Annotated in this window: 113 protein-coding genes (1 of these 113 running past the window's edge); 50 read left to right on the top strand and 63 right to left on the bottom strand. The window is 62.9% G+C overall.

What is annotated here, in order from left to right:
• From VJR90_03085 to VJR90_03065, 5 genes are all read right to left on the bottom strand, one after another.
• On the bottom strand, positions 1–501 hold the 5' portion of the coding sequence (locus tag VJR90_03085) for a Sua5/YciO/YrdC/YwlC family protein (protein ID HKV96460.1). 60 nt of this gene lie to the left of the window's left edge; only the first 501 of its 561 coding nucleotides appear in the window; it begins with the start codon at positions 499–501; its stop codon lies off the left edge, out of view.
• A gap of 6 nt (positions 502–507) precedes the next feature.
• Positions 508–2,835 carry a type I DNA topoisomerase gene (gene topA / locus VJR90_03080; GenBank protein HKV96459.1) on the bottom strand — a complete coding sequence of 776 codons (2,328 nt, stop codon included), beginning with the start codon at positions 2,833–2,835 and terminating at the stop codon, positions 508–510.
• 120 nt (positions 2,836–2,955) lie between these two features.
• Positions 2,956–3,435 (bottom strand): DUF494 domain-containing protein, encoded by a 480-nt coding sequence (locus VJR90_03075; GenBank protein ID HKV96458.1) that lies wholly within the window; start codon positions 3,433–3,435, stop codon positions 2,956–2,958.
• Positions 3,435–4,346, bottom strand: coding sequence for a DNA-processing protein DprA (dprA, locus tag VJR90_03070; GenBank protein ID HKV96457.1), 912 nt, complete (start codon positions 4,344–4,346; stop codon positions 3,435–3,437). Before dprA ends, VJR90_03075 begins: the two co-directional genes overlap by 1 nt.
• Positions 4,347–4,583: 237 nt before the next feature.
• The gene (locus VJR90_03065) at positions 4,584–5,756 is read right to left on the bottom strand and encodes a LysM domain-containing protein (protein HKV96456.1); all 1,173 of its coding nucleotides are present in this window, start codon (positions 5,754–5,756) and stop codon (positions 4,584–4,586) included.
• Between the two features lie 203 nt (positions 5,757–5,959).
• On the opposite strand from VJR90_03065, the gene def reads away from it, so the two are divergent.
• The 12 genes from def to VJR90_03005 all read left to right on the top strand — a co-directional run bounded on the left by def (position 5,960) and on the right by VJR90_03005 (position 15,982).
• On the top strand, positions 5,960–6,493 hold the full coding sequence (gene def / locus VJR90_03060) for a peptide deformylase (protein ID HKV96455.1): 534 nt from the start codon (positions 5,960–5,962) through the stop codon (positions 6,491–6,493).
• A gap of 34 nt (positions 6,494–6,527) precedes the next feature.
• The gene (gene fmt / locus VJR90_03055; GenBank protein ID HKV96454.1) at positions 6,528–7,460 is read left to right on the top strand and encodes a methionyl-tRNA formyltransferase; all 933 of its coding nucleotides are present in this window, start codon (positions 6,528–6,530) and stop codon (positions 7,458–7,460) included.
• Positions 7,460–8,761, top strand: coding sequence for a 16S rRNA (cytosine(967)-C(5))-methyltransferase RsmB (gene rsmB / locus VJR90_03050; protein ID HKV96453.1), 1,302 nt, complete (start codon positions 7,460–7,462; stop codon positions 8,759–8,761). Before fmt ends, rsmB begins: the two co-directional genes overlap by 1 nt.
• Positions 8,762–8,776: 15 nt before the next feature.
• Positions 8,777–9,379, top strand: a complete 603-nt coding sequence (locus tag VJR90_03045; GenBank protein ID HKV96452.1) for a DUF4390 domain-containing protein — start codon at positions 8,777–8,779, stop codon at positions 9,377–9,379.
• Complete coding sequence (locus tag VJR90_03040) at positions 9,376–11,580, top strand: ATP-binding protein (protein HKV96451.1); 2,205 nt, start codon at positions 9,376–9,378, stop codon at positions 11,578–11,580. Before VJR90_03045 ends, VJR90_03040 begins: the two co-directional genes overlap by 4 nt.
• A gap of 11 nt (positions 11,581–11,591) precedes the next feature.
• Positions 11,592–12,965 (top strand): sigma-54 dependent transcriptional regulator, encoded by a 1,374-nt coding sequence (locus VJR90_03035; protein HKV96450.1) that lies wholly within the window; start codon positions 11,592–11,594, stop codon positions 12,963–12,965.
• Positions 12,966–13,092: 127 nt separating this feature from the next.
• A complete protein-coding gene (locus VJR90_03030) occupies positions 13,093–14,454 on the top strand; it encodes an RHS repeat-associated core domain-containing protein (GenBank protein ID HKV96449.1) in 1,362 nt (453 codons plus the stop codon).
• 4 nt (positions 14,455–14,458) lie between these two features.
• Positions 14,459–14,875: a hypothetical protein gene (locus VJR90_03025; GenBank protein HKV96448.1), complete on the top strand. Its 417-nt coding sequence runs from the start codon at positions 14,459–14,461 to the stop codon at positions 14,873–14,875.
• A gap of 27 nt (positions 14,876–14,902) precedes the next feature.
• Positions 14,903–15,349, top strand: coding sequence for an RHS repeat-associated core domain-containing protein (locus VJR90_03020; GenBank protein HKV96447.1), 447 nt, complete (start codon positions 14,903–14,905; stop codon positions 15,347–15,349).
• A 147-nt stretch (positions 15,350–15,496) separates the two neighbouring features.
• Positions 15,497–15,706: a hypothetical protein gene (locus tag VJR90_03015; GenBank protein HKV96446.1), complete on the top strand. Its 210-nt coding sequence runs from the start codon at positions 15,497–15,499 to the stop codon at positions 15,704–15,706.
• Complete coding sequence (locus VJR90_03010; protein ID HKV96445.1) at positions 15,696–15,878, top strand: type II toxin-antitoxin system RelE/ParE family toxin; 183 nt, start codon at positions 15,696–15,698, stop codon at positions 15,876–15,878. The genes VJR90_03015 and VJR90_03010 overlap by 11 nt, the downstream gene beginning before the upstream one ends.
• Entirely contained in the window at positions 15,875–15,982 is a 108-nt protein-coding gene (locus VJR90_03005; GenBank protein ID HKV96444.1) for a type II toxin-antitoxin system RelE/ParE family toxin, read from the top strand. The genes VJR90_03010 and VJR90_03005 overlap by 4 nt, the downstream gene beginning before the upstream one ends.
• 96 nt (positions 15,983–16,078) lie before the next feature.
• Here VJR90_03005 and VJR90_03000 read toward each other — a convergent pair whose 3' ends face one another.
• From VJR90_03000 to VJR90_02990, 3 genes are all read right to left on the bottom strand, one after another.
• Positions 16,079–16,648 (bottom strand): SPOR domain-containing protein, encoded by a 570-nt coding sequence (locus tag VJR90_03000; GenBank protein HKV96443.1) that lies wholly within the window; start codon positions 16,646–16,648, stop codon positions 16,079–16,081.
• Positions 16,648–18,333: an arginine--tRNA ligase gene (argS, locus tag VJR90_02995; protein ID HKV96442.1), complete on the bottom strand. Its 1,686-nt coding sequence runs from the start codon at positions 18,331–18,333 to the stop codon at positions 16,648–16,650. Before argS ends, VJR90_03000 begins: the two co-directional genes overlap by 1 nt.
• A gap of 80 nt (positions 18,334–18,413) precedes the next feature.
• Positions 18,414–20,627, bottom strand: a complete 2,214-nt coding sequence (locus VJR90_02990) for a primosomal protein N' (protein HKV96441.1) — start codon at positions 20,625–20,627, stop codon at positions 18,414–18,416.
• Positions 20,628–20,760: 133 nt separating this feature from the next.
• Between VJR90_02990 and VJR90_02985 the strand changes: the two genes are divergently transcribed.
• From VJR90_02985 to VJR90_02970, 4 genes are read left to right on the top strand one after another with little or no spacing between them, the layout of a single operon-like run.
• Positions 20,761–21,450: an RNA polymerase sigma factor gene (locus tag VJR90_02985; protein HKV96440.1), complete on the top strand. Its 690-nt coding sequence runs from the start codon at positions 20,761–20,763 to the stop codon at positions 21,448–21,450.
• Positions 21,447–21,854, top strand: a complete 408-nt coding sequence (locus VJR90_02980) for a hypothetical protein (protein ID HKV96439.1) — start codon at positions 21,447–21,449, stop codon at positions 21,852–21,854. The genes VJR90_02985 and VJR90_02980 overlap by 4 nt, the downstream gene beginning before the upstream one ends.
• Entirely contained in the window at positions 21,847–22,152 is a 306-nt protein-coding gene (locus VJR90_02975; GenBank protein ID HKV96438.1) for a hypothetical protein, read from the top strand. Before VJR90_02980 ends, VJR90_02975 begins: the two co-directional genes overlap by 8 nt.
• Positions 22,137–22,643: a DUF3106 domain-containing protein gene (locus tag VJR90_02970; protein HKV96437.1), complete on the top strand. Its 507-nt coding sequence runs from the start codon at positions 22,137–22,139 to the stop codon at positions 22,641–22,643. Before VJR90_02975 ends, VJR90_02970 begins: the two co-directional genes overlap by 16 nt.
• Positions 22,644–22,704: 61 nt before the next feature.
• Here VJR90_02970 and VJR90_02965 read toward each other — a convergent pair whose 3' ends face one another.
• The 3 genes from VJR90_02965 to VJR90_02955 form a co-directional block, all read right to left on the bottom strand.
• Positions 22,705–24,102, bottom strand: coding sequence for an NAD(P)(+) transhydrogenase (Re/Si-specific) subunit beta (locus VJR90_02965; protein HKV96436.1), 1,398 nt, complete (start codon positions 24,100–24,102; stop codon positions 22,705–22,707).
• Positions 24,099–24,404 carry an NAD(P) transhydrogenase subunit alpha gene (locus VJR90_02960; GenBank protein ID HKV96435.1) on the bottom strand — a complete coding sequence of 102 codons (306 nt, stop codon included), beginning with the start codon at positions 24,402–24,404 and terminating at the stop codon, positions 24,099–24,101. The genes VJR90_02965 and VJR90_02960 overlap by 4 nt, the downstream gene beginning before the upstream one ends.
• A gap of 123 nt (positions 24,405–24,527) precedes the next feature.
• Complete coding sequence (locus VJR90_02955) at positions 24,528–25,649, bottom strand: NAD(P) transhydrogenase subunit alpha (GenBank protein ID HKV96434.1); 1,122 nt, start codon at positions 25,647–25,649, stop codon at positions 24,528–24,530.
• Positions 25,650–25,891: 242 nt separating this feature from the next.
• Between VJR90_02955 and VJR90_02950 the strand changes: the two genes are divergently transcribed.
• Positions 25,892–26,449: an HNH endonuclease gene (locus VJR90_02950; protein HKV96433.1), complete on the top strand. Its 558-nt coding sequence runs from the start codon at positions 25,892–25,894 to the stop codon at positions 26,447–26,449.
• A gap of 60 nt (positions 26,450–26,509) precedes the next feature.
• A complete protein-coding gene (locus VJR90_02945) occupies positions 26,510–27,373 on the top strand; it encodes a fructosamine kinase family protein (GenBank protein ID HKV96432.1) in 864 nt (287 codons plus the stop codon).
• 21 nt (positions 27,374–27,394) lie between these two features.
• On the opposite strand, the gene VJR90_02940 is transcribed toward VJR90_02945, so the two are convergent.
• The 11 genes from VJR90_02940 to VJR90_02890 all read right to left on the bottom strand — a co-directional run bounded on the left by VJR90_02940 (position 27,395) and on the right by VJR90_02890 (position 44,214).
• A complete protein-coding gene (locus tag VJR90_02940) occupies positions 27,395–28,708 on the bottom strand; it encodes an ATP-binding protein (protein HKV96431.1) in 1,314 nt (437 codons plus the stop codon).
• Positions 28,705–30,039 carry a sigma-54 dependent transcriptional regulator gene (locus VJR90_02935; protein ID HKV96430.1) on the bottom strand — a complete coding sequence of 445 codons (1,335 nt, stop codon included), beginning with the start codon at positions 30,037–30,039 and terminating at the stop codon, positions 28,705–28,707. Before VJR90_02935 ends, VJR90_02940 begins: the two co-directional genes overlap by 4 nt.
• A gap of 86 nt (positions 30,040–30,125) precedes the next feature.
• Positions 30,126–31,355 (bottom strand): FtsX-like permease family protein, encoded by a 1,230-nt coding sequence (locus VJR90_02930; protein ID HKV96429.1) that lies wholly within the window; start codon positions 31,353–31,355, stop codon positions 30,126–30,128.
• Entirely contained in the window at positions 31,352–32,662 is a 1,311-nt protein-coding gene (locus tag VJR90_02925) for an ABC transporter permease (GenBank protein ID HKV96428.1), read from the bottom strand. Before VJR90_02925 ends, VJR90_02930 begins: the two co-directional genes overlap by 4 nt.
• Positions 32,662–33,924 (bottom strand): ABC transporter permease, encoded by a 1,263-nt coding sequence (locus VJR90_02920; protein HKV96427.1) that lies wholly within the window; start codon positions 33,922–33,924, stop codon positions 32,662–32,664. Before VJR90_02920 ends, VJR90_02925 begins: the two co-directional genes overlap by 1 nt.
• Before the next feature lie 194 nt (positions 33,925–34,118).
• On the bottom strand, positions 34,119–35,435 hold the full coding sequence (locus tag VJR90_02915; GenBank protein ID HKV96426.1) for an ABC transporter permease: 1,317 nt from the start codon (positions 35,433–35,435) through the stop codon (positions 34,119–34,121).
• An 84-nt stretch (positions 35,436–35,519) separates the two neighbouring features.
• Entirely contained in the window at positions 35,520–36,734 is a 1,215-nt protein-coding gene (locus VJR90_02910) for an FtsX-like permease family protein (protein ID HKV96425.1), read from the bottom strand.
• 126 nt (positions 36,735–36,860) lie between these two features.
• On the bottom strand, positions 36,861–38,177 hold the full coding sequence (locus VJR90_02905; GenBank protein HKV96424.1) for an ABC transporter permease: 1,317 nt from the start codon (positions 38,175–38,177) through the stop codon (positions 36,861–36,863).
• A gap of 12 nt (positions 38,178–38,189) precedes the next feature.
• Positions 38,190–38,903, bottom strand: coding sequence for an ABC transporter ATP-binding protein (locus VJR90_02900; GenBank protein ID HKV96423.1), 714 nt, complete (start codon positions 38,901–38,903; stop codon positions 38,190–38,192).
• 405 nt (positions 38,904–39,308) lie between these two features.
• The gene (locus VJR90_02895; GenBank protein HKV96422.1) at positions 39,309–40,613 is read right to left on the bottom strand and encodes an efflux RND transporter periplasmic adaptor subunit; all 1,305 of its coding nucleotides are present in this window, start codon (positions 40,611–40,613) and stop codon (positions 39,309–39,311) included.
• Between the two features lie 274 nt (positions 40,614–40,887).
• On the bottom strand, positions 40,888–44,214 hold the full coding sequence (locus tag VJR90_02890; protein HKV96421.1) for a S41 family peptidase: 3,327 nt from the start codon (positions 44,212–44,214) through the stop codon (positions 40,888–40,890).
• 144 nt (positions 44,215–44,358) lie between these two features.
• Between VJR90_02890 and VJR90_02885 the strand changes: the two genes are divergently transcribed.
• The 4 genes from VJR90_02885 (at position 44,359) to VJR90_02870 (ending at position 47,388) form a co-directional block, all read left to right on the top strand.
• On the top strand, positions 44,359–44,760 hold the full coding sequence (locus VJR90_02885; protein HKV96420.1) for a cytochrome-c oxidase: 402 nt from the start codon (positions 44,359–44,361) through the stop codon (positions 44,758–44,760).
• A 113-nt stretch (positions 44,761–44,873) separates the two neighbouring features.
• Positions 44,874–45,464: an OmpH family outer membrane protein gene (locus VJR90_02880; GenBank protein HKV96419.1), complete on the top strand. Its 591-nt coding sequence runs from the start codon at positions 44,874–44,876 to the stop codon at positions 45,462–45,464.
• A 232-nt stretch (positions 45,465–45,696) separates the two neighbouring features.
• Positions 45,697–46,710: a low-specificity L-threonine aldolase gene (gene ltaE / locus VJR90_02875; protein HKV96418.1), complete on the top strand. Its 1,014-nt coding sequence runs from the start codon at positions 45,697–45,699 to the stop codon at positions 46,708–46,710.
• A gap of 30 nt (positions 46,711–46,740) precedes the next feature.
• Positions 46,741–47,388, top strand: coding sequence for a fumarylacetoacetate hydrolase family protein (locus VJR90_02870; protein HKV96417.1), 648 nt, complete (start codon positions 46,741–46,743; stop codon positions 47,386–47,388).
• Between the two features lie 4 nt (positions 47,389–47,392).
• Here the strand turns inward: VJR90_02870 and VJR90_02865 are convergent, their stop codons facing one another.
• Positions 47,393–48,730, bottom strand: a complete 1,338-nt coding sequence (locus VJR90_02865) for an amino acid permease (protein ID HKV96416.1) — start codon at positions 48,728–48,730, stop codon at positions 47,393–47,395.
• 97 nt (positions 48,731–48,827) lie between these two features.
• Here VJR90_02865 and VJR90_02860 point away from each other — a divergent pair, with 97 nt between their 5' ends.
• From VJR90_02860 to VJR90_02835, 6 genes are all read left to right on the top strand, one after another.
• Complete coding sequence (locus tag VJR90_02860) at positions 48,828–49,037, top strand: acetyltransferase (protein HKV96415.1); 210 nt, start codon at positions 48,828–48,830, stop codon at positions 49,035–49,037.
• 68 nt (positions 49,038–49,105) lie between these two features.
• Complete coding sequence (locus VJR90_02855; GenBank protein ID HKV96414.1) at positions 49,106–50,110, top strand: deoxyhypusine synthase family protein; 1,005 nt, start codon at positions 49,106–49,108, stop codon at positions 50,108–50,110.
• 9 nt (positions 50,111–50,119) lie between these two features.
• Positions 50,120–50,824, top strand: a complete 705-nt coding sequence (locus tag VJR90_02850; GenBank protein ID HKV96413.1) for an SIMPL domain-containing protein — start codon at positions 50,120–50,122, stop codon at positions 50,822–50,824.
• A 45-nt stretch (positions 50,825–50,869) separates the two neighbouring features.
• Positions 50,870–51,349, top strand: coding sequence for a hypothetical protein (locus VJR90_02845; GenBank protein ID HKV96412.1), 480 nt, complete (start codon positions 50,870–50,872; stop codon positions 51,347–51,349).
• Between the two features lie 119 nt (positions 51,350–51,468).
• Positions 51,469–52,950: an AlkA N-terminal domain-containing protein gene (locus tag VJR90_02840; protein ID HKV96411.1), complete on the top strand. Its 1,482-nt coding sequence runs from the start codon at positions 51,469–51,471 to the stop codon at positions 52,948–52,950.
• An 11-nt stretch (positions 52,951–52,961) separates the two neighbouring features.
• A complete protein-coding gene (locus VJR90_02835) occupies positions 52,962–53,444 on the top strand; it encodes a methylated-DNA--[protein]-cysteine S-methyltransferase (GenBank protein HKV96410.1) in 483 nt (160 codons plus the stop codon).
• Between the two features lie 169 nt (positions 53,445–53,613).
• On the opposite strand, the gene VJR90_02830 is transcribed toward VJR90_02835, so the two are convergent.
• Positions 53,614–54,237, bottom strand: a complete 624-nt coding sequence (locus VJR90_02830; protein ID HKV96409.1) for an FMN-binding negative transcriptional regulator — start codon at positions 54,235–54,237, stop codon at positions 53,614–53,616.
• Positions 54,237–54,833: a uracil-DNA glycosylase family protein gene (locus VJR90_02825; protein ID HKV96408.1), complete on the bottom strand. Its 597-nt coding sequence runs from the start codon at positions 54,831–54,833 to the stop codon at positions 54,237–54,239. The genes VJR90_02830 and VJR90_02825 overlap by 1 nt, the downstream gene beginning before the upstream one ends.
• A gap of 48 nt (positions 54,834–54,881) precedes the next feature.
• Here VJR90_02825 and VJR90_02820 point away from each other — a divergent pair, with 48 nt between their 5' ends.
• Positions 54,882–55,838 carry a D-2-hydroxyacid dehydrogenase gene (locus VJR90_02820; protein HKV96407.1) on the top strand — a complete coding sequence of 319 codons (957 nt, stop codon included), beginning with the start codon at positions 54,882–54,884 and terminating at the stop codon, positions 55,836–55,838.
• Positions 55,839–56,269: 431 nt separating this feature from the next.
• Here VJR90_02820 and VJR90_02815 read toward each other — a convergent pair whose 3' ends face one another.
• The 5 genes from VJR90_02815 to VJR90_02795 all read right to left on the bottom strand — a co-directional run bounded on the left by VJR90_02815 (position 56,270) and on the right by VJR90_02795 (position 62,209).
• The gene (locus VJR90_02815; protein ID HKV96406.1) at positions 56,270–56,551 is read right to left on the bottom strand and encodes a hypothetical protein; all 282 of its coding nucleotides are present in this window, start codon (positions 56,549–56,551) and stop codon (positions 56,270–56,272) included.
• 1 nt (position 56,552) lies between these two features.
• Positions 56,553–56,876, bottom strand: a complete 324-nt coding sequence (locus tag VJR90_02810; GenBank protein HKV96405.1) for a heavy metal-binding domain-containing protein — start codon at positions 56,874–56,876, stop codon at positions 56,553–56,555.
• Between the two features lie 732 nt (positions 56,877–57,608).
• Entirely contained in the window at positions 57,609–58,250 is a 642-nt protein-coding gene (locus VJR90_02805) for a cytochrome P460 family protein (protein ID HKV96404.1), read from the bottom strand.
• 646 nt (positions 58,251–58,896) lie between these two features.
• Positions 58,897–61,383 (bottom strand): FtsX-like permease family protein, encoded by a 2,487-nt coding sequence (locus tag VJR90_02800; GenBank protein ID HKV96403.1) that lies wholly within the window; start codon positions 61,381–61,383, stop codon positions 58,897–58,899.
• Between the two features lie 145 nt (positions 61,384–61,528).
• Positions 61,529–62,209: an ABC transporter ATP-binding protein gene (locus tag VJR90_02795; GenBank protein HKV96402.1), complete on the bottom strand. Its 681-nt coding sequence runs from the start codon at positions 62,207–62,209 to the stop codon at positions 61,529–61,531.
• Between VJR90_02795 and VJR90_02790 the strand changes: the two genes are divergently transcribed.
• Positions 62,208–62,828: an arylesterase gene (locus tag VJR90_02790; protein HKV96401.1), complete on the top strand. Its 621-nt coding sequence runs from the start codon at positions 62,208–62,210 to the stop codon at positions 62,826–62,828. The genes VJR90_02795 and VJR90_02790 overlap by 2 nt on opposite strands.
• An 8-nt stretch (positions 62,829–62,836) precedes the next feature.
• Here the strand turns inward: VJR90_02790 and VJR90_02785 are convergent, their stop codons facing one another.
• Both VJR90_02785 and VJR90_02780 read right to left on the bottom strand, forming a co-directional pair.
• The gene (locus VJR90_02785) at positions 62,837–63,412 is read right to left on the bottom strand and encodes a hypothetical protein (protein HKV96400.1); all 576 of its coding nucleotides are present in this window, start codon (positions 63,410–63,412) and stop codon (positions 62,837–62,839) included.
• A gap of 3 nt (positions 63,413–63,415) precedes the next feature.
• On the bottom strand, positions 63,416–63,895 hold the full coding sequence (locus VJR90_02780) for an NUDIX domain-containing protein (protein ID HKV96399.1): 480 nt from the start codon (positions 63,893–63,895) through the stop codon (positions 63,416–63,418).
• Between the two features lie 107 nt (positions 63,896–64,002).
• Here VJR90_02780 and VJR90_02775 point away from each other — a divergent pair, with 107 nt between their 5' ends.
• On the top strand, positions 64,003–64,692 hold the full coding sequence (locus VJR90_02775; GenBank protein ID HKV96398.1) for a glutamine amidotransferase: 690 nt from the start codon (positions 64,003–64,005) through the stop codon (positions 64,690–64,692).
• Between the two features lie 222 nt (positions 64,693–64,914).
• Here VJR90_02775 and VJR90_02770 read toward each other — a convergent pair whose 3' ends face one another.
• Both VJR90_02770 and VJR90_02765 read right to left on the bottom strand, forming a co-directional pair.
• The gene (locus tag VJR90_02770; protein ID HKV96397.1) at positions 64,915–65,388 is read right to left on the bottom strand and encodes an OsmC family protein; all 474 of its coding nucleotides are present in this window, start codon (positions 65,386–65,388) and stop codon (positions 64,915–64,917) included.
• Positions 65,385–66,161 (bottom strand): SDR family NAD(P)-dependent oxidoreductase, encoded by a 777-nt coding sequence (locus VJR90_02765; GenBank protein ID HKV96396.1) that lies wholly within the window; start codon positions 66,159–66,161, stop codon positions 65,385–65,387. The genes VJR90_02770 and VJR90_02765 overlap by 4 nt, the downstream gene beginning before the upstream one ends.
• A 123-nt stretch (positions 66,162–66,284) precedes the next feature.
• Here VJR90_02765 and VJR90_02760 point away from each other — a divergent pair, with 123 nt between their 5' ends.
• From VJR90_02760 to VJR90_02745, 4 genes are all read left to right on the top strand, one after another.
• Positions 66,285–67,967, top strand: a complete 1,683-nt coding sequence (locus tag VJR90_02760) for a long-chain-fatty-acid--CoA ligase (protein ID HKV96395.1) — start codon at positions 66,285–66,287, stop codon at positions 67,965–67,967.
• 79 nt (positions 67,968–68,046) lie between these two features.
• On the top strand, positions 68,047–68,739 hold the full coding sequence (locus VJR90_02755; GenBank protein ID HKV96394.1) for a hypothetical protein: 693 nt from the start codon (positions 68,047–68,049) through the stop codon (positions 68,737–68,739).
• Between the two features lie 122 nt (positions 68,740–68,861).
• The gene (locus tag VJR90_02750) at positions 68,862–69,368 is read left to right on the top strand and encodes a hypothetical protein (protein HKV96393.1); all 507 of its coding nucleotides are present in this window, start codon (positions 68,862–68,864) and stop codon (positions 69,366–69,368) included.
• Positions 69,369–70,078: 710 nt separating this feature from the next.
• Complete coding sequence (locus VJR90_02745) at positions 70,079–70,285, top strand: addiction module protein (protein ID HKV96392.1); 207 nt, start codon at positions 70,079–70,081, stop codon at positions 70,283–70,285.
• A 446-nt stretch (positions 70,286–70,731) separates the two neighbouring features.
• Here the strand turns inward: VJR90_02745 and hemE are convergent, their stop codons facing one another.
• The 10 genes from hemE to pilM all read right to left on the bottom strand — a co-directional run bounded on the left by hemE (position 70,732) and on the right by pilM (position 80,601).
• Positions 70,732–71,808, bottom strand: coding sequence for a uroporphyrinogen decarboxylase (gene hemE / locus VJR90_02740; protein ID HKV96391.1), 1,077 nt, complete (start codon positions 71,806–71,808; stop codon positions 70,732–70,734).
• Between the two features lie 68 nt (positions 71,809–71,876).
• The gene (pyrF, locus tag VJR90_02735; GenBank protein HKV96390.1) at positions 71,877–72,593 is read right to left on the bottom strand and encodes an orotidine-5'-phosphate decarboxylase; all 717 of its coding nucleotides are present in this window, start codon (positions 72,591–72,593) and stop codon (positions 71,877–71,879) included.
• Positions 72,594–72,641: 48 nt separating this feature from the next.
• On the bottom strand, positions 72,642–73,799 hold the full coding sequence (locus tag VJR90_02730) for a deoxyguanosinetriphosphate triphosphohydrolase (GenBank protein ID HKV96389.1): 1,158 nt from the start codon (positions 73,797–73,799) through the stop codon (positions 72,642–72,644).
• Positions 73,796–74,875, bottom strand: a complete 1,080-nt coding sequence (gene aroB / locus VJR90_02725; protein ID HKV96388.1) for a 3-dehydroquinate synthase — start codon at positions 74,873–74,875, stop codon at positions 73,796–73,798. The genes VJR90_02730 and aroB overlap by 4 nt, the downstream gene beginning before the upstream one ends.
• A gap of 19 nt (positions 74,876–74,894) precedes the next feature.
• On the bottom strand, positions 74,895–75,443 hold the full coding sequence (gene aroK / locus VJR90_02720) for a shikimate kinase AroK (protein HKV96387.1): 549 nt from the start codon (positions 75,441–75,443) through the stop codon (positions 74,895–74,897).
• Positions 75,444–75,462: 19 nt separating this feature from the next.
• Entirely contained in the window at positions 75,463–77,682 is a 2,220-nt protein-coding gene (gene pilQ, locus VJR90_02715; GenBank protein ID HKV96386.1) for a type IV pilus secretin PilQ, read from the bottom strand.
• A 22-nt stretch (positions 77,683–77,704) separates the two neighbouring features.
• Positions 77,705–78,268, bottom strand: coding sequence for a pilus assembly protein PilP (locus VJR90_02710; GenBank protein HKV96385.1), 564 nt, complete (start codon positions 78,266–78,268; stop codon positions 77,705–77,707).
• Positions 78,265–78,918 carry a type 4a pilus biogenesis protein PilO gene (locus VJR90_02705; GenBank protein ID HKV96384.1) on the bottom strand — a complete coding sequence of 218 codons (654 nt, stop codon included), beginning with the start codon at positions 78,916–78,918 and terminating at the stop codon, positions 78,265–78,267. The genes VJR90_02710 and VJR90_02705 overlap by 4 nt, the downstream gene beginning before the upstream one ends.
• Positions 78,915–79,532: a PilN domain-containing protein gene (locus tag VJR90_02700; protein ID HKV96383.1), complete on the bottom strand. Its 618-nt coding sequence runs from the start codon at positions 79,530–79,532 to the stop codon at positions 78,915–78,917. The genes VJR90_02705 and VJR90_02700 overlap by 4 nt, the downstream gene beginning before the upstream one ends.
• The gene (pilM, locus tag VJR90_02695; GenBank protein ID HKV96382.1) at positions 79,519–80,601 is read right to left on the bottom strand and encodes a type IV pilus assembly protein PilM; all 1,083 of its coding nucleotides are present in this window, start codon (positions 80,599–80,601) and stop codon (positions 79,519–79,521) included. The genes VJR90_02700 and pilM overlap by 14 nt, the downstream gene beginning before the upstream one ends.
• Before the next feature lie 170 nt (positions 80,602–80,771).
• Between pilM and VJR90_02690 the strand changes: the two genes are divergently transcribed.
• Both VJR90_02690 and VJR90_02685 read left to right on the top strand, forming a co-directional pair.
• On the top strand, positions 80,772–83,189 hold the full coding sequence (locus tag VJR90_02690) for a penicillin-binding protein 1A (GenBank protein ID HKV96381.1): 2,418 nt from the start codon (positions 80,772–80,774) through the stop codon (positions 83,187–83,189).
• Between the two features lie 111 nt (positions 83,190–83,300).
• Positions 83,301–83,849 (top strand): hypothetical protein, encoded by a 549-nt coding sequence (locus tag VJR90_02685; protein ID HKV96380.1) that lies wholly within the window; start codon positions 83,301–83,303, stop codon positions 83,847–83,849.
• A 236-nt stretch (positions 83,850–84,085) separates the two neighbouring features.
• Here VJR90_02685 and VJR90_02680 read toward each other — a convergent pair whose 3' ends face one another.
• The 6 genes from VJR90_02680 to VJR90_02655 form a co-directional block, all read right to left on the bottom strand.
• Positions 84,086–85,381, bottom strand: coding sequence for a citrate synthase (locus VJR90_02680; GenBank protein HKV96379.1), 1,296 nt, complete (start codon positions 85,379–85,381; stop codon positions 84,086–84,088).
• 271 nt (positions 85,382–85,652) lie between these two features.
• Positions 85,653–85,862 carry a 50S ribosomal protein L31 gene (gene rpmE / locus VJR90_02675; protein ID HKV96378.1) on the bottom strand — a complete coding sequence of 70 codons (210 nt, stop codon included), beginning with the start codon at positions 85,860–85,862 and terminating at the stop codon, positions 85,653–85,655.
• A gap of 704 nt (positions 85,863–86,566) precedes the next feature.
• A complete protein-coding gene (gene hemW / locus VJR90_02670) occupies positions 86,567–87,772 on the bottom strand; it encodes a radical SAM family heme chaperone HemW (GenBank protein HKV96377.1) in 1,206 nt (401 codons plus the stop codon).
• Between the two features lie 4 nt (positions 87,773–87,776).
• The gene (gene rdgB, locus VJR90_02665) at positions 87,777–88,379 is read right to left on the bottom strand and encodes an RdgB/HAM1 family non-canonical purine NTP pyrophosphatase (protein ID HKV96376.1); all 603 of its coding nucleotides are present in this window, start codon (positions 88,377–88,379) and stop codon (positions 87,777–87,779) included.
• On the bottom strand, positions 88,379–89,095 hold the full coding sequence (gene rph / locus VJR90_02660) for a ribonuclease PH (GenBank protein HKV96375.1): 717 nt from the start codon (positions 89,093–89,095) through the stop codon (positions 88,379–88,381). The genes rdgB and rph overlap by 1 nt, the downstream gene beginning before the upstream one ends.
• 55 nt (positions 89,096–89,150) lie before the next feature.
• Positions 89,151–89,885, bottom strand: a complete 735-nt coding sequence (locus VJR90_02655) for a PP2C family serine/threonine-protein phosphatase (GenBank protein ID HKV96374.1) — start codon at positions 89,883–89,885, stop codon at positions 89,151–89,153.
• Positions 89,886–89,987: 102 nt separating this feature from the next.
• Here VJR90_02655 and VJR90_02650 point away from each other — a divergent pair, with 102 nt between their 5' ends.
• From VJR90_02650 to VJR90_02635, 4 genes are read left to right on the top strand one after another with little or no spacing between them, the layout of a single operon-like run.
• Positions 89,988–90,842 carry a YicC/YloC family endoribonuclease gene (locus VJR90_02650; GenBank protein HKV96373.1) on the top strand — a complete coding sequence of 285 codons (855 nt, stop codon included), beginning with the start codon at positions 89,988–89,990 and terminating at the stop codon, positions 90,840–90,842.
• 27 nt (positions 90,843–90,869) lie between these two features.
• The gene (gene gmk / locus VJR90_02645) at positions 90,870–91,487 is read left to right on the top strand and encodes a guanylate kinase (protein HKV96372.1); all 618 of its coding nucleotides are present in this window, start codon (positions 90,870–90,872) and stop codon (positions 91,485–91,487) included.
• A 59-nt stretch (positions 91,488–91,546) separates the two neighbouring features.
• Complete coding sequence (gene rpoZ / locus VJR90_02640; protein HKV96371.1) at positions 91,547–91,816, top strand: DNA-directed RNA polymerase subunit omega; 270 nt, start codon at positions 91,547–91,549, stop codon at positions 91,814–91,816.
• Positions 91,817–91,831: 15 nt separating this feature from the next.
• Positions 91,832–93,985: a bifunctional (p)ppGpp synthetase/guanosine-3',5'-bis(diphosphate) 3'-pyrophosphohydrolase gene (locus VJR90_02635; GenBank protein HKV96370.1), complete on the top strand. Its 2,154-nt coding sequence runs from the start codon at positions 91,832–91,834 to the stop codon at positions 93,983–93,985.
• Here VJR90_02635 and VJR90_02630 read toward each other — a convergent pair.
• The 4 genes from VJR90_02630 to VJR90_02615 are packed head-to-tail and all read right to left on the bottom strand — an operon-like array spanning position 93,982 to position 96,400.
• Positions 93,982–94,587, bottom strand: coding sequence for a hypothetical protein (locus VJR90_02630; protein ID HKV96369.1), 606 nt, complete (start codon positions 94,585–94,587; stop codon positions 93,982–93,984). The genes VJR90_02635 and VJR90_02630 overlap by 4 nt on opposite strands.
• A 27-nt stretch (positions 94,588–94,614) precedes the next feature.
• On the bottom strand, positions 94,615–95,211 hold the full coding sequence (locus VJR90_02625; protein ID HKV96368.1) for a hypothetical protein: 597 nt from the start codon (positions 95,209–95,211) through the stop codon (positions 94,615–94,617).
• Positions 95,212–95,256: 45 nt separating this feature from the next.
• Positions 95,257–95,766 carry a hypothetical protein gene (locus VJR90_02620; protein HKV96367.1) on the bottom strand — a complete coding sequence of 170 codons (510 nt, stop codon included), beginning with the start codon at positions 95,764–95,766 and terminating at the stop codon, positions 95,257–95,259.
• A 58-nt stretch (positions 95,767–95,824) separates the two neighbouring features.
• Positions 95,825–96,400 carry a hypothetical protein gene (locus tag VJR90_02615; GenBank protein ID HKV96366.1) on the bottom strand — a complete coding sequence of 192 codons (576 nt, stop codon included), beginning with the start codon at positions 96,398–96,400 and terminating at the stop codon, positions 95,825–95,827.
• A 194-nt stretch (positions 96,401–96,594) separates the two neighbouring features.
• On the opposite strand from VJR90_02615, the gene VJR90_02610 reads away from it, so the two are divergent.
• The 4 genes from VJR90_02610 to ubiA are packed head-to-tail and all read left to right on the top strand — an operon-like array spanning position 96,595 to position 100,588.
• On the top strand, positions 96,595–96,975 hold the full coding sequence (locus VJR90_02610) for a RidA family protein (GenBank protein HKV96365.1): 381 nt from the start codon (positions 96,595–96,597) through the stop codon (positions 96,973–96,975).
• A gap of 32 nt (positions 96,976–97,007) precedes the next feature.
• Positions 97,008–99,086, top strand: coding sequence for an ATP-dependent DNA helicase RecG (gene recG, locus VJR90_02605; protein HKV96364.1), 2,079 nt, complete (start codon positions 97,008–97,010; stop codon positions 99,084–99,086).
• 6 nt (positions 99,087–99,092) lie between these two features.
• Entirely contained in the window at positions 99,093–99,650 is a 558-nt protein-coding gene (locus tag VJR90_02600; GenBank protein ID HKV96363.1) for a chorismate lyase, read from the top strand.
• Positions 99,650–100,588, top strand: coding sequence for a 4-hydroxybenzoate octaprenyltransferase (ubiA, locus tag VJR90_02595; protein ID HKV96362.1), 939 nt, complete (start codon positions 99,650–99,652; stop codon positions 100,586–100,588). Before VJR90_02600 ends, ubiA begins: the two co-directional genes overlap by 1 nt.
• Positions 100,589–100,595: 7 nt before the next feature.
• Here ubiA and VJR90_02590 read toward each other — a convergent pair whose 3' ends face one another.
• The 3 genes from VJR90_02590 to VJR90_02580 form a co-directional block, all read right to left on the bottom strand.
• On the bottom strand, positions 100,596–101,885 hold the full coding sequence (locus tag VJR90_02590) for a bifunctional diguanylate cyclase/phosphodiesterase (GenBank protein ID HKV96361.1): 1,290 nt from the start codon (positions 101,883–101,885) through the stop codon (positions 100,596–100,598).
• 7 nt (positions 101,886–101,892) lie between these two features.
• On the bottom strand, positions 101,893–103,164 hold the full coding sequence (locus VJR90_02585) for an HD-GYP domain-containing protein (protein HKV96360.1): 1,272 nt from the start codon (positions 103,162–103,164) through the stop codon (positions 101,893–101,895).
• 99 nt (positions 103,165–103,263) lie between these two features.
• Positions 103,264–103,977 carry a ComF family protein gene (locus tag VJR90_02580; GenBank protein ID HKV96359.1) on the bottom strand — a complete coding sequence of 238 codons (714 nt, stop codon included), beginning with the start codon at positions 103,975–103,977 and terminating at the stop codon, positions 103,264–103,266.
• A 103-nt stretch (positions 103,978–104,080) separates the two neighbouring features.
• Here VJR90_02580 and bioB point away from each other — a divergent pair, with 103 nt between their 5' ends.
• The 5 genes from bioB to bioD are packed head-to-tail and all read left to right on the top strand — an operon-like array spanning position 104,081 to position 108,686.
• On the top strand, positions 104,081–105,115 hold the full coding sequence (gene bioB / locus VJR90_02575) for a biotin synthase BioB (protein HKV96358.1): 1,035 nt from the start codon (positions 104,081–104,083) through the stop codon (positions 105,113–105,115).
• Positions 105,090–106,274: an 8-amino-7-oxononanoate synthase gene (bioF, locus tag VJR90_02570; protein ID HKV96357.1), complete on the top strand. Its 1,185-nt coding sequence runs from the start codon at positions 105,090–105,092 to the stop codon at positions 106,272–106,274. The genes bioB and bioF overlap by 26 nt, the downstream gene beginning before the upstream one ends.
• A 33-nt stretch (positions 106,275–106,307) precedes the next feature.
• Positions 106,308–107,132 (top strand): pimeloyl-ACP methyl ester esterase BioH, encoded by an 825-nt coding sequence (gene bioH / locus VJR90_02565; GenBank protein HKV96356.1) that lies wholly within the window; start codon positions 106,308–106,310, stop codon positions 107,130–107,132.
• A complete protein-coding gene (gene bioC, locus VJR90_02560) occupies positions 107,125–107,994 on the top strand; it encodes a malonyl-ACP O-methyltransferase BioC (GenBank protein HKV96355.1) in 870 nt (289 codons plus the stop codon). Before bioH ends, bioC begins: the two co-directional genes overlap by 8 nt.
• A complete protein-coding gene (bioD, locus tag VJR90_02555) occupies positions 107,994–108,686 on the top strand; it encodes a dethiobiotin synthase (GenBank protein ID HKV96354.1) in 693 nt (230 codons plus the stop codon). The genes bioC and bioD overlap by 1 nt, the downstream gene beginning before the upstream one ends.
• A gap of 65 nt (positions 108,687–108,751) precedes the next feature.
• Here bioD and VJR90_02550 read toward each other — a convergent pair whose 3' ends face one another.
• The 6 genes from VJR90_02550 to VJR90_02525 all read right to left on the bottom strand — a co-directional run.
• On the bottom strand, positions 108,752–109,393 hold the full coding sequence (locus tag VJR90_02550) for a hypothetical protein (protein HKV96353.1): 642 nt from the start codon (positions 109,391–109,393) through the stop codon (positions 108,752–108,754).
• Positions 109,393–110,013, bottom strand: coding sequence for an SCO family protein (locus VJR90_02545; protein ID HKV96352.1), 621 nt, complete (start codon positions 110,011–110,013; stop codon positions 109,393–109,395). The genes VJR90_02550 and VJR90_02545 overlap by 1 nt, the downstream gene beginning before the upstream one ends.
• A complete protein-coding gene (locus VJR90_02540) occupies positions 109,985–111,472 on the bottom strand; it encodes a cbb3-type cytochrome c oxidase subunit I (GenBank protein HKV96351.1) in 1,488 nt (495 codons plus the stop codon). Before VJR90_02540 ends, VJR90_02545 begins: the two co-directional genes overlap by 29 nt.
• Positions 111,469–112,023: a cytochrome oxidase gene (locus tag VJR90_02535; protein ID HKV96350.1), complete on the bottom strand. Its 555-nt coding sequence runs from the start codon at positions 112,021–112,023 to the stop codon at positions 111,469–111,471. The genes VJR90_02540 and VJR90_02535 overlap by 4 nt, the downstream gene beginning before the upstream one ends.
• 550 nt (positions 112,024–112,573) lie before the next feature.
• Positions 112,574–113,017 carry a pseudoazurin gene (locus VJR90_02530; GenBank protein ID HKV96349.1) on the bottom strand — a complete coding sequence of 148 codons (444 nt, stop codon included), beginning with the start codon at positions 113,015–113,017 and terminating at the stop codon, positions 112,574–112,576.
• Positions 113,018–113,120: 103 nt separating this feature from the next.
• Positions 113,121–113,417: hypothetical protein (locus tag VJR90_02525; protein HKV96348.1), on the bottom strand; the 297-nt coding region annotated here is incomplete at its 5' end.

Below are 113,417 nucleotides of genomic sequence, written 5' to 3'. Positions count from 1 at the left end.
TGCGCCCACCGTGCCCGGCACCACGTAATCCACTTTGTCACCCAGCAGGCGGCGCACGGTGGGCGGCGAACGCAGCGGCGCATGGCCGCTCAGGTTCGCACTCGTGGATACCAGTGCGAGGGCGGTAGCTTCGCAGAGCGCACGTGCCACCGGATGGGCGGTGACGCGTACCGCGAGCGTGTCGCGTCCGCCGCTCAGCCATTCGGGTACGCCCTTGCTCGCGGGCACCACCCAGGTGACGGGGCCGGGCCAGGTCTTGAGTACTTCGGCGCGCATCGCGGCGTCCAATTGCATGAACGGTTCGAGCTGGGCGATATCGGCGGCGATCAGGATAAAACCTTTTGCGGGAGCGCGCTGCTTGATGGCGAAAATCCGCGCCACGGCCCGGGCATTGAGCGGATCACAGCCGAGACCGAAAACCGCTTCGGTGGGATAGGCGATGACGCCGCCGCCCCAGATCACATCGCGTGCGCGCTTCAATGGCCACCGCAGCGCGCCCATGCTGCATCAAGAAATCGCGGCCGCCGCTGCGGGTTCCACCGCTGGGGCCAGCTCCGGCGCCGGCTCCGCAAAACCGCATTCCTTGCGCGGGCAGACGCGTTCGGTGCCTTTGCGTTTCGTGGTCTTCACGGTGAGGATCGGCCAGGCGCAGCGCGGGCAGGGCTGGGCAATGGGCGGGTTCCACACCGCGTACTTGCAGTCCGGATAGCGCGCGCACGAATAGAAAATCTTGCCGTAGCGCGATTTACGTTTCAGGAACGTGCCCTGATGGCACTCGGGGCACTCGACGCCGGTATCCTGGGGTTTTTCCAGCGGTTCCACGTATTTGCACTTGGGATAACTCGAGCAGCCGATGAACTTGCCGTAGCGCCCGCGGCGGATGATCAGATCCGAGCCGCACTGCGGACACTGCCGGCCTTCGATTTTTTCCGGCTGCGCGGCCTGCTCGGCGGTCTCGTCGAGGTTGCGGGTGTAATCGCAGTCCGGGTAGCCGGTGCAACCGATGAAGCGCCCGCGCCGTCCCAGGCGGATGGAGAGCGGCTTGCCGCACTTCGGGCATTTCTCATCGAGCTTCTCCGTGGTCACGTCCTTGCGTGACACGTTTTCTTCCTTGTGGTCCACGAGTTGCTTGAACGGGCCCCAGAATTCGCGCATCACCGGCACCCATTCCTTCTCGCCGCGCGACACCGCGTCCAGTTCGTCTTCGAGCTTGGCGGTGAAGTCGTAATCCACGTACTGGGTGAAATGCTCGGTGAGGAACTTGGCCACCACCTTGCCCACATCGGTGGGCTTGAAGCGCTTCTTGTCCATCTCCACGTATTCGCGCTGTTGCAGCGTGGAAATGATGGTGGCGTAGGTCGAGGGCCGGCCGATGCCGTACTCTTCGAGCGCTTTCACCAGGCTGGCCTCGGTGTAACGCGGCGGCGGCTCGGTGAAGTGCTGTTCGCACAGGATGCCCTGCAGCACGACGCTGTCGCCCTCGGCCAGCGGCGGCAGGCGCATCTCGCTGTCCTCGTCGGCGCCATTGTCGTCGCGGTCTTCCTGATACACGGCGATGAATCCCGGCACTACCAGCGTCGAGCCGGTGGCGCGGAACGTGCTCTGGGCACCCGCATCCATGTCCGCGGTCACGGTGTCGAACACCGCCTGTTCCATCTGGCAGGCGATGGTGCGTTTCCAGATGAGCTCGTAAAGCTTGCGTTCCTCGTCGGTGAGCTTGCCGTGGACGGTTTCGGGCGCACGCGCGGCCGAAGTCGGGCGGATGGCCTCGTGGGCTTCCTGGGCATTCTTGGATTTGGTCTTGTACACGCTCGGTTCGGACGGCAAGTGATCCGGGCCGAAGCGACTGGCGATGACTTCGCGGATTTCCGCCACGGCTTCGGCCGCGAGATTCACCGAATCGGTGCGCATGTAGGAAATCAGGCCCACCGGGCCTTCGCCGCTGAGGTCAATGCCTTCGTAGAGTTTCTGCGCGACGCGCATGGTGCGCTGCGCGCCGAAGCCGAGCTTGCGCGAGGCCTCCTGCTGCAGGGTGGAGGTGGTGAACGGCGGCGACGGATTGCGTCTGCGCTGTTTCTTCGCCACCGAGATCACGCGCAGTGCGCCCTGCGCGGATAGTCCCAAGGCCTGTTCCGCGGCGTGCGCCGAGGTTTCGTCGCGGAAGCTGAATTGCTCGACTTTGCTGCCGGCGTACTGGTACAGCCGGGCGCTGAAGGCCTGGCCGTCTTTTTCGGCGTTGGCGGCCAGCGTCCAGTATTCCTCGCTCTTGAATTTGTCGATTTCCGCCTCGCGCTCCACGATCAGGCGCAGCGCCGGCGATTGCACCCGGCCCGCGGATAGGCCGCGGCGGATTTTTTTCCACAGCAGCGGCGAGAGGTTGAAGCCCACAAGGTAATCGAGCGCGCGCCGCGCCTGCTGGGCGTTCACCAGCTCGGTGGACAGCTCGCGCGGATGCGCCACCGCCTCGTTGACGGCGCGCTGGGTGATTTCGTGGAACACCACGCGGTGCACGTCCTTGTCCTTGAGCGCGCCCTTGTCCTTGAGCATCTCGTAGAGGTGCCAGGAAATCGCTTCGCCCTCGCGGTCCGGGTCGGTGGCGAGGTACAGCGCGTCGGCCTTCTTCAGTTCCTTGGCGATTTCCGCCACGTGCTTGGCATTGCGCTCGATGGGCGCGTACTTCATGGCGAATCCGTTGGCGGTGTCCACCGCGCCTTCCTTGGGCACCAGATCGCGCACGTGGCCGTAGGAGGCCAGCACCTCGAAACCCTTGCCGAGGTATTTCTTGATGGTTTTGGCTTTCGCGGGAGATTCGACGATGACCAGGTTTTCACTCATATCTATACACAAATACTACAAACGCCGGTATCACGGCAAGTCCGGGCACCCGGCTGCCGCGGTGCCTGGCAACAAAAACCGCCGCAGTGCGGCTGCGGCGGTGCGAAAACAAACCGGAATTTAATGCATCACGCCGATGGAATCGTCGAACACCAGGTCTTCCATGCGCGCGTAGGCATTCTCCTGTCCGGGGTGGTTGAACAGCACCATGAGCGCGATCCATTTCACCTGTTCCAGGTCAATTTCGTCGCCGTCCAGCGCCATGATGCGGTCAATGACCACTTCGCGCTGCGCGGCTTCGAGGATGCCGATGTTTTCGAGGTACTGCAGGAATCCGCGGCATTCCATGCCCAGACGCTCGATTTCCACCGGCGCATACACGCGGAACGCGTCCGGTCGGTTGAAGCGGGTTTCGGCGTCCGGTGGATTGCTCGCCAGGTTTTCCAGCCAGTCGAAGGCCTTGTTGATTTCGGCTTTGGGGAAGCCCGCCTGTTCCAGTTCCACCGTCAGTGATTCACGATCGGTGCCGCTGTCCTCGTCGTCCTCATCCAGGTAGTTCTCGAACAGGTACATGAGTACGTCAAGCACGTTTTCTTTCATCATGACGCAGGCCTCTTGTTTACCCGGGAATAATGGCCACCCGGCGCGGCTTCCACCTGGCCCTGAAGCTCGAGCATCAGCAGCATGGAGGAAACCACATCGGGCGTCAATCCAGTGCGCTCGACCAAAGCGTCGACGGAGGTGGGGGCGTAGTCGAGCGAATTCAACAGCAAGCGGTATTCGGGATCTTCGGCTGCGGTGGCTGCGAGCGTTTCAGTCGGCGCTGATTCTGCGACGGCCGCTTCAAGTTTCAGCAGCGGCGCAAGCTCTTCAAGAATGTCGCCCGCGGATTCCACCAGCTTCGCGCCTTCGCGGATCAGTCGGTGGCAGCCGCGTGCCAGCGGGTTGTGAATCGAACCGGGAATTGCAAACACCTCGCGGCCCTGTTCGCTGGCGAGGCGTGCGGTGATCAGCGAGCCGCTCGACTGGTTGGCCTCCACCACCAGCGTGCCGACGCACAGGCCGCTGATGAGGCGATTGCGACGCGGAAAATTGTGCGGCAGCGGCGGCGTGCCGGGTGCGTATTCGCTCACGATCAAACCCTGGGCGGCGATTTGCTCGGCGAGCTCGCGGTGCGCAGGCGGATACACCTTGTCCAGGCCCGTGCCCCAAACCGCGAGCGTTTTGCCGCCGGCTTTGAGTGTGCCGCGGTGACTGGCGCTGTCAATGCCGAGCGCCATGCCGGAGGTGATGGTGAGGCCGCAACGCGCCAGGTAAGCAGCAAATTCCTCGGCGTTGCGCCGGCCCTCGCCACTTGGATTGCGGCTGCCGACGATGGCGAGCTGCGGGCTGTCGAGCAACGCGACGTCGCCGCGCAGGAACAGCGCGATCGGTGGATCGGCGATTTGCCTGAGCAACGCCGGGTAAGCGGGATCGGTGCAGGGCAGCAGTGCGGCACCGGCGGTTTGCAGCCAGCGCTGGTCTTTTTCGACGGCATTCCAGTCCGGGGACTCGAGCCAGTGGAGAGTATCCGCGCCCAGCCCCAGACCGGTGAAGTCGCGTTTGCGCGCGGCGAAAATTCCACCCGGCGTGCCGCAGCGTGCCAGCAGCGCCGAAAATCCCGCCGGTCCCAGGCCCGGAGCGCGGACCAGGGCCAGCCAGAAAGTCGCTTCCTGTGCGTCTATGTCCTGTGTCCCCCGTTTGCCGGATCAGGGAGTCGGGGTCTTGACCACGTCCAACAGGTGGATCTCGCTCTTGGCTTCCATCACCAGGCCGTAACTCACGGTCGGGAACGTGCGGAACACCAGCAGCGTGCCTTCGCGTTCCTCAGGCAGTTTGACCGAGCCGCTCAGGCCGTCGAAGGAATACGGGTCGCTGACCTTCTTGCCGCGGCTGTAGATGCCGAGCACCGTGCCCTGATCGAGGCCCGCGTTGCTGCCGCGGTCCAGTACCACGACTTCGTACTGGCCGATTTCCTGCACGCCGCCGAGCACGGCGATGATGCTGCCGTTCACGGATTTGGCGGGCGGGTGCGGCATGAAATCCTGGCTGATCTGTTCGGTTGTGACCGGCAGGAACCGGTCGCCGGGCATGGCTTCCTGGACCGTGGTCGTGAGCAGGACTTTGGTCGGATCGCCCCAGCGCTCCACCGTGCCGTCGCCGATGTAGGTGGCCTGATAGCCCAGTGTGTCACCGTTGTCGGGGTCCACGTATTTCTCGCCCAGCCGGTAAATGCTGTAGCGTCCGCCTTCCGATTGCTTCAGCCCGCGTGCGTAGACCGAGTTGCCCGCGGCGATCAGCGGCCGTCCGTCCAGCGCCTGCAGCAGATAACCGGAGTCGTCGAGTTCATGCTTGCTCACCACGCGCGTACCACTGAGGAACGGGCGGATTGAATTGAGCGGCACCGCCGGAATCGCACGGTTGAGCTCGGTGTAGCGTACCTGCGGTTGCAGGGTTTCCACCGGCAGCGAGGTGGCAGCGGGCGCCGGAGTGGCCTCGGTCACCACCTGGCCCTTGCGCATCACCGTAAGGCTCGGACGGCCGTTGACGGAACCGAGCAGCAGTGTGTCGCCGGGATAGATAAGGTGCGGGTTCTTGATGGTCGGGTTCGCGTACCAGATGTCGGGCCAGCGCCAGGGATCCTGAAGGTACATGGAGGCGATGCCCCACAGGGTGTCGCCCTTCTTGACCACATAAGTACGCGGTGCCTGCGGCTGCATCGCCGGAGGGGGCGCGGGCGCCGCAGGTTGCGCCTGAACGGGCGCGGGTGCGGGCGGCGGAGCCGCAACCGGCGCCGGCTTTTGCGGAGCGTGGGCGCACGCGGTCAGAAGCGCCGCGAGGCACAGGACGGTGAAACACCGGGTCGCGCTATAATTTCTCATCGGACTTCACTCCACGGCTCGCCGGACTGCCGCTCCGGATTCCAGGCCCTTGCCGCTCCCGCGTCGGGCCTCCCTGGAGGCGGATGTACCGGGTAACTTTTTAATAGCATCATAACTTTAGCAGCATTTTATACAAAAGTGCATGAGGATTAGCCCCGTCCCCCTTGAATACCGGGGCCTCCCGGCTCCATACAGATGACGCCATGGCCAAGCTCACCATACTGCATTTCCCCGACCCGAGGTTGCGCACCCGGGCCCAGCCGGTCCCGGCCGTCAGCGCCGACATCCAGCGGCTGGCGGCGGACATGCTCGAGACCATGTATGCCGCCCCGGGCATCGGGCTGGCCGCCACCCAGGTGGGCGTGGACCAGCGGCTGATCGTGGTGGACGTGTCCGAGAAAGGCAACGAGCCGCGGGTGTTCATCAATCCCGAAATCCTGGCACGCGCCGGAACCGAGACCATGCAGGAAGGCTGCCTGTCAGTACCCGGGGTCTTCGAGGAGGTTGAGCGCGCGGCCAGCGTGCGGGTGCGTGCCCTGGACGGCAGCGGCCAGGCACTGGAATTCGACGCCGACGGCCTGTTGGCGGTGTGCATTCAGCACGAAATCGATCACCTCAACGGCAAGCTGTTCGTGGATTACCTGTCGGAACTCAAACGCAAGCGCATCCGCAAGAAACTGGAAAAAGAGCAGCACGCAGCGCGCAGCGCAGAGCGCGGCGCGGCGCCGGCCATCTGATTTTTCATTCACGGCGGTCTCAGGTTCGCTGCACATGACGACGTCCCTTCGCATTGCGTTTGCCGGCACGCCGGATTTCGCGCTGCCGGCGCTGGACGCGCTGGCGGCCGCCGGACATGCAATCGTGGGCGTGTGGACGCAGCCCGACAGACCGGCGGGGCGCGGCCGCAAGCTCACGGCCTCGGCGGTGAAACAACGCGCGCTTGACTTGCATCTGCCGGTGCACCAGCCGGACTCACTCAAGAGTGCCGAAGCCCAAACGCAGATAAAAATTGCCGCGCCACAGGTGATAGTGGTTGTGGCCTACGGTTTGCTCCTGCCGCAGGCGGTGCTGGCCATCCCGGAATTCGGCTGCGTCAACATTCACGCTTCGCTGCTGCCGCGCTGGCGTGGTGCGGCACCCATGCAGCGTGCGCTGCTCGCGGGCGACGCCGAGACCGGCGTGAGCATCATGCGCATGCAGGTCGGGCTGGATACCGGTCCGGTGTATGCCGCACGCACCACGCCCATCAACGCGCAAGACACCTCCGGCACCTTGCACGATCGTCTGGCACAACTCGGCGCGCAATTATTGCTGCAAGTTCTGGCGCAACTTCCCGCGCTCGATCCTGTGCCGCAGGACGATGCGCGCGCTACGTATGCCGCCAAGCTCACGCGCGCGGAAGCGCACCTCGACTGGGCGCGGCCGGCAGCGGAACTCGCGCGTGCGGTGCGCGCCTTCAATCCCTGGCCCATGGCCTGGACGCTGCACCAGGGAGAGCCGCTGCGCATATTGAAAGCTGATGCGCTCGGCACTAGCGCCATTCGGCCGGCCGGCACGGTGCTGGCTGCAAATCGCGACGGCATCGACGTGGCGACCGGCATGGGCGTGCTGCGTATCACTGAGTTGCAGCCCGCAGGCGGGCGTGGCATGCGCGCGGCGGATTTCAACCGCGCGCGGGCGCTCGCCGGTCTGCGCTTCGATTGATGCGCCGGGAATCGCCGCGCGCGCTCGCCGCCCGGGTGCTCGCGACCGTGTGGCAGGGCGCGCGCCTGGACGAGGCTCTGCGTCAAGCCGTGCGCCCGGATTATCCGGCGCGCGACGCGGCGCTGGTGCGCGAATTGTGCTACGGCACGCTGCGCTTCGAACCGCGTCTGGAGTTCTGGTTGACGGGATTGCTGGCGCGCCCGCTCGATGCTCGTGAGCCCGAGCTGCACGCGCTGCTGCTGCTCGGCCTGTACCAGCTCAGCGAAATGCGCGTGCCGCCGCACGCCGCGATCGCTGAAACCGTCGAAGCCTGCCGGCACTTGTCCAAGCCGTGGGCGGTGCAGTTGGCCAACGCCGTGCTGCGGCGCTTCCAGCGCGAGCAGGTACGACTCATGACGGACCTGCCGCAACACGAGGTTGCGTATTACGCGCATCCGCGCTGGCTGCTGGAGCGCATCCGCCAGGACTGGCCCGACCACTGGCGGGAAATTCTCGCGGCCGGCAATCAGCGTCCGCCGCTCACCCTGCGTGTCAACCGCCTGCGGTGTACGCGCGCGGCGCTGCTCGCGGAACTCGCGGCAGCGGGCATCGCCGCACAGGCATGTGGATTTTCCGCCGACGGCGTGACTGCCCTGGAACCGTTCGACGTGCGTACCCAGCCGGGTTTTGCTGCCGGTCATTTTTCGGTACAGGATGAAGCCGCACAACTGGCCGCCGAATTGCTCGAAGTGAGCGTCGGCCTGCGCGTGCTGGATGCCTGCGCCGCGCCCGGCGGCAAGACCTGCCATCTCCTGGAGCGCTGTCCGCAGGCGCAGGTGCTGGCGCTCGACAACGACGTGCAGCGCGTGCAGAAGATTCACCAGAATCTGCAGCGCCTGGGGCTGAGCGCGCAGGTCGAAGTAGCGGATGCGACGCGCCCGGATACCTGGTGGGATGGCCGGCCGTTCGAGCGCATTCTGCTGGATGCCCCGTGCAGCGCCACGGGCGTAATTCGTCGCCATCCCGACATCAAGGCGCGGCGCCGTCCTGAAGAGGTGAGCGCTTTGGTCGCGGTGCAGACGCGTATGCTGGCTGCGCTCTGGCCGCTGCTGGCCGGCGGCGGTAAGCTGCTGTACGCCACGTGCTCGCTGCTGGTCGAGGAGAACGCGGCGCAGGTGAACAACTTTCTGGCGGCCCATGCCGATGCGCGGGCGCTGCCGCTTGCCGCGCACTGGGGTGTGCCGTTGCCTCCCGGGCGGCAGATTCTCTCCGGCGAGTCGGGTATGGATGGATTTTATTATGCGTGCCTGCACAAAGCCTGACGGATTGGCATCGGCATGAACGGCCTGTTCGGCCGGCTGCCGGCATGCCGCGGTCTGGCCGCGGGCGTGCTCACCGGTGCGCTGCTGTGCATGTGCCTGTCACCGGGTGCGCATGCCGACAACAACAGCGGCGGCTTCGTGATCCGCACCGCCTACACCGAGTTGCTGAACGGCGTGTATTACCTGAGCGCGGATGTGGATTTGAACATGAGCGGCAAGGTGCTGAACGCGCTCGAAAATGGCGTGCCGCTCACCGTGGAATGGCAGATCCAGGTCATCCACCCGCGGTTTTTGCTCTGGAACCAGACCGTGGCGACGCTCACCGAGCGCTATCAGATCAGCTACCATCCGCTCACCCAGCGCTTCGTGATCAAGAACCTGAACAGCGGCGAACAGCAGAGTTTCGCCAGCTACCGTGACGCGGTGCTGAATCTCGGCCAGGTCAACGATCTGCCGGTGATTGACGTCAGCCTGCTCGAGCCGCACACCCGCTACCTGATCCGCATGCGTGCGGTGCTCGACATCACCGAGTTCCCGGGTCCGCTCAAACTCATCGCGTCACTGTTCAAGGGCTGGGACCTGTCGAGCGACTGGTACGCCTGGGTGCTCGCCTCATGAGGCGCTACGTCGTACCCCTGGTGATCGCGGCCGGCATGATCGTGATGCTGGTGTCGCTGCTGCTGCTCAGCAAGAGCACGGCGAATTCCGCGGATTTCGAGCAAATGCACGACGGCCTGCTTATGGTGAACGCGGTGGCCGTGCTGGTGCTGGTGGCGGTCATCGGCTGGAACCTGGCGCGCCTGGTGCTGCAGTATCGCCGCAACGTCACCGGTTCGCGCCTGACCACGCGCCTGGTGGTGATGTTCGTGCTGCTCGCCATCGTGCCGGTGGTGCTGGTGTATTACTTCTCGGTGCAGTTCATCAGCCGTGGCATTGATTCCTGGTTCGACGTGCGCGTGGAGCGCGCGCTGCAGGATGCCATCGAACTGTCGCGCAGTGCGCTGCAGTTGCGCGTGCGCGAGCTGCTGGCGCGCACCGAACAGATCGGCAACACCCTGGCGGTCACCAGTCCGGAGAATTCCCCTCAGCAGCTGGACCTGCTGCGTCGTCGCAGCGGCGCCACCCAGCTTACGCTGTTGTCGGGCATGGACGGGCACATCATTGCCACCAGCTCAGCGCTTTCGGCGCAGCTCATTCCGGACCTGCCCGGTGAGCAACTGCTCATGCAGGTGCGCAGCGGCGGCGTGTACGTGGGCCTGGACCCGGCGGGCGACAACGGTCTGCACATTCGCGCGCTGGTGCCGGTGACCGCGGGTGGCTTGTGGTGGCGGCCGGAAATCCTGCAGGCGATTTTCCCGGTGGCTGACCAGCAAAGCGGCCTCGCCAACCAGGTGCAGGCCGCGTATTCGCACTACCACGAGCTCACGGTACTGCGCCAGCCGCTCAAGTACAGTTTCATGCTCACGCTCTCGCTGGTGCTGGTACTGTCGGTGCTGATGGCGGTGTGGGTGGCGTTCGTGGCCGCGCGCAAGCTCGTGGAACCGATCCAGAACCTGGTGGAAGGCACGCGCAGCGTGGCGCGCGGGGATTTCAGCACGCGCCTGCCGCTGACCTCGCGCGACGAAATCGGTTATCTGGTGTCCTCGTTCAACGAAATGACCCAGCGCCTGTCGCTGGCGCAGGACGCGGCGCGCAAGAGCCGTGCGCAGGTGGAAAGCGAGCGCAGTTATCTGGACGCGGTGCTCACGCGGCTGTCTTCGGGCGTGATCTCGCTGGGCGCCAATCTCACGCTCAAGACCGCGAATCCGGCCGCGAGCGCGGTACTGGATACCGATCTCAGCCGCCACCTCAACAAATCGCTGGCGCCGCTCGCCGGTGAGTCGTCGCTGTGCGCACAGTTCGTGAGCGCCTGCCGCAAGCATCTGGACGCGGGCGAGACCGAGTGGCGCGAGGAAATGCTGTTGCACGGCGCCACCGGCCGGCGCATGCTGATGGTGAGCTGCACCACGCTCACCGGCAGCGGCGACGCGCCCGGTCACGTGCTGGTGTTCGACGATCTGACGGCACTCATCGAAGCGCAGCGTGATGCCGCCTGGGGCGAAGTGGCGCGGCGCTTGGCGCACGAGATCAAGAATCCGCTCACCCCCATACGTCTGGCGGCGGAACGCCTGCGCCGCAAATACCTGCCACAGTTCAAGGGCAGCGACGCCGAGGTGCTGGAGCGCTCCACGCATACCATCGTGCAACAGGTCGAAGCCATGAAGTCCATGGTCAATGCCTTCAGCGAATACGCGCATACCCCGCCGCTGGAATTTGCACCGCTGGACCTGAACGCGCTGGTGCGCGAAGTCACCGAGTTCTATCGCACGCGCGAGTCCGGCACGGCCATTCAGTTGAAGCTGGACGACGACTTGCCGCGGGTGGATGCCGACTCGGGCAGGGTGCGGCAAATGCTGCATAATCTGCTCAAGAACGCGCAGGAAGCGCTGGAGGGTCGCAAGACCGGGCGCGTGAAAGTCACCACGCATTATTACCACCGCAACAAGGAGGAGTTGGCGGAGATTCTGGTGGAGGACAACGGCCCGGGTTTCGATGCCGAGATCCTCGGACATGCGTTCGAACCGTACGTGACCAGCAAACCCAAGGGCACCGGCCTCGGATTGGCGATCGTCAAGAAACTGGTGGAAGAGCACGGTGGCAGCATCCGCGTGCGCAACGGTCCCGAGGGCGGCGCCGTGGTGAGCATTCGTCTGCCGGTCACCGAGGGCGGCCGCAGCAACGCATTGTTTGGCGGCCTGCAACGGCGCTCCGGCGCCTAGGAGAGTAGTGCATGCGAGCCTCGCAGATTCTGGTGGTGGACGATGAAGCGGACATCCGCGCCATGGTCCAGGAAATCCTCACCGAGGAAGGCTACGAAGTGAAAGTGGCGGGCAGCGCCGCGGAAGCCCGCAGCGCGCGCCGTCAGGGCGAACCGGACCTGGTGCTGCTCGACATCTGGATGCCGGACATGGACGGCATCAGCCTGCTCAAGGAATGGACGCGCGAGCAGCGCTTGCCGTTCCCGGTGGTGATGCTGTCGGGCCACGGCACCGTGGATACCGCAATGGAAGCCACGCGCCTCGGGGCACTGGATTTTGTCGAGAAGCCGCTGTCGCTGGCCAAGCTCTTGCGCACCGTGGAACAGGCAATCGCCGGCGGGCGCGACACGCGCAATGCCCCGGCGGCGCACGGCCAGCCGGCGTCGCTCGAGCCGCTGGGCCGCAGCCGCGTCATGCAGCGACTGCGCGAGCAATGCCGGCGCGCGGCCAGCCAGGACAGTCCGGTGCTGCTGCTCGGCGAAGCGGGCAGTGGCCGGGAAAGCGCGGCACGCTACATGCATGCTCTCAGCGCACAGTCCGCCGGACCGTTCGTGAGCGCGGTGCTCACCGGCGTGCCGCAGGCGGAAATCGAAATGCGTTGGCTCGGGCGCGAAAGCGCGGGACAGGTCGAGCCCGGCTGGCTGGATGCGGCGCGTGAGGGCACGCTGTTCCTGAACGAACTCACCGGCATGCCGCTTGCGGTGCAGGAGCTTTTGTACAACGTGCTGCAGCAGGGCGGTTACACGCGCGTGGGCGCGCAGGCATCCAACCGCCTGGAATTGCGCCTCATAGCTTCCGTCGAGCCGACCATAGAGCACCAACTGGCGGACGGCCGTTTCCGCCGCGATCTCTACGAGCATGTGAGCAGCGTAGTCATCCAGGTGCCGCCGCTGCGCAGTTATCTTGAGGACGTGCCGGAACTTCTGCGCTATTACAGCGACGCGCTCGCCGACAGCGAGCGGCTGGAGTACCGGCGCTTCAGCGTGGCGGCCCAGAACCGCCTGCGCAATTATCCCTGGCCCGGAAATCTGGCGGAGCTGCGCAATCTGGTGCGCCGCCTACTGGTGCTGGGCGAGGATCGCGAGGTGTCGCTGGAAGAATTGGAAGCCGCACTCGCGCCCTATAGCGCCGACGGCCCGCTGGTGAAACAGGATCTGCTGGCGCTGCCGCTGCGCGAAGCGCGCGAACATTTCGAGCGCGCGTATCTTGAACAGCAGTTGCAGCTCTGCGGCGGCAAGGTCGGCAAGCTCGCGGAGCGCGTCGGCATGGAACGCACGCATCTGTACCGTAAGCTCAACTCGCTGGGAATTGATTTCCGCAATCTGGCCGACGACGAGGGCGCCTGACGCCTTCAGTTGGTCTTGATGACCAGCGGCTCGATGTGGTGCTGGGCGAGCCGAAGCTCTTAGGTTAATGAGTGGGCGGATGTCGGGAGCGTGCGGTCCACACCTGCAGAGCAGCGGCACCGGGGTGGTGGCGATCCGCACGGTGCGCGACGACGGGATTCTGACCACGCGCTATGTGACGGGCAATCATCTGGGCGGGGTGAGCGTGATCAGCGATGAAGTGGGCACGGTGGATCAGCGCATGAGCTACGGAGCATTTGGAGAACGGCGCGACCCCACGACTTGGCAGCCCTACGCCAGCATGCCCGACCTCACGAACATCACCGACAAGGGCTACACCGGCCAGCAGCAGTTGGACGCGGTGGGCTTGGTGCACATGAACGGGCGGGTGTATGACCCGCAGATTGGCAGGTTCATGAGCGCCGATCCGACCGTGCCCGACCTGCTGGATGGGCAGAGTTTTGCCCGCTATGCGTATGTCGAGAACAATCCGCTCTCGGCGATTGATCCGAGCGGATTTGAGCCTGATCATTATATGTGGGATGTAGTGACATCACGTTGGGACTGTTATACGGGAAATTACAACCCCTGTTCTGCACCGGGACCGAAACTTGCCCCTACAAAGATTGCTGCTGATTACGGAAACGGGACTATGCCGTCGCCTGTCGGGACTGGACAAACCCCGGTTCCGCCTGCACCTACCGTGCCACCGGCACCGCCTCCTCCGCCGCAGCAACAGCAACAGGGACAATCGCAAAACCCGTGTGCGACGAATCCCACCGGTGCGTGTTACGGTGATACGGGGCCGTTTGCAACTGACAGTTGCGATGTGATTAATTGCGGCGGTGACAACCAGGTACTGAATATAATCAACAGCACCGATGGATTCACCACGTGGGACGGGAGTATTTTCAACGCCGGACCCGGGATTAACGCGATTCGGCCGCGGGAATTGATAGAAATCCCCAACGCTCATATGCCCATCGGCGGCGGATCGACCGTCGGCGCGCCCAAGGTTCCGGGGTCGGTGGGAATGACGATTCCGGGCGGCCTCAGTATAGGAGCAGATGCAGCTAACGCAATTAAATATGGAACTCAGGTTTATGGTCCCCCACTGGCACCGGCTAATACTGTCCAAACAATTGCCCGTACGGCCGGAATCATTGGCAGGGCATTATCTGGTGGTGCAGCCATACTTGGTGCTGTGAAGCTTTATTTGGATTTTTATAATCCTCATTCAACCAATACAACGCTTGCGCTTGATACAAGCGACTTGGCCGTGAATGTGGCAGCACTAAAATCTCGTAACGAATGGATTATTGTGGGTGCAGCTCTTTATGATTTTGCAAGAATTATTCAGGAGAATGCTCCACCGGCATGCGAAGGTGCGTGCGCTATAAACAATGAAATTGGTTATGGGGCTTCGCTGCCCGTAATTCAACAAGATTTGCAACAAGGTGTGCCAGTTCCTGGTTATCCAGGTCCGTGAAAACATGCTGCGTTTTTTCGATTATGTTTTCTATCGCCAATACCGCTACATCCGGCAGGCCGGAAAGGGTGAATACTGGGCATCATGGTCTGCTTTTTCTTGGACACTTGTTGTTTTACTTGTAACTATTATCGGTATGTCATCATTGGCAGCACTACTAACTGGATATGATGTAATAGGAAAACTTTTGGCACTGCCGAGTGTTGAAAAATATGGATTAATGGCGGCATTTCTACTGCTCTGTGAAGGTAGATGGGGACTCAGGTACAAAATTATTCTTGCAAAGTTTGAGAACCTTAAAGAAACGAAACGCCAAGCGTTGTACCGCAATATTGGTATCTGGATGTATGTGTTAGTCTGGGCTGTTGTAAGCGTTGTTATCATCAGATATCAGGCGTTTACAATAGGTCTCGTGCAGTAACGGGTTTTGAATTTGATCAAGTAACCGGTGACCCTTCTCGGCACCGGGGTGGTGGCGATCCGCACGGTGCGGGACGACGGGATACTGACCACGCGCTACGTCACGGGCAATCACCTGGGCGGAGTGAGCGTGATCACGGACGAAGTGGGCACGGTGGACGAGCGCATGAGCTACGGAGCGTTTGGCGAGCGGCGCGACCCGACCAACTGGCAGCCTTACTCCAGCCTGCCCGACCTCACGGACATCACCGACAAGGGCTACACCGGCCAGCAGCAACTGGATGCGGTGGGGCTGGTGCACATGAACGGGCGGGTGTATGACCCGGAGATCGGCAGATTTATTTCTGCCGATCCGACCGTGCCCGACCCGCTCGATAGTCAGAGCTTCGCTCGCTATGCGTATGTGGAGAACAATCCGCTGTCGGAGATTGATCCGAGCAGCGCCTGTTTCTTCTGCGGTTCCATACATAGGTAGCGCTTCATGCCCTAGACGGGGCCGGCCACGTGGCAGATGATCCGCGTCCGTGGTGTGCATCTGGCTGGGAGCTTTGGCGCAGAAGGCAGTGGAATGAGGCGGTGTATAAGGCTTAAAATCCGCCTGTCCAATCCGTGAGTGCAAACCATGGCGAGCGCCCCTGAAACCATTAGCGACAAAGTTCACCGTCTGGCGGACAAGCTGCCGAAGAACGCCACTTGGGACGATGTGATTGAGGAAGCGCGCTTTCGCAAAGCCATTGAAACCGGCATCGCTGCGGCGGACCGGGGCGAATTCGCCACCGACGAAGAAGTCAAAGCCGCGTTCAAGAAATGGGACGTGAACGTTGAGAGTTAAATGGACCCGCCCCGCCTTAGCCGATCTCATCGAAGCCCAGACCTACATCGCACAAGATAACCCGCGCGCGGCCCAACGGATCGGTGAGCGGGTGTGGGAAGCAGGGAAGCAGTTGCGCGATAACCCCTACATCGGACGGCCCGGCGAAAGAGCCGGACCCGTGAGTGGGTGATCGGTCGTACGCCCTATCGCCTCATCTACCGTGTCAAAGAAGATGTGATTGAAATTCTGCGTGTGTGGCACGCGAGGCGTAATGCCGCAACGGACGCAGACTAGTTTAGTCTGATATCCCGGGATGCTCTGTTCAATTCCATTGGCGTTACATCCTGCAACTTCGCTGCGCATAGCACGAACGGGGGGTAACTAACCTTTTCAGTTGGTCTTGATGACCAGCGGCTCGATGTGGTGCTGGGCGAGCTTGGAGCGCAGCGCATTGAGGTCGGCAAGATTCTGGATGGGACCGATGCGCACCCGGTTCCAGGTGCTGCCGTTGGACACTTTGACTGTCTGGATGCCGGATTCGATGCCGAGCAGCGCCAGGTTGGCCTTGAGCTTGTCGGCTTCCGCGTAATCCTGGAACGAACCCACCTGCAGGATATAGGTGCCGGGCTGGCTCACCGGGCCGGGTACGTCGGCGGAGCGGGTTTCCTTGTCCTGGCTGGGGATGACCACCTGGAACGAGGGCAGCATGCGGTAGAAATCAAAATGCGGTGCGGTGGAGGCGTTCGGCGCCGGCGTCGAGGTTTTGCCCGGGGTTTTCGCCTCCCGCCCGGTGGTCGGGTGCAGGTGGTGCTGGACGCGCTGCCAGACCCTGGGCGCGCCTTTCATCACGATCACCGCCACCAGGATGCCGATGATCAGCCAGCCCCAGCCGGGCAGTCCGCCGTTCTTGCCGCGCGGCTTGTCTTTGGGTTTCGGCGAGTTTTTATAGTCCTTCGCCATTACATGGACTCCGGCGCCGACACGCCGAGCAGCGCCAGACCGTTCTGCAGTACCTGGCGGGTGGCGGCCACGAGCGTGAGGCGCGCGTCGCGCAGTGGCGCATCCTCGACGATGAAGGTGTGGGCGTCGTAATAGGTGTGGAAGTCGTTGGCCAGTTCGCGCAGGTACACAGCAATCAGGTGCGGTTCGAGGTTGCGCACCGCAGTCTCCACCAGCTCGGGAAAGCGCGACAGGCTCACCATCAAGGCGTGTTCGTGCGTCTCGCCGAGACGCGCGAGATGGGCGGCGCCGTTGCGCGCATCCCACGCCAGGCTCTTTTCCGCCAACTGGCGGAACACGCTGGCGATGCGCGCGTGCGCGTACTGGATGTAGTACACCGGATTTTCGTTGCTGCGCGAACGCGCCAGATCAATGTCGAAGGTGAGCTGGGAATCGCCTTTGCGCGCCACCAGAAAATAGCGCGTGGCATCGCGGCCGACTTCGTCAATCAACTCGCGCAGCGTCACGTAGTCGCCGGCGCGCTTGGAGATTTTCACTTCCTGGCCGCCGCGCATCACCGTGACCATCTGGTACAGCAGGTAGTCGGGATAACCCGCGGGAATGCCGCAATCCAGGGCCTGCAGGCCGGCGTGCACGCGTGCCAGCGAGCCGTGATGGTCCGAGCCGAGCACGGTAATGGCTTTGTGGTAGCCGCGCTGCCACTTGCTCCGGTGATAAGCCACGTCCGGCACGAAATACGTGTAGCTGCCGTCGGACTTGCGCATCACGCGATCCTTGTCGTCGCCAAAATCGGTGGTGCGCAGCCACAGCGCACCGTCCTTCTCGTAGGTGTGTCCGTGCGCAATCAGCTCACGCACGGTCTCCTCCACCTTGCCGTCGGTGTACAGCGAGGACTCGAGAAAATACACGTCGAAGTGCACGTCGAAGGCCTGGAGATCGAGGTCTTGCTCGCGGCGCAGGCAGGCCACGGCAAACGCGCGGATCGCATCCAGATCGTCCGGGTCCTGCGCGCCGCGCAGCGTGTGATCCCGGACGCTCACGCTCTCGCCCGCGAGATAGGCGCGCGCCACGTCCGCAATGTATTCGCCGCGATAGCCGTCCTCGGGCCAGCCCTTGCTGCCCGGTGCCAGACCGCGGGTGCGCGCCTGCACCGAGAGCGCGAGATTGTGGATCTGCACGCCGGCGTCGTTGTAGTAGAACTCGCGTCGCACGTTCCAGCCGGCCGCCGTGAGCAGCCGGCTCAGACAATCGCCGAGCGCGGCGTTGCGGCCATGGCCCACGTGCAGCGGGCCGGTGGGGTTGGCGGACACGAATTCCACGCCTACGCTCCGGCCCGCGCCGAGTTGGTTGTGGCCGTACGCCGCACCGACGCGCAGGATCTGTTGCAGCTCCGCGTGGTAGGCGGAAGGCGACAGGAAAAAATTGATGAACCCGGGTCCGGCGATCTCGACCTTGGCAACCGCTTCCGATGACGGCAGCGCCGCGATGATCGCCTGTGCCAGTGCGCGCGGATTTTTACCCGCGGGTTTTGCAAGCGTGAGCGCCACGTGACTTGCGAAATCGCCGTGCGTAGGATCGCGGCTGCGCTCGAGCAACGACGTGGACGGCAGCGCCGTCTTCGGAAACAGTTCGCCGGCCAGGTGCTTGAGGGTCGAGCGCAGCAGATCTTCGAGCGGCTGTTTCAAACGCGGCTTCCGGTACGGGAAAAAACTGAGGGCGAAATTCTACAGGCTGGCCCGGCGGCATTGAAGCCAAACGCGGTTTTTCACAGGGTTTCCGCGGGATCCACGTCCAGCGACCAGCGCACGCGACGCGCCTGTTTGAGTGCATACAGCGCCGGCAAAGCCGTGGCCAGCGCCTGCTGCAGCAGCGCGCGTTGCGCGGCGATGAGCAGCAGTTGCGCGCGGTAGCGGCCCGCACGCCGTTCCATGGGAGCGGGCGCCGGACCGAGCAACTGCACCTGCCGGCCGCAGGCGGGCGCGAGTTTGCGCCGTGCGGCTTCCAGAAACGCCATGGGGGCGGCGCGCGCCACGGCTTCCGCGCGCAACAGCGCCATCGCGGCATACGGCGGCAGCCCGGCCGCGCGCCGCTCGGCGAGCAATGCCTGGGCGAAGCTTGCGTAACCCTCGCGTACCAGATGCGTGAGCAGCGGATGGTCCGGGTGATGCGTCTGGATCAGCACTTCGCCGTGGCGTGCGGCGCGCCCCGCGCGTCCCGCGACCTGCATGATGAGCTGCGCCATGCGCTCGCTGGCGCGGAAATCTACTCCGAACAGGCCCTGATCGGCATCCACGATCCCGACCAGCGTGACCCCGGGAAAATCGTGACCCTTGGCCAGCATTTGCGTGCCCACCAGGATCGGAAATTCACCGCGCTGCATGCCGTCGAGCAGCGCCTCGAGCTTGCCCTTGCGCCGGATGCTGTCGCGATCCAGCCGCGCGATGCCGGTGTCCGGGAACAGGCGCGCCAGCGCGCGTTCGATGCGCTCGGTGCCATAGCCGTATTGCCCGAGCGCGCCCGCGCCGCACTCTTCGCAGCGTGCCGGCAGCGACCGTTCGGCGCCGCAGTGGTGGCACTGCAGGCGGCGGTTGGCGTGCAGCGTGAGGCGCGCATCGCAGCGCCGGCATTGCAGCGTTGCGCCGCACACGTGGCACATGACCGTGGGCGCGTAGCCGCGGCGGTTGAGAAACAGCAGCACTTGCCCCTCGGCCTGCAGGTGCCGGCGCATGGCGTCGAGCAGGAGATCCGACAGGCCGTCCTCCATCGGACGATCACGGATGTCGAGCAGGCGGAGTTGCGGGTGCTGGGCAACGCCCGCACGCTCCGGCAGTGACAGGTGCGCATAGCGCAGTTGCGCGCAGTTGTGCAGCGACTCCAGTGAAGGCGTGGCCGAGCCCAGCACCACGGGAACGTGGTGACGTGCGGCGCGCACCACCGCGAGATCGCGTGCCGAATAGCGAAAGCCGTCCTGCTGCTTGAACGAGGCGTCGTGTTCCTCGTCCACGACGATCAGCCCGGGATGCTTGAGCGGCAGGAACACGGCCGAGCGCGTGCCGACCACCACGGGCGCGAGGCCGGTGCGCGCCGCCTGCCAGGCGGCCAGCCGCTCGCCCGCAGCGAGCGCCGAATGAAACACCACAGCCGCGGGGAAGCGGCGGCGCACGCGCTGCAGCAACTGCGGCGTGAGGCCGATTTCCGGCACCAGCAGCAAAGCCTGGCCGCCGCGGCGCACGCACTCGGCCATGACCTCGAGATACACCTCGGTCTTGCCGCTGCCGGTAACGCCGTCCAGCAGGAACGCCTGGAATTGTCCCAGCGCCGCCTGGATTTTCTGCGCCGCCGCGCCCTGCGCGGCATTCAGGTTGAGACCCGCGGTCACCGGAACGCTAGCGGGTGTTGACGGCGGCACACGCGAAATTTTTTCCACCCAAGCGTGCCGCAGGAGCGCGCGCATCGGGGGCTGCCAATGCGCGAGCGCGGCATCGAGCGCGGCGGATTCCATGCCGCCGGCGTGCTGCACAAGCAGGCGCAGCAACGCCGCCTGCTTGGGTGCGCGTTTAAGCAGCAGCATGTCGGCTGCGGACCCCGCCGCTGTCAGGCGCCACACATAAGTCAGTGCGGCCACGCCGGATTCTCCCGTGCGCAGCATCGGTGGCAGCAGCGCGGCGACGACTTCGCCGATCGGGTGGTGGTAATAGTCGGCGGCCCAGCGCGCCAGCGCCAGCAGATCCGCCGGAATCAGCGGGGTCTCATCCAGAAGCGCGGACGCGCGCTTGAGTTTTGCCGCAGGGACGTCGCTGTGCGTGGAGGTGGCGAGCAGCACACCTATGATTTCGCGCTTGCCGAAGGGCACGCGCAGGCGCATACCGGGCGCGAGGGTGGCGGTATCCACATGTTCCGGCGGCAGGTAATCAAAATGCCGCGGCAGCGGCGCGGGTACCGCGACATGCAGGATCAAGGGTGCCGGAGATTTCACCACGGCAGCGGTTTATTCCCAAAATCTGTGGATAAGCTTGTGGATGTTTTGTCGGAAGCTGCGGCCATCGCCGATTTCCCGTGCGTGGTTTTCTGTTTGGGCAAATTTTGTCCGCGGCTTGGCGGCATGGCAATTGATGTTGTGGAATCTGGCCTGGCAGGATGCCGCGACCCGCCGGCTGTGGTTACACGGCGGCGCCGATACCACGCCCGGCCGCTCCGGCATGATAACCTTCGGCCCCGGTGGCACGCCGGAATCGCGGGCGGTGCACGGGGGTTTTCTGGATACCACAGCCAATCTGAATGCGTTCCTGTCCGGGGTGGAGCGACGCGCCTTCCGCATCGCGCAGTTTGCCTTGCGCAATCCGGACGATGCGCTCGACGCGGTCCAGGATGCCATGCTGCAGCTCGCCAAGCGTTATGCCGCGCGTCCGCAGGGGGAGTGGCCGCCGCTCTTTTACCGCATTTTGCAAAGCCGTATCCGTGACTGCCAGCGGCGCCGCGTGGTGCGCAACCGGTTCCTGAGCTTTTTTGGCGGCCAACGCGAGGCCGAGGGCGACCCGCCGGATCCCATCGAGGCGGCCGCCGATACGGCCGGCCGGGATCCCTCCGAGCAGGTGGCCCAGAACAATGCCATGCAGGCCCTGGATATGGCGCTGCACGCCCTGCCGGGGCGTCAACGGGAAGCCTTCGTGCTGCGTATATTGGAAGGTCTGGACGTGGCGGACACCGCCAAATCCATGGGCTGCTCCGAGGGCAGCGTCAAAACCCACCTGTCGCGGGCGGTGCACAGCCTGCGCCAAAGCCTGGGGGAACATTGGTCATGAACGAAGCAACCGATAGCCGCATGCTCGAGAAGGCCCGCCGGGTCTTTCGGGAAAGCGTGGCGGCGCTGGATGCCACCACCCTGCGACGCCTGCGGGAGGCGCGCGAGCGCGCCCTGCAAGAAGCACAAACGCCTCCCGCCGTCTGGCGCCGTCCGGTCTGGGGCGCGTCGCTGGGCGCCGCCGCCGTGGTGGTCGCGGCCGTGGTCGGCGCCCTGGTGTGGTGGAACGTGAATCCCCAGCCGAGCATGCCCTTCGCCACCAACAATGGCGAGGACATGGCGATCGTGCTGTCGAACGACAACCTCGACATGTATGCCGACATGGACTTCTACCGGTGGCTGCAAGCGCAACAGCAGCAATCTTCCAAGACGCAATCCGAGAGTGGAGGCGACAACAATGGCTAAGTCCGCCGTTTTGCTGATGGCCGCACTGCTGTGTGGGAGCGCCGCGTATGCCAAAACACCAAAACCGGCAGCGCCTCCACCCAAGGCGGACCCGGCGCTGCTCGAGTTTCTCGGTTCCTGGCAATCCAGCGACGGCACCTGGGTCGATCCCATGACCTTCGCACGTATTGATCCCGAGAAACTCACGGCCGAACACGCACGTCAAACCGGCAAACCGGTGCCGCCCTCCAAGAAGGCGAATCCGGACGGGACGCCGCCCGGCGCCGAGCAGAGCCGCGCCTCATGGCACGCAGGCTAAGCATCATCCTTGCGGCTCTGTGCCTGACCTGCGCCGCAGTCGCGGCGTTTGCTCAGAGCGCCGCACCGTCGCCCACAGCCGCGCCGGCTGCACCTGCCGCACCGGTGGCATGGGCGAACCTCACGCCCCAGCAGCAGCAACTGCTGGCGCCGATGCGCAACAAATGGGCCACACTGCCGCCCGACCGCCAGCAGCGGCTGATCCGCGGCGCGGACCGCTGGGCCCAGATGACACCGGCGCAACGTCAGCAGGCACGCGTGCGTCGCCAGCATTGGCGCGATCTGTCGCCGGCGGAGCGCACACAAATCCGCAAGCGTTTCGACACCTTCCAGAAACTGCCGCCGGCCGAGCAGCAGCAGATCCGCACGGAATTCCAGAAGTTCCAGAAGATGTCGCCCGCAGAGCGCAAGGCGCTGCGCGAGCGCTGGAAGCAGATGACGCCTGCGCAGCGCGCCGCATTCCGTGCCCACGTTGATCGTCCGCCGCGCTGAGTGATTGGCAAATCGTGACGGCAGACAATCCCCGCTCGCCGGGGTTATTTTTTGCGGGCACTTACTCCAGCGATTTGATGCTCTGAATGAGCCGCGTCACGGCTTCCTGGCCGTCGCCGTAGAGCATGCGCGTGTGGTCCATGTAGAACAGCGCGTTCTCGATGCCGGAGAAGCCGCGCCCCTGACCGCGCTTGATGACGATGACGTTCTTGGCTTTGTCCACGTTCAGGATCGGCATGCCGTAAATCGGACTGTCTTTTTTATTGCGCGCATCCGGGTTCACCACGTCGTTGGCGCCGATGACGAGCGCCACGTCGGCGGTTGGGAATTCCGGATTGATTTCCTCGAGGTCGGCGATCAGATCGTAGGGCACGCCGGCTTCGGCCAGCAGCACGTTCATGTGGCCGGGCATGCGGCCCGCGACCGGGTGGATGGCGAATTTTACCGTCACGTCGCGGTGCTGCAGGAGCTGCGCGAGTTCCCAGACCTTGTGCTGCGCCTGTGCAACGGCCATGCCGTAACCGGGCACGATGATGACCTTGCTCGCATACGCCATCATGGTGCCGGCATCGGCGGCGTCGATGGGCTTGAGACTGCCCGAGATTTCGCCGCCCGCGGCCGCGACTTCGCCGAAATTGCTGAACAGTACGTTGGCGATGGAACGGTTCATGGCCTTGGCCATGAGTTGCGTGAGCAGGGTGCCGGCCGCGCCCACCAGCATGCCGGCGATGATCATCGCGGCGTTCTGCAGCGCAAAGCCCTCGAAGGCCACGGCCAGGCCGGTGCAGGCGTTGTAGAGCGAAATCACCACCGGCATGTCGGCGCCGCCGATCGGCAAGGTCACGAGGATGCCGAACACCAGCGCCACCACGAAGAACGGCACCACGATGTACACCGCCGGATTGCCATGCACCACCATGATCCAGATGCCGAGCGCCACGGTGACGGCGAGCAGCAACGCGTTGACGTATTGCTGCACGCGGTAGCGCAATGATTTCTTGATCAGCCCCTGCAGTTTGGCGAAGGCGATGAGGCTGCCGCTGAACGACACCGCGCCGATGATGGCGCCGATCACCGTGAGCACCACTTCGGCCGTGGCGAAGGGCTTGCCGCGGATCAGCTCCTGACAGGCGATGGCCGCGGCCGCGCCGCCGCCCATGCCGTTATAGAGCGCCACCATCTGCGGCATCGCGGTCATCGGCACCACCCGGCCGCTCCACCACGCCGCCACGCCGCCGATGAAGATGGCGACGATGATGAGGATGTAGTTGTGCATCCCCGGCCACAGGAAGGTGATCAGCCCGGCGATCAGCATGCCGACGCCGGCCCAGACGATGCCGTTCTTCGCGCCCTTGGGCGAACTCATGCGCTTCAGTCCGATGATGAACAGCAGCGCGGCGATGAAGTAGATCGCCTGGATCAGATCGTCGGTGAGCTTGGGCGAGAGCAGGTGGCTCATGTGCGGCTTTCCGGTTTCTTTTTCTCGCTGGTCTTGAACATCGCGAGCATGCGCTCGGTGGACACGTAGCCGCCCACCACGTTGCCGGCCGCGAGCAGCACGCCGATGAACCCGATGACCTGTTCGGCGGTGGTGTGCGCGTTGCCGAGCGCCACCATGGTGCCGACGAGCACGATGCCGTGCACGAAGTTCGAACCGGACATGAGCGGCGTGTGCAGGATCACCGGTACGCGCGAGATCACCTCGTAGCCGGTGAACGCGGCAAGCATGAAGATGTACAGTGCTATAAAACCGCTAATCATGTCTCGTACCTCGATGTCCAGTACGGTTCAGAAAGTGCTGCGTTCCGGGTGCTGCGTGCTGCGTGGAATCTGGTTCTTCACTCAGCACTCAGCACTCAGCACCCAGCACCCAGCACTTGCTCTTTATCCTTCCGCCAGTCTCCGCGTCGGCTCGTGCCGGATCACGCCGTCGTGCGTGAGCACGCTCTTGGCGTACACCTCGTCGTTCCAGTCGATGTGTACGCTGCCGTCTTTCACCAGCGGCGTGAAGAAGTTGAGCAGATTGCGCGCGTACATGTCGCTGGCATGTTCCGCGAGCAGGCTGGGCAGATTCAGCGGACCGCTCACCAGCACATGGCCGTGCCACACATCTTCGCCGGGTTTGGTCAGCTCGCAGTTGCCGCCGGACTCGGCCGCCAAGTCCACGACCAGCGCGCCGGGTTTCATGCTGTCCACCATCGCCGTCGTAATGATTTTGGGCGCGGCGCGGCCAGGGATCGCAGCGGTGGTGATGACCGCATCCGCCTGCGCCATGTGTTTCGCCAGCACGTCAGCCTGTTTCTGTTTTTCTTCGGTGGTTAATTCGCGTGCGTAACCGCCTGTGCCTTCCGCTGACACGCCGGTATCCACGAATTTCGCGCCGAGCGATTCCACCTGCTCACGCGCGGCACTGCGCACGTCGTAGCCTTCGACCATGGCGCCCAGCCGGCGCGCGGTGGCGATTGCCTGCAAGCCGGCGACGCCCGCGCCGATCACCAGCACCTTGGCCGGACGGATGGTGCCGGCGGCGGTGGTCAGCATGGGGAAGAAACGCGCGAGTTTTTCTGCGGCCAGCAGCGCTGCCTTGTAACCGGCGGCGGCGGCCTGCGACGACAGCGCATCCATTGCCTGCGCACGCGAAATGCGCGGCACGAATTCCATGGCGAAGCTCGTGACCTTGCGGTCGCGCAGCGCCTTGACCACTTCGAGATTGCGGTGCGCGTTCAAAAGACCAATCAGAATTGATCCCGCTTGCATGCGCGCGATGTTTGCGGGCAGGGGTGCGAGCACCTTGAACACTACGTCCGCCGTTGCGGCGCCGTCCGCGGCGCTCGTCAGGTGCACGTCCTTGAACAGACTGTCGGGAAAACCCGCCGTTGTACCGGCACCGGATTCCAGCAGCAGCTCTGCGCCCAGGGCCTTGAGTTTGACCGCCACCGCCGGGCTGATGGCCACGCGGCGCTCGCCCGGGGCTTGCTCCTTCGGTACAAAGACCCTTATGGCCATGCGGTTCTCGTGTGGGCAGGAAATGGCCGTCCGCCGGCCGCGTTCGCAAGCCGGCGCCGGACCGCGCGCAGTGTAGAGTGCGAGAACTTTTTTTACCACCCTGAGCGGGAGTAAGATGCTGTACCGCGACCTCTGGTATTTGTCCTCCAGGCCGGTTATTGCAGTAACCTCCGCCAGTTGGCAGGAGTGAACGTCACGTGTACGACCTGACACAAGAAGTTCTGCGCACCGATGCGGCCGGCATGCCGCTCGAGTGGATTGATTACCAGGATGCCGTGCGCCTGTATCACCTGGAACAGGTGGCCTACAGCTGCGGCATGCTGCTCTACCGCCTGCACGGCGGCATTTGCGCGCGCACCGGACGCCAGAGTCGTGTGGAAGTGAATTCCATCATCGCCACTTACGGCAACAACCATGCGCTCGCCAAGGCGCGCGAGCATTACGTGCCGCCGCTCAACAATCACACGCTGTTCAAGCGCGACGCCAACCTGTGCATGTACTGCGGTCACCGGTTTACGGCGCGCGAACTGTCACGCGAGCACGTCACGCCGCTGAGCCGCGGCGGCACCGACACCTGGAACAATGTGGTAGCCGCTTGCAAACGCTGCAACAATCACAAGGCCGGACGCACGCCGGAAGAATCCGGCATGCAGTTGCTGGCGGTGCCGTTCACGCCCAATCACGCGGAATACATCTTCCTCAAGGGCCGGCGCATCCTCGCCGACCAGATGGAATTCCTGCTCGCGCATTTCCCGCGTTCCAGCCCTTTGCACCGCAGGGTCAAGCAACTGCTTGCCTGACTACCACATTTTCAGGTTTGCAAACGGGCGCACTGCGCCCGTTTTTGTTTGAGTGCATGCATGACTGAAATCCGCAATGCAGTGGAACGGCTGTTGGCCGGGAAGCATGCCGGCCCGTTCAGCTGGCAAGCCGTCGGCCGTGGCGTCGGCGGCAGTGTGTGGCGCGTGCACGGTGCGGACGGTGTCTGGTTCGTCAAGATCGCAGCGGACGATCCGCGCATGCTGGCGGCCGAAGCGGATGGTTTGCGGGCGCTGGCTGAATGCCGCGAGTTGCGCGTGCCCGAAGTGACGGCCACGGACGACGGATTTCTGGTATTGGAATGGCTGGATTTTGGAGGCAAGACCCCGCAGGCGGCAGCGCAGCTGGGCGAACAGCTCGCCACACAACATCGAAACTTCGGCGCACACTTTGGCTGGCGGCGCAACAATTTCATCGGCGCCACGCCGCAGTTCAATACGCCAAACGACGATTGGGTGAGCTTTTTTCGCGAACACCGCCTCGGATTCCAGTTGCGCCTCGCGGCCGAGAATGGCTACCGCGGCGCGTTGCAGGAACAGGGGGCGCGGCTCATGCAATCGCTGCCCGCGTTCTTTGCCGGCCATGTGCTTCAACCTTCGTTGCTGCACGGTGATCTCTGGGGCGGCAACTGGGGAGTGCTGAGCAGCGGCGAACCGGTGATCTTCGATCCGGCGGTGTATTACGGCGACCGCGAAGCGGATCTCGCCATGACCGAATTGTTCGGCGGCTTTCCGCCGGAATTTTATTCAGCCTACGAAGCGATCTGGCCGCTGGATGCCGGCTACCGTACGCGCCGCGATCTCTACAATCTTTACCACGTGCTCAATCACCTCAATCTATTCGGCGAAACGTATCAGGTGCAGTCGCTGGATCTGATGCGCCGGCTGAATGCGGAGACACGCTAGCCAACTTCGGTCGCGGGCGTATTAGCGCCGTGCCGGCAACCAGATGCTCGCCATCACGCCGCCGCTCGCGCGATTCGCAAGACTGATGCGGCCGCCGTGCGCTTCTACGATCTCGCGGCACAGCGGCAGGCCGAGACCCGTGCCGGATTGCTTGGTCGAATAGAACGGCAGCAGCGCCTGCTCCAGCACGTCGGCCGGCATCCCCGAGCCCGCATCGCCGATGTCGAGCCGCACGCCGTCGGTACTCTGATGTACTTCCAGCGTGATTGCCTCCGGTAGCGAACCGGATTCATGCGCGTTCTTGAGCAGGTTGATGAGCGCCTGCTGCAGTTGTGCGGGATCGAAGCGCGCGGCCGTTGCGGGTACGGTGCCGCGTCGCGTAAAGGGCATGAGCATGTGCAGCGAGGCCAGGAACGGCGCCCACTCGACCGGCTCGACGCGTGGCGACGGCAGCTTGGCGAAGCGCGCGTAACCATCGATGAACTTCCCGAGGTGAGCGGCGCGTTCCTCGATGTTGGCGAATACCTTGTCGAGTTTCCCCGCGTGCGGTGGTGCGGTCAGCAGCCGCCCGGAATGCGCCAGCGACGAGATCGGCGCCAGCGAATTGTTGAGTTCGTGACTGATGACGCGGATCACCTTTTTCCACACCGCCACTTCCTGGCGGTTCAGCTCGCGGGTGAGCTGCTTGAAGATGTAGAGGCGATGCGGCTGCGCATTGAGCGTGAAGCGTTCGCGGCTGAGGTAATAGATCTCCTGTTCCTCGCCGTCCGGCACACTGAACATGCCGTCGTTGCCGCCGGCGACGGCCGCACGCATCGCCTCCGGCGCCTGCTGCAGCAGGCTTTCGAACGCGTGGCCTTCGAGCTTGCGCCCGGCGTTGAACAGGCGGCGCGCGGCGACGTTGCTGTAGATCACCCGTCCGCTGGCGTTGGTGAGCAGCAGCGCCCAGGGCGTGCTCTGGATCACGGTATCAAGCAGCAATTCGCGCTGGTACAGGTTGTAACGTTCCTGGCGCAGGATGCCGCCCGCCAGATTGTATTGGCGCGCAAGTTCGCCGAGTTCGTCCTTGCGCGCGGTGTTCAGGCTGAAGCTGAAGTCCCGGTCCTTGAAGCTCGACACGCCGTCACCGAGCGCGGTGAGCGTGTGATGGATCGGGCGCATGAAGCCGCGCACCGCATATACGGCCACCGGTACCATGATCGCAAGCGCGACAATCAGGCTGGCCAGCAGCGAATCGAACACCTGGGAAAGGAATACCGCGATCAGGACCGCCGCCAGCACCAGCACACCCGCGAGCAGCGCGAACTTGCCTTCGAGGGACTGGCCGAACTTCACGGTTTGCCAATGCCGAATTTTTCCATGCGCCGGTACAGCGCCTGACGGCTGAGTCCCAGGTCCTGTGCGGCGGACGCGATCACGCCCTGGTGGCGCGCGAGTGCGGCTTCGATGTCGGCGGCGTCGGGTTCGGCGGCGGCCGGTGAGGCGGCGAGCGCCGCCGGCAAGCCCAGGGCTTCGGCCGTCACCACGTCGCCGGCCGCAAGCAGCGCCGCGCGTTTCATGCAGTTCTGCAGTTCGCGCACGTTGCCGGGCCAGTCGTGAGCGAGCAGCGCCTGTTCGGCCGGCGGGCTCAACGTGTGGCGCTCGCCGAGAAACGCGCGCGCCAGCGGCAGGATATCCTCGCGCCGTTCCATGAGCGGTGGCACGCGGATTTCAATGACGTTGAGCCGGTAGTAGAGATCCTCGCGGAAGCTGCCGGCCGCGATGGCCGCGCGCAGATCGCCGTTGGTGGCGGCCACGATGCGCACCTTGACGCGCCGCGTCTGTGTGCTGCCCAAGCGCTCGAACTCGCCGGTCTGCAACACGCGCAGCAGTTTGATCTGGCCGGCCGGCGGCAGGTTGCCGATTTCGTCGAGAAACAGGGTGCCGTTGTCCGCGGCTTCAAAACGTCCGGCGCGCGCTTTCTGCGCGCCGGTGAACGCGCCGGCCTCGGCGCCGAACAATTCACTTTCCATCAGCTCCGCAGGCAACGCACCCATGTTCACTTTGACGTAGGGCCCAGCGCGGAACGTGGAATTGGCGTGGATGATGTCGGCAATCTTCTCCTTGCCCGCCCCGTTGGGACCGGTCACGATCACCGGCACGTCTGCGTGCGCGATCTGCGTGGCGATGCTGAGCACCTGATGCAGGGCGTCGCTTGCATAAATTATTCCACACAGATCGAAGCGCTCCGCGAGTTCGCGGCGCCGGTCTTCGCGGTTCTGCGCACTGCGACGCTGCTCGCGGCGCAATTGGCCGAGTTGCAACAGGTTGCCGACGGTAGTGGCGAGTTTCGCATCGTCCCAGGGTTTGGCAAGGTAATCCGCGGCACCGGCCTTGACGAGTTCCACGGCGTGTTCGAGATGCGTCCAGGCGGTGAGCAGGATGATGGGCAGGTCGGGATGGCGGCGGCGGATTCCCGCGAACAGTTCCGCGCCTTCGGTGCCGGAGGTACGGCTGCCGGTGAAATTCATGTCCTGGATCACCAGGTCCACCGGTTCGCGTGCCAGCAGTGCGAGTCCCTCAGCCGGCGTTTGCGCGCTGAGCGCGCGCAGGCCATGGAGATCCATCAACACCGTCAGCGCTTCGCAAATCGCGCGGTTGTCGTCAATGATGAGAACGGTTGGCATGCAATCCCGGTACGGTAACCAATGCGCTCGGCCGGTGGCCTGAATTGACAACCGAGTTTACGGGTATTCCACGGCCATAAACAGCCTCAAACGCTGCGCGTGGCTTCCACTGGCGGCACCGCCGCGGCGCGCAGCGCCGGGGCGAGCACCGCGAGCTGGCCGAGCAACCACAACACGATGGCGCCGATGACGAGGTAATCCGGCGGCAGACGTTGCAACTCGAAGTGGCGCATCAGGAACAGGTTCAGCAGGTAGGCGAATGCCGCGCCCAGCACTATGCCACCGGTGACGATAAGGAGGTTTTCGATCTGGAAATACCGCAAGATGTCGCCGCGTGTGGCACCCAGCGCGCGGCGCATACCGATCTGCCGGCGTCTTTGCTGCACCCAGAAACTGGCCAGTCCACTCACGCCAACTGCTGTGACCACGAGCATGATCAGCATAATAGCGATCAGCATGCGGCCGGTAGCTAGGGCGCCGCGGAAATACCTAGTGCGCAATTCGGGAAACGTTAATACTTGGGCCTGCACGTGACCAGGATCGGCCTTCTGCAGTGCCGCGGCAGCGGAACGCAGTGTCTGTGACAGGCGTGCGCCATCCTGGGCACGGATTATGAATCCGCCGCCGAGATGCTCTGGGCCGACATGAAACTCGGCGACAATGGTATTGTCGTCGCTTGCGCGGCCGGTGAGCTCGCCACGAAGGTAATCCAGCACGCCGATCACGCGCATTTCAAACGTGCCGTCGTAGAGCGTGCGACCCAATGGGTTGACGCTTCCATACAAGTTGTGTGCCAGATTACGCGTGACAAGCACAGGCATCACCGGAGGCTTGCCACCGCCTCCGCCGAATATCCGCTCTGCGTTCGGCAGGTCGTTATCGATGAAATCATGCCCCTCGACGACATGCAAACCCAGCGAGCGGCTGAACCCCTGACTGCCATAAAGTTCGTAAGCCTGCAGCACTGGATGCTGACGTGCCGGTGCGAGAAATATCGGGACACGATTCGAGTCCCAAATGGGTGGCCCGCCATACGCCGCTTCCTCGACACCCGGCACGGCGCGCAAAGCTGCGAGATTACCCCCCACGGTGTTCGTTTCGTCTTTGCCGATCACGCCGATGCTCTGGATCACGCCGATCTGGCTTTCGACGACACCGGTCGGCGTACGGAACCGCTGGATATCTCGGTTGACGATGAAGACGAGGTTACCCAGCAAGGCCATGGTGAGTGCGATTTCCAGCACCAGCAGCGTGACCGCGGCCTTGTGCCTGCGCAGTGCCACGAGGATAGGCCGAACTTGCAGGAAGCTCCTCATAGCGACTTCACTTGAAGGGCCGGGGCCACGTGCGCCGCCCGCCATGCCGGCCACAGGCCAGCCGCCAGCGTCGCTACTACTGCCAGCAATACAGCCGCGACCAGCATGGAAAGGTCCAAATGCGTGGACTCAGCGAAACTGACAGGCTGCTGGCGCACCATCCACAGGCCAAGCCACGCTAACGGCAACCCGACCAAACCTCCCCCAACGCCCACTACGCCGGCCTCTACTAGGCACTGCATGAACACGGATCGCCGCGAGGCACCCAGCGCACGACGAACGCCGATCTCGCCCGACTTGCGGAGGAACTTGGCCACCAACAAGCCCACCACGTTGACCATGCAGATCAGGAACACGCCGAAGGCGATCCAGGTCTGCATGCGTACAACCACCGGGATCACGTGCTTGTAATCCAGCCAGTCCAACAGGTCACGCAGGCGCACGTTAGGCTTGCGTTCGAAGCGTCCCAACTCGTGTTGCTTGATGCTGTACTGTGTGAGCGCGGAACGGTAAGTGGCCACTTGCGCCGGCGTATCCAGTTCCACCCAGAACTGCACCCATGTGCACTGCGACACCTTGGGGTTGTGTGTGCCCGCGCTCGGATCGTTGCCCCAGCAGCTCATCGGTCCGTAGCCGTAGTCCTGCGGCAAGTCCAGCCAAGTGAAGAACGGCAGATACATCTGGCTGGCCTCGCCATAAGCACCCTGGTCGAGGTCATAGAAATGCGGTTGCGGATTCCAGTCGCCGATTACGCCAATCACGCGGAAAGCCTTGGTAGCGATCACCAGGCTCTTGCCGACGCTGTCGGCGCCACCGAACAGTTTGTCGTTGAGTTTGCGCGACAGAATCACCACGTGCGCATAATTCGTGTCGTCCTGCGCCGACCATGCCGAGCCGTAGATGAAAGGCACGTTGAACATTGCGAAGAAATCGGCCGTGGTGGCGCGGTCGGTGACCATAGCCAACGAACTGCCCTGCGCATCGTTTCGCGTGGGCAGCCAGTTGGCGCTCATCAATGCGCGCCGCGGCGCAATGCCCATTTGGTACAGATTCACCGCGTCAATGTAGGTGAGGTTATCAGGCGGCTCGCGATCCGCTCCCGGCAGATCCGCGGGCCGCGGGTCCACCTGTGGATGGAACAGCACGCTACTTTTCTGCGGCAATGGGTTGCCCGACAGGTTGTGCAGCACGGTGAGCATGGTGATGGACGCCCCGATGCCAAGCGCTATCGCCAGCACCATCAGGGCGGTGACGACAGGCGTCCGTTTCAAGCTCCGCATCGCAAGCTTCAGGTAATAACCGAGCATCACACGCTCCGAGTCGCTTCCACCGGCGGCACCGCCGCGGCGCGCAGCGCCGGGGCGAGGACCGCGAGCTGTCCGAGCGCGAGCAGCGCGATCACGCCGGTGAGCACGTAGAGCAGCGACATGCGATCCATGGAGAACTGCCGCATCATCCACAGGTTCAGACCCACCGCGAGGATCGCGCCCAGCACCACGCCGGCGCCGGCGATCATCAGGTTCTCGGTCTGGAAATAGCGCAGGATGTCGTGGCGCGTGGCGCCGAGCGCGCGGCGGATGCCGATCTGTTTATGCCGCTGGCCGACCCAGAAGCTGGTAAGGCCCACGATGCCCGCGCCGGTGACCGCGAGCAGGATCACGCAGATCACGCCCATCAGGATCGCCATGCCGACGTCGGCGCGGTAGGCATGCGCGCGGATGGCGGCAAACGTATGCACGTTGCTGTCTTCGTAGCTCGAGCCGGTCTCGAGCACGCGCATTGGATTGGCGGCATACAGCGCCTTGGGCGCCTCGCGCATCGCGGCCTCGAGTCGCCCGGGCTTGGCGCGCACCGCATAGCGCGCGAAGTTTGCGTCCAGGCGGGTTGGGATGAGCATCGAATTCCAGAACCAGCTGTTGGCCCAACTTTCTGCGCTCGGTACCTGCATGCGCGCGATCACGCCGATGATGGTGCTGGGCGTATTTCGATCCACGTAGATGGTCTTGCCGACCGCGTCGCCCTGCGGGAACAGCTTGTCGGCGATGGCCTGGGTGACGATTACGATTGGCGGTTGGTTGTGGCCGCGAAAGCCCATGTGCGTCACGTCGGCGGCGGTGAAGTTACGGCCCGCGACCAGGCGCAGGCCGAGCGTGGGGATCATCTGCTCGTCGCCGAAGTAAAACGCCGCCTGAGCGGTCGAGTGCTGCTGGGCGGGTTTCAATCCGATGCCGCCGCTCCAGGTGCTGTTGATCAAGGGCAGCGTATTGATGGCGATCGCCGACTGCACGTCGGGCAGATTGCGCAGCGTCGCCACGTCGCTGCGCTGCATCGCGTCGAGCTTGTCTATGGAGGCTGCGTCGTCACCCGTGGGCGCCCCGACCCAGGTCTGGCTAATCACAAACAGGTTGTTCTCGTCGAGCCCGGTCGGCCGATCAATGCGCTGGATGCGCTGGCCGATGATAAATACCGCGTTGCACACGATTGCGAGCGTGAGCGCAATCTGCAGCGTGATCAGGGTGACGCCGGCCTTGTGGCGGCGCAGCGCGGCGAGGATGGGGTGCAGTGTCATGGTCGCATTCCAATGATGTGTTTATTCACAAGTCTCGTTCATCCTGAGCGTAGGCCCCGTCTTCGAATGGAGATGGAGCCGAAGTCGAAGGACATTGCGCTTCGACTTCGTTCGCTGCGCTCACGCAGCCTGTCCTGAGCTTCGTCGAGGGGCTCAGCGCGAACGGTGTTGGAAATACTCGCGTCAGTCGCATATCAATTCGATTTCAACTGCCACGCGGGCTGCACGGCGGCGGCGCGCAGGGCCGGATACAGGCCCGCCAGCATCGTGGCCACGATTGCCACCACCAGCGTAGTCACCAGCAGCGACACGTCCAGATGCGCCAGTGCGGCGATATCACGCGGCAACACCCAATCGAGACCGGCGATGCCGAGCCAAGTCAACAGCACCCCCAGCACGCCCCCGGCCAGACCCACCATGCCGGCTTCGATGAGAAATTGCGCGTAGATTTCGCGGCGTGCGGCGCCCAAGGCGCGGCGCACGCCGATCTCGCCGCTGCGGCGCAGGAACTTGGCGAGCAGTAGGCCGGTGGTATTGACCAGGCACACCAGCAGCAGGCCGAGTGCGACGTACAGCGAAATCTTCGTATCCGGTGGCACGACGTGCTCGTAATCGAGCCAGGCCATCAAGCCGCGCAGACGCACGTTCGGCGCCCAATCCGGATGGTGCTCGCGCGCGAACCCTACCAGGTAATTCCGGTATTGCGGCGCGACCGCCGGGCTATCGAACTGCGCCATGTAGGCGATCCAGATGCAACTGGACTGTTGCAAGCCTATGAACCCGGCCTGCTTCGGCGTCAGGTAGCAATTGGTGTTGCCTTCGTTCGGCATGTCCGCGGCGATCGCGGTGTTGAAGGGCAGGAACACGCCCTCGTCGCTGACGAAGAAGCCGCCGGTGTTGGACACGTCATAAAAAGTCGGCTTGGGATTCCAATCCCCGAGCACGCCGACCACGCGGTAATCGCGGCCCTCGATGTTCAAAGTCTTGCCGACGCTGTCGCCGCCGCCGAACACCTGCCGGTTGAGCTTGCCGCTGATCACCACCACGTTGGCGCGGCTGGCGTCGTCCGCGGCGCTCCAGCCGCTGCCATACACGAACGGCACGTCCAACATTGGGAAGAACTCGCTGAAGACCGCGTGCCCAGCGGTGTTGATCGGATGTTTGCCCGGGTCAGCGGGGATCACCGACGGCGAAATCATGTACATCGCCGACTGATACTTCGCGCGATGGTCGCGCATCAGTGCCACCGCGTCGCCGTAGGTGAGCGCATCCGGCGGTCCCTTGTCGGAATCGGGATTGCTGCTCTGTGCCTGTGGCCCCCAGGCATCTATCTGCGGCACGAACAGTTGCGAGGATTTCCACGGAATGGGATCGCCCGATACCGCGCGGAACACCGACCAGGTGGTCATGGAAGCGGCCACGCCGAAACCGATGGTCAGGACCATGAGCGCGGTGAGCGCGGGATTGCGTTTCAGGCTGCGCAACGCGAGATTCAGGTAGTAGCCGAACATCTCATGTCACTCCTGTATCTCGTCCTCCCCCTTCCACAGGAAGGGGGCTTGAGGGGGATGGCTTTCCGGAAGGGGGGCTGCACATCACACGCTCCTCGTGGCTTCCACCGGCGGCACCGCGGCGGCGCGCAGCGCCGGCGCCAGCACAGCGAGCTGGCCGAGCATCCACAGAACAATCGCGCCCAGCGGCAGGTAGTACAGCGGCAGGCGCGGCAGGGCGTAGAACTTCATCAGGGAAAGATTGATGGCAATCGCCAGCACCACGCCGAGCACGATGCCAAAGCTCACGATCAGGAAATTCTCGGTCTGGAAGTAGCGCAGGATGTCGGCGCGCGTGGCGCCGAGCGCGCGGCGGATGCCGATCTGTCTGCGCCGTTGTGCGACCCAGAAACTCGCAAGGCCGACGATGCCAAGCGCAGTGACCAGGAGCAGCGCCGCGATCACGCCGACCAGCAGGCCGGCCATGGCGCGGTCGCTCTGGAAAAACCGCGTGCGCAGGTCGCTGAGGGTGCGGCTGTTGTCATGATCCAGTACCGCTTCCGGTGCGATCTTGGCGACGGCGAGGCGCGCATCCCGCATCACGCGCGGCAAGTCGCGCGGCTCAGCACGCAACAGATAGCTGCCGGTCAGCAGCCCACCCGGCTGCGAAGGCACGAACACCGTCCATTCGGCGCCACGGCGGCCGGTCTCGTTGTACTGCGACACCGCAAGGTGCGCAATCACGCCGATCACGCGAAAGTGGAACTTGCCGGACCAGAAATCCTTGCCGAGCGGATTTTCACCCGGCCACAGCTTTGCGGCCAGCGCACGCGTGATCAGTACGCGCGAATCGAGCGGCGCGTATCCCTGCAGCGGCTGATAATCGCTCGCCTCCGGCAGGTGGCCCGCGGTCAGTTGCAGGCCCAGCGCCTTGATGGTTCCCGGATCGCCTTCGTAAAACTGCACCACGGCCGCGGTGTGCTTGTCGGTCTGGTCGAGCGTGATGCCGGACACGCCGCTCTGCGCGCCGAACGGCACGGAACTGACCACGTGCACCGATTGCACGCCGGCCACCGCGCCCAGCCCCGCGAGCATGCGTGCGTTGAAGTCGGTGGTCTGGTCCGGATCGAAACCCGAGACGTTGATCGTGCCGAGCGCGGTCTCGTCCACGCCACTGTTGAGGTGCATCGCCGAGATGCGGTTGGCGATCATCGAGCAGGCATTGCACAGCACCGCACACGCGAGCGCGATCTCGAGCGCGATCAACGCGGTGGCGAGCCGATGGCGGCGCAGTGCGGCGAGGATGGGCTGGATTTGCATCATCAACCTCTGAATTTCAAAATTCGTCGGCTCGACGAAGGCCGGGATCCAGTGTCTTTGCCATGCTTGGCGCTGGGTCCCGGGCAATCCCTGGCCGGGATGACGTGGCGTTGGAGCGTGCCGTCATCACAGGGATTTCAGTTGCAGCGCCGGCGCGACGCGACTGGCGCGCAGCGCGGGCAAGGCGCCCGCAATCAGGCTCACCAGGATCGCGAGTGCAAACGTGATCAGGAACATGGAGGTGTCGAGATGCGCCAGGTCGGCGTACGGAGTGGGCCGACTGCGCACCAGCCACAGGCCCACCAGCGTCAGCAGCCAGCCGCCGATGCCGCCCAGCAGGCCGATGAGGCCGGCCTCCACCAGACATTGCGCGAAGATCTCGTACTGCGCGGCGCCCAGCGCGCGGCGTATGCCGATCTCGCCGGCGCGGCGCAGGAATTTCGCCAGTAGCAGGCCCACGGTATTGAACAGGCAGATGGCGAGGAACGCGAACGCCAGCCAGGCCTGCAGCTTGACGTCGCTCGGCACAGCATCGTTGTAGGCGAGCCATTGCATCAAATCCAGCATGCGGGTGTCGGTCTTGACGAAGCGTCCCAGCGCCTTCTGTTGCGCGGCATAGCCGGAGAGGAACTCGCGGTAGGCGGCGACTTTCGCCGCGCTGTCCAGCTCCACCCACAGGGCGATCCACACGCAGGGCGAATCGATCAGGTGGCCGGGTGTTTTCGGCATGCCCCAGCAGGTGAACTGCTGGAACGCGCCGTCGTTGATTTCCAGGCCGGTGGTGAAGGGCGTGAACACGTCTTCGGGTTTGCCGTAGAAACCGCCGGTGTCGCCGTTGGCATAACGGCCGCCGCGCACGTCATAGAACAGCGGCGAAGGCCGCCACGGCGCCAGCACGCCGACGATACGCACATCACTGTCCTTGAGCCGCAGGGTCTGGCCCACGCTGTCCTGACCGCCGAACAGCCTGTCGTTCAAATCGGAGGAAATCACCGCTACGCGCGCGTGATTTGCGTCGTCCTGCGCGGACCAGCCTTGGCCGTACTCGAATGGTACTGCGAACATGGGGAAGAAATCCGCAGTTGTGGACAGCATGTTCAGCATCAGCGGCGGCAGATTGGTCGTCGGTGCGCGCACCTTGATCTGGCTGTTGACGATCAGCGTCTGGTGGTCGGCGCGCTGCGCGCTCCATAGGTCCAGCGCCGATCGGTAATCGAGCACATCCAGCGGCCGGTTGGGGTAATTCGCGGGACTGGCGTCCACCTGTGGATAAAAGATGTGCGCGCTCCGGCCCGGCAAGGGATCGCCCGACAACAGGTGCATGACCGTCAACGTGGTCATGCTCGCGCCGATGCCAACCGCGATGGCCAGCATCATGAGAAAGGTCAGTACCGGATTGCGCTTCAGGCTCAGCAGTGCGAGTCGCAGGTTGTACAGGAACATGCCGGGTTTCCGTCAGACACGTGCGGCTTCGCTGACCGGCTCCGCGTGCGTCGCGACGGCGTGCAGGTCCATGACCTGACCGTCCAGCACGTGCACGCTGCGGTGTGCACGGCGCGCGAGTTCCGGATCGTGCGTGACCATAACGATGGTGGTGCCGCTTTCATTGATATTCTCGATGAGGTCCAGCACCTGGCGCGCCATCAGCGAATCCAGGTTGCCGGTGGGCTCGTCCGCGAGCAGGATGCGCGGATCGCCCGCGAGTGCACGCGCAATCGCCACGCGCTGCTGCTGGCCGCCGGAAAGCTGCGAAGGCAGGTGCTTCATGCGCGAGGCGAGCCCGACCACTTCCAGCGCCTCGCGGATGCGGCGCGCGCGCTCCGCGGCCTTGAAGCCGCGGTAGCGCAGCGGTACGTCCACGTTGTCGCTCACGTTGAGGTCCGGAATCAGGTTGAAACTCTGGAAGATGAAGCCGATCTTCTCGTTGCGGATCCTGGAACGCGCGTTGTCGTTCAGGCCGCTCACGTCCTCGCCGTCGAGGAAATACTCGCCGCCGCTGAAACTTTCCAGGAGGCCGGCGATGGTCAGGAAGGTGGTTTTGCCGGAACCGGAGGGCCCCATGACCGCGACGAACTCGCCTTCCTTGACGTCAATGCTGAAATCCCGCAGCGCATGGGTTTCCAGCACATCGGTGCGGTAGATCTTGGACAGATGGTTCATTTTCAACATGGCGGATTCCTCGTTGTGAACTGAATTGGCTAAGAGCGTCTAACAAAATGTACGGTGGTCATCACCAGGCACACGTTAAATCCCCCCTCTTTCGGACGTCGCGTGTTGGCTGCGCAATCCTGCTCCGCCCCAAGTCCAGCCCATACATCCTGTATGGGCGTTCGCGGCGTTGCCGCTCACCCTGCTTCGTCCGAAAGTCCAGGGCAGCCCTGCACACTCTGCCATCCTGCGCCGTGTACAGGTCCAGGGAGACCATCCCTGGTCTCCCGCACAGCGCGTCGCGCTGTGCCCATGGCTGCCCGCTCGGGGCTTCGCCCCTCGCCCCCCCTTTGCAAAGGGGGGCGCGCTTTGCGCGCGGGGGGATTTATCAGAAATGGTCATTTTGTTTGGTGCCCTGAGGGGTCGTCAGTGGCTGATTACGACGCGCGCCGCGCCGTTGAAGTTATCGGTGCCGGAAATCACGATCTGGTCACCGGCTTTCAGGCCTTGCAGGATTTCGACCTTGTCTATGGAGCTCGGGCCGAGCCGCACCGGGGTTTTCACTGCGATGCCGTCGTGCACCACGTAGGCGTAACGCCCGCCGGACTCGTCCACGAACGAGCCGCGCGCCACGGTGAGCACGTTGTCGCGCTTGTCGAGAATGATGCGCACCGAAAGCCGCTGATTCTGACGCAGGTTCTGCGGTTTATTGCCCACGAAGCGCACGCGCGCGGCCACTTCGCCGTTGACCACTTCCGGCGAAATCGCGCCCACCGTACCCTGCCAGGTGCTGCCGTTGCCGCTGATTTCGGCGGGCATGCCACTCGCCAGATCGCGGGCGAAACTCTCCGGCACCGTGACTTCGACCTCCAGCGCAGACAGATCCACCACGCTCAGCAATTGCGCGTTCTGCGCGACGGTGGCGCGCGGAGCGATGAACACCTGCCCCACTTGGCCGTTGATCGGCGAGCGCACCGTGAGATCGTTGACCTGGCGCTGCAGGTCCTGCACCAGCAGTTGTTGGCGTTTGACCTGTAATTGTTTGGTGCGCACGTCGAAATTGAGCACGTCCTTGTTGAGCTGGATGCTGGCCTGGGCGTTGGCGTATTCGATCTTGGCTGCGGCCAGATCGTCCTGGGCCTTGGCGTAGTCCTGGGCGCTGATGACGTGAAACCCCCAGGCGGATTCCGCGCGCTTCATCTCGCGCGTGGCGGCTTCCAGTTTCACGCTCGCCAGATCCATGGCTTCCTTGTTGTTGAGCGCCGCGATCTTGATGTTGATGCGCTCGCGCTCGAGGTCAATCTGCATGCTGGAGAGCGTGGATTGCTCCTGGCCGAAGCGGCTGCTCAAGTCGGGGCTGGCAACGATGGCGAGGGTTTCCCCGACCTTCACCGTGTCGCCGGCGTTCACTTTCAGGGTTACCGAGCCCGCTGAGGTTGCGTACAGGGTGGGACTCACGGCCGCGACCACGCGCCCGTCCGCGGCGAGGTCGCGTACGAACGGCCCCAGTTGCACAGTGGCGAAGCTCAGACGCGAGGCGCTTACCGAGGCCTCGGCGGAGAACATGCGGATGACGGTGGGCACCAGCAAGGCCAGCACGATCAGTACCAGGATGCCGCCGCCGATCAGGAACAGGCGCTTGCGTCGCAAACGCGGGCGGTTGTCGAGCGCCACATCCTGGCTGGCGGTGTCGCGGATATTGACGATTTTCTTCGGGCTGGTGTTCTGCATGTCAGTGAATGTGCAAGCCGTATGCCAAGTACCTGCGGCGTCGCGCTTTGGGCGTGCACCCACTGAATCCGCGGCATGCGGCCGGCGGTGGCGCGTGCCGGCTCGGCGTCCCGGCCGTGCATGTGCGTCCGCGGACACCGCGATATGTCCGCCCGGACACCCACTGCGCTATCAGGTAATTGGATGCCGGCCGCAGGGCGAGGGTTTACAAGCGGCAAAAAAAGCGGCGGCCGAATGGCCGCCGCGCTAACTGATCGATGCTCCGGGTTTCGCGTTATTGCCGACCCGGCGGTGGATAGGCCGGAATCAGCGGCGGGGGCGGCGGCAGCACCAGCGGGTGTTCCTTGATCTTCTTCATCAGATAGTCCACCGCGGTGTGCAGTTGCGCATCGTAGCCGCGCATGATGTCTTCCGGCAGGTCGTCCACTTCGATGTCCGGATCCACGCCGTGATTCTCGATGACCCACTGTGAGTCCAGGCCGTACATGGTGCCTTCGGAGACGGTGATGTAGCCATCGTCGAGCAGCGGCCACTCGCCGCGGATGCCGCGCACGCCGCCCCAGGTGCGCGTGCCGATGAGCGGACCCAAGCCGTATTTCTTGAAGAAGTACGGGAAGATGTCGCCGTCGGACGCCGAGTAATGGTTGATGAGCGTTGCCTTGTAGCTGTAGCTCAACTGCTGCGGGATCGGGGTACCCGCCTCCTCGCGGTTACTGCTCATGCCGACCAATATACGGCGCAGGCGCTCCAGCAGGATCTGGTCAATGAAGCCGCCGCCGTTGTAGCGGTCGTCAATGATCAGTCCCTGTTTGGTCAACTGCGGGTAGAACTGGCGGATGAACTGGTCCATGCCCTGCGCGCCCATGTCGGACAGGTAGATGTAGCCGATCTTGCCGTCCGAGAGCTTATTCACTTCCTCGCGGTTGTGATCGATCCAGGCCTTGAGGCGGATATCCAGCTCGTCGCCAATCGTATTGACCAGCACCCGGCGCTCGTTCTTGCCGGCACTGTTGTCGGCCACGGTGAGCCACACGTCCTGGTTGGCCGTGTTCACGAACAGGCTGTAGGGGTTGGTTGGCGCCTTGAGCGTGCGACCGTTGACCGCCAACAGGTAATCGCCGGCCTGTACGTTCACACCCGGCTCGGACAGGGGCGAGCGGTAGTTCGCGCGTGTGTTGTCGCCGGGATAGATGGTCTTGAAGTAGTAACGGCCGGAGACCTGATCCAAGCCGAAATCCACGCCCAGCAGGCCGGTCGGCGTGCGATGCACATGGTAGTCCGTGTCGCCGCCGCCCACGTAGGTGTGCGAGTTGCTGAGTTCGCCAATGGTCTGGCCGATGAGGTAGTTCAAATCCTCACGCGAGCCCATGAGCGGCAGCAGTTTCCCGTAGTTCGCGCCCACGGCGTCCCAGTTCACGCCGTTCATCTTGCGGTTCCAGAAGAAATCGCGGTACAGGCGCCAGGCCATGTAATACATCTCGTTCCATTCCGCGACCTGGTTGACCTCGACCCACATGTTCGAGGTGTCGAGAGGCGCGGGTTTGGAGTCCGGTTTGGCATCCAGGGTGAAGAGCTTGTTATTCGGCGTGTTGTAGAGAATGGTCGAGCCGTCGGCCGACAGCGTCCAGCCGTAGAACCCGCTGCCCAGCACCTTGTCCTCGCGTTTCGCGAGGTCATAGACGTGGAGTTCCGGTTGCATGCCCGGCAACGGCCCGGCGATGGTCTGGTTCGGCACGGTGCTGTAGAACACGTGACCGGGCGTTGCGGCCAGTCCGTTGATGTTGGACGCGGGAATCGGCAGCGGCACGGCGCGCGCCATCAGACCCTCAAGGTCAATGCTGATGGGTTTGCTGTTGCCGGGTTTCCATTCGCCGGGTTTGGACTCCTTTTGCTCCGAGAGCGTGCCTTCATCGTTGCGCGGCGCGAACGGCGAGGGCGTGGCCTTCTGCAGGGTGGTCACGTACACGCCGAACATCTGCAGCGTGGCGATGTTGAACTCGCTCTCGCTGAAGGTCGGGTTCTCGTGGCGCGCCGACACGAAGTACAGGTACTTGCCCTCGGGGTCGAACACCGCACCCATGTCGTTGTCCATGGGCGAACTGATGTGCGTCGCCGCCCCTTCCGCCAGGTTGTAGAGGTAAATCTGGCGCATCTGGTTGGGCGCGGTGATGCTGTAGGCCAGCCAGCGGCCGTCGGGCGACCAGCTGAAGTCGTGCATCTCACTGAACTTGTCCTGCGCGACTTCGGTGAGCTTGCGGCTCTTCACGTCGAGAATCCACAGCCGGTGCTCGTTGTCGGAGAACGCCAGCCGGTCGCTGCCGGGCGACCAGTTGGGAGCGTAGAAATAACCGGTCTTGAAATCCGTGAGAATCTGCTGCGCGCCGGAGTTGTCCGCGGGGCGCACTGCGATCTGATCCTCGCCGTTGATGTCCGTGGCATAGGCAATCCACTTGCCGTCCGGCGACCAGGCGGGATATTCCTCCTCGGCGTTCGAGGAATCGGTGAGATCACGGCTCGGACCGTGCTCGCGCGGCAGCGACCAGATGTCGCCGCGCGCTTGCAGCAGCACGCGCTTACCGTTGGGCGAGAGCGCGAGATTGGTGTCGCCGGCGGTATCCATCATCTCGATGTATTTCGAGGCATCCACCCAGCGCAGGCCGGTGCGAGCGCCGTCGTCCGGCACGTTCACGCTGAGCTTGTGCAGTTGCTCGGAGGGCAGATCCATTACGTAGAGACCGCCGCCGTCCTGGAACACGATGCCGTTATTGCCGAGGCTCGGCCAGCTGATGTCGTAGTCCTTGAAATGCGTCACCTGCCTGAATTGCTTGGTGTTGAGGTCATACACCCAGATGTTCTTGCGCTTTTCCGGGCCGCGGTCGGACATGAAATAAATCAGATGGCCGTACCACATCGGGTCCATGTCGGCGCCGGGGTAATCGGTGATGCGCGTGCTCTTCTTCTGCGCGAAGTTGTAGAGCCACACGTCCTGCGCGAGGCCGCCCTTGTAGCGCTTCCAGGTGCGGAAGTTGCGGAAGATGCGGTTGTAGGCGATGGACTGGCCGTCCGGGCTGTAGGTGAGCATGCCGCCTTTGGGGATCGGCAGTTGGGTCGGCAGGCCGCCCGTCAGCGGCACGGTGAACAACTGGCCGAACCAGGAATTAAAGGTGTTGCGGCGCGAGAGGAACACGATGTTCCTGGAATCCGGCGTCCAGGTGACCACCATGTTGTCCGGGCCCCAGCGCAGCGGCGCGTTTGGCACCACGTCGGAGTGGAAGGTGAGGCGCTTGGCGTCGCCGCCGCCCGCCGGAATCACGTACACGTCGGTGTTACCGCGGTACTGGCCGGTGAACGCAATCCATTTCCCGTCCGGCGAGAAGCGCGGCATGATGTCGAAGCCGGGATCGGTGGTCAGGCGGTGCGCGGTGCCGCCGGCGCGGTTCACTTCCCAGAGATTACCGTGGGCTTCGAACACCACGGAATCGCCGTGCAGGGTGGGGTAGCGCATGAGCGTGCTGCCGGCCTGGGCATTGCCTGCCGCGAGCAGCAGGAGGGCGAGGATCGGAGTCAACCAGATTTGTTGTTTGAGCCGGCGCCGGGACATGGGGGTGCTCCTTGGATTTGGGATGCCTGACCGGGGAGATGCGCAGTATGACACGGCCGAAGCGCGCCAGTTCCATGCGGGCGCGGCTATACTCCGCCCCGCCTGTGAGTGACGATAAATTCAAATCCATATAAGGAGTTGCTTATGGAGACTGTTATCGAACAGCGTGGTGGCCGTATGGCGCCGATCTGGTTGAAAATTGCCGTCGTGTATCTGCTAATAGGCGTGATTTTTGGACTGGTTATGGGCATCAGCGAGAAGTTCCAATACGTCCCCGTACACGCCCATATCAACCTACTGGGTTGGGCGACCTTGGCGCTGGCGGGAGTCATTTACTGGTTGTGTCCCCGGGCCGGCGGCCACTGGTTGGGGCTCACGCATTTCTGGCTGCACAACATCGGCCTGCCGATATTTGTGATCGGGCTGTTTATCGTGAATAGCGGTCATGCCGCAGCCATACCGGTGGTGGCCGTGGGCGCGACCATCGCGGTCGTGGGCATCCTGTTTTTCACCGTCAATTTATTTGTGAACCTGAAAAAAGCCTGAAAATCGTGGGGTGGCGGTAGTCCCTGCCGCCGCCCCTGCGTTATGCTAATCGGGCCTTCCCACAGCCCCGCCCCTTGGCGGGCTTTGTTTTTCCCACATTTCAGGAGCATTCCATGACACGTTACGGATTTTTTGTCGGCGCGGTGCTGGCGGCCGGCTTGCTTGCGGCCGGCACGGTGCAGGCGGCGGAAGCGCTGCGCATCGGCGTGGTGAACCTGCAGGAAGTGATTGCCAACTCCAAGGCCGGCCAGCAGGCCAATCAGGACTTGCAGGGGATCGTGAAAAAACTTCAGGACCAGGCCAACGACAAGAACACCAAGCTGAACGTGCTGAAGCAACAGCTCGACAAGGCCGACCCGAAGTCGGGCGACTACGCGAAGCTGGAGAAGACATACAACGACAGCCGCAATGATCTGCAGCAGTTCGTGCTCATGGGCCGCCAGGATCTGGATCAGCGGCGTCAGGAGTTGTTGCAGCCCATCGAGGTGGAGTTGAGCAAGGTGATCGATCAATATGCCAAGGCGCATCACTACGACTTCATTCTCAGCCGGGACGCCGGGGGCGCCATATACGCCAACACCAAATATGACGTCAGCAAGGGCGTAACCGAAGCTCTGGACAAGGATTGGCCTCTGTACCTGAAGCAGCTGCAGCAGCAACAGAAGAAGAAGAGTGCCGCACCCGCGGCCAAGAGTGGCGGGTAAAGCCGGCGCGTTTATTCGGACAGCCAGTGGCTGTCCGAGCCGGCTGCACGCCGCACCATGGATGGTGCGGCTGGCAAGCCCGCCAGGGAAGGTGCCGTGCGCATGAGCCGTACCAATTGATTAAGTGGAGTGGCGACGAGTGCTTTCGGCATGAGTTATTTTGTCCCCCTCTCTTCAGTCTCTCCCCCTGAAAGGGGGAGAGAGAATGAGGAGTGCCTGCGGCACTGTCCTTATGATTGACCTGCGCAGCGACACGGTGACGCGGCCCACGGCCGCGATGTGCAAGGCCATGGCGGCGGCGGAGGTGGGCGATGACGTATTCGGCGACGATCCCACCGTCAATCGCCTGCAGGAAACGCTTGCGGACATGACCGGCCAAGAGGCCGGCGTGTTTTTCCCGAGTGGCACGCAGTCGAATCTCGCCGCGCTTATGGCGCATTGCGGGCGCGGCGAGGAATTCATCATCGGCAGTCTCGGCCACAGCTTCAAATACGAAGCCGGCGGCGCGGCGGTGCTCGGGAGTCTGTGGCCTTGCCCGATCGAGTACGAAGCCGACGGCACGCTGGACCTGAAGAAGGTCGCGGCGCACATCAAACCGGACGATGCCCACTTTGCGCACACACGCCTGCTGGTGCTGGAAAACACCCAGAACGGCCGGGTGTTGCCGCTTGCGTACCTCAAATCCGCGGTGGAGTTCGCGCATGCACACCAGCTCGGCATTCATCTCGACGGTGCGCGGGTATTCAATGCCGCGGTGAAACTCGGCGTGCCGGTGAAGGACATCACCCGGCATTTCGACAGCGTGTCTATATGTCTGTCAAAAGGTCTCGGCTGTCCGGTGGGCACGGTGCTGGTGGGCAAGCGGGAGTTGATCGCACGCGCCCATCGCGCGCGCAAGATTCTCGGCGGCGGCATGCGTCAGGCGGGCATACTCGCGGCTGCGGGTTTATATGCGCTGGAACATCACGTGCAGCGACTCGCCGAAGACCACACAAACGCGAAAAAACTCGCGGACGGCCTGTCGCAGGTCAAGCAGATCAAAATTGATCCCGCTGCCGTGCAGACCAACATGGTATTTGCAAGTATCGCGGCCGAGCATGTCAAACTGCTGGCCGAGCATCTCAAGAGCGCCGGCATCCTCATCCTGCCGAATGCAAACCTGCGGTTGGTGACGCACCTGGATGTGAGTTCCGCCGATGTGGCGCAGGTGATTAGTGCGTTCCAGGGTTATTTTCGCGCCCATTGATCCGGCGCTGCCCGCACGGAATTGACACACATGCACCAGCGCGTTGAACCGTTCGGATTCAGCTGCCAGCGGATCTTTTGCATCGGTCGCAACTACGCGGAACACGTCAAGGAAATGGGTGCGCCAAGACCGTCGGAACCGGTGATGTTCATGAAGCCGGCCACGAGTTTGGTGCGGGAAGGTGAGCCGCTGGTGCTGCCGAAAGACCAGGGCAGCGTGCACCATGAAATGGAACTGGTCGTGGCCATCGGCCGCGAAGGCGTGCAAATTCCAACGTCGCAAGCACTGAATTACGTCGCGGGTGTCACGCTTGGCATTGATCTCACGCTGCGTGATCTGCAAAGCAAACTCAAACAGGCCGGCCAACCCTGGGAGCGCGCCAAATCTTTCGACGGCAGCGCGCCTGTCGGGAAATTCACCGCTTGGTCAGGGCAGACGGATATTCAGAGCATCGAAATGCGCTGCACGGTGAATGGCGCGCTGCGCCAGCACGGCAACACGCGCGACATGCTGTTTCCGGTCGCCGAGATCATTGCGTTTCTGAGCCGTTACTGGCGGCTGTTGCCGGGCGACCTGATTTTTACCGGCACGCCTGTGGGCGTGGGGCCGCTCGTGAGCGGTGATCGCATCAGCATCGAGAGTCCGCAAATCGGCGGCTTTTCCTGGAACGTGAGTTAAGGCTTCAGCCGACGTTGGATTCCACGCTGTTCGCGGGCGCGGCAGCGGGCTGTGTTTGGCTGTGCTTTTGCCAGACGTATATGGGAATTCCCACCAGCAGCAGCAACGTGCCCCAGTAGAGGGAGTCCTTGCCGGTGCCGGCCGCGGCCCACAACGCAAACGCGAACGCCAGGCAGGAGAGCACCAGATTGAGCAGCGATGATTTGCCGACCTGCTTCTGACTGCGGCCGAGCACAATCTCCGCCATGGCACACAGCATGTACGGTACCAGCACGAAAAAGGTGGCAAGCAGGATGAGGATGTTAAACATCGTCACCAGGCCGTGGCTGTAATTCATGAGAATCAGAATTGTCGCCAGCACGCTGGAAATGATCATGCCGATGGCCGGCGAACCGCGCCGCTCGCCGCGTGCGAACAATTTCGGGAACAAGCCGTCGTCGGCTACGGCTTTGGGGAACTGTCCCTGCATCAGCAGCCAGCCGTTGAGCGTGCCAAAGCAGGAAATCATGGCTGTTGCGGCGATGATCCAAGCGCCCCAGTGGCCCCACATGATCCGGGCGGCATCGGCAAACGGCGCGTTGGAATGCGCCAGCGCCGTACTCGGCACCATGCCCATGACCACGGTGGTGCAGGCGATATAGAACGCTGCGGCGATGGCGGTGCCAAGCAAGGTGGCGCGCGGGATGGTTTTTTCCGGATTCTTGACGTATGCGGCCGGAATGGTTGCGCACTCCAGTCCCAGAAACGCCCACATGGTGAACGCCGCGGTGGTGTTCACCGCGGACGCGCCCGACACGGTCACGTGCGCGGTGGTCAGCAGTTTCGGGTCGAAATAGAAAAAGCCGAAAATTGCCAGCGCCAGCAAGGGCGCGAGCTTCAGGATCACGGTCGCGAGTTGCACGTTGCCGGCGGCGCGCACGCCCCAGATATTGAGCGCGGTCAGTACCCACACCGCCGCAATCGCCGCCAGTCCGCCATACAGCGGCACCGTGCCGAGTACCGGGATGAACACCGTGAGATAACTGGCGAACGCTACGGCCACTGCCGCATTGGTGCCGAGGATGCTGAGCCAGTAAATCCAGGCGATGAGAAAGCCGGCGAAATCCCCGAAGGCTTCGCGTGGATAGGCATAGGGACCTCCGGCCTTGGGCAGGCGGCGTGACAGGCTGCTGAACACCCAAGCGAGCAGCAGGGCGCCCACGGTGCTGAATCCCCAGCCCCACAGGCTGTAGGCGCCGTAGACGGCGAGCGACGCGGGCAGCAGGAACACGCCCGAGCCCACCATGTTGCCGATTACAATGGACGTAGTGGTGGCGAGGCCGAGGCTGCGCTGGGCTGGCATGGAGGATGTCCTGCGGTGGTGACGGCAAGGATTGTAGCGGAATGTTTTCGACGACTGGCGGCGTACAGGCGCACTTTTTCACTGCGCGTCAGGGTGGATGGTGACGCAGAACACTCCGGGCGACGATGTGCGCGTGCTGGCCGAGGCTGTGCGCCAGGCCTGCCTGGACGCAGCGCGCGAAGCACTCGAGACCGCGGCGCTCAGCGGCCTGTGCCGGGAGGGTGCGGAAGAGGCGGCGCTCGATGCGATTCGCGCGCTGGATCTGGACAAAACCTTGCGCTTGCCGGCCAGGGGCAAAAAAGCCTGAGTCGCGTTCCACCGCGGCGCGGAGCCGCTACAATCGCCAGTCATTTTGGCTTGCCGAGGATCATGCCGATGCGCGACCAGCCGGGCTCCACGCACTTCGCTTACGCCCAGGAAGTGGCGGCGTTCATCAAGCACCACTACCGGCATTTCAATGCCGCCACGCTGGTGGATGCGGCCGAGGCCTACAAGACGCACCTCAAGGCCGGTGGCAAGATGATGGTGACGCTCGCCGGCGCCATGAGCACCGCGGAACTCGGCTTGTCGCTCGCCGACATGATCCGCGCGGACCAGGTGCAGATCATCACCTGCACCGGCGCGAATCTCGAAGAAGACATCTTCAATCTCGTGGCGCACGACCATTATGTGCGCGTGCCGCATTATCGGCATCTGTCGCCCGCTGAAGAACAGGCCTTGCTGGAGCGGCACCTGAACCGCGTGACCGATACCTGCATTCCGGAAGACGAGGCCATTCGCCGCATCGAGGACGCGGTGCTGGCCGAGTGGACGGCCGCTGACAAGAAAGGCGAGCGTTTTTTCCCCCACGAGTTCATGTACAAGATCATCCGCTCCGGCGTGCTCCGTCAGCATCACCAGATTGATCCGCAGGACTCCTGGATGGTGGCGGCGGCGGAAAAGAACCTGCCGATCATCGTGCCGGGCTGGGAAGACTCGACGCTCGGCAACATTTTCACGGCGCACTGCATGAAGCGCGATATCAAGAACGTGCATACCGTGCGCACCGGCATCGAATACATGATGCTGCTTGCGGACTGGTACCGAAAGAACTCCGGCGGCCGCGGCGTGGGCTTTTTCCAGATCGGCGGGGGCATTGCCGGAGATTTCCCGATTTGCGTGGTACCGATGCTGGAGCAGGACATGGAACAGGCGACACCCTTGTGGGCGTATTTCTGCCAGATCAGCGATTCGACCACCAGCTACGGTTCCTACTCAGGCGCGGTGCCCAACGAGAAAATCACCTGGGGCAAGCTCGGCAAGGACACGCCGCGCTTCGTGATCGAGTCCGATGCCACCATCGTGGCGCCGCTGATGTTCGCGTACATTCTGGCCGGATAAGGCAGCGGGATGAAACCAGCGATCAAAACGCTCGCCGCTCTACTCCTGCTGTTGCCGCTGGCGGCGCTCGCGGATGCGTTGCCGTCCGCGCCCTACGTTCAGGTGAGCGGGCACGGCAGCCTGACCGTGGCGCCGGACATGGCGCATGTGGGCGTTACGCTGAGCAAAACCGACAAAAATCTGGCGTTCGCCCGCAACGACGTGGAACAACGCGCGACCGCCGTGATTGCGGCAGCGCGCAAGCTGGGAGTGGCCGAGCGCGATATTGATGCCGCGAGTCTTTCGATTCAGCCCGAATACCAGTGGCAGAACAACAGCCAGGTTTTCATGGGCCAGCGCGTGAGCCGGAGCATTGCCATCACGCTGCGCAGCCTGAATCGCTACCCCGACTTGATCGGCGCGCTGGTGAAGGCAGGGGTGACCAGCTTCAGCACCACAATGGATCGCAGCGATTTCGATGCGTTGCGCCGGCAGGCGCTGGCTGCGGCGGTGGACGACGCGCATGCGCGCGCCGCGGCGCTGGCTGAGGCCGCGGGTGCAAGCCTCGGGCCGGTGTACAGCATTACCGAAAGCAGCGCATTCGTGCGCCCGCAGCCGATGATGTTTATGGAAAAATCGGGGGCTGCGAACATGAACGGCGCCGAATATCCGCCGGGCACAATTGAGATCAGCGCCGACGTGAGTGCCGTGTATCTGCTCCGGGTTGCGCATTGAGCGACTGGGGTACAATCGGGCCTTAACTTACCTGGGAGGTGTGTCGTGAAAAGCACGTTTTTGATGAAACCACTGGCCGCGGCCGCAGTGTGCGCACTGCTGCTGGCCGGCTGCGCCGGCATGGGTGGCGGCGGTAGCGGTGTTGAGCCGCTGAGCATGGGCAATTACAGCAACATCAAGGATGAACAATACAAGGACGTACACACTCAGGCGGATCTTGACGCACTCTGGACACAGGCGTTTTCCAACATGACGGGCGCGCCGGACAAGCCGACGGTGGATTTTTCCAAGAACATGGTGCTGGCCATGTTCCTGGGCGACCAGAAACACGGCGGCTATCTGGTCCGTTTCACCGACTTCAGCGTCACCGGCGACACGGCCAATGTGACGGTTGAAGTCATCATCCCCGGAACAAATTGCCGTTATCCCAGCCGGGCCTCCAATCCGTTTGCGTTTGCGCTCGCGCCGGCCGCCAAACAGGTGACCTTCAACGTCGTGCAGCGCAACGCTCCACAGTGCGGCTGAGCCGCATCCACAAGTGACCGAGCACGGGACGGACCACGGGGTCCGTCCCGTTTTTTCGACCGGACACGCAGGTCCGAAAATGGCTAGCGCGGGGCGGCGGCGGAGGTATAGTGCCCGCCATGGACTCCAACCCGGCACAGCTTGACGCCCGTCTCTGCAATCGCGCGCGCCTGGCGCGCGACCCACGCTTTGACGGGCGGTTTTTCATCGGCGTCACCTCCACCGGCATTTATTGCCGGCCGATCTGCCCGTCGCCCACGGCCAAGCGCGCGAATGTGCGCTATTTTCCCAGTGCCACGGCCGCCGCGGAGGCCGGTTTCCGGCCGTGCCTGCGCTGCCGGCCGGAAGTTGCGCCCGGCACGCCCGCGTGGAACGGCACATCCGCGACCGTAAGCCGCGGCCTGAAACTGATCGCCGACGGCGCGCTCGATGCGGGTAGCGTGGACCATCTGGCCGCGCGTCTCGGTGTCAGCGCACGCCACCTGCACCGCCTGTTTCTGCAGCACCTGGGCGCTCCGCCGGTCGCAGTTGCGCAGACCCGGCGGCTGCATTTTGCCAAGCAATTGATTGACGCCACGCACCTGCCGATGTCGCAGGTAGCGCTGGCGTCCGGCTTCCAGAGCATCCGCCGCTTCAATGACGTGCTGCACAAGCTCTATGGCCGTACGCCGTCGGAGTTGCGGCATCTGCGTGAGGCCGAGGCGCCGCGTACAGAATCCGGCGAATACGTGTTCCGCCTCGCATATCGCCCGCCGTATGCCTGGGACGCGCTGCTCGCGTTCCTGGCGGCGCGCGCTACGCCCGGTGTCGAAGAAGTCGCGGACGGCACCTATCGCCGCAGCCTGGTGTTCGAGAATCAACACGGCGTGCTGGAAGTGCACGCGCTCAAGCGTGTGCACGCGCTGGAGGCGCGCATCCGTTTTCCGGAGTCCGCGAGTTTGCTGCGCGTCGTCGCGCGCGTGCGCGCCATGTTCGATCTGGCCGCCGATCCCGCGGTCATCGCGCGACATTTACGTCTTGACCTGCAACTGAAACCATTGGTCAAACGCTATCCCGGCTTGCGCGTGCCCGGTGCCTGGGACGGTTTTGAGCTGGCGGTACGCGCGGTCCTTGGCCAGCAAGTCACGGTGCGCGGCGCGACCACGCTCGCCGGCCGGCTGGTGCGGGCGCATGGCGAGCCGTTGAAGTTCGTTGACCGCGGCGGACTGACGCATGTATTTCCATCCGCGCAGGCGCTGGCCGAAGCGGACATTGCCGGGCTGCCGGCCGCGCGTGCGCAATCCCTGCGCACGCTGGCGCAGGCAGTGGCACGCGGCGAATTGCAGTTTGCCGGCGGGCTGCCGGATGAGGAATTCTTCGCGCGCTTTCAGGGCATCGCCGGCATTGGCGACTGGACCGCGCAATACGTCGCGATGCGTGCGTTCAACGAACCCGATGCCTTTCCGGCTTCGGATCTGGTGCTGCTGCGCGTCGCGGGCAATGGCCGCGCGCTTACGCCGGCGGCGCTGCGCAAGCGCGCGGAAAACTGGCGGCCGTGGCGTGCATACGCGGCCATGTACTTGTGGCGGGCGGCGGCGGGTAGCGCCGCGCCCAAACATTGACGAGGTGCAACATGGATTACTGTTACTTGCAAACTCCTGTGGGCAAACTGCTACTGGCGGGCGATGAACAAGGTCTGCGGCAGGTGGATTTCCAGGACGGCCCGCATCCGGCGAAGCCCGATTCGGCCTGGCACGAAGACGAAAAGCCGTTCCGCGCAGTAATCAAGCAACTGCGAGAATATTTCGACGGTGAGCGCCAGAGCTTTGACCTGCCGCTCATGCCGGAGGGCACGGCATTTCAGCTCAAGGTGTGGCGCGCGCTGCGCGGCATTCCCTACGGCAAAACCTGGTCCTACGGCGAGCTCGCGCGGCGCATCCAGCGCCCCAAGGCGTCGCGCGCCGTGGGAGCGGCCAACGGTCAGAACCCGCTGCCGATCATCGTGCCCTGTCACCGCGTGATCGGCGCCAACGGCTCACTCACCGGCTTCGGTGGTGGCCTGAAAATCAAGCGGCAGTTGCTGGAACTGGAAAGCGGCGAGCGGCGCTTGCTGTGACTGATCCCGATTGTCGGCGGCCTTCTTGGTAGGAGCGGCATTCCTGCCGCGATTCGGTTTTCTTTTTTCTTTGTGGGAGCGGTGGTCCTGTGGGAGCGGTCGTCCCGACCGCGATAATTCCTGGAATCGCGGCGAGTATCGCCGCTCCCACAAGAAGTTGATTGTGTAATTATTTTTTCAGCTGCTCCTGCATGATTTCGGCCACTTCGCGCTTGAGTGGATCGTCGGCAACCGCGAGCGCGCGCACCACGCCGTCCTGATCTTTGCGTGAACGGTTCTGGTTGAATTTGAACTTGCCTTCCAGACGTGTGATTTCAATCTCGAACGCCACGATGTAATTGATCTGGTCGTCTATGTATTCGCCCGCCTGCGCGGTACTCCACGGCGGATGCACATAGGCTTCGTGTATGGCGACGAGTTTTTCCAGCATCGCACGCACCGCCGCCTTGTCCTTGACGATCACCGGCCGGCCATGGGCGTGCACCACCGCGTAATTCCAGGTGGGCACGGTTACCGGGCTCTCGTACCAGGACGGCGATATGTATGCATGCGCGCCGGTAAATACCACGAGCGCTTCGCGCCGGCCGTCGAACAATTTCCAATGCGGGTTGGCGCGCGCCATGTGCGCGAGCAGCGTGCCGTACTTGCCGCGCTTCTCGTCCACCATGAACGGCAGGTGCGTCGCGGCAATCTCGCCGTCGTGGACCGTCAGTAACAGCGCGAACGGGAAGCGGCGCATGAGCGCGTGCAGGCGCGGGGCGTCGTCGAGCTTGAAAGCCGCGGGCGTGTACATCAATGCAGCTCCTTGCGGATGGCGCGCATCGCCGGGTGACGGCGGAGCGCGGGGATGACTTCTTTTTCAAGCCAGGGATTGGCTTTGAACCAGCCGATGTTGCGTGGCGAAGTGTGCGGCAAGGGCAGGTACTCGGGCCAGTATTCGCGCCAATGACGCACCGTTTCAGTCAACGTGGCCTTGCAGCGAGCGCCGAGGTAATGCGCCTGCGCGTACCGGCCGATCAGGATCTTGAGCTCGATGTGCGGCAGCTCGGCCAGCAGGCGCGGCAACCATAACCGCGCGCATTCGGGCCGCGGCGGCAGATCGCCGGATTTGCCTTTGCCTGGATAACAAAAGCCCATGGGGATAATCGCGAAGTAACGCGGGTTGTAGAATGCGGCCGGGTCCACGTTGAGCCACGCGCGCAGGCGCTCACCGCTCGCATCGTTCCAGGGAATGCCGGTCTCGTGTACCTTGCGACCCGGCGCCTGGCCGACGATCAAGACGCGCGCATCGCGGTGCGCGTTCAGCACCGGACGCGGCTCGGGGATCTTGCCTTCACAGGCGCGGCAGGCGCGCACCGCGGCCAGCAGGTGTGTCAGGTTTTCAGTCATGGTCCGCGCGCAGTTTACGCCGGTCGTCAATGAGAAGGAGAAGGCCGAATGCACGGGGTATTTCTGGATCTCGATACCGTGAGCCGCGAGGGCGACGTGGACTTGGCGCTGCTGCGGAAAGTGCTGACCCAGATGCGTACATTCGCCGCCACACCCGCGGAACAGGTGGCATCGCGAGTCGCGGACGCCGAGGTGGTCATCACCAACAAGGTGAAACTCGGGGCCGCGACGATCGCACAGTTGCCTCGCGTGCGGCTCGTATGCGTGGCGGCCACCGGCACCAACAACATAGACCTGGAAGCCGCGCGCGCACGTGGCATCGCGGTCGCCAACGTGCCGGCGTATTCGACGCTGTCGGTGGTGCAGCAGGTGTTCGCGTTCGTGCTGGCGCTCACCCAGCATCTCAAGGAATACGAGACGCTGCTGCAGCAGGGTGCGTGGCGGCGCGCGCCGCAGTTCACGCTGCTGGATTACCCCATCCGCGAACTCGCGGGCAAGACCTTCGGCATTCTGGGCTATGGCGATATCGGCCGTGCGGTGGCGCGCGTCGCCGAAGCGCTGGGCATGCAGGTGGTGATCGCCGCGCGCAATTCCGCCGACACCCGCCCGGGCCGCCTGCCGCTCGCGCAACTGCTGCCGCAGGTGGACGTGCTCAGCATTCACGTGCCGCTGCTGCCCGAAACCCGCAACTTGATCGGTGCCGGGGAGCTTGCGCGCATGAAGCACGATGCGCTGCTTATCAACTGCGCGCGCGGCGGCATCGTGGACGAGCCGGCGCTGGCCGAGGCGCTGCGTGCGCATCGCCTGGGCGGCGCAGGTGTGGACGTGCTCTCCGAAGAACCGCCGGTGCACGGCAATCCGCTGCTCGCGCCCGGCATTCCCAACCTCATCGTCACGCCGCACACAGCCTGGGCGACGCGCGAAGCGCGCCAGCGGGTCATCAACGAAATGGCCCTGAATATCGACGCTTTTGCCAAAGGCGGGAAGCGCAATCGCGTGGCGTAGGCCGTGCGGCCTGAGGCCGCGTGCCGCCGTCATTCCGGCCCTTCGACACGCTCAGAACAGGCCGGGCTTCGCCCGAGCCGGAATCCAGATCCAGATAATCAAGCGGCCTGCGGCCGCGCGCGTATTTTGGAGCGGCTTCCCGCACCCGCCGGCGGGGCACTTTCGTTTCGGCGAAAGTGCCCAAAGCCATTCCCCCGGAGCGCGGGTCGCGGAAGCCGCGACTGCCCTGCGCGCTTCGCTCGCCGCAGAGTCGCGCTCACGGCACATCCCTATGCCGGTCGCGCGAACTCGGCATCCTGCCTTCGTCCCTGACGGGCTAGCCTTGCTCGCTCCAGTGCTCGGCGCGCGCTACGGGTATTTGAGGAAAGAATTACTAGACGCGTGAGCGTCTACTTTTCAGCTTAATTTCATTGGGCGTCCAACGACCGGTGTCATGTATCCCGATAGTCCCGCTCGCCGGTATCCGGGTTGTAGAACACTTCCACCAGCTTGCCGGACGTGGGGTCCACGAAGCGCTCGCCCGTGGCCTGCCAGCGGCCCTTGTTGCGGTTCACCTTGGGCAGGTAGCGCCAAGGCTCGAACAGCACCGCAACGATGACAACAGCGCCTTCGATGAAGAGGTAGATCGCGGGCACATAGAGCCTGAACGCCAGACACACGACGCCGGCCAGCAAACCGGCCACGCCCAGTGCGATCACGAAGCCGCGCAGCATCTCAGCCGGCCTTTTCCAGCACCACCGCGGTGCCGTAGGCCACGATCTCGCTCATGGTCTGGCCGATTTCCGAGGAATCGAAGCGCATCATCACGATGCCGTTGGCGCCCATGGTCGCGGCGTTCTGCACCAGGCGATCCACTGCATGGCGTCGCGCCTCTTCGAGCATCTCGGTGTACTCGGTGATTTCGCCGCCCTTGAGCGAGCGCAGTCCCGCCATGATGTTGCCGCCGAGCCCCCGGCTGCGCACGACGAGGCCGAAGGCCTGGCCCTTGGTTTCCTTGACGCGGTAACCGGCGACGTTTTCAGATGTCACGACGATCATGCTGGGCGCTCCCTTTCAGTACAGAGATTGGAGGGCAGTAGGATACGCCGAAGCGTTCTTTTGTGCGGGTAGCGGCCGCGTGCTATTCAATCCCTTCTCCCGTTGCGAGAGAAGATGCGGAGGCGGTGAGATATCCGTTCGTTCTGAGCGTAGGCGCGTAGCGCCGAAGTCGAAGAACATTGTGCGGCCTGCGGCCGCTAGTCTCCGTCATTCCGGTCCTTCGACACGCTCAGGACAGGCCGGGCTTCGCCCGAGCCGGAACCCAGATCTTGAATGCAGCCGCCTCCGGCGGCAACCATTTTTGAGGGCGGGATTCCGTCCCGCGGCCGGGTGACTTTCTTTGGACGTGCAAAGAAAGTCACCAAAGAAACACGCCCCGTAGCACGGGTCGCCGCAGACGGCGACTACCCTGCGCTCTTCGCTCGCTGCGGAGTCCGGCCGAGAGGTCTTTGCCGCTTCGCTTCCTGCTTCGCGGGAAAGTCCAGGGCGCACATCCTTGTGCGCCCGCTCGAAGCAATGCTTCTCGCCCCTAGCCTCACGGCCGGAGCGCCGCCGTCCCTGGCGGCGCCCCTTCGGGCTGGCCTGGCTCGCTCCAGTGCTCGGCTCGCGCTACGGGTATTAGGAGTGGCGGCAAAGCAATTGAGGCGACAGCCGAACCTCGACAAATTCTGCTCAATTAACGTTGGAGTTTGGTCCGCTCACCCCCAACCTGCTCGCGCGGGTCGGGCATGTCTACTGCGATTTGCGCGATTCTGCGCGCTTTGCCTCTTCTTTGAGATAGCTTGCGCTGAGCGTCGAGTGTTTCCCGGCAACCGGTAGCAAGGTGGGATAGAACTGGACGAAGGTGGTATCCACCGCGCCGTTGGCCTCATGACAACTGTAACAATCCGCGCTGGTCGGTATCTGTCTGGCCGGTTTGTCCAGCGCATCGTCCCCGAAAGCAAAGAATGCCCAACCACCCTTGAAACGTTTCTCGTCTTTGACGTGAACCAACACCGCGAGTGCCTTGCCGCTCTGGAAATAACCGTGGTGGTTGATTGAGCCATCGGTGGCGGACGGGCGAAACTCCTTCACGAGCACGGTCTTGTCGGGCCAGGTGTCGGTCTTGAGGAAGCTGCGATAGGCGGCCGGATTGACGAAGACATTGGAAAACGGCGGCTGATTGTCTGTGCCGCTTTCTTCGTTATAGCTCATGCCCAGGTCTGACGTTACGAACACCCATTGGTAGTAGCCCTGCGGCGGGATCAGCCGGCCATCGGCCGTATACACAGGTCCGTGTTCATCCGCCTTTGCGGCTGCGGCCACGATCCGAACCGGCAAGGCGAAAGCCGCTGCCGTGATGAGACCCACAAAACAAAGTATCACTTTAGCCATCTTTCGCGCCCCCCGATTCTGCAACGAATTGTTGAAAGATCATTTTCTGAAAATGATTATATGCCTAGTATTTGGGCTTGGGCCGCAGCCCTGATGAAGTTGCTTTAAACAGCTGCGGCAATCGGCAAAGTTTGATGACGGAAACCACCTCCTGATGAAATTGAGGCTGATGCCAAAGATCTCAATCGAAAAGTAGCCTGTGCTGTGTGAGGTAAGCAGTTGGACCAACGGGACGTGAACGTGCTTTTGAAAACCCCGTTGGAGCGTGCCGAGTGCCGCAGCGAGCAAGGTTGGCCCGAAGGGGCGAAGTCAGGATGACAAGCTCGCGCGGCCGACACAGGATGTGCCGTGAGCGCGACCCCGCGGCGCAGCGAGGCGCGAGGGCAACCGCCGTCGCGGCGGTCACGCGACCGGGGCGTGTTTCTTTGGTGACTTTCTTTGCACGTCCAAAGAAAGTCACCCGGCTGCGGGACGGGATACCGCTCTCAAAAACGGTTGCCGCCGGAGGCGGCCACATTCAAGATCTGGATTCCGGCTTTCGCCGGAATGACGCCAGAATATTCTGCAGGGCGCTCAAGAACTGGATTCCGGCTCGGGCGAAGCCCGGCCTGTTCTGAGCGTGTCGAAGGGCCGGAATGACGTTCCATTAAGCTTCCCGCAGCGTCTCCACCGGCGGCGCATTCAGCACGCGCCGCGTGGCGAGCAGGCCGCTGACGGCGACGATGACGGTGCCGGCGAGAATGCCGGCGACCCATACGCGCCAGTCGGGATGCCAGGGGAGCGAGAACACGCGCGTCGCCAGAATCCAACTGACGATGCTGGCCGCGAGCGCGCCCAGCACGCCGGCGGTGAATCCGAGCGCCGCGTATTCCACAGCGGTGGCGCTGCGCAGCAGGCGGCCGGAGGCGCCGAGCGCGCGCAACACGGCGGCCTCGAAGCGCCGCTCATCGCGCGTCGCCTGCGCCGCGGCCAGCAACACCACCACGCCGGCCGCAAGCGTGAACAGGAACATGTATTCCACCGCCAGCATCGCCTCATCCACCAGCCCGCGCACGGTGTTCAGGATCGCGCCCACGTCGAAGATGGTGAGATTGGGCTCCTGCCGTACCAGGTCGGCGAGCATCGGGGACTTCTCGGGCGGCAGATACAGGCTGGTGATCCAGGTCGCGGGGTAGTTCTGTAACACCGACGGCGTCAGTTCGATGAAGAAATTCGGCTGGAACGAATCCCACTGTATCTTGCGCAGGCTGCCGATGGTTACATCGAGCGGCGAACCCGCGAGATCGAAGCGTAGTTCGTCGCCGATTTTCAAATGCAGTTGCTGCGCGAAATCGTCTTCGAGCGAGGCGAGCGGCTGCTGTGCCTGCTCGGCATTCCACCAGTGACCGGCGGTGATGGTGTTGGCGGGCGGCAGGGTTTCGGACCAGCTCAGGTTGGCTTCGCGGTTCAGCATGCGTCGCGAGCGTTCATCGCGAAAGTGAATCTGCGTGACCGGTACGCCGTTGATGGCGGTAAGGCGTGCGCGCACCATCGGATAAAGCGTGGGCGCGGTGACGCCGTGTTCCGTGAAGAATTTTTCAATCGCGGCACGTTGATCCGGCTGGATGTTGACAATGAAATTGTTCGGCGCATCCGGCGGCAGACTGTTTTGCCAGTTCCTCAGCAGGTCCGTGCGTACCAGACCGAGAAGCAGCAGTACCATCAGGCCGATGCCGAAGGCCGTGACCAGAATCACGGCATTGCGCCGGTGACGGTTGAGATTCGCAAGGCCGTAGCGCCAGCCGGCGCCCGCATTGTGTCGCAGCGGCTGCAGCGCGAGCAGCAACAGGAACGCGCCCGCGCCCAGGATGGCGACGGTGACGACCAGTCCCAGCAGCAGATATAACGCGAGCTTGAGTTCCCCCGCCTGCCACCAGGCGAGCAGCAGCGTAGCGGCGATGGCCGCGGTGTAAATGACATAGCCGCGCACCGGCGGCGGCGCGAGATCACGGCGCAACGCGCGCGCCGGCGGCGTATCGCCGAGCCGCATGAGCGGCGGCCAGGCGAAACCCAGCAACAGCACCAGGCCGATGCCGAACGCCGACAGCGCGGGGGTGAATGAAGGTGCCGGTACCGCGGCGGGCAGCAGGTTTTTCAGCACCGACACCAGCCCGAACTGGGCGAGAAAACCGATGGCGATTCCGATTACCGCAGCGGCAATGCCGAGCCACAGGAGTTCGAGGAGCAGCACCCCCTGCACCGAGCGGCGCGTGAGGCCCAGGCATTTGAGTACCGCCGCGGTGTCGGCGTAGCGCGTGGCATAGCGGCGCGCGGCCAGGATCACCGCGACGGCCGCGATCAGCACCGCCACCAATGCGGCGAGCGCCAGAAAACGCTGCGCACGTCCGATGGCGTCGGTCAATTCGCGGCGGCTGTCGCTCGCGTCCTGCATGCTGACGCCCGCAGGCAAGTGGCCAGCAAAACTTTTGTCCAGCCCGGCGATTACCGCAGGCGTGCCCGCCATGAGCAGCTTGTAACGCACGCGTGCATTGGCGCTCACCAGCTCGGTCGCCGGCAGGTCGTTGTAATTCAACAAGAGTTTGGGCGCGAGCGCGCTGAAGCCGAAACCGCCGTCCGGCAGATACGCTGCCACCGCGCCGATGTGCGCCTGAAGATTGCCGACACGCACGCTGTCACTCACCTGCAAGCCGAGCGTGGTGAGGATGCGCGGCTCCAGCCACACCGTGCCTTGCGCGGGAATTGTGCTGGTTGGACGGCTCGCACCGAAAGGCGTGTCGCTGAGCCGTACTTGGCCGCGCAGTGGATAATTGTCGCTGACGGCGTGCACGTCCACGAGCGCGGTGCGATTGCCGTTGACCAACACCGTCGGGAAATCCATGACCTTGGCGGTGCGCACGCCGGCTTGGTGCGCGGCCTCGGCAAAACGCGCGGGCAACGGCTCGCTCGACGACAACACTAGGTCCGCCGCCAAGCTCACGCCCGCTTGTTCCTGCACGGCAATGTGCGCACGGTCAGTAAAGAACCCCACCGCGGAAATCGCGGCGAGCGCCAGCACCAGCGCGAGCGCCATCACCGAGAGTTCACCGCTTTTGAGACCGCGGCGAAATTGGCGGAACGACAATCGAAACAGCATCACGGCGCCGCGAGCAGCGTGGAGGGGCCCCGTGCGCAGCACGGGGATCGTAGCGTCGCGAGTCGGCGCTGGCATGAGACCGGAGTTCGCAACTGTCGGCTTGACGTGGGATGTCTCATGGCGCCGCCAGCAGCGGAGGGCGGTCTCATGCCGGGAGCAGCCGGCCGGCGTGCAGATTCAATAAACGTTCGCAGCGCGCCGCCAGCTCAGTGTCGTGGGTCACCAGCACCAGTGTACTGTGACGTTCCGCGTTCAGCTTGAACAGCAGATCAATCACCAGCCGCCCGGTGGCCGCGTCGAGGTTGCCGGTGGGCTCATCGGCGAACAGGATCGCGGGTTCGCCGGCGTAGGCGCGCGCCATGGCCACGCGCTGCTGTTCGCCGCCGGAAAGCTTGGGCGGATAGTAGTTGGCGCGTTCCGCAAGGCCGACACTCGCGAGCGTCGTGCGCGCGGCGCTTTCCGGATCGCGCGCGCCCGCGAGTTCCAGGGGCAGCATCACGTTTTCAAGTACGGTCAGGCCCGGCAGCAGGTGGAAGGACTGGAACACGAAGCCGATGTGCCGCGCGCGCCGTTTGGCGCGCTGGTCTTCATCGAGCGCGCTCAGGTTTTCGCCGTCCAGCCACACGCTCCCCTGCGTGGGTACGTCCAATCCGGCGAGCAGGCCCAGCAACGTGGATTTGCCGGAGCCCGACGGCCCGGCGATGGCCACCGATTCGCCGCGTTCGATGCTGAACGACACATCGTCGAGGATGGTCAGCACGCCGTTGGGACTGGTAACCTGCTTGCCGAGATGCTCGGCGCGCAGCAGAGGTTCATGGCTGCTCATGTGGAAACGTATCCTTTTTATAAGCCTGTGGCTGTTTGCCGCAGCCGCCTGGGCCAAACCCGCGCCCGTGATTCTGGTGATGGGCGACAGTCTGAGCGCCGCCTACGGTATCGAAACCGAGCAGGGCTGGGTAGCCCTGCTCGGGCAGCGTCTCGAGTCGAAAGGCTATGACTGGCGCGTGGTGAACGCGAGCGTCAGCGGCGACACCACTGCCCAGGGACTGACGCGCCTGCCGCTTGAATTGCAGCGTCACCATCCGGCCATCGTGATCCTGGAATTGGGCGCCAACGACGGGCTGCGCGGATTGTCGGTGACCGCCATGCAGCAAAACCTCGCGCACATGATCGTGCTGGCGCAGAAAGCCGGCGCCCAGGTGTTACTGGTCGGCATTTATCTGCCGCCCAACTACGGACCGGAATACACGCGCAAGTTCGCGGCGGTGTATCCGCGGCTGGCGCGCAAATATCGCCTGCCGCTAGTGCCGTTTCTGCTCGCGGGCGTGGCCGAACACCGCGACTGGATGCAGGCGGACGGCCTGCATCCGCTGGCAGCGGCCGAGCCACGGGTGCTGGCGAACGTCTGGTTGAAACTGGAACCGCTGTTAAAACCACGCCGTTGATCGGCGAATCAGAACGCGTAATTGAAAAACAGGCCCAGGCTGTTGCCGCTCGCGTCTCCCTGCGGGCTGCGATACATGATGTTGGTGTAGCGGACGCCGAACAGCCACCAGCGATATTCCAGGATCCAGCCCAGCGCATTGTTGAAATTTCCGTTCGGTCCGAGACCGTCAAGATCCAGGCGCGGATTCATGTCGTAGCGCAGGCCGAAGCCGAAATGATTGTTGCCCAGATTGTAGAGGCCGGTGACTTCCAGGGGCACGTGCGAAAAACTGATGGTGGCATTGCTGCCGTTCACCGCGGCGTAGGCGTAACCCAGCGTGCCCTTGAGGCTCCAGTGCGGATCGCCGAAATCCTGCAGCACGCCCACATCCAGGTACCCGGAATCGCCCGCGTACAGGCTTTGGCTGCTGCCGTCGCTGAAGTCCACCTGCACCAGTTTGTCGCCGCCGCCGGTGACGCCGGCATCGAAGGTGAAGTGGGTCAAGGATGCCGGAGGTTCCGGACCGAATTGATCGGCATGTGCCGCCACGGGTGCCAACAGGCCGAGTACACTCAACGCGACAATGGCGGGACAGATTCGCATGCGTCACTCCCGGTGCGGTTGCTTGTTCTGTGCAGAGTCCGAATTGACCGCAGGCGGAGTTGCGCCAGCGGCCAGCGATTCGGCCCAATCGAGAATCAATTTTACACGCGGCGTTACCAGTTGCGTGGCCTGCCGGTAATCGAGCCAGCGGTATTCCATGTGTTCGCGAATGCCGGTAACCGGGTTGGCGCTCAGGGTCACCGCTTCGGTGCGGGTGCGCGCCAGATAGTAACGCGCGACCTTGCCGCGGTTGTACGGTGCGGTTTCCGCATAGACCTCGTTGTGCAGGAATTCCAGATCGTCCAGACCGGTTTCCTCGCGGACTTCGCGGATGGCGGCCTGGATCGCCGTTTCACCGGGTTCGACCGCGCCCTTGGGGAAGTCCCAGTAGCGCCAGGCGCGCAGCAACAGGAACAGCCGGCCAGCCGGTGTCTCGTGCAACACGGCTACGCCGGCGGACAAGTGCGTGCGGGCCTGGCTCATGCAATCAGTATAGATGCGGGCGCACGCCGGGCGCAGGGGCAGCCGGCCAAAGGCTCCGCATCATGCGCTGCGGCGGGCGGCATCGGGCACAGGCTAGAATGCAGGGCATGAAATCCCTGCTGGCCATTCGCCACGTGCCCTTCGAGGATCTGGGCTGCCTCGAGGTGCCGCTCACGGAAGCCGGCTACGCCATCCGTTACGTGGATGCACCGACCACGGATTTCGCGCCGCTCGCACAGGCGAACTGGGACCTGCTGGTGATGTTGGGCGGCCCGATCGGCGTCTACGAACAGAAGGATTACCCGTTTCTGCGCGATGAATTGCAGTTGCTGGAAGCGCATCTCAAACGCCATGGCCCGACGCTGGGGATTTGTCTCGGCAGCCAGCTCGTCGCGCATGCGCTGGGCGCGCGCGTGCACAAAAGCCGCGTCGTCGAGTTGGGCTGGAAACCGCTGCAACTCACCGCGGCGGGCCAGGATTCCTCGTTGCGGCATTTCAGCGCGCCGGTGTTTCATTGGCACGGCGACACGTTTGAATTGCCGGCGGGAGCACGCCTGCTCGCGTCCACGGAAAGCTGTCCGCATCAGGCGTTTTCCGTCGGCAGTACGCTGCTCGCGCTGCAGTTTCATCCGGAAGTCACGGCGCAGGGACTGGAACAATGGTACGTGGGGCACACCGGGGAGTTGCGCGCCCTCGGCTTGCCGCTCGCCGGCTTGCGCCAGGAGGCTGAACGTTACGCGCCGGTGATGGCACAGCAGTCCGCGGAATTTCTGCGCGACTGGCTGGGCATTCTCTGAGGCCGAGCGCGCTGGTGCGCTTGGAGCGTCTAACAAAATGTGCGGCTAAGACTACTCCGCGCACCTGAAATCCCCTCTCTTTCGCTCTTCGCAATCCTGCTGTGTGCGAAAGTCCAGGGCAGCCTCCCATGGCTGCCCGCTCGGGGCTTCGTCCCTCGCCCCCTTTAGTAAAGGGGGGGCAAGGGGGGATTTGTCAGGGGGTCTTCATTTTGCCAAGCGCTCTTAAGATTGGAGCACGATTTCCGGCGTGATCTCGATCGTGCTGTTGAGACTGTTGGCGACATAGCAGGCGTGATGCGCCTGGTCCACCAGCCGGCGCACGCGCGCCTCATCCGCCGCCCCGCGCAGCACGATGCGCGGCGTGAGCACGATGCGGGTGATGCGCGCCGGCTTGTCGTCTTCCGGCATGAATCCCTCGGCGCGATCTTCGTATTCCACCACGTCGAGTCGTGCGCGTGCCGCGATGGCGAGGAACGAGAGCATCTGGCAGGAGGCCGCGGCCATCACCAGCAGTTGTTCCGGATTGAGCCGCGCCGGATCGCCGCGAAACGTCGGGTCCGAGGACATGGGCAGGGTTTGCGGCGCGGGCGGCGCGCGCAGCTCATGGCTGCGGTCGTAAGCCTCGTAACCCGCGCCAGTGCTGCCGCGCCAGCTGCACACCGCCTTGTAATGATGCACCGCGTGTTGGTCACTCATTGCGGGACACTCCGGCGCCGGCGGCGCGGGCCGCGCATCAGCCGGAAATACCAGGAATAGGGCAGGCAGCGTCCGAGCCTGGCAAACAGCCAGAGCCGCAGCGGGAACACGATCTCGAATTTGCGTTTGCGTATGCCGCGGTACATGCGTTCAGCCGCAGCATCAACGTCCATGAGGAACGGCATGCGGAAGTGGTTCTCCTCGGTCATCGGCGTTTTGATGAAGCCGGGATTGCATACCGATATGCAGATACCTTCCGGTTCGAGCGCGAAGCGCAGCGATTCCGCCAGCGAAATCAGTGCGGCTTTGGTGGGCGCGTAGGCCGCGCCGCCCGGCAGGCCGCGGTAACCCGCGAGGCTCGCGGTGATCACAATGTGGCCGGTGTGCCGCGCACGCATCGCCGGCAGCAGCGCATCAAAGCCATGCACGGCGCCGAGGTAATTCACGCGCACGTGCTCGGCGAAGATTTCCGCGTGCAGTTCGTCGAGCTTGAGAAAACGCCCGAGTCCGGCATTGATCACGGCGAGCTGTATCGGTCCGAGTTGCTGTTCGATGCGGAGCACGGTCTGACGTACCGCCGTGAGGTCGGTGACATCCAGCGGAAAGGCGTGGACCTTGCCACCCGCCAGACGCACGGTTTCCTCCAGCATTTCGCGGCGCCGGCCCGATATCGCCACGGTCCAGCGGTCGCGCGCGAGGCGCAGCGTGAGTGCCCGGCCGATGCCCGAGCCACCGCCGGTAATCCAGGCTATGCGCTGTGTCGCCGTGTTCATGGCCTTGCCCCTGAAAACGAGGGCCGGATTCTACCGCGAAGCACAGTCCCGCCGCGGCTTGCCGCCACCGGGACCCTGCTATACCTTGTTCCCACTGTATCGCGCAAAGCTGGCGAGGAATCCATGGACAAAATCTGGCTCAAGGAATATCCGCAAGGCGTGCCCGCCGAGATCAACCCGGATCAATACGCCTCGCTCAAGGCGGTATTCGACGAGAGCTGCCGGCTGTACGCGGCGCTGCCGGCGTATTCCAACCTCGGTACCACGCTGAGCTACGCCGAGCTCGAGAAACTCAGCCGCCAGTTCGGCGCCTATCTGCAAAAAGTCGTGGGGCTCAAGAAGGGCGACCGCGTCGCCCTCATGATGCCGAACCTCCTGCAGTATCCGGTGGCGCTGTTCGGCGTGTTGCGCAGCGGCATGGTCGCGGTGAACGTGAATCCGCTCTACACCGAGCGCGAACTCGAACATCAGCTCAAGGATTCCGGCGCGCATACCATCGTGATCCTGGAAAATTTCGCAAGCACGCTGCAGGCGGCGCTGCCGAATGCCGACGTGCAGCACGTGGTGGTGACGGCGATCGGCGACCTGGTGCCGTTTCCGAAGCGTGCGCTCGTGAATTTCGTGGTGCGCAAAGTGAAAAAGATGGTGCCGCCTTGGCGCATCGAGGGCGCCGTGCCATTTCGCACCGCGCTGGCACAAGGTGCATCACATTCTATGGACGAGGTGCAAGTCACCGGTACAGACGTCGCTTTTCTGCAATATACGGGAGGCACCACCGGTGTGGCCAAAGGTGCGGCACTCACGCATCGCAACATGGTGGCGAACGTCTTGCAGGCGTCGGCGTGGCTCGGGCCGCATCTGACCAAGGGCAGCGAAGTTGTGATTACGGCCCTGCCGCTCTATCACATCTTTTCGCTGACCGCGAACTGCCTGGTGTTCATGAAGATCGGCGGCCACAACATCCTGATCACCAATCCGCGCGACATGCCGGGATTCATGAAGGAACTTTCCAAATGGAAGTTCACCGCCATCACCGGCGTGAATACGCTGTTCAACGGCCTGCTGCACACCGAGGGATTCGACAAGCTGGATTTTTCCGGCGTCAAGATTGCCCTGGGCGGCGGCATGGCAGTGCAACGCGCGGTGGCGGCCAAGTGGAAACAAGTCACCAAGTCCACATTGGTCGAAGCTTACGGCCTCACCGAAACCTCTCCGGCCGCGTGCATCAATCCGCTGGACCTCAAGGATTACAACGGCAGCATCGGTTTGCCCATACCTTCCACGGATCTGTCCATCCGCGACGACGACGGCAAGGAACTCAAGGTCGGTGAAGTGGGCGAACTGTGCTTCAAGGGGCCACAGGTGATGCGCGGCTACTGGCAACGGCCGGATGAGACCGCCAAGGTGTTGTCGGCCGACGGCTGGCTGCGCACCGGCGACGTCGGGCGCGTGGACGCGCGTGGCTACGTGTTTATCGTGGACCGCAAGAAAGACATGATTCTGGTGTCGGGCTTCAACGTCTATCCCAACGAAGTCGAGGACGTGATCGCCATGCACCCGGGCGTGCGCGAAGTGGCGGCCATCGGCGTGCCCGACGAACACTCCGGCGAAGTCGTGAAACTCTTAGTCGTGAAAAAAGACCCGAACCTTACGGAAGCGGCGCTCAAGGACTGGGCCCACAAGGAACTCACCGGCTACAAGCGCCCGAAATACATCGAATTTCGCAACGAACTGCCCAAGTCCAATGTCGGGAAGATCCTGCGGCGGGAATTAAGGGATGCGGAATTAAAGAGACAAAAAGGATGAATTAGTCTTTTACGTACAAGACCCCACCAAAACAAAATAGGATTTTAATCCTTTTCTAGAACATACATGGGATATTCCAATGTCTCAACAGTCAAATATCCTGGATTATGTGCGCGATAAAGGATTCTTACCTTTGCGTGTTGAAGGCAGTGCTCGGCGGCACGAATCTGAAGGGTTACTTACTTTGGGATCAGTGGACGAATATTTGGAAGCGATAAAAGTACTCGGGGTGAAAGTCGTGTTTGTGTTTGCGGAAACATTTGGCGAATCAGACTTTTCCAGCGAGGATATTACAGATGCTGAGTATCTTGATCGTAAATATTTAACTGATGATGAGGACGTTGACCTCGCGGCATTTGTGCCGGCAATTAAGGACTTTAGGAAGTATATTGGCAGCGCATGCCTATATCGCCTATCTGCTGACACAGGTAGTTCTACGCTTGAATACTGTATTGAGCCGGATTGGTGGGAATCATTCGTATCCGCTAAAGAGATGGCGGTTGGCTCTGCTAAAGAAAAAATTGAAATGGCGATGGCTCGCGACGAAGAGGAGATGGAAAAGAAAGGAGAAAAACTGCTCAAATTAATTCGAAATCTTATAAATGATTCTGAATTTGTTCTTTTACCTACGCAAAAGTCTATGAAAGCTTATGCTCTGGAAAAACATCCGGAGTTGTTGGCTCTGGATGATCGCACGATTCGAGAGGAAGTGCAGGTATTAGACCGCAAGATTGAAGCAAGGGGGTTGCGTAAGCGTCGAAGGGGGTCCTAAGTGGGTGCGCATGGTGCTGGGCGCAAAGCAAACCATAGCGAAATAAGTAATTGGATAACTGTAGATTTCTTAGTCTGATCCAAATACCGTAGTCTGGTGCGAATATGTGTCGAGATACAATCATGTTTATCGTTAGTAAGTTTGTGGTTCCCATTGGGGTCGCGGTAGTTACATACTGGCTGATTAAGAAGAATGATGACAACATTAATAGGCGACAATACAGTACATTGGGAGTGGCCATTATGGAAAGCCTTCTTGAGGAGGTGAATAACGGGATCGATATAATGCGCAATCGTCGACTTGTTCCGTTGCCGGTCCGAAGCTGGGACGGCGTTAAGACGGTGTCAGATAAAGTGTTACTCCGCATTATCGCGGTGTCGAAGGGGGTCAGTCAGAGTGGCTTTCCACCGAGAGAAATACGGATTCATTGTAAAAACTACTTTGAACATATGTCGTGCAATTGGAGCAATGCCATACAGATGACGGCTGCTGGTGGCGGCAACTTACCTCTGGATGAGCTTTTTGTGCACGGTCAATACATGCAAGCAGCAGAAGGGGTGAGGGATATGTTGACACTATGCAAAGAACTCCTAGAAAGGAATGCCAGAAGAAAGTTTTTCCCGAAATGATATCCATCTTTTTCTGAATCTATAAGCCGCGGCTCATAGATTAGAACGGGCGAAAAGTACCACAACAAGATAGGTGGGGTTTGTTGGGCTCTGGCAGCTGTCTCACCCGCAACCTACACAAAGTTGAATTGTGACGCGACGAGTGCACGAGCATTCTTTCTTGTTTACCCCATGGATGACGCCGAGTCTCGCAGCCCCGGCGAGGGTCCGCAGCATTGCTGCGGACGGGCACACAGGGACGCGTGCCTTGGGCTTTTCGCGCAGCAGATTGCGAAGCGAAAAGGGCCCGCCCGCAGGGCGGGGTGAAGTTAGGAAGACGAACCGGCGCAGCGGTACAAGGATGTACCGTCTGCGCCGCCCCGAGCCGGGCGAGAAACGAGGGAACGCGGCTGAAACTGATTGGTCCTCCATTCGGTTTCAGCCAAGCGCGGAATCTCCGGGGCGATTTCCTTTGGGTACTTTCCTTGTTCGCACAAGGAAAGTACCTCGTTGTGCCGGGGCGAACCCCGCTCTCCAAAAGTGGTTGCCGCCAGAGGCGGCTACATTCACGATCTGGATTCCGGTTTCCACCGGAATGACGAGGAGCGATACCGTACCCACACCCGGCGCTTCGCGCCGCCCTGATTGGCGTGGCCTGGATTGAACCCGTAGTTGGGATATCGTAGGCTCGTGCTGGCAGCGCAACAGCATTAGGCAACAGGAAAGCAGTTATGACTGTGAATGATCTGGTAAAGAAAGCATTACAACTGGAACCAGCCAAACGTTCCGAACTGGTGGAAGAGATCTTGCACAGTCTCGACCAGCCGGACCCAGCAGTGGAGGCGGTGTGGCTGGAAGAAGCCGAGCGCCGATTAGCTGCTTATCGCGCAGGCAAAGTGCGGGGAGTACCAGCTGAGGACGTAGTCGGAAAGTTGTAATGTGGTGATGGGGGGTGCGCTCTTTCTTATAAACCCGTGGATTCCGCCGAGCGTGCAGCGCCCGCAGCCATGAGCCGCCCACGCTTTATGAACTCTCTTAATACCCGTAGCGCGAGCCGAGCACTGGAGCGAGCAAAGTTAGCCCGTAAGGGACGAAGGCAGGATGCCGAGTTCGCGCGACCGGCACAGGGATGTGCCGTGAGCGCGACTTCGCAGCGAGCAAAGCGCACAGGGCAGTCGCCGTCTGCGGCGACCCGCGCTCCGGGGGAATGGCTTTGGGCACTTTCGCCGAAACGAAAGTGCCCCGCCTGCGGGTGCGGGAACCCGCTCTAAAAAATGGTTGCCGCCGGAGGCGGCTGCAATGCCGGCGCGCGGAATATCCCCCTCACCCTGCCTCTCCCCCATAAGGGGAGAGGAGATAAGGTGACGGCCGCAGCGCGGCCGCATCAATTCTTGCCGTGAAATGCCGGGCTCAACTCGTGTACTGCCGCCACCATGGCGGCAACACTTTCGGGCTTCGTCCCGACTTGGACGCCATGACCGAGGTTGAAAACATGACCGCTGCCATGGCCGAAACTCTCCAGGACTTTTTTCACCTCGTCGCGGATGCGCTCCGGCGGGGCATAGAGCGCGCCGGGGTCGAGATTGCCTTGCAGCGCGACTTTCGCGCCCACGCGGCGGCGGGCATCGCCCAGGTCCTGTGTCCAGTCCACGCCGAGTGCGTCGGCGCCGGAATCCGCCATGGCTTCGAGCCACGCGCCGCCGCCTTTGGTGAATAAAATCACCGGTACGCGCCGGCCTTCGTTTTCGCGTTTGAGTTCCGCGATGACCGCCAGCATGTAACGCAGTGAAAATTCTTTGTAGGCTTCACCGGTAAGTATGCCGCCCCAGGTGTCGAACAGCATGACCGCCTGGGCACCGGCAGCGATTTGCGCGTTGAGATAGGCGGCCACGCTGCGCGCCAGCACGTCCAGCAGTTTGTGCAGCGTTGCCGGTTCCGAATGGAGCATGGCCTTGATGAGCGCGAATTCCTTGCTGGCGCCGCCCTCGACCATGTAGCAGGCAAGCGTCCAGGGACTGCCGGCAAAACCGATCAAGGGCACGCGCCCGGCAAGTTCCCGCCGCACCAGGCGCACTGCATCCAGTACATAGCGCAAATCCTTTTCGGGATCGGGCACACCGAGTTTGGCGACGGCCGCTTGGGCACGCACCGGGCGCTCGAAGGCCGGACCTTCGCCCTCGACGAATTGCAGGCCCAGACCCATGGCGGCTGGAATGGTGAGGATGTCGGAGAACAGGATGGCCGCGTCCAGCGGAAAGCGGTTCACGGGTTGCAGCGTGACTTCGCAGGCAAGCTCCGGCGTGCTCATGAGCTCGATGAAGCTACCAGCGCGCGCGCGGGTCTCGCGGTACTCGGGTAGGTAACGACCCGCCTGGCGCATGACCCACACCGGCGTGCGCGGCGTGGCTTCGCGTAGCAGCGTGCGCAAGAGCAGATCGTTTTTAAGTACAGATTGCGTCACTGAACCTCACCCCTCACTTCCTCACCCCTCACTCTTGCGGCGGGTGATGGGGATCAAGAATTGCACGATTATTTGTGGAATAAGCTTGCGATTGTTGTTTGGATCGCTTCTGCGGCGGCGCGCGGATCGGGCGCAGTGCGGATGGGCCGGCCGACGACGATGTAATCGGCGCCGCCATGCAAAGCCTGCTCCACGCTCACCGCGCGTTTCTGGTCGTCTTCGGGCCGATTGTCTACGGGGCGGATGCCGGGCGTGACCACCAGCAGCCGGTGGTCAATGAAGGCACGTAGTCGCGCCACTTCCAGGCCGGAAGACACCACGCCGTCACAACCGGCATCCAGCGCGCGGCGGGCGCGCGACAGCACCAGTTGCTCCACGTCGCAGTGAAACCCCAGATCGTCGAGGTCGCCGCGGTCCAGGCTGGTGAGTACCGTGACCGCCAGCACTTTGAGATTACCCTTGGCTTCGGCGGCGGTTTCCATGATGGACTGGTTGCCGTGCACGGTGCAGAAATCCGCGCCGCGTTGCGCCAACTGGCGCACCGCGGCCTGCACGGTGGCCGGGATGTCGAAGAACTTGAGGTCCACGAAGACTTTCTTGTGCTGCTGTTTCAGCCAGTCGAGCAGCTCGAAGTAGCCGCCGGCCATGAACAGCTCCAGACCGATCTTGTAAAACTGCACGGCATCGCCGAGTTGCGTGACCAGGCGGCGCGCGCTTTCGGCGTCGGGCACATCGAGGGCGAAGATCAGCCGTTCGCGGCGCGGCACGATGTTGCTGGTGAGCATGCGAATGCGGTTATGTTTGTGGAGCGCGGCGCAATTCTAACACGCGGCTCACGCGGTCCCAGACAGGTTCACGCTCGTGCCGGTCAGGCGCCGGTATGCGCGCAGCGCAAAACGGTCGGTCATGCCGGCGATGTAATCCGCAACCTGACGTGCGCGCGCCCTGGTGTCGTCCGCCGCGGTCGGCGCGTTCGGCAGCAATGACGGATCGTTGAAGTAGGCGTTGAACAAACCCGTGACGACTTTATCGGCTTTTTCCGCGGCACGCCGCACCTGCGGGTGGTAATAGAAATGCGCACGCAGAAAGCGCGCCAGCGCCTGGTTCTGGGTGTGGGTTTCGGCACTGAATGCAATCAACGGTGCCGGCAGCGCGCGCACGTCCTCGATGCTTGCGGGCGCGGCCGCTTCGATATTGGCGCGGCTCTGTTCGGTGAGATCGGTGATCAGGCGGCTGATCATGCGTCGCACGGTTTCGTGGATATGCCGCCGCACCGGCAATTCCGGATAGCGTGCAACCACTGCGTCATAAGGTTGGCGGAACAGCTCGATTTCCATGAGCTGCGCGATGCTGATGAGGCCGGCGCGCAGGCCGTCGTCCACGTCGTGGTTGTTGTAGGCGATCTCGTCGGCAAGGTTGGCGAGCTGTGCTTCGAGCCCCGGCTGGCGGCGCTCAATGAAGCGCCGGCCGAGTTCGCCCAGTTCCCGGGCGTTGGCGAGCGAGCAGTGCTTCAAGATGCCTTCGCGTGCCTCGAAGGTGAGATTCAGGCCGGGGAACTCGGCGTATTTCTCTTCCAGCAGGTCCACCACGCGCAGCGACTGCAGGTTGTGCTCGAAGCCGCCGTAGTCGTGCATCGCGGCATTGAGCGCATCCTGACCGGCGTGGCCGAAAGGCGTGTGGCCGAGATCGTGGGCAAGGGCGATGGCTTCGGTCAGCGGCTCGTTGAGCTTGAGCGCCACCGCCACGCTGCGCGCCACCTGCGCGACTTCCAGCGAGTGCGTGAGGCGCGTGCGATACAGGTCGCCTTCGTCATACACGAACACCTGGGTCTTGTACATCAGCCGCCGGAAGGCGGTCGCATGGATGATGCGGTCGCGGTCGCGCTGGTATTCGCTGCGGTATTGGGGCGGCGGTTCCGGGTAGCGCCGGCCGCGGGAGGTAGATTCAGTCGCCGCGTACGCTGCCAATCCCGCGGCGGGTACAGGTTTCATTGCGGTTTGCCGATCAGCGTGTCGCCTAGCAATTGCATGTCGAAATCGTCGCTAATCACGGGTTTGCCGACACCCTTGAGGAGAATCAGCCGCAGCCGTCCCTTGCGGTTCTTCTTGTCGTTGCGCATGGAATCGAGCAACTTCAAAGGTGAAACCGAAGGCGGCGCTTTGTTGGGCAAGCCGGCGCGTTGCAACAGCCGGCAAATGCGCCGGTACTCGGCGGCCTTGAGCCAGTCCATGCGCACCGACAAATCGGCAGCCATGGCCAGGCCGGCGCCCACGGCTTCGCCGTGCAGCCATTCGCCGTAGCCGAGCGCGTTCTCGATGGCGTGACCGAAGGTGTGGCCGAGGTTGAGCAGCGCGCGCCGACCCTGTTCGTATTCATCTTCGGTGACGATGGTGAGCTTGATCTCACAGGCACGCGTAATGGCATGCAGGCAGGCGCCGGGATCCAGGTCCAGCAATGCCTGGACATTGCCTTCGAGCCATACGAACAAATTCTCGTCGGCGAGGAGCGCGGCCTTGATGATTTCCGCGAGGCCGGCGCTGAGTTCGCGCGGCGGCAGGGTCTTGAGCGTGTCCAGGTCGCTGAGCACCGCCAGCGGTTGATGGAAGGAACCGATCATGTTCTTGCCGTCGCGGTGGTTGATCGCGGTCTTGCCGCCGATGGATGAATCCACCTGCGCGAGCAGGGTGGTGGGTACCTGCACGTAGGCAATGCCGCGCTGGTAGCAGGCTGCGGCAAATCCCGTGAGATCGCCGACCACGCCGCCACCGAGCGCGATCAGCACGGCGTCGCGGCCGAAATGATGTTTCAGCAGGTGTTGGAAGATGTGATCCAGTGCCGGCCAGGCCTTGTGCTCCTCGCCGTGCGGAAGGATGAGATGCTTCGGTGCGAAGGCCGCGAGCGTCTTCGTGAGCGGCTTCAGGTACAGTTTTGCGACGTTGTCATCCGTGACGATGCAGACCGCGCCTTTCTGCAGGCCTTCCGGGAAAAAATCCGCGCGCGCCAGCAGCCCGCGATCAATGCGCACGGGGTAACTGCGGTTCCCCAGTTCGACGCTGAGCACTCCCATCTGCCTGTTTCCTCCGTGCTCACTGGCTTGGCGCGGGTGTCGTCGCGACTTGTTCCAGTTCCTGCAGGATCTGTGCCGCGAGCACGGCGACGCGGCCGTGATCGGTATTGATTGTAAGCTGCGCCAGTTCCTCGTAAAGCGGTTGGCGTTGCTCGAAGAGTTCGCGCAGGCGCGTCTCGCGGTCCGGTGTGGCCAGCAGCGGGCGTCGTGCCGTGTGCCCGGTACGATCCACCTGGTGGGGGATCGAGGTTTTGAGGTAAATCACGAGGCCGCGGCTTTTCAGGCAGGCACGGTTTGCGGGGTTCAGTATCGCGCCGCCGCCGGTAGCGAGCACGATATGCTCACGCCGGGTGAGCTCCTCGATGACCTGGCGTTCGCGGCGGCGGAAACCGGCTTCGCCTTCCTTCTCGAAAATCAGCGCGATATCAACGCCGGTGCGTCGCTCGATTTCCTGGTCGCTGTCCAGAAATTCACGTCCCAGCCGGCGCGCGAGTTCCCGCCCGATGGCGGTTTTCCCGGCCCCCATGGGGCCGACAAGAAAGATACGATCCGGTATCTGGGCATGCAACTGAGGTCGCGTACCTTCATTACTCCCCAAGCGATGCGGTCTGGGTCATGATCTTGGGAGTCACGAAAATCAGCAATTCGTCCTTGTTGTTGGTGGCCTGGGTGTTGCGGAACAGCCAGCCGAACAGCGGCAGGTCGCCGAGCAGCGGCACCTTGTTGACGGTGGTGGTGTGGGTGGTCTCGTAGATGCCGCCCAACACCACGGTGTCGCCGTCATCCACCAGCACCTGGGTTTTGACGTTGCGCGTATTGATGCTGGGCACGCTGCCGCCGTTCGCGGTCGGCACGAACTGGCCCACGGTGTCGTCGTGCACTTCGAGGTCCATGATGATGCGGTTGTCGGGCGTGATCTGCGGGGTCACGTCCAGTGACAGCACGGCATTCTTGAACGATACCGTGGTGGCGCCGCTGGAAGCCGACTGGGTGTAGGGGATTTCAATACCCTGGACGATGGTGGCTTCCTTGGCATTGGCCGTGATCACGCGCGGGCTGGACACCACTTCGCCCTTGCCGGCGGCCGCCATGGCGGAAAGTTCGAGATCCACCAGGAAGTTCTGCCGCAACACGCCGAAGGCCAGCTGGCCGAAGGCAGCACCGGTGGGCACGTTGACGTTCAACTGGTCGTTGAGCGCCGGCAGGCTCAAGAGCGGTGTACCGGTCACCGGCACGCCGCCGGCCGGGGGATTGAAGGCGTTCTGCTGGGTGTTGGTGCCGGTCAGGTCGCCATTCAAACTCATCAGGCCGCCGCTGGTCTGGCGGATGCCGTTGGCGCCGAAGCGCACACCCAGCTGACTGGTGTAATCGTTGTTGGCCACCACGATGCGCGATTCGATCAGCACCTGCTTCACCGGGACGTCGAGTTTGGTCACCATCTGGCGGATCTCGCCAATGTTGGCGGCGGTGTCCTGCACCAGCAAGGTGTTGGTGCGGCTGTCCACGCTGATGCTGCCGCGCGGCGACAACAGCGATGCCTTGCCCTGGCCCTTGATGAGGTCGGCGATGTCGCTGGCCTTGGCGTAGTTCACCTGGATGAATGCGGACTGCAAGGGTGAGTTTTGCTCCAGGCTCTGCTGTGCCGCAAATTCAGCCTGCTCCTGGGCCGCGATGTCCTGGGCGGTGCCGATGATCAGGGTATTGCCATAGGTGCGTGAGGCCAGGCCCTTGGTCTTCATGATGATGTCAAGCGCCTGATCCCAGGGTACGTCCTGCAGCCTGAGGGTGATGTTGCCATGCACGCTGTCGGAGACCACGATGTTCTTGCCGCTCGCGTCGGCGAGGATCTGCAGCACCGCGCGGATGTCAATGTTCTGGAAATTCAGGCTGATTTTCTGGCCCGAGTATTGCTGCTGCTGCGCGATTTGCGCTGCCTGGGCGCTGAGCGGAGTGAATTCCATGGCGAACAGGTTGTCGCTCTGGAAAGCCAGCTTGTCGTATTTTCCGCTGGGCTGGATGACGAGGCGCGCGCCCGTGGGCGTGTTCTCGGCATCAATATATTGCACCGGCGTGGCGAAATCCGTCACGTCCATGCGCCGCACCAGGTTCTGCGGCAGACGCGTGTTGGCGAAATCCACCACCACGTTGTTGCCGGACATGTGCACGTTGCCCACGATCGCGGGATTGCTGAGGTTCACGATTACCCGGCCCATGCCGTTATTACCGCGGCGGAAATCCACACCCGTGATGCTCTGACCCGCGGGGGCGCTGGCCGCAGCCGTGCTGGTGGTCGGTGCCGGCACGGCGGCCGCGACCGCAGTGGTTGCGCCGGTGAGGGTGACGGGATCTGTCTGGGCGACGGCGGTGTCGCCGGGGTTGCCGCCCAGGAGCACGTACACCGTGTCGCCCTGTGCGGCGACGTGGTACGGGACCAGAGAAGTGAGGTCGATCACCACACGCGTGCGGGTGCCGGCCTCTGCGGCCACCACATTGCTGACATTGCCGACGTTGATTTGGGTTTCGCGGTTTTGCAGCGCCAGGCGCGTGTTATCCAGGTCCAGGGCAATGCGCGCCGGCTGGCCGACCGTGAAGCTCAGCGGCGTGTGCGCCGCATCGCTGAGCTTGAGTTGCAGTTGCACGCGGTCGCCGGGCAGTTTGGTGGCGGTGATCGCCGTCAGTTGATTGCTCCCTTGCGTCGCGGTTTGCGCCAGCGCCGCTTGCGTGATCGGGAAACCCGCGATCAGCAGGCACGCCGCCAGCAGCCAGCGCGGCTGCAACATGCGTAAATTCCAGGCTATGTTCTTCATGATTGCTTGCCTCACTTCCCAGTCAGCCGCCCAGCTGGACGGTTGTCGTGCGTTCGGTCCAGCCACCTTGCCCATCCGGTACGATCTCCCGGAGAATCAGGCCTGCTTGGCTGATCTTGACGATTTTGCCGAAATTCTGCCCCATGTAATTGCCCACCGTGACGCGGTGCACGACGCCGTCGCCGTCGCGTATCAGCGCATCCATCGCACCCTTCAACGTGACCGTGCCCATCATCTTCAGGCTGTCGAGCGGGAACTGCTCCAGATATTGGCGCGGGCGATTGATGTCCGGATGCAGGCCGCGGGCGTTACCGCTGATACCGGAGTTTGCGAAGTTCTGCAGCACCGGCACAAAGGGTGAGCGCAGGTTCGCTTCGTCGTAGGTGAAGGTTTGCATCGGCTTGATCTGCGGCAGCGGCGCAATGGGGCCACCGCGCAGCGCCTTGGTCTGGGCCACGTACTGCTTCAGGTCCTGCATGCGGTCGCCGCAGCCGGTCAAAAGCAGTGCGCTGGCCGCCAGCGCCAGGCAAGCCACGACCAGCCGCCGGGCCGGTGTCAAACTGCGCACGCGAATCACGGCGCTCATGGCCGGCCCTGCCTGGCGGGTTTGGCGGCAACTTCTTCGTCGGCTTCCAGATAACGATAGGTCTTGGCCGTGAGTGTCATCACCAGATTGTTGCCCGTCGCGCCGCTGCCCTGCGGTCTGATGCCGATGTTGTGGATGGTCACGATGCGCAGCAGCCCGGATACGTCACTCACAAATTTGCCAAACTGCTGGTAAGAGCCCTCGAGCTGGATCTGGATGGGCACCTCTGCATAAAAGTCCTTCTTGACCTCGTTCTCGGGCCTGAACAGGTTCTGTTTGAGCCCGTCAATCTGCGCGGTTTGCGAGATGTCCTGCAGCACGTTGGGGATCTCGGTCTTGCCCGGCAGCTGCAGCTTGAGGGTGTTGAACGTGCGCGTGAGCTGCTGCAGTTGGGCCTGGTACTCATCCAGATTCGCGGCCTTTGCGGCCTTCTCCTTGAATTCCGTGCGCAGCTTTTGTTCCTGCTGTTGCCCCTGGGCCAGTTGCTGCTGGTCATCGCTGAGCCAGAAGTAGTAGCCAATCCCGATGACCACGATGAAGATTACGACGTACGCAATTACACGCGCACTCGTGGGCCAGCCACCGGGATTGCGGAAATCCAGGTTGCGGAGTTCGTTGAGGTTTAAGTTCCCGAGATCCGCCAGTTTCATAAGCGGTTACCTGCGGCAGTCGTGGCGCTGGCCGTTGTACCGGCGCCCGGCAAATTTGAATCTTTGGCGCTGTCCAACGCCTTGGCAGTCAAGGTGAACTGCTGGGCACGTGCCCCGAAATCAATGCGTGTGTCTTTTTGCACCACCTTGAGATTCGGATCGGTCATCCACGCCGAAGCGTCAATATTGCGCATGTAGGTGGAAACCCGCGCGCTGGACTCGGCAACACCTTCGATGGTGAGTTCGCTGCCGCTCTGCGAGACCTGCGTGAGATACACACCGGCCGGCAGGGTCTTGACCAATTGGTCGAACAGGTGCACGACCGCCAGGCGGCTGGCCTGCAGTTGCTGGATGATGTTCATGCGCGCCAGCATCTGGGCTTTTTGCTGCTGCAGCGTCTTGATGGTGGCAATCTGCTTGTCAACCAGCTTGATCTGGTCGCCGAGATAGGCGTTGCGTTCGTTCTGGTTGGATATCGCGCTGCTCAGTCCGAGCCACCAAAGAATGAGCACGACAACAGCCACGACCACGGCCATCACCAGCCGTGTCTGAAAAGTCCGTTGGCGGGCTTTGCGGCGTTCTTCACGCCAGGGGAGCAGGTTAATACTTGGCATGCTTGTCGAAGCTCCTCAGGGCCAGTCCACAGGCCACCAGCAATGAAGCCGCCATGTTCTCCACGTATTGCGATTTCGCCCGCGATGTCAGCTTCATCCGGCCGAACGGATTGCAAATCACCGTGGGGGTGTTGAGCTTGCTGGAGACACGTTCCGCAGCGCCAGGTATGGAGGCGCATCCGCCACACAGCACAATCTGGTCGAGGTGCTGGTGGTCGCTGCTGGACGATTGGTAAAACTGCAGCGAGCGGTTGACCGCCTGCGCCATGTCGTCCACGAACGGATCCAGGATCTCGACCTTGTAATTGTTGGGCAGACCGCCCTCTTTCTTGGCGTTGCTGGCCTCCTCGTAGGTGAGGCCGTAATGTTTCATGATTTCGTCGGTAAGTTGTTTGCCGCCAAAATCCGTGTTGTAGCTGTAGATGATGCGGCGGTTGTGCAGCACCGTGAAGGTGGTTGTGGCCGCGCCGAAATCCACCAAGCCGACGGTACGGTCAATGCCTTCATCCACCATCTGATAGGAAATCAATTTGCTGGCGTTTTCCACGGCGTACACTTCGACGTCGATCACCGAGGCATTCATGCCCGCAATTTCCAGAACCGCCTGCAGCTTTTCGATGTTTTCGCGGCGCGCGGCCACCAGCAGCACGTCCATCAATTCCTTATCGGTCTTGGAGACGCCCAGAATTTCGTAATCAAAGGCAACTTCGTTTAGCGGCTGGGAGATGAACTGATCGGCCTGCAGTTCGATCTGTTCGCCCAAGTCCTTGTCGGACAGCGAAGCCGGCATCTGGATGGTCTTGGTCATGACCTGACCGCCGACTGCCACCGCCGCCTGCCGGGTGTGAGGGCCGGCGCGCCGCACCACCTTTTTCACCGCATCGCTCACCGCGTCCAGGTCCATGATGACCTTGTCGGTGATAGCATTGAGCGGCATGGCCTCGGCGCCAAAGGCTTCCACCTTGAAGTCATTGCCGGTCTTGGAAAGCTCGATCAGCTTCACCGAGGAAGTGCTGATGTCGATTCCCACGAGGGGCTTGGACGCACGCTTGAACAGCCCGTCTAACACGTTTGCATGTCCTTTCCAGTTACCCTTGGTTTCCGGCCCCCGAAGCCGGCCCCATGTCTTAAGGCCCAGCTTCAATATATATCAACAAATGATTAAATCAAATATAGTTTTTATCCTTATGCACAGCCTGTCCCCCGGGTCCGGCACCTTGGAATGAACGGTCGAAAAGTGTGAAACGGTCACTGAAAACACTATATATTGGGCTCGGGGCACTCGCAGCCCTCTGCGGGTTGGGGGTTCTGGCGATAATAATCGCCTATCTGGTGGTCGCGCCCAGCCTGCCCCCTGTAGCGGTGCTCAAGGAAATCCATTTACAGGTCCCCCTGCGGGTCTACAGCCGCGACGGGGAGCTGCTCGCGGTCTACGGCGAGAAACGCCGCATTCCCCTGGCCTACGACCAGATCCCCCCGCTGGTGGTCAATGCGTTCATCGCCGCCGAGGATGAGCACTACTGGGATCACCCCGGAGTGAGCGTGCGCGGCCTGCTGCGCGCCGGCGTCCACCTGGCGCTGACCGGTCAGAAAACCGAAGGCGGCGGCACCATCACCATGCAGGTGGCACGCAACTTTTTCCTGACCCGCCAGAAGACCTACACCCGCAAGCTCAAGGAAGTATTCCTGGCGCTCAAGATCGAGCGCGAACTGAGCAAGCAGGACATCCTCGATCTATATCTCAACAAGATATTTCTGGGTAACCGTGCCTACGGGGTGGGGGCGGCGGCGGAGGTGTATTACGGCACCGACGTCAATCATCTAACATTGGCCCAAGCCGCCATGATCGCCGGCCTGCCGCAGGCGCCGTCCACCGCCAATCCCCTGATCGATCCGCAACGTGCGCTGGCGCGCCGCAGCTATGTGCTTGGACGCATGCAGGCGGATGGCTACATCACCCAGGCGCAGTATCAGGAGGCCATTGCAGCGCCCATGACCGCCTCTTACCACGAGCCCACGGCCACGGTGAATGCCCCGTATCTCGCCGAAATGGTCCGCGATTACATGGTCAACAAGTACGGCGACGATGCCTACACCGCGGGCTATTCCGTGGTTACCACCGTCGACAGCCGCCTGCAGCCGCTGGCGGTCCAGGCGGTGCGTGAGGGGCTGATTGCCTATGACCGGCGTCACGGTTGGCGCGGCGCGGTAGCCCATGTGGATCTGCCACCGGCAGGCGGACCGGCTGATTGGGCCAAGCTGGTTGCCAATCAGCCGCACGTCGGAGGTCTGTATCCGGCCGTCGCCGTAACGCTCGAAAACCAGAGTGCGCAGTTTTACGCCGACGGCGCGGGGCTGGTAAGCGTCAATTGGGACGGTCTCAAATGGGCGCGGCGTTATCTGAATGTCAACACCACCGGTGCGGCGCCAAAGAGCACGGCCGACATTCTCAAGCGCGGCGATATCGTGTACCTCCAACGCGCGGCCGACGGTACTTGGTCGCTGGCGCAGATTCCCGCGGCCCAGGGCGCGCTGGTGTGCCTGGATCCCTTTGACGGCGCGATTGCCGCCCTGGTGGGCGGCTTCGATTTTGGTCAAAGCAAGTTCGACCGTGCGGTGCAGGCCAAGCGCCAACCAGGCTCCTCATTCAAGCCGTTCTATTATTCCGCCGCGCTTGAAGACGGCCTGACTCCGGCGACCGTGGTCAATGACGCGCCGGTGGTGGTGCAGGATCCGGCGCTTGCCAATATCTGGCGGCCGCAGAATTATGAAAAGGAATTCGGCGGACCCACGCGCCTGCGCCTGGCACTGGCACACTCGCTCAATCTGGCATCGATTCGCGTGTTGCAGCAGATTGGCGTGCCGTACGCAATCAACTACGCGACCAAATTCGGTTTTGATGCCACGGACCTGCCGGACAATCTCACGCTCGCGCTCGGCAGCGCCAACCTCACGCCACTGGAAATGGCGCGGGGTTACGCGGTATTCGCCAATCACGGATTCCGCGTCACACCGTATTACATCCAGCGCATCGTGGATGGTTCCGGACACGCGCTATTCGAAGCCAATCCCCAGGTTGCCTGCGACAGTTGCAGTGTGGCCAGCACCGGCGCGACTTCGGTGCCCGCTCCGGCTGCCGCCACCAGCGCTGCTGCGAGCGCCCTGCCGCCGCAGATGCCGCAATTCGCACCGCAGGCAATTACCCCGCAAAATGCCTGGCTCATGACCAACATGCTGCAAAGCGTGGTGCAGTTCGGTACCGGCGCCGCGGTGTCCAGCCTGGGCCGCGATGATCTGGCCGGCAAGACCGGTACCAGCAATGATTGGTCCAACGCGTGGTTCGACGGCTACAACAACGACATTGTGACGGTGGTGTGGGTCGGCAACGACCAGCCGTCGCAGTCCTTGGGGGACGGCGAGCAGGGCGCCAAAGCGGCGCTGCCCATCTGGATGGACTTCATGGGCCCGGCGCTGCAGGACGTGCCGCAACTTCCGTTTCTTGAGCCGCCCGGCATCGTGCAGGCGCGTATTGATCCCAAAACCGGACTGCTCGCGGGCGCCAACGATCCTGGCTCGATCTTCGAGTATTTCATCGCCGGCCATCTGCCGCCCAAGGCGCCGCCCAAGAAACAGGCCAACGGCAACGATATCTTCTGAGACCATGTTAATCTTCCCGGCACCGCCACCCAACACCGCTCAATGACTCGACGCGCTGCGCCGCACACGCATGAATCGCGGCATGTGCTGGCACAGGAAGCCGCCCGCATCATGTCCGAAGAAGCTGTGCGCGACTTCCGTGTCGCCAAGCACAAGGCGGCCGCACGCCTGGGATTCGATACCCGCCACCTGCCCATGCCCACCAATTTGGAAGTGGAAGCGGCGCTCGTCGAACGCCAGCGCCTGTTTCACGCCGCGTCCCAGCCTGCAAGTCTGCGCCGGCTGCGCGAGACCGCACGCGAGGCCATGCGCATGCTCAACGGCTTCGAGGCGCGCCTGGTGGGGCCGGTGTTGAGCGGCACCGCCGATCGCCACGCCATCATCTACCTGCATGTGTTCAGCGACCCGCCCGAGCAGGTAGCGATTTTCCTCATGGACAAGCAGATTCCCTACGAGGTCTCTGCGCGCAAACTCCGGTTCGGTGCCGGCGTACAGCGCACATACCCGATGTACCGCTTCCTGGCCGGCGACACGCCGGTGGAGCTCACGGTGTTCAAAGTGGACGGTATACGGGAGGCGCCTAATAGTCCCGTGGACGGCAAACCCATGAAGCGGGGTACGCTCCGCGACCTTGATATTCTGCTTGCCTCCACGGATTAGCGCTTGGCAGCGTTCTTGGTTCAACCATCCCTGGTGTGTCGACCAGCCCGGGGCCGTCCTGGCCGGTCGTTCGCCGCTCTCGCGGCTCACCCCGTGGACGGCAAACCGATGAAGCGGGGTTCGCTGCGGGACCTGGATGCGCTGCTGGCCGTAAATCCCTAGCCCCGCGCCGGTTTACGCCGCCGGACGACTGACGGAAGTGTGCTTGGTCGTTGCACCCGGCTAACCGCAGGGAATTACTTGCGTTTTTCGATGGCTACGAATTCGCGCTGGGTGGCACCGGTATACAGCTGGCGTGGACGGCCGATTTTCATGTGCGGGTCGGCGATCATTTCCTGCCAGTGTGCTACCCATCCGACGGTGCGGGCGACGGCAAACATCACGGTCATCATGTGCAGCGGGATTCCGAGCGCGCGGTAAATGATTCCGGAGTAGAAGTCCACGTTCGGGTAGAGCTTTTTCTCGATGAAGTACTCGTCTTTGAGGGCGATTTCCTCCAGGCGCATGGCAAGCTCGAGCTGCGGATCGTCGGCGCGGCCGAGTTTCTCCAGCACCTCGTGGCAGGTGGCACGGATGATCTTGGCGCGCGGATCGTAGTTCTTGTAAACGCGATGGCCGAAGCCCATGAGACGGAATCCCGAGTCCCGGTCCTTGGCTTTGGCGATGGTTTTGCCGATGTTCTTCACATCGCCGATTTCCCTCAGCATGTTAAGCACCGCCTCGTTGGCGCCTCCGTGGGCCGGACCCCACAGGCAGGCGATGCCGGCCGCGATGGCCGCGTACGGATTGGTGCCGGAACTGCCCGCCAGGCGCACGGTCGAGGTACTGGCATTCTGTTCATGGTCGGCATGCAAGAGAAACAGAAGATCGAGTGCTTTGGCGGCTACCGGGTTGACGTGATAGGGCTCGGCCGGGACGGCAAACAGCATGTGCAGGAAATTGGCGCAATAGCCCAAGTCATTGCGCGGGTACGTGAAAGGCTGGCCGGTGCTGTGTCTGTATACCGCGGCCGCAAGCGTCGGCAGCTTGGCAATAATGCGATGGGCGAAGATTTCCCGATGCCGGGCGTTATGGATGTCGGTCGAGTCGTGGTAGAAGGCCGAAAGTGACCCCACCACCGCCGTCATCATGGCCATCGGATGCGCGTCGTAATGAAAGCCGCTGAAAAACCGCAGGACCGCCTCGTTCACCATGGAATGTCGGCAGATGCTGTCGGTAAAACCGTCGAGTTGCGGTTTCATCGGCAGTTCCCCGTACAGCAGCAGATAGGCCGCTTCGAGGAAGCTGCTCTTTTCCGCGAGCTGTTCGATGGGGTAACCGCGGTACAGGAGTACTCCGTGCTCGCCGTCGATGAAGGTGATCCGGCTTTCACAACTGGCGGTGGACACAAAACCCGGGTCAAAGGTGAAAATCCCCTGATCCTTGTACAGCGTGGCGATATCGAGCGTGGCGGGGCCGAGGGTGCCCTCGCGCAGTGGCAGCTCGCTCGATTTGCCGCCAGGGCCACTGAGCTTGCAGATTTTGTTGTGCATGCGGGTTCTCCAGAAATCCGGCGTTTCGGGGTCGCGGACTCGACATAAGCCGCCGACACAGCACCCAAAGCGAAGCCCCCGGAAGGGCAGGTTCAAGTCCTGAAAATGGCTGAAGTAAGGAGGAACGGGTTCGCGCTCGGCGACTTCAGGTTCCGCAGTTCCGGTCAGGTCGGGCGCGAAAAGTATAACACCGCGGGTTGGCCGCCTTCTGACCCCGGGTCACAATCCCCCGGTGGGATCCGAGTCCTTGTGGATGCGGCTAGCTGAAACGTCAGGCCGACTTATGCGCGTACTTCTTGCGGAATTTGTCCACGCGGCCGGCTGTATCCACGATTTTCTGTTTGCCCGTGAAGAACGGGTGACATTGAGAGCACACCTCGACGCGCAGATCGCGGCCAAGCGTCGAGCGCGTGACAAAACTGTTGCCGCAACTGCAGGTTACGGTGATTTCCTTGTACTCGGGGTGGATGCCGGGCTTCATGTTGAGCGGAGCGTATGGCGGTTTTGAAGGGCGCGCATCATAGCGCGCGTCGCACATAGCGGCAAGTTTGGCCAAGGGATTCACGGCTTACGTCGTTCGCACAGGTGCTTGCGCATCGTTCGTAAGTTCGAGTCTCGGCTGTGCTGTCTAACAGGCTGACTGTGCGGATGAAAAGCGCTTGTACACAAAAGCAGTGGATAAGTCTGTGGATGAAATCAAAGCGCCCGCAGGCAAGCCCGGCGATTCTCCACTTGGGCTTGAAATGGTGATTTCTTGGTCAAAGAATAAAACCTTTTGTAATCAACAAGTTATAATATGCCTGCAACCTGCGGGTTGCGGAACATTTCTCGGGTTCCACGGCTGACATGCCGGCCAAGCAGGTGTGCATAACATCTTGTTTGCGACCAGAAATCCGTTCAGGCCGACGACGGTTGTGTATCTGATGGAATCGTCGCAACCTGATCAAGACGTAGACAACGGGACTCGCCCGCGCCGTTGTGACCCACGAGGAATTCCTCGCCATCACGGGTTACAAGGTCTTCTGGAGTAAGGGTTTCGAGATAGATCACGCCGTCGGCTGCCCGCCAACGCACACGCAAAGGAGTGCGGTGCAGAATTGCCACTTCGTAGCTGCTGTAGAGCGCGCAGGAGATGGGCCGGCAATCAGTCATGGTTATGGCTGGAATGCGGGGCGCGCATCAAGTCTAGTGCAGCACCGCCGGCGTGTCATGACCGACGGGGTGTGCCGTCGATCCCGCGGCGGGTGGCAGGAATTCGGCCTGGAGGTCATTCAGATGGGCAAACCCAAACCGCGATGGTTTCCACTGACCACTGGTCAATTCCATCCATCCCCGTGCTTGGACACTCTTCAAGGTCGGCAGCGGTCGGCTAAACGGCAGGCCGGTTGCCGTTTCGAAGTCCGCAGCATTGAAGCCTTCGACCAGGCGCAGGCGGTTAAGCATGAATTCGAATACGCGTTCATCCGCGTTCACTTCATCTACGCCGCCGATGCCGGCAGGTGTTCCGGCCAAGCCCAAGTAGGCGTCTGGTTGCTTTACTTTCCAGAGCCGCACGATGCGCTCGGCGCCGCCGTCGCTGAGCTTGCCATGGGCGCCCGCGCCGATGCCGAGATAATCGCCATAGCGCCAGTAGTTCAGGTTGTGCCGGCAGTGTCGTCCGCTGTGTGCATAGGCGGAAATTTCGTACTGGGCGTAACCGCGTTCCGCCAGCCGTGCCTGGCAACGTTGCTGCATTTCCCAGATGGAATCCTCGTCCGGCAATCTCGGTGGGTGCGCATGGAACAGCGTATGCGGTTCGAGCGTGAGCTGGTAATGGGAGACGTGCGCCGGATGGAGCGCGCACGCGCGCTCTACATCGGCCTCGGCTTCCGCCGCGGTTTGCTGCGGCAGGCCGTACATCAAATCCAGATTGAAGTTTGCCAGCCCCGCGGCATGCGCTTCCTCCGCGGCGCGCACGGCCTCGGCCACCGAGTGGATGCGCCCCAGCACCTGCAGATGCCGGGCATCGAAACTCTGCACACCGATGGACAAACGCGTGATACCCGCTGCACGGTATTCGGCGAACCGGCCGCGCTCCACGGTACCGGGATTGGCCTCCAGCGTGATTTCCGCATCCGGCGCGAGCGCCAACCGCCGTCGTACGCCCGCCAGAATTGCAGCTATGGTTTCCGGTCTGAACAGACTGGGCGTGCCGCCGCCGAAAAACACCGTTTGAACCGGACGGCCGCCAGCGCGCGGCAAGTCTTGGTCGAGATCGCGCAACAAGGCCGCCGCATATTCGGCTTGCGGTATTTCGCCGCGCAGCGCGTGCGAGTTGAAATCGCAATACGGGCATTTGCGCACGCACCAGGGCAGGTGCACATACAGCGAAAGCGGAGGATTCTGCAGCATGGGTTCAGCGATCCGGCCAGGTGCGCAGCTGTGCTACCAGCTTGCGCAGTGCCTGACCGCGATGGCTCAACCGGTTTTTTTCCTCCGGCTGCAATTCCGCCGCCGCGCACTCATGCCCGGGCACCAGGAACACCGGGTCGTAGCCGAAACCGCCTTGGCCGCGCGGTGCATGCAGGATGTGGCCTTCCCAGGTCGCTTCACAGATCAGGGGCGCGGGGTCATCTGCAGCGCGCACGCACGCCAGCGCGCAGTGAAAATGCGCGCCGCGCCGCCCCGCGGGGACGTCCCGCAATTCATGCAGCAGCTTGCGGATATTGGCGGCATTGTCGCCGTGGTGCCCGGCGTAGCGTGCGGAGTAAATGCCGGGCGCACCGCCGAGCGCGTCCACGACCAGGCCGGAATCATCTCCGATTGCCGGCACACCCGTGTGGCGCGCCGCATGCCGGGCCTTGAGCAGAGCGTTTTCCGCAAAGCTCGCGCCAGTTTCTTCCACTGCGGGGATACCCAGCGCGGATTGCGCGCGCACCTGGATCCCGAGGTGGGCGAGCAAAGCCTGAAGTTCGCGCAGCTTGCCGGCATTGGCGCTGGCCAGCACCAATTTCTTGATCATTGCGCCAGCGTTGCGCGTTGTATGCGAATCAACTCGCGGATGGCGTCGCCGGCAAGCGCGAGCATCCGGTCCAATTCCTCGCGCCGGAAGGCATGGCCCTCGGCCGTACCTTGGATTTCGACGAATGCGCCGGCATCGTTCATCACCACATTCATATCGGTCTCGGCGTGTGCGTCTTCCTGGTAGTCGAGATCAACGCAGGGTTCACCGCCCACGATGCCAACGGAAACCGCGGCCACCGCACCGTGCATCGGATCCTTGCGGATGGTGCGTTGCTTGAGCATGCTGCGCGTGGCATCTACCAGCGCAACATAGCTTCCGGTGATGGCGGTGGTGCGCGTTCCGCCGTCGGCCTGCAGCACGTCGCAATCGAGCGTGATGGTGTGCTCACCGAGCGCCTCGAGGTCCACCACCGCACGCAAGGCGCGGCCGATGAGCCGCTGGATTTCGAGTGTGCGGCCGCCCTGCTTGCCGCGCGCCGCTTCGCGCTCGCTGCGCGTGTGCGTGGCGCGCGGCAGCATGCCGTATTCGGCGGTCACCCAGCCCTTGCCTGCGCCTTTGAGGAACGAGGGTACGCGCGCCTCAACGCTCGCGGTGCACAGTACACGTGTGTCGCCGAAACACGCCAGCACCGAGCCCTCCGCATGTCGGGTGAAATGCCGGTCGAGGGTTACCGGACGGAGTGCGTGATTGGCACGATTGTGGCTGCGCATGATCTGGATACCGGGATGTTGGGCGGACGAAATACGGAGACTGCCACTGCCGCGGTCAGTCTCGCCAGCGCAAGGCCGCGGCGGTGACGTTGTCGCTCATCGGTGTGGAGCGCAGTTCTGCCTGCAGCGCCAGCGACTCAAGGGCTGCCTGCAGTGTCAGGGTATCACCCAACGCCTGCGTCAGTTGCTCCCCCTCCAGCGGGGACCAGAAACCGTCCGAGCACAGCAACACCACGTCCCCGGCCAGCAGCGGACGGGGGTCAGAAATTGTGATGGTCGGCAAATCGGATTTGCCGCCCAGGCATTGGTCCACGAAGTTGTGCAGTGGATGGGAAGCCAGGTCAACGTCTTCCAGCAATCCCTGCTGCGCGAGGATTTCCACGGCGCTGTGATCGCGTGTGCGCTCCAGTACCTTGCGGTCGCGGATGAAATACACGCGGCTGTCGCCCACGTGCGCCCAGCGCACCATGCTGGCGCTGACAAGACAGACGGTTATGGTCGTGCGCGGCCGCACTTCCGGTTCCAGATTTGCGCCCAGTGCCACCACGGCGTGGTGCGCGTCCGCGATGCTGCGGCGCAGGAATTCCGCAGGATCCGGTGTAGCGTCTTTTTGGAACGCCCGCACCAGCGTTTCCACCGCGGTCTGCGCGGCGACGGCGCCGCCCGCGTGACCGCCCATGCCGTCGGCTACGGTCAATAACACGCGTGGTTTTTTAGCCACGATGCGCACCCGGTCCTGGTTTTCGTCGCGATTGCCTTGGCGGGTGACCTGGGCGGTTTCGGGGTTCACAACACGGACCTGCTCAGTGATCGACTATCGGATGGCAAGGTATTTAGCTTACCATTTTGTCCTCATTTTCCCGGACGCCGGACACACCCAATGACTTGCAGCATGACAGGGTTTGCGCGCGCGCAGGCGCGCGGCCGGTTTGGTACGCTCACTTGGGAGCTGCGCAGCGTCAATCACCGTTATCTGGATGTGACTCTGCGCCTGCCGGACGAGTTACGCGTTCTGGAGCCGGATTGCCGCGAACGCATCGTCAAGCTTGTGCGCCGCGGCAAGTGCGACGCTCAGTTGCGCATCGAATCCGCCGCCAACACCGAGGTGCGGCTGGAGGTGGACGAGGCGCGGGCGCGTGCCGTGGCTGAGGCCGCCGAGCGCGTCAGCGGCTTGCTGCATCCGGCCGCCGCAATCGGCGCCCTGGATCTGTTGCGCTGGCCGGGCGTGGTGCAGGAGAAGTCCGCAGATGCCGCGGCGCTCGGGCCCGAGGTGCTGCGCCTGCTTGACCAGGCGCTAAAGGCTTTGGATGACATGCGCGGGCGCGAGGGGCGCAGGATTGACGACATGCTGCGCGAGCGCGCGGTCCGCGTCAGCGCGATCGTCGCGGAGGTTCGTACTTACGGCGCCGGTATTCATGCGCAGTTGCGCAGCAAGCTGCTGCGGCGTTTCGAGGAGCTGCAGCTCAACGTTGACGCGCAGCGTCTGGAACAGGAACTGGTGCTGCAATTGCAGCGCCTGGATGTGTCCGAAGAACTTGACAGGCTCGACAGCCACGTGCGTGAACTGCAGGCTGCCCTGACGGGCGGTGGCACGGTGGGCCGCAAGCTGGATTTTCTGATGCAGGAATTCAATCGCGAGGCCAACACCCTGGGCTCCAAATGCCAGGATACCGCCGTTACCCAGCGGGTGATTGAACTCAAGGTGCTCATCGAGCAGATGCGCGAGCAGATCCAGAATGTGGAATGAGAATGTGCGTGCGCACTCGGGCCGAGCGTGAATAAGCCGGGGCGTTTGTTGCTGATTGCGGCCCCCTCGGGTGCCGGCAAAACCAGTCTGGTGCGCGAGCTGTTGCGCAGCCACCCGAATCTGCGCTTTTCCGTTTCCTACACTACACGGCCACGCCGCCCCAACGAGGTGGAAGGGCGCGATTATCATTTCGTGGACGAGGCGGAGTTTGCGCGCATGGTGGCGGCGGGCGAGTTTCTGGAGCATGCCCGGGTGTTTGATTATGGTTACGGCACCGCGCGGCGCAGCGTCCGCGCGCAACTGAACCAGGGCCACGATGTGCTGCTGGAAATAGACTGGCAAGGCGCGGCCCAGGTGCGCACGGCCATGCCCGAGGCGCTGAGCATTTTCATTTTGCCGCCGTCGCGCACCGAATTGGAACGCCGGCTGCGCAGTCGCGCCACCGACAGCGAGGCGGTGATCCAGCGCCGCTTGCGGGACGCGGTGGGCGACATGTCCCATTGGCGCGAATTCGCCTATGTGGTGGTCAACGACGATTTTGCGCGTGCCCTGCAGGAACTTGCGGAAATCCTGGCCGGCCGAGGTAGTGCCAGCCGTATGGACCGCCCGGGCCTGCAATCGCTGGTGGCGGCGCTGTTGGCCTGACGCGCCGCTCTCCGGTACACTGCCAAACCCCGATTTTACTGGCTATTTCCGGAGCAACCATGGCGCGCGTTACCGTCGAAGACTGCCTCGATCACGTGGATAACCTGTTTCAACTGGTGCTGGTGGCTACCAAGCGCGCCCGGCAGCTGACGCGTGGCGTGGAACCCACGTTACCCTGGGAGAACGACAAGTCCACGGTGGTGGCGTTGCGCGAAATCGCCGCGGGCAATATCGGCCCGGCGATCCTGAAGGAAGCTGAGCCACCGGTGCCCGAGGAGCCGCCGGAGCAGCAACCCGTGGTCATCATGGACGCGGAGGATCCGCTCTAAGCGCGCCTCAAGTGCATGCAGCAGCCGGCTTCCATCTTTGATCGTGTCCGGGGGAAGCGCGCGGCTGGCATCGAAACGCTGCTCTCCAAGCTGCGCGGTTATCTGCCGCAAGCGCAGGTAGCCGAAGTTTCCCGAGCCTACCAATTCGGTGCGCATGCGCACAAAGGCCAGCGGCGCGTGTCCGGCGAGCCCTACATCTCCCATCCGCTGGCGGTGGCCTCGATCCTTGCCGACCTGCACATGGATCATCACACCATCGAGGCGGCGCTGCTGCACGACGTGATCGAGGACACCCCGACGCTCAAGGAAGAGCTGGTGACGCGCTTTGGTGCAGAAGTCGCGCAGCTCGTGGACGGGGTTTCCAAACTCACGCAGATCAAATTCACCAGCCGCGAGCAGGCGCAGGCGGATAATTTCCGCAAGATGGTGCTGGCCATGGTGGAGGATATCCGCGTGATTCTGGTGAAACTCGCGGACCGCCTGCACAACATGCGCACCCTGGGCGTGATGCCGCCGCCCAAGCGCCGTCGCATCGCCAACGAAACCCTGGAAATCTACGCGCCCATCGCCCATCGCCTGGGCATGAACGCCATGCGCCTTGAACTCGAGGACCTGGGGTTCGAGGCGCTGCATCCGCTGCGTTACCAGGTCATCAGCAAGCACCTCAAGCGTTCCCGCGGCCATCAGAAGAAGATGCTGGAAAAAATTAACACCAGCCTGAGCGCGGCGCTGGAGCGCGAGCGCATCAGCGGCAGCGTGCTGGGCCGGGAGAAGCACCTGTACAGCATCTACCGCAAGATGCGTGAGAAAAACCTGTCGTTGAACGAAGTTGGGGACGTGTTCGGCTTTCGCATCATTGTGGACAAGACCGACACCTGCTACCGGGTGCTCGGCATCGTGCATAATCTGTACAAACCCGCGCTTGGCAAGTTCAAGGATTACATCGCGATTCCCAAGGCCAACGGCTACCAGTCCCTGCACACCGTACTCATCGGACCGCAGGGCGTGCCGCTGGAAGTGCAGATCCGCACCGCCGACATGGACAAGGTGGCGCGCTCCGGGATCGCCGCACATTGGCTGTACAAGACCGGCGACGAGGCCACCACGCCCACGGTGCGCGCGCGCGAATGGCTCAAGGATGTCATGGAGATGCAGCAGGGCGTGGGCAGCTCCCAGGAGTTTCTCGACAACGTCAAGGTGGACCTGTTCCCCGACGAGGTGTACGTGTTCACGCCGCAGGGCGACATTCACCGCCTGCCGCGCGGCGCCACCGCGGTGGATTTTGCTTACACGGTGCACACTGACGTCGGTAATGCCTGCGTCGCGGCCAAGGTCAACCGCCGTTTGGTGCCGCTGCGCACAGTGCTGGAGAACGGCCAGACCGTGGAGATCATTACCGCCGCGCACGCCCGCCCCAATCCCGCGTGGCTCAATTTCGTGGTGACCGCCAAGGCGCGCGCCAGCGTGCGCCATTACCTCAAGAATCTGCAGCACGAGGAAGCCGTGCAACTCGGTCGACGCATGCTGGAGCAGGCGCTGGCGACGCTATCCATGAAACTCGGCAAGATTTCCGACGCGCAGTTCGCGGATCTGATGCGCGAATTCAAGCTGCAGAGTGTCGATGACCTATACGCCGCCATCGGCCTCGGCCAGCAACTCGCGCCGCTGGTGGCGCGTCGCCTGATCCCCCTGGCGGCCGACGCGCACGAGTCTGCGAAGCCGGCGGTACCGCTGGCCATTCATGGTACCGAGGGCATGGTGGTGAGCTTCGCGCGCTGCTGTCATCCCATTCCGGGTGACGATATCGTGGGCGTGCTCACCACTGGCCGCGGCATCGTGATTCACCGCGTGGAGTGCGGCAACCTGGCCGAGTACCGCAAGCAACCGGACAAGCTGATCGAAGTGCAGTGGGAGCGGCGCATCAAGCGGGATTTCCCGGCGGAAATCCGCGCCGACGTGGCCAATCATCGCGGCGTGCTGGCCATCGTGGCTGCGGCCATCGCCGAAATGGGATCCAACATCGAGCACGTCAACCTGCAGGAGCGCGACGAACTCACCGCGTTGCTCACCCTGGTGTTCGGCGTGCACGATCGCCAGCAACTGGCACGCGTGCTGCGCAAACTGCGCAGCCTGCCGCAGGTGATGCGCATCCAGCGCACGCGTACCTAGTTGTTCCCACCCGGACCGGGCGGTTCCTGCGCCTTGACAGTCATCATGGTCTTGCCTTTGGCATCGATCACGACCACGTCACCCTTCCCCGGCTCCGGCAGGGATTTGAGCAACTTGCGCATATACATCACTTGCCGCAGATTCAGAGCACGCATGCTGTGCCATGCTCCGTGGCGCTTGAAAGCAAGTCCATACGAACCGCTGGCGCATTGTGCAAGTCCGACATTGCGGCAGGCGTCTTTACGCCACATAAACCAACTATTGGTTCCGCATTCCAGCACGGCGCCCATGCGTTCTTGCAAATTCAGATGACCATGACTTTGGATGATCCTGCAAACAACCGTGTTGGCTTGGGCGGGGTCACTCGAGAACGGTTGTTTCAGCGCTACCTTGACTATTTCGAGCGAGCGGATCAGCTCCCGCATGGCTTTGACGTTCACTTTGCCAAGCTCGATGCTTGCGGGCTTTTCACCGGGCTGCGCCTGCACGTGAGTGCCGGCTGCAGGTGCGGCGGTGGACGCGGCCGGAGGAGATGCGGCCTGGAGCAAGGGTGCTGCCGACAACAGGATCGCAGCCGGCAGCAGCCTGAAGTATCCGCTCATATGCGCCCGCCTTGCGCTCTGCAACGCTCAGCGCCCGGTTGTGGCGGTGGGCGCGGGTGTTACGGGTTTTCCCGGAAGCGTCGGGTAAGGGATGTCTTTCAATGCCTTGCGCAGCGCGCTGCCATCCACGGAAGTATGCAGGTACCCGCCGGGCAGGGCGGACAGCGCCTCGTTGAGCGCCATGAACGCCTGGCCATAGCAGGCGCTGGATGCGCAGGCGGTAGTACCGGGGGCGGAGTTATCACCTCCGGCGGTATTGGTCGCATTCGCGCGTGCGTTGAGCATGCCGGTTTGCGTGCTTTCGCGCACGCCGGACCAAGCCTTGTTGGTGGCGCAGATCAGCGTCTGATGAAAGTGGCTGCCGGTTTCGTCGTGCATGCGGCACACGACGACGTTGGCCATGCGCGGATCGGTGGACAGTGGTTCGTCCAAACCGATCTTGATCATCTGCAGCACCTTGAGCACCATCGGCGTGCCGGTCACGGTGATCGGCCCCAGGTGCAGCACCTGATCCTCACCCTTTTGGGAAATCAGGTCATCCGCGGAGGCCGGCGCAAGACTCAAACCGAAAACACTGCCCATCACGATCGCACACAGTGCAAATTTCAGGGTGTTGGATTTCATGGAAGCTCCTTTCCTTTGGAACTTTAGGCGCCCCAGTATAGAACCTCAGGGGCTGGTCGTGGCATGCGGCGCTTGGTCAGGGGATGCCGGCAGGGGGATTTTCTCCAGCAGGGCACGGAACGCCGGACCATTGACCGGGGCATGCAGGATATTGCCCGGCTGATTGGCCAGCATCTGGTTCAATTCAAACGCCGCAGAATCCGGAGTGCCGCCCGGGGGACCGGGATTGGACAGCGCCCAGCGCATGGCCGTCTGAGTTGCATCGCGGCGTGCGGCGAGTGCGGCATTGGTGGCGCATGTCAATATTTGCTGCTCATGACTGCCGATGTCGTTGTGAATTCGGCAGACCACAATGTTCGCAAGCTTCGGATCCGAGGATTCCGGCTGATTCAATGCCACTTTGATGGCTTGCAGTGTGGCAATGATTTTTTGTTGGCCGCGAACTTCAACTTTGCCCAGATGGATAGCCAAGTTATCGTTTTGCGCTTGAGCAGCTGACGCCTGGGTTCCCGCGGCGGTTGTCGCGATAGGCATCGCCAGCAGCAACGCCGGCACGATGCAGCGGATGTGTTGGATGCGCATGTGAAATTCCTTATGTAACTTTTCTCGAAACTTACGGATGGGTAGTGGCGGAAGCCGGAGGAGGTGTCGGCGTCAGGGGCTTGGTCATCAGCGGAGGCACTTTTTCAAGCAGGTTCCTGAACGCCGGCCCGTTCACTTCCATGGTCAAAACATTCCCCGGCTGCGCGGTCAAAACCTCGTTCCATGCGTTGAAGTAAGCCGCAGTGCCGCAATTGAATCCGCAGTTGGCAATCCAACTTGTCGTAATGCGCTGAGATGCATCGCGACGTTTGGCCAAGTCGCGGTTGGTACCGCACCGCAGCACCTGGGTCGCATGACTCCCGACGGCGTAATGCAGGCGGCACACCACCACGTTAGCGAGCTTGGGATCGGAGGATTCCGGCGTTTTCAGCGCGACCTTGATGATCTGCAATGCACGGATGATTTTCATTTTCCCGGTGACTTTCACTTTGCCGAGCTGGATCGACACATTGTTGTCCGCGGCCGAACTGATGGCCGGCGGCGCTGCGGATGGGGGTCGCCCAGCGCTCGCGGCTGCCCAAGTCAAGGGCGCCAGGAACAGGCTGATAACCAGCACCATGCGGCTGCCTGGCAGGTGGATGGTCATGGCAGTGTGCTCCTCGCCGCGCGGGAGTTTGGATTGCCCATAAGCAGTCAACTCGTGACCGGCAGTTAATACGCTAAGATTCGTATTGAATATAGCCCAAGCTGAGTCAATTGCAAGCTGTGGGGCATCCATCAATGGCGCGACGCAAGCGGCTAAGATGAAGGCCCATCGCATACTTTGTGCTGGAGGAAATCATGACCCGCACAGCTATTCACACTGATCTTGCCCCCAAAGCCATCGGCCCGTATTCGCAGGCCATCCGCGCTGGCAACAGCGTGTATCTTTCCGGCCAGATCGCGCTCGATCCGAAAACCGGTGAGCTGGTAGAGGGCGGTGTTGATGCCGAGGCACGGCGCGTGTTCGCCAACCTCAAGGCAGTGGCCGAAGCTTCGGGCAAGGGTTTGGAACAGGTGGTGCGCGTCACGGTGTATCTCACCGACCTGGTGCACTTCGCCAAGGTCAACGAAATCATGGCCGAGTATTTCCACCCGCCCTATCCGGCGCGTGTGACCGTGGGTGTCGCGGCACTACCGCGCGGCGCACTCTTGGAAGTGGATGCGGTAATGGCAGTGTGAGATCCGTTGCCCCGCAACCGGTTGCGCACAGCCTGCGCGGTGACACGCCCGTACGTTACTTGCGGGGCGTAGGACCGCAACTCGCGGACAAGCTCGCACGCCTCGAGGTGCGCACGCTCTCCGATGTGCTTTTCCATCTGCCGCTGCGCTACCAGGATCGCAGCAAGGTTACGCCTATCGGCGCGCTGCGTGCCGGCCAGCCGGCCATGATCGAAGCCGTGGTGGAACTGGCCGATACCGTGATTCGCCGCCGCCGCGTGTTGCTGGTGCGCGTGAGCGATGGCAGCGGTGCCCTCACGCTGCGTTTCTTTCATTTCAGGCAATCGCAGACCGAGGCGTTTGCGCGCGGCGTGCATCTGCGTTGCTACGGTGAAGTGCGCACCGGCACGGCCGGCCTGGAAATGGTGCATCCGGAATACCAGATCCTGAAAGAAGCCGGTGCGCCGCCCAAGGAGACGGCACTCACGCCGATTTATCCCGCCACCGAAGGCATCGGCCAGGCGAAGTTGCGCGCGCTCGCCGGCCAGGCGCTGCAGTGGTTGAATGACGATCCCGCGCTGTTGCCGGAGCTGCTGCCGGAGGAATTCCTGCGCCAGACACACCTGCCGGATTTGAGCGCGGCGCTGCGCTACGTGCACCGACCGCCGATCGATGCGCCGGTGGCGGCGCTCCTGGACGGCTCGCACCCGGTGCAGCAGCGCCTGGCCTTCGAGGAATTGCTGGCGCACCACCTGAGTCTGCGCCAGTTGCGCCAGAAAGCCGACCGCAGCCGCGCGCCGGTAATCGCGGGGGCAAGCCCGCTCGCGGACAAGTTCCTGGCGTCGCTGCCATTCCGGTTGACCGGCGCACAGCAGCGTGTGGCGCAGGAAATCCTGCAGGATCTTTCCCGGCCGCACCCCATGATGCGGCTGGTGCAGGGCGATGTGGGGTGCGGCAAGACCGTGGTGGCGGCGCTTGCTGCGCTGCATTGCATCGGCGCCGGCTGGCAAGCGGCGCTCATGGCACCCACCGAGCTTCTGGCCGAACAGCACTACCGCAATTTTCTCGCCTGGTTTACGCCGCTGGGCCTGGAACCCGCTTGGCTCACGGCGCGATTGTCGGCCGCGCAACGCGCACTGAGCTTGGCGAAAATACGCAGTGGTCAGGCCCCGCTCGCGGTTGGAACGCATGCGCTGTTTCAAACCGACGTGAGCTTCGCCAGGCTCGGACTGGTCATCATTGACGAGCAGCATCGCTTCGGCGTGCACCAACGCTTGGCGTTGCGTGAAAAAGGCGCGCAGACCGACGGCCATCCGCACCAGCTGATCATGACAGCCACACCGATTCCACGCACCCTGGCCATGACCGCGTACGCCGATCTCGATATGTCGGCGATTGACGAGTTGCCACCGGGGCGCACAAAGGTGAAAACCGTGGCGGTCGCCGAGCGCCGCCGCGCCGAGGTAGTGGCGCGCGTGCATCAGGCCTGCCGCGCCGGGCGCCAGGTGTACTGGGTGTGCCCGCTGATCGAGGAATCCGAAGTGCTGCAATGTCAGGCAGCCGAGGATACTGCCGCGGCGCTTGCTGCCGCGCTGCCCGAGCTGAGCGTCGGACTGGTACATGGACGCATGCCGGCGCGGCTCAAGGAACGTGCCATGGCGCACTTCCGCGCGGGCGACATCCAGCTGCTGGTGGCCACCACAGTGATTGAAGTCGGTGTGGATGTGCCGAACGCGAGCCTCATGATCATCGAGAACGCCGAGCGCCTCGGGCTCGCGCAACTGCACCAGTTGCGCGGGCGCGTGGGGCGCGGCGCGCTGGAGTCGACCTGTGTGATGCTCTACCATGCGCCGCTGTCGGCGGCGGCGCGTGCACGCCTCGAGGTCATGCGCGCCACCAATGACGGCTTCGAAATCGCGCGCCGCGATCTCGAACTGCGCGGGCCCGGCGAGCTGCTGGGTACGCGCCAGGCGGGGGAATTGCGCCTGCGCATCGCCGACCTGACCCGCGATGCGCCGCTCATTCCGCAGGTGCAACAGACCGCGAGCCTGCTGCTGGAGCGTTATCCCGAGCGCGTCAGCGCACTGGTCACGCGCTGGCTGGCCGACGGCAGTCGTTACCGCGAGGTTTGAGCGCCCATGCCTGAGCTGACCGCCAATCCACTCCCCACTGACGGGCAGTCGCTGTGGCGGCCGGCGGATGCCTGGCGGCGCGAACCACAGGTCACGGCGTTGTGGCCGTGGTTGAGTCACTCGGACTCGCTCACGGAAAAGCTGCGCGCGGCCGTGGGCGATGCGTTTCATGTCAACGTTCTGCATGAGGGCGCGGTGCAGCTCAGCGCCGAGGATGCCATGCTGCTGCGCACGCTCCCGGGCACCACCGCACGCTTGCGCGAAGTGCAGTTGTGCGGCGCTGTGCCGCTCGTCTATGCGCGCACTCTAGCGCCGTCAAAAGCCGCAAGCTGGCTGCAAGACCTTAATTCCCAGCCTCTGGGTGATCGAGTGTTTGCCGCGGCCGATGCGCAGCGCAGCGCGATCGAGGTGGCCCGCCTGGACGCTAGCCAGCCTTTGTACCGCTCCGCGGTCAAGGATATTGAACATGCTCCGGCAATTCTCTGGGCGCGGCGCTCGGTGCTGAGTCTGGGCGACAGCCGCCTGCTCATCTATGAATGTTTTTTCGGTGTACCGGAGCGTTGATGGATCCGCGCCTGCGCCCGCTGTGGAACAAACTGCGTTACAGCCGGCTGCTGCGCAACTGGCTGCCGGCGGCCGGACGGCGCGCCTGGATCTATCTCCGGCTGATGCGCCTGCACCGCCCAATCGGCAGTTTCCTGCTGCTGTGGCCGACGCTGTGGGCACTGTGGCTGGCGAGCCAGGGCCGGCCCACGCCCAAAATGTTTGCGATCTTCGTGATCGGTGTGTTCGTGATGCGCTCCGCGGGTTGCATCATGAACGACTTTGCCGATCGCAGCTTCGATCCGCACGTGCAGCGTACGCGCGACCGGCCGCTGGCGACGCGCGAGGTGCAGGTGTGGGAGGCGATGATATTGTTCCTGGTGCTGTGCGCCATGGGCGCGGTATTGGTGCTGCTGCTCAACCGTCTGACGCAGGAATTGGCGATTATCGGCGCGGTGTTGGTGCTCACCTATCCGTTCATGAAGCGTTACACCTATCTGCCGCAGCCGTATCTTGGCATGGCTTTCGGCTGGGGCATTCCCATGGCCTATGCCGCGGTCACCGGGCAGGTGCCGACCATCGCCTGGCTGATCTTCATCGCCAACATCATCTGGTCAACGGTTTACGACACCATGTACGCCATGGTGGACCGGCGTGACGACATCCGCATCGGGGTGAAATCCAGCGCCATCCTGTTCGGCGATCTGGACCGGTTGATCATCGGCATTCTGCAGGTACTGCTCATCGCGGATCTGGTGCTGGTCGGCTATCACGCCGGCATGAGCGCGGTGTATTACGTGGGGCTGGGGTTTGCACTGCTGTTCGCGGTGTACCAGCAGGCGCTGATCCGGCGCCGCAATCCGCAGCGCTGCTTCCAGGCCTTCATGAACAACAACTGGTTTGGCGCCGCGGTATTCGCCGGCATCCTGCTGCATTACACCTTCAGCGCCGGAATCTGAAGCCGAGTCACATCGCCGGCGGCTGGTAATCCTGTATGAACTTCACGAACGCGTCGGACGGCAACGGCTTGCTGATGTAGTAGCCCTGCGCGTAATCGCACTGCATTCCGGCCAGAGCCTTGAGAATTCCCTGACTCTCCACGCCTTCGGCCACCACCGACAGGCGGAAGGTGCGCGCCAGATCAATGATGACGCGCACGATTTTCTCGTCGCCCGGATTCTTGAGCATGTCGATGACAAAGCCCTTGTCGATCTTGAGTTCCGAAACCGGCATGTTCCGGAAGTTCGCGAGCGAGGAGTAACCGGTACCGAAGTCATCAATCGAAATCAGCGCGCCCGTGCCGGTAAGCCTGCGCAGCGTCTCGAAGCTCTGCTCCGGATCGCGCATGATTCCCGATTCGGTGACCTCGAGAATCAGGCGGTTGGATCTCAGGCCCCAGAGATTCATGGCATCCGTCACACGGCTCACCAGTGTCGGGTCGTCAAGCAGCACGGGTGCGATGTTGACCGACACCGGCAGCGGGCCGAAGCGCGTGGGCCAATTGCTGGCCTGCTGCAGCGCCATGTTGAGTACCGACCAGGTGAGCGCGCTGATCTGGCCGGATTGCATGGCCACGGGAATGAACTGGTCGGGTGGCACCAGCCCGCGCGTGGGGCTGCGCCAGCGCACCAAAGTCTCGGCGCCGGCCAACCGCCCGTCGCTCAGGCTGATTTTTGCCTGATAAAAGGTTTCCAGCTCGCCGCCTTCGAGCGCCTGATCCAGCTCGTTCTCGATGCCCCAGTGACTCGCCAGCTCCGCGGATGCCGACTCGTTGTAGATCGCAAACGCCTGTCCGCGACGCTCGGCTTCGGCGCGCGCCAGTTCCGCACAGTGCAACAGCGGCTCGGCCAGCTTGGCGTGATTGGGGCAGAGCGCGACGCCGATGCACGCGCCCATGGAGACCCGCTGCTGGTCAATGACCAGGGGCTCGGCCAGCGTGCGCAGGATCTTGTTGGCGGCGAGCACGGCGTGGCCCTCATTGATGAGTCCGGGCAGGATCAGCGCGTACTCGTACTCGCCGATGCGCAGGATGCGGTCGGAGTGGCGACACGCGCGGCCGAGGCGTTCCGCCACCTGCTGCACCACGTCTTCAAGCTTGCGGAAACCGAATAGCGTGCCGAATTCCCGTCCGCGCCGGATTTGCACCACCAGCAACGCGAGCGGACCTTGAACGCCGCCGACGTAGTCTTCGAGGTGCCGGACCAGCAGGGGCCGGTCCGGTTGCAGCGATACGATCTTGTCCGAAGTGACTGGCATGTCCGGCCTACAGGTAGAGTTCTTCTGGATCAACGCCGTAGGCACCCGGCTCCAGGCCTTTTTCAATCCACAGCTTGTCGGCGCCCTTGAGATGTGAATCGAACATCAGGTCTACGGTAGTGAACTGCGGCAGACGTTGCTTGTTTTCATCCAGTACCAGCATGACGCGCGGTTTGAGCCGGCGGGTGTCGTTTTGCGCAAGCACCACCGCTACGGAGCCGTTATTCAGTTCCACCAGCGAACCGGTGGGGAATACGCCGACCACCTGCATGAACTGCTCCACCACCTCGGACTGAAACAAGGTGCCGCGCCAGGTGTAAATCTCGCGCACCGCCTCGTACGGCGAGCGCAAGTGACTGTAAGGCCGTGCTGTGGTAATGGCATCGTAGCTGTCCACCATGCCGGCGATCTTGGCGGACATGGGGATCTCGTTTTCTTTGAGTCCGTCGGGATAGCCGCTGCCGTCGTGACGTTCATGATGCCAGCGCACCAGGTCTTGGGTGGTTCGAGTCACTTCACTCGCACCCTCCAGCAGATTCAGGCTGTATTGCACGTGATTGCGCACCACATGCCACTCTGTCTCGTTGAGTTTGTCGGGTTTCGCGAGCAGCGTCTGCGGCAGCTTGGTTTTGCCCACGTCAAACAACATGCAGCCCAACCCGATTTCTCGCAGCCCTGCTTTGCTGAGCCCCAGATGGCGCGCAAAGGCAACGCCCCAGATCGCACTGCTCACCGAGTGGTTATACATGTAGGCATGGTGCCTTTTCATGCGTGTCAGCCAGATCATGGCGTCGGGATTGCGCAACACGCTCTCCACCATGGGCTCAACGGCGACCACGGCGAGCTGCACATCCAGGCGGCCGTCGGTTTCCAGTTTGGTGATCATCTCGTGCATGGCATGATTGGCTTCGTCGTATGCTTGTTTGCTGGCTGGTAGCTCCTCTTCCATGGAGCGGGAACTCGCGCTGAGCGTGCGATTGGCGCGATCGCTTCTGGAATCCACGCGCGTTTTGACGAGGTTCGTGCTGGTGACTTCGGTGGTGGCACTGTAGTTGCCGGTGCCCCGGGCTTTGGCGCGGGGGTTTTCCTCGTAATGCCGTTCCAGGTCTATGTAAACGTACTGGCAAATGCGCCGCAGTTCATCAATGTCATCCTGTGACTCAATGAAGAAACCCTGGAACAGAAACGGCGTGCCGGCCCACGGCCGGTCGAGGCGCGCAACGTACATGCCCACTTCCAGATCAGCGGTGCTTACTTTCTGCTGGTGCTGCGATTCCATGCTGATGCCCCGGCCCGCTCATTGGATGCCAACAGCTGACATTATGGTACGAAGTCGGGTTGCTTTGACAACCGTACTATACGGGCGGCCCGGGGCCGCTCACGTCGGGCGGGCGGCCCGCGCCAAGCTCCACACGGATATCCGGGCGGCACCCGCCGCGCGCAACGCCTGGCTGAGCGCCGCGACCGTGGCGCCGGTAGTGACCACATCATCGAGGATGCCCACGTGCACACTCTGGAACGAGGTGCGCACTTCGAAGGCATCGCGCAGATTGCGCCGCCGCTCCTTGGCATCCAGTTTCGACTGCATCGCGGTGTTCTTGCGGCGCAGGCAGGCTCGGTTGTCGAGGCGCAGGTGCAGCCGCCGGCTTACCGGGTGCGCAAGCTCCAGGGCCTGATTGAAGCCGCGCTCGCGCAGGCGCGCACTGTGCAGCGGAATCGGGATGAGCAGGTCCGGCCAGGGTGTGGGCAGGGACGCGACAAATTCCGCCAACAACTCGCCGAGTAACTGGCCGGTGGCGAGGTCGCCGCTGAATTTGAAGCGTTGCAGCAACTGATCGAGCGGCCAGTCGTAAATCAGCGGACTGGCGGTGCTGTCCCAGGGTGGCGGGGATTTGAGGCATGCGCCGCAAAGCGCTGTGCCGCTTTCGACCGGCACGGGCAGCGCACAGCGCGGGCAGGCGTGGCGGTTCCAGGGGAGATCGTGCGTGCAGTCAGCGCATAGTTCGTGCCGGCTGTGGCTCGGCTGCGAACACAGCAAACAGTAAGGCGGATAGAGTCGGCGACTTGCCCGTGCCAGCCAACCGTAAACCATCCTTGGTGCTCCAAAGTTGACAGCCGATTGTGCGTCGCTACACTGCGTGCATCCGTTGCGGCGCGCTGCCGCAGCATCATGCCACGCCCAGCCGAGGCTCACCATGTCTTCCCTGACGGCCGCCGACAACGACTTGCGCCACGACTGGACGCTCGCCGAAGTGCAGACCCTGTTTACACTGCCGTTCAACGACCTGCTGTATCGCGCGCATTCGGTTTACCGCCGGCACTTCGACCCCAACAGCGTGCAGATTTCGACGCTGCTGTCCATTAAGACCGGCGCCTGCCCGGAGGATTGCGCCTATTGTCCGCAGAGCGCCCGCTACCACACCGGCCTCAAGGCCGAGAAGCTCATGCACGTCGAAGACGTCGTGGTGCAGGCCAAGCGCGCGCATGCGAGCGGCGCCACGCGCTTCTGTATGGGCGCCGCTTACCGCTCACCCAGGGACAAGGATCTGGACCAGATCATTGACATGGTGAAGCAGGTGCGCGCGTTGGGCATGGAGACCTGTGCGACGCTCGGCATGCTGACGCCGCAACAGGCGCAGCGGCTCGCGGAGGCCGGACTCGATTACTACAACCACAATATCGACACGTCCGAGGAGTTTTATGCCGAGATTATCCGCACCCGTACATTTCAAGATCGTCTCGACACGCTCGAAGCGGTGCGTGCGGCCGGCATGCGCGTGTGCTGCGGCGGCATCATCGGCATGGGCGAAAGCGTCACCGATCGCGCCAAGATGCTGCACACGCTCGCAAGCCTGCCTGAACATCCGGAGAGTGTCCCCATCAACCAGCTGGTGCGGGTGCCGGGCACGCCGCTGGATCACGCGGCGCCAGTCGATCCCCTGGATTTCGTGCGTGTGATTGCCGTGGCGCGCATCCTCATGCCGCGCTCGCACGTGCGCCTCTCTGCGGGCCGCGCCCAGATGAGCGACGAGCTGCAGGCTCTGGCGTTTTTCGCCGGCGCGAATTCGATTTTCTACGGCGACAAGCTGTTGACCACCGGGAATCCCGAACAGGATCACGATCGCCAACTGCTTGCGCGTCTCGGCATCCACGCGGAACCGCATGCCGGCGTGAGCGCACGGCGCGCCGCGGCCGACGCCTCACATGCCCAAAGCCGCGCAGCGACTTGACCACGCGCTCTGCGCGGAGCTGGAGTCGCTCACCGCCCGATCGCTGTACCGCCGCCGGCGTATTGTCGAAGGGCCACAGGGCGCGGAGATTGCGGTCAACGGCCGGCGGCTGCTGAATTTCTCCAGCAACGACTACCTCGGCTTGGCTGCACATCCGGCGCTGGCGGACGCCGCGCGCCGCGGGCTCGACCAGTACGGCACAGGCAGCGGCGCCGCACATCTGGTGACCGGGCACACGCGCGCGCACCACGCGCTCGAAGAGGAACTCGCGGAATTCGTGCAGCGTCCGCGAGCCCTGCTGTTTTCCAGCGGCTACCTCGCGAATCTCGGGATTGCGGGTGCATTGGTGAAACGCGGAGACCTCGTAGTCGAGGACCGGCTGAACCATGCCTCACTGCTGGACGCGGGCTTGCTCAGCGGCGCGCGTTTCGTGCGCTATGTGCATGCCGATACCGATGCACTGCAGCGGCGCCTGACGACGACTGCGCGCCGCACGCTGGTCATGACCGACTCGGTATTCAGCATGGATGGCGATCTCGCACCCTTGCCGGATTTGGCGCGGGAATGCGGGCCGGCGCAGGCCATTCTGATGGTGGATGATGCACACGGCCTCGGTGTGTTGGGTGCGAATGGCCGCGGCGCACTGGAGCACTTCGGGCTGGGCAGGGATGCAGTGCCGGTATTGATGGCGACGCTCGGCAAGGCCCTGGGCACGTTCGGCGCCTTTGTGGCGGGCAGCGAGGCGTTGATCGAGACACTCATCCAGCACGCGCGTACCTATATATATACAACCGCGTCCCCGGCGGCCTGGGCGGAAGCCACGCGCGCTGCACTCAGGCTTCTGCGCACCGAAAGCTGGCGGCGCGAGAAATTGCACGCGCTGATTGCGCGTTTCCGCGCGGGTGCCGCCGCCCTTGACCTGCCGTTGCTGGAGTCACGCACCGCCATCCAGCCGCTCATGATCGGCGATGCCGCGCGGGCGCTCACGATTTCCGACGCGCTTGCGGCGCGCGGGATTCTGGCCGTCGCCATCCGCCCGCCCACGGTTCCGGCCGGCAGCGCGCGCCTGCGCCTGACGCTGACCGCCGCACACAGCGATGCGCAGGTGGATCAATTGCTTGACGCCTTGGCGCAAGTGATGCGATCCGTAAGCCGGTAGATTTTCTTGCACGCCGCGTTCAGCACCCCATCCATGTCTCCGACCCTGCACACTGAAACCCTCGGCCAGGGTTTGGATCTGTTCCTGGTCCACGGCTGGGCGCTGCACGGTGGCGTGTGGGACAGCCTGGTGCCCGAACTGGCGCGCGACTGGCGCGTTACGCGTGTGGATCTTCCAGGCCATGGCCGCAGCCGCGTGGTGCCGATGCCGGCAACGTTGTCGGCGCTCGCAGAGCTGGTCGTGCATGCGGCGCCGCAAAACGCCGTGTGGCTCGGCTGGTCACTGGGCGGACTCGTGGCGCAGCAGGCGGCGCTGGATTTCCCACAACGCGTGCGCGCGTTGATCCTCACCAGCAGCACGCCGCGTTTCGTGACGGCGCCGGACTGGGACTGCGCGATGGCGCCGGAGCAACTGGCGGACTTCAGCCGCGAACTTGCACGCGATTACCGCGGTACGGTGCACCGGTTTCTCGCCTTGCAGGTGCAGGGCAGCGAGCATGCGCGCACCAGCTTGCGGCAGTTGAGTGCCAGCCTGTCCGTCTGTGTCGAGCCCGATGCGCAGAGTCTGGCGGCGGGTCTCGAAATCCTGCGCAGCAGCGACTTGCGTGCCGCTGTGCCGCGCCTGGCACAGCCCACTTTGGTAATGACCGGCGAGTACGACCGCGTGGTCCCGCCCGCAGCCGGCGCTTGGCTGGCGCATGCGATTTCCGGTGGGCGCCTGTTCAGTGTCCCAAAAGCCGCGCACGCGCCGTTTGTGTCGCATCCGCGGGAATTCCTCGCGGCCGTGCGGGATTTCCTCGCGCCGCTGCATGCCACGGCTGCTCCGGCATCAGCCCACGGAGCATCGCCGCATGGATGAGTTTTCGCTCGACCGGCAACAGCTGCGCGCGGCTTTCGAGCGTGCGGCCCGCGGCTACGATGCGGCCGCCGCGCTGCAGCAGGAAGTCGCCCGGCGCCTGCTGGAACGCCTGGAGCTGACCGCGATCCAGCCGGCGCGCGTGCTGGACCTGGGTTGCGGCACCGGGCGCAATCTGCCCGAGCTGCGCCGGCGTTATCCGCGTGCGCGGTTGGTGGCCGTGGATTTCGCCTTCAACATGCTGCTGGCGGCGCGCCGCCGGCTGGGCTTTTGGCGACGCGTGCCGCTGACCTGCGCGGATGCGTTGCATCTGCCGTTCAGGGCGGGAAGTTTTGATTTCATTTACTGCAACCTGGTGCTGCAATGGTGCGACGATCTCGATCAGGCACTGGTGGAGTTGCGGCGCACGCTCGCGCCGCACGCACTGCTGCTGTTCAGCAGCTTTGGACCCGATACGTTGAAGGAGTTGCGCAGCGCGTGGCGCGAAGTGGACGGTCTCAACCACGTGAACCGCTTCATTGACATGCACGATGTCGGCGACGCATTGATACGCGCCGGCTTTGTCGAGCCGGTGATGGACGTAGAGCAACTGACGCTCACCTATGCCAACGTGCAGGCGCTCGCGCAGGATCTGAAAGCCATCGGCGCACACAATGTCACGGCTGGCCGGCCGCGCGGCCTCGGTGGGCGACGGCGCGCGGCGCAACTGACTGCGGCGTACGAGCGCTTCCGGCGCGACGGGCGTTTGCCGGCGACCTATGAAGTCGTCTATGGCACGGCCTGGACGCCGGCGTACCTGCCCGCCGGCATGCTCACCCCGGCCGAGCGCGATGCCGTGCTGCACGCGCACGGGGCCGAACGCTGATGCGCGGCTTTTTCATTACCGGTACCGATACCGGTGTGGGCAAGACCTGGGTGGCCGCCGCCGTGCTCCACGCGCTGGCGCGCAAAGGCGTGAAAACCGTGGGCATGAAACCGGTAGCTAGCGGCGCGCTGGCGACGCCCGACGGTTTGCGCAACCACGACGCACTGCAATTGCAGGCCGCCGCGAGTCTGCCGCGGCCTTACGCGCTGGTGAATCCCTACGCGTTCGTGCCGCCCATCGCGCCACACCTGGCGGCGGCCGAAACCGGCGCGACGATTGCATTGCCGAGAATCCTGGAAAGTTTTCGGCAACTATGCGAGGGCGCCGACGCGGTCGTGGTAGAAGGCGTCGGTGGTTGGCAAGTGCCCTTGGGCGATTCCTGGGGTGTTCCGGAGCTGGCGGGCGCTCTCGGTTTGCCGGTGATCCTGGTCGTGGGTTTGCGCCTGGGCTGCCTCAACCATGCGCGGCTCAGCGCGCGTGCCATTCAGGCGGACGGCTTGCGGCTTGCCGGCTGGGTGGCGAACAGCATTGATCCCGGCTTCGAGCGGCGCGCGGAAAATCTGGCAACTCTCGCGCAGAGCCTCAGCGCACCGCCGGTCGGCGATATCCCCTGGCGCCCCGGTTCCACGCTTGAAGAACGCGCGGCTGGTTTCGATATCGGAAAAATCCTCGGCCTCTTGAATGCGGACTGAGACGCCGTTCCATTTACGTCTTTTTCAGCGATCAAGGAAAACCGCTCGCAACCATGGCTGCGCGCTCAGCGATCCGCCGGGCGATGAGTATCGGGCGCGGAGCGCGCCGGGATCGATGCGATCCGCTGGCTGTCCGGCGACCAATTGAAATGTCCCCACAGGAGTTTGAAGGCGGCCCATACGAGGATGGTCGCGCCGATCAGCAGCATGAATTGGCCGGTACGCTGCTGGTCGTCCAGCAGGTAATTGTTGCACAGCCTGACGGGCGAGATCAGGTACAGCCAGCCGAAGCGGAAGAACATGGCGATGAGTTCCATGAGGAAAACCCCGCGCACCACGAAGTTCATGCGCGGCCAGCTCAGCCCCATCGGCAAGCCGATCAACAGCGGTACGCTGACGAACTTGGCGAGTGTGAACAGCGGTTCGGACGCGGCGGCATCCAGTGAGCGCGGCAGCATCCAGAAGGCGGTGGCGAAGGTTGCGAGCAGCATCCCGCTGATGCCGTTGAGATTCCAGGCGGCGATCGCCGTCGCCAGCCGTTGCGGCACGGCCGCGCGCAACAAGTAGCCCACCGCGATCAGCAGCGGAATCTGCACCAGCATCTGCATCGCCATGCGCGCCTGCAGGGCATGGATGACCGGCGGCAGCAGCAGGACGACAAAGATGACCGCGGCAATCAGGACCGAGCGCTGCCGGACGCTGATCATCACCGGTTCAGATACCGCAACACGATCTCGCCAACGGATTTGGCCGGCGTGTCGCTGTCGAGAATATTGACCAGGCGGCCCTGCGGGTCAACGATTTCAATGGCGTCGTTGTGCACGTACCCGCCCGCATTGTCGGGAACTACAGTTACGCCGAAGACGTGTTTCAGCGTGTCGAGTCCCTGCGCGTTCAGCGGGCGCGCAGCCAACCAGCCCGTGCCGTGGTTGTTGAAGCGGTAGAGATAATCGGCGAGTTGCGCGGGCGTGTCGCGTTCCGGGTCAAAGCTGATGCTGAGCAGTTGTATCCGATTCTGCGCTAGGGGCGTGGCCAACTGGTCCTGAAGCTGCACGAACTTGCCGCCCAAGACTGAACACAGGCTCATGCAGCGGGTATAGATGAAATCCACTACCAGCCACTTACCCCGCAGTCCGGCAAGATCGAAGCGCTCGCCGGTCTGGCTCTCGAGTGTGACCGGCGGCAGCGGGCGCGGATGTTGACGCACTTCGATGCGGCGCGCGGTCTCGCTGGTGAAGGCACGGAAATCGTCAGTGGCAATCGCCAGCGTGACGAGGCCGAGAACGATCAGGCTGACGCTAACCGCCAGGGTGCGCAGAACCGACATCGGCAGGGACCTTCAACAGGCCGGCGATGATACGCACGGCAAATAACAGCATCCCCAGGATAATCAGCATGGCGCCGATAGAGCCGGCCTTGTCATACGGCAACCACTGTGGCAGATGCACGGCATAACGCCGCGGCACGCTGTGATCTCCGGCATAGAGGAACGCCAGAACGAAAGTTAGTCCGCCGACCAAAAAAAGCGGAATGCTCAGCTTATCGCCGCCGACATCGTCAGGCGATTGTGCGCGGCTACCGATCACGTGGTACATGGTCGCGAGCGCCATGGGCAGCACGCCCAATATGATGTAGAAATGGAAGTGTCCCGGTACCCACTGGGTGTTGTGCATCAGCTTGTTGACCACAATAGTGCCGTCAAGCATCGCCGGAACGATGCCGGCGGCCCAACCGAACACCGACAGCACCATTAGCCGGGACGGCATTTTCCAGCGTATGTTCGAGCGGTAAATATTGGTGAGTACGCCGTAAGCGGTCACCAGGAACACCGGGAAACCAGCGCCCCAGGAAACCACCTGGCCGATAATCGCGAGCCAGCGGGGTTGGGCGAAGTCCATCAGCAGGTGGTGCGGGAACACCACGATCACGAATACACAACTGACCGCCCAGGCCCACAGAAACACCCGGTTGATGGTGTACGGACGCCCGGTATAACGCGGCAGCAGCTCGTACACGGCGATCACGCCCATGTAAATGGTCGCATTGATAAACATGTGGCCGAACCAGTAAATTAATTCCTTGACCACTAGAGCATTGAGCACAACGGTGGGGAAATAGGCGTTGATCAGGCACATCACCAGGACCACCGCGCCAGCCAGGATGCCGATGGAGTTGGCGATGATTACCATGGTACTGGCGACCACGGTTTTGGGGTGCGACTGGTCTATGGTCCCGCCGAACAGCCACTGCAGGCCCATCGCCCGTCCAAAATTGCCGAACTTGCGGATGATGCCCGCCGAGGCATCCAGGTAAAACAGCAGAAAACCCACGCCGATCAGCAGATAGCCGATAAAGAACAATGCCGCGGCGTTATTGCTCCAGATGCCCTCGGAATGTACCGGCAAGGGATACAGGAACGTCCACATGCCGGCATAGCCGCCGACAAATATCGCGATGATGATGGCTAGCGCACCCAACAGGAACAGCATGTAGTTGGTCAGGAACGCCCACAAGTGCAACTTCACGTACTTGCGCAGAAAAAACCACATGACCGCAACAGTCGCCAGTGCCGTAGTACCCACCATGCCAGCACCATGCATGGTAAGGATCTCGTAGAACAGCTTGGGGCCGACACCCGCCCAAGTAGCTTGGGTCAGGCGCATGCTCAGACCCAGCAGCATCATCAGCACGAACAGCACCACCGCAGTGATGATGTAAAGGTCAAAGACTATGCGTTCGCTGCGCGGGAGTTTTTCATCCGCGGGATAGAGTTCCAGTGAGCTCATGGTGTGTGTCCTCCGGTGGGGGCGACAACATTCAGCTGGGCCGTCATCACGTGATGGCCGAGACCGCAGTACTCGAGGCAGTTGATTGTGTAGTTACCCGGCTGCTTGAAGGTGTAAAGAATCTTGTTGGTGTAGCCTGGCATAGCCTGGGTTTGCACCACGATGCGGTCATTCGGCGCATAGATGGCAAAGCCGTGATTGACGTCGGCGCTGGTCACTTGGAATTCAACCGGAACACCGGCAGTGATCTGAGTGGTGCTCAACTCCCAGGACCACTGGTGGCCGACCACATTGACGACCTGCTTGGCGGCCAGCGGTGCATGTTGCGGCGGAATCGGGAAATGCCGGAGCGTGATAAAACTGCCCACGACAAAGATCACCAGCAGCAGCGCAAACAACCAGCGGCGCACCACGTTGGAATGCTTGTGGATGTGTTCAGCGACTTTCGCATCTGCGGACTTGCCGGCCTGGATGATCACGTAGATGAACCCCAGCGAGACCAACCCAATACCGACAAGTGCATCAATCCAGACATCGGTCTCGTTAATCATGTCATTACCCCAGGATGCATGAATTACGGCGTGGTAATCTCCGCCGTGCATATTCGATTGTCAAGATATTTTTTGCGCACAGTACGCGTGTAATTACGCGTGCCAATGAAACATCCGGCAAAACACGTGTAAATATTTGATACACGTGAAATTGCAATCCCGTAAAGTCTCGCTAACTATTTTGTTTTCACCGGCGGATCCAGAAATTAGTACAGTTTATGTACCACAAGCCGGTTAAATCTTGCGTAATAAAATCAACAGTGAAGCTTATGCGGGCGGATGTGCTGCATGGTTGAGCCACTGTAGCGCGACGCCCTGCAGCGATTTACGGAGGCTTGGGTTCAATTCAGCAACACGCTTGCGTCAGGCGATGGTGCACGGTGAACAGCGCGTATTAACCGAGGCGGTCTGCAACGCTGGTCGCGTTCAACAGATGCAAATCAAATTGCGGGGGCGTGGGAATATTCGATTTCGCTGGTATGCCGCGCGATCCCTGTGGCACGTCTGGGTCCCAGGCAATCCCACACGCCGACTGTCCGCAGGCTTAATCTCAGTGGATTTCCTTCATCAGGGCCTCCAGCCGGCCCTGGTTCATGATTTGCTGTTTTTCCATGTCAGCCGCAGCCTTTTCGGCGGTGGCTTTGTTTATGGCCTTGCCCACCTGGATAACACCGAGCATGCCAAACATGTGGTGCGGATTGCATTCATACAGGTACACGCCCTCCTGGGTGAACTTTACTGTGATGTCCATACTAACTTCGCCGGTCCAGCTCTGGGCGCCCTTAGGCACCAGATAGGATTGGCTGTCGTGGCCGGCATCAGCGGCTACGAAATGCACTGAATCTCCGGGCTGAATGTGCAGAAAGTTCGGTTCGAATACGAAGGTGCCTCCCGTGCCGGCATTCAGTTCTTTCACGGTGTAATCCTTGGCGTAGGCTCCGGCACTTAGCAATGACAAAGCCAAAACTGTGCTCAGTACAAGTTTCGTATTCATGATTGCCTCCAAATTCTTCGGCAAATGCATGGTATTAAAAGAGACTGTCAATGGAACTGCCTCAGACCTGGATTGACAGCATGTAGCGTGCAGTAACATCATCTCACAAAATTCCATTCGCCGGCATCCAGACCAGCGCGCAAATCGAGTGGCGCTGGCGCAGTTGAATTCGCCGGTAAGAGGGCGTGAGATGAGTGTCGGGTGGAAACTGCGCGATTTCGAATCGGCCGATCTCGAGGCCATTGTGCGGCTGGATGCAGAATCGAAGACGACGGACGAACCCCCGGTCTTTAGCCTCGCAGACGTTGTCAAATGCGTCGATAGCTATCCTGCCGTTGTGGCGATGGCTGGCGGGGAGTTGGTGGGTGCAGCGGTGAGCCGCGTAGATGTCGATCGCGCT

The sequence above is a fragment of the Gammaproteobacteria bacterium genome (assembly GCA_035279405.1).
Lineage (GTDB): Bacteria > Pseudomonadota > Gammaproteobacteria > Natronospirales > REEB76 > REEB76.
The sequence above is the reverse complement of the archived record's forward strand: the minus strand, read 5'-3'. Positions and strand labels throughout refer to the sequence as shown.

Excerpts from the sequence above, each read along its gene's own strand:
- topA (HKV96459.1), bottom strand. The coding sequence starts at position 2,835 with ATGAGTGAAAACCTGGTCATCGTCGAATCTCCCGCGAAAGCCAAAACC.
- VJR90_03075 (HKV96458.1), bottom strand. The coding sequence starts at position 3,435 with ATGAAAGAAAACGTGCTTGACGTACTCATGTACCTGTTCGAGAACTAC.
- VJR90_03065 (HKV96456.1), bottom strand. The coding sequence starts at position 5,756 with ATGAGAAATTATAGCGCGACCCGGTGTTTCACCGTCCTGTGCCTCGCG.
- def (HKV96455.1), top strand. The coding sequence starts at position 5,960 with ATGGCCAAGCTCACCATACTGCATTTCCCCGACCCGAGGTTGCGCACC.
- fmt (HKV96454.1), top strand. The coding sequence starts at position 6,528 with ATGACGACGTCCCTTCGCATTGCGTTTGCCGGCACGCCGGATTTCGCG.
- rsmB (HKV96453.1), top strand. The coding sequence starts at position 7,460 with ATGCGCCGGGAATCGCCGCGCGCGCTCGCCGCCCGGGTGCTCGCGACC.
- VJR90_03045 (HKV96452.1), top strand. The coding sequence starts at position 8,777 with ATGAACGGCCTGTTCGGCCGGCTGCCGGCATGCCGCGGTCTGGCCGCG.
- VJR90_03040 (HKV96451.1), top strand. The coding sequence starts at position 9,376 with ATGAGGCGCTACGTCGTACCCCTGGTGATCGCGGCCGGCATGATCGTG.
- VJR90_03035 (HKV96450.1), top strand. The coding sequence starts at position 11,592 with ATGCGAGCCTCGCAGATTCTGGTGGTGGACGATGAAGCGGACATCCGC.
- VJR90_03025 (HKV96448.1), top strand. The coding sequence starts at position 14,459 with ATGCTGCGTTTTTTCGATTATGTTTTCTATCGCCAATACCGCTACATC.
- VJR90_03015 (HKV96446.1), top strand. The coding sequence starts at position 15,497 with ATGGCGAGCGCCCCTGAAACCATTAGCGACAAAGTTCACCGTCTGGCG.
- VJR90_03000 (HKV96443.1), bottom strand. The coding sequence starts at position 16,648 with ATGGCGAAGGACTATAAAAACTCGCCGAAACCCAAAGACAAGCCGCGC.
- VJR90_02985 (HKV96440.1), top strand. The coding sequence starts at position 20,761 with ATGTTGTGGAATCTGGCCTGGCAGGATGCCGCGACCCGCCGGCTGTGG.
- VJR90_02980 (HKV96439.1), top strand. The coding sequence starts at position 21,447 with ATGAACGAAGCAACCGATAGCCGCATGCTCGAGAAGGCCCGCCGGGTC.
- VJR90_02975 (HKV96438.1), top strand. The coding sequence starts at position 21,847 with ATGGCTAAGTCCGCCGTTTTGCTGATGGCCGCACTGCTGTGTGGGAGC.
- VJR90_02970 (HKV96437.1), top strand. The coding sequence starts at position 22,137 with ATGGCACGCAGGCTAAGCATCATCCTTGCGGCTCTGTGCCTGACCTGC.
- VJR90_02965 (HKV96436.1), bottom strand. The coding sequence starts at position 24,102 with ATGAGCCACCTGCTCTCGCCCAAGCTCACCGACGATCTGATCCAGGCG.
- VJR90_02960 (HKV96435.1), bottom strand. The coding sequence starts at position 24,404 with ATGATTAGCGGTTTTATAGCACTGTACATCTTCATGCTTGCCGCGTTC.
- VJR90_02955 (HKV96434.1), bottom strand. The coding sequence starts at position 25,649 with ATGGCCATAAGGGTCTTTGTACCGAAGGAGCAAGCCCCGGGCGAGCGC.
- VJR90_02950 (HKV96433.1), top strand. The coding sequence starts at position 25,892 with ATGCCGCTCGAGTGGATTGATTACCAGGATGCCGTGCGCCTGTATCAC.
- VJR90_02945 (HKV96432.1), top strand. The coding sequence starts at position 26,510 with ATGACTGAAATCCGCAATGCAGTGGAACGGCTGTTGGCCGGGAAGCAT.
- VJR90_02935 (HKV96430.1), bottom strand. The coding sequence starts at position 30,039 with ATGCCAACCGTTCTCATCATTGACGACAACCGCGCGATTTGCGAAGCG.
- VJR90_02930 (HKV96429.1), bottom strand. The coding sequence starts at position 31,355 with ATGAGGAGCTTCCTGCAAGTTCGGCCTATCCTCGTGGCACTGCGCAGG.
- VJR90_02925 (HKV96428.1), bottom strand. The coding sequence starts at position 32,662 with ATGCTCGGTTATTACCTGAAGCTTGCGATGCGGAGCTTGAAACGGACG.
- VJR90_02920 (HKV96427.1), bottom strand. The coding sequence starts at position 33,924 with ATGACACTGCACCCCATCCTCGCCGCGCTGCGCCGCCACAAGGCCGGC.
- VJR90_02915 (HKV96426.1), bottom strand. The coding sequence starts at position 35,435 with ATGTTCGGCTACTACCTGAATCTCGCGTTGCGCAGCCTGAAACGCAAT.
- VJR90_02910 (HKV96425.1), bottom strand. The coding sequence starts at position 36,734 with ATGCAAATCCAGCCCATCCTCGCCGCACTGCGCCGCCATCGGCTCGCC.
- VJR90_02905 (HKV96424.1), bottom strand. The coding sequence starts at position 38,177 with ATGTTCCTGTACAACCTGCGACTCGCACTGCTGAGCCTGAAGCGCAAT.
- VJR90_02900 (HKV96423.1), bottom strand. The coding sequence starts at position 38,903 with ATGTTGAAAATGAACCATCTGTCCAAGATCTACCGCACCGATGTGCTG.
- VJR90_02895 (HKV96422.1), bottom strand. The coding sequence starts at position 40,613 with ATGCAGAACACCAGCCCGAAGAAAATCGTCAATATCCGCGACACCGCC.
- VJR90_02890 (HKV96421.1), bottom strand. The coding sequence starts at position 44,214 with ATGTCCCGGCGCCGGCTCAAACAACAAATCTGGTTGACTCCGATCCTC.
- VJR90_02885 (HKV96420.1), top strand. The coding sequence starts at position 44,359 with ATGGAGACTGTTATCGAACAGCGTGGTGGCCGTATGGCGCCGATCTGG.
- VJR90_02880 (HKV96419.1), top strand. The coding sequence starts at position 44,874 with ATGACACGTTACGGATTTTTTGTCGGCGCGGTGCTGGCGGCCGGCTTG.
- ltaE (HKV96418.1), top strand. The coding sequence starts at position 45,697 with ATGATTGACCTGCGCAGCGACACGGTGACGCGGCCCACGGCCGCGATG.
- VJR90_02870 (HKV96417.1), top strand. The coding sequence starts at position 46,741 with ATGCACCAGCGCGTTGAACCGTTCGGATTCAGCTGCCAGCGGATCTTT.
- VJR90_02865 (HKV96416.1), bottom strand. The coding sequence starts at position 48,730 with ATGCCAGCCCAGCGCAGCCTCGGCCTCGCCACCACTACGTCCATTGTA.
- VJR90_02860 (HKV96415.1), top strand. The coding sequence starts at position 48,828 with ATGGTGACGCAGAACACTCCGGGCGACGATGTGCGCGTGCTGGCCGAG.
- VJR90_02855 (HKV96414.1), top strand. The coding sequence starts at position 49,106 with ATGCGCGACCAGCCGGGCTCCACGCACTTCGCTTACGCCCAGGAAGTG.
- VJR90_02850 (HKV96413.1), top strand. The coding sequence starts at position 50,120 with ATGAAACCAGCGATCAAAACGCTCGCCGCTCTACTCCTGCTGTTGCCG.
- VJR90_02840 (HKV96411.1), top strand. The coding sequence starts at position 51,469 with ATGGACTCCAACCCGGCACAGCTTGACGCCCGTCTCTGCAATCGCGCG.
- VJR90_02835 (HKV96410.1), top strand. The coding sequence starts at position 52,962 with ATGGATTACTGTTACTTGCAAACTCCTGTGGGCAAACTGCTACTGGCG.
- VJR90_02830 (HKV96409.1), bottom strand. The coding sequence starts at position 54,237 with ATGTACACGCCCGCGGCTTTCAAGCTCGACGACGCCCCGCGCCTGCAC.
- VJR90_02825 (HKV96408.1), bottom strand. The coding sequence starts at position 54,833 with ATGACTGAAAACCTGACACACCTGCTGGCCGCGGTGCGCGCCTGCCGC.
- VJR90_02820 (HKV96407.1), top strand. The coding sequence starts at position 54,882 with ATGCACGGGGTATTTCTGGATCTCGATACCGTGAGCCGCGAGGGCGAC.
- VJR90_02815 (HKV96406.1), bottom strand. The coding sequence starts at position 56,551 with ATGCTGCGCGGCTTCGTGATCGCACTGGGCGTGGCCGGTTTGCTGGCC.
- VJR90_02810 (HKV96405.1), bottom strand. The coding sequence starts at position 56,876 with ATGATCGTCGTGACATCTGAAAACGTCGCCGGTTACCGCGTCAAGGAA.
- VJR90_02805 (HKV96404.1), bottom strand. The coding sequence starts at position 58,250 with ATGGCTAAAGTGATACTTTGTTTTGTGGGTCTCATCACGGCAGCGGCT.
- VJR90_02800 (HKV96403.1), bottom strand. The coding sequence starts at position 61,383 with ATGCTGTTTCGATTGTCGTTCCGCCAATTTCGCCGCGGTCTCAAAAGC.
- VJR90_02790 (HKV96401.1), top strand. The coding sequence starts at position 62,208 with ATGTGGAAACGTATCCTTTTTATAAGCCTGTGGCTGTTTGCCGCAGCC.
- VJR90_02795 (HKV96402.1), bottom strand. The coding sequence starts at position 62,209 with ATGAGCAGCCATGAACCTCTGCTGCGCGCCGAGCATCTCGGCAAGCAG.
- VJR90_02785 (HKV96400.1), bottom strand. The coding sequence starts at position 63,412 with ATGCGAATCTGTCCCGCCATTGTCGCGTTGAGTGTACTCGGCCTGTTG.
- VJR90_02780 (HKV96399.1), bottom strand. The coding sequence starts at position 63,895 with ATGAGCCAGGCCCGCACGCACTTGTCCGCCGGCGTAGCCGTGTTGCAC.
- VJR90_02775 (HKV96398.1), top strand. The coding sequence starts at position 64,003 with ATGAAATCCCTGCTGGCCATTCGCCACGTGCCCTTCGAGGATCTGGGC.
- VJR90_02770 (HKV96397.1), bottom strand. The coding sequence starts at position 65,388 with ATGAGTGACCAACACGCGGTGCATCATTACAAGGCGGTGTGCAGCTGG.
- VJR90_02765 (HKV96396.1), bottom strand. The coding sequence starts at position 66,161 with ATGAACACGGCGACACAGCGCATAGCCTGGATTACCGGCGGTGGCTCG.
- VJR90_02760 (HKV96395.1), top strand. The coding sequence starts at position 66,285 with ATGGACAAAATCTGGCTCAAGGAATATCCGCAAGGCGTGCCCGCCGAG.
- VJR90_02755 (HKV96394.1), top strand. The coding sequence starts at position 68,047 with ATGTCTCAACAGTCAAATATCCTGGATTATGTGCGCGATAAAGGATTC.
- VJR90_02750 (HKV96393.1), top strand. The coding sequence starts at position 68,862 with ATGTTTATCGTTAGTAAGTTTGTGGTTCCCATTGGGGTCGCGGTAGTT.
- VJR90_02745 (HKV96392.1), top strand. The coding sequence starts at position 70,079 with ATGACTGTGAATGATCTGGTAAAGAAAGCATTACAACTGGAACCAGCC.
- pyrF (HKV96390.1), bottom strand. The coding sequence starts at position 72,593 with ATGCTCACCAGCAACATCGTGCCGCGCCGCGAACGGCTGATCTTCGCC.
- VJR90_02730 (HKV96389.1), bottom strand. The coding sequence starts at position 73,799 with ATGAAACCTGTACCCGCCGCGGGATTGGCAGCGTACGCGGCGACTGAA.
- aroB (HKV96388.1), bottom strand. The coding sequence starts at position 74,875 with ATGGGAGTGCTCAGCGTCGAACTGGGGAACCGCAGTTACCCCGTGCGC.
- pilQ (HKV96386.1), bottom strand. The coding sequence starts at position 77,682 with ATGAAGAACATAGCCTGGAATTTACGCATGTTGCAGCCGCGCTGGCTG.
- VJR90_02710 (HKV96385.1), bottom strand. The coding sequence starts at position 78,268 with ATGAGCGCCGTGATTCGCGTGCGCAGTTTGACACCGGCCCGGCGGCTG.
- VJR90_02705 (HKV96384.1), bottom strand. The coding sequence starts at position 78,918 with ATGAAACTGGCGGATCTCGGGAACTTAAACCTCAACGAACTCCGCAAC.
- VJR90_02700 (HKV96383.1), bottom strand. The coding sequence starts at position 79,532 with ATGCCAAGTATTAACCTGCTCCCCTGGCGTGAAGAACGCCGCAAAGCC.
- VJR90_02685 (HKV96380.1), top strand. The coding sequence starts at position 83,301 with ATGTCCGAAGAAGCTGTGCGCGACTTCCGTGTCGCCAAGCACAAGGCG.
- VJR90_02680 (HKV96379.1), bottom strand. The coding sequence starts at position 85,381 with ATGCACAACAAAATCTGCAAGCTCAGTGGCCCTGGCGGCAAATCGAGC.
- rpmE (HKV96378.1), bottom strand. The coding sequence starts at position 85,862 with ATGAAGCCCGGCATCCACCCCGAGTACAAGGAAATCACCGTAACCTGC.
- hemW (HKV96377.1), bottom strand. The coding sequence starts at position 87,772 with ATGCTGCAGAATCCTCCGCTTTCGCTGTATGTGCACCTGCCCTGGTGC.
- rph (HKV96375.1), bottom strand. The coding sequence starts at position 89,095 with ATGCGCAGCCACAATCGTGCCAATCACGCACTCCGTCCGGTAACCCTC.
- VJR90_02650 (HKV96373.1), top strand. The coding sequence starts at position 89,988 with ATGACAGGGTTTGCGCGCGCGCAGGCGCGCGGCCGGTTTGGTACGCTC.
- rpoZ (HKV96371.1), top strand. The coding sequence starts at position 91,547 with ATGGCGCGCGTTACCGTCGAAGACTGCCTCGATCACGTGGATAACCTG.
- VJR90_02635 (HKV96370.1), top strand. The coding sequence starts at position 91,832 with ATGCAGCAGCCGGCTTCCATCTTTGATCGTGTCCGGGGGAAGCGCGCG.
- VJR90_02630 (HKV96369.1), bottom strand. The coding sequence starts at position 94,587 with ATGAGCGGATACTTCAGGCTGCTGCCGGCTGCGATCCTGTTGTCGGCA.
- VJR90_02625 (HKV96368.1), bottom strand. The coding sequence starts at position 95,211 with ATGAAATCCAACACCCTGAAATTTGCACTGTGTGCGATCGTGATGGGC.
- VJR90_02615 (HKV96366.1), bottom strand. The coding sequence starts at position 96,400 with ATGACCATCCACCTGCCAGGCAGCCGCATGGTGCTGGTTATCAGCCTG.
- VJR90_02610 (HKV96365.1), top strand. The coding sequence starts at position 96,595 with ATGACCCGCACAGCTATTCACACTGATCTTGCCCCCAAAGCCATCGGC.
- VJR90_02600 (HKV96363.1), top strand. The coding sequence starts at position 99,093 with ATGCCTGAGCTGACCGCCAATCCACTCCCCACTGACGGGCAGTCGCTG.
- ubiA (HKV96362.1), top strand. The coding sequence starts at position 99,650 with ATGGATCCGCGCCTGCGCCCGCTGTGGAACAAACTGCGTTACAGCCGG.
- VJR90_02590 (HKV96361.1), bottom strand. The coding sequence starts at position 101,885 with ATGCCAGTCACTTCGGACAAGATCGTATCGCTGCAACCGGACCGGCCC.
- VJR90_02585 (HKV96360.1), bottom strand. The coding sequence starts at position 103,164 with ATGGAATCGCAGCACCAGCAGAAAGTAAGCACCGCTGATCTGGAAGTG.
- VJR90_02580 (HKV96359.1), bottom strand. The coding sequence starts at position 103,977 with ATGGTTTACGGTTGGCTGGCACGGGCAAGTCGCCGACTCTATCCGCCT.
- bioB (HKV96358.1), top strand. The coding sequence starts at position 104,081 with ATGTCTTCCCTGACGGCCGCCGACAACGACTTGCGCCACGACTGGACG.
- bioF (HKV96357.1), top strand. The coding sequence starts at position 105,090 with ATGCCCAAAGCCGCGCAGCGACTTGACCACGCGCTCTGCGCGGAGCTG.
- bioH (HKV96356.1), top strand. The coding sequence starts at position 106,308 with ATGTCTCCGACCCTGCACACTGAAACCCTCGGCCAGGGTTTGGATCTG.
- bioC (HKV96355.1), top strand. The coding sequence starts at position 107,125 with ATGGATGAGTTTTCGCTCGACCGGCAACAGCTGCGCGCGGCTTTCGAG.
- bioD (HKV96354.1), top strand. The coding sequence starts at position 107,994 with ATGCGCGGCTTTTTCATTACCGGTACCGATACCGGTGTGGGCAAGACC.
- VJR90_02550 (HKV96353.1), bottom strand. The coding sequence starts at position 109,393 with ATGATCAGCGTCCGGCAGCGCTCGGTCCTGATTGCCGCGGTCATCTTT.
- VJR90_02545 (HKV96352.1), bottom strand. The coding sequence starts at position 110,013 with ATGTCGGTTCTGCGCACCCTGGCGGTTAGCGTCAGCCTGATCGTTCTC.
- VJR90_02540 (HKV96351.1), bottom strand. The coding sequence starts at position 111,472 with ATGAGCTCACTGGAACTCTATCCCGCGGATGAAAAACTCCCGCGCAGC.
- VJR90_02535 (HKV96350.1), bottom strand. The coding sequence starts at position 112,023 with ATGATTAACGAGACCGATGTCTGGATTGATGCACTTGTCGGTATTGGG.
- VJR90_02530 (HKV96349.1), bottom strand. The coding sequence starts at position 113,017 with ATGAATACGAAACTTGTACTGAGCACAGTTTTGGCTTTGTCATTGCTA.